The 113785-nt window shown below is 71.2% G+C and carries 109 protein-coding genes and 1 tRNA gene (2 of these 110 running past the window's edge); 71 read left to right on the top strand and 39 right to left on the bottom strand.

Going from position 1 to position 113785, the window contains the following annotated elements:
* The 3 genes from ASG91_RS15650 to ASG91_RS15640 form a co-directional block, all read left to right on the top strand.
* On the top strand, positions 1-343 hold the 3' end of the coding sequence (locus ASG91_RS15650) for a DNA translocase FtsK (protein ID WP_082594225.1). 2378 nt of this gene lie to the left of the window's left edge; the window shows 343 of its 2721 coding nt (coding positions 2379-2721); the start codon falls outside the window, past its left edge; it ends in the stop codon at positions 341-343.
* A 182-nt stretch (positions 344-525) separates the two neighbouring features.
* Positions 526-1725 (top strand): multidrug effflux MFS transporter, encoded by a 1200-nt coding sequence (locus ASG91_RS15645; protein WP_056923558.1) that lies wholly within the window; start codon positions 526-528, stop codon positions 1723-1725.
* A 47-nt stretch (positions 1726-1772) separates the two neighbouring features.
* On the top strand, positions 1773-2435 hold the full coding sequence (locus tag ASG91_RS15640) for an ion channel (RefSeq protein ID WP_056923557.1): 663 nt from the start codon (positions 1773-1775) through the stop codon (positions 2433-2435).
* A 6-nt stretch (positions 2436-2441) separates the two neighbouring features.
* On the opposite strand, the gene ASG91_RS15635 is transcribed toward ASG91_RS15640, so the two are convergent.
* On the bottom strand, positions 2442-3641 hold the full coding sequence (locus ASG91_RS15635) for a dipeptidase (RefSeq protein ID WP_056923556.1): 1200 nt from the start codon (positions 3639-3641) through the stop codon (positions 2442-2444).
* A gap of 32 nt (positions 3642-3673) precedes the next feature.
* On the opposite strand from ASG91_RS15635, the gene rimO reads away from it, so the two are divergent.
* The 4 genes from rimO (at position 3674) to ASG91_RS15615 (ending at position 6801) form a co-directional block, all read left to right on the top strand.
* Positions 3674-5200, top strand: a complete 1527-nt coding sequence (rimO, locus tag ASG91_RS15630; protein WP_056923555.1) for a 30S ribosomal protein S12 methylthiotransferase RimO — start codon at positions 3674-3676, stop codon at positions 5198-5200.
* Positions 5194-5859 (top strand): CDP-alcohol phosphatidyltransferase family protein, encoded by a 666-nt coding sequence (locus ASG91_RS15625; protein WP_056923554.1) that lies wholly within the window; start codon positions 5194-5196, stop codon positions 5857-5859. Before rimO ends, ASG91_RS15625 begins: the two co-directional genes overlap by 7 nt.
* Complete coding sequence (locus ASG91_RS15620) at positions 5856-6365, top strand: CinA family protein (RefSeq protein WP_056923553.1); 510 nt, start codon at positions 5856-5858, stop codon at positions 6363-6365. The genes ASG91_RS15625 and ASG91_RS15620 overlap by 4 nt, the downstream gene beginning before the upstream one ends.
* Before the next feature lie 136 nt (positions 6366-6501).
* Entirely contained in the window at positions 6502-6801 is a 300-nt protein-coding gene (locus ASG91_RS15615) for a helix-turn-helix domain-containing protein (RefSeq protein ID WP_056923552.1), read from the top strand.
* 16 nt (positions 6802-6817) lie between these two features.
* Here the strand turns inward: ASG91_RS15615 and ASG91_RS15610 are convergent, their stop codons facing one another.
* Positions 6818-7684 (bottom strand): Fpg/Nei family DNA glycosylase, encoded by an 867-nt coding sequence (locus ASG91_RS15610; RefSeq protein WP_056923551.1) that lies wholly within the window; start codon positions 7682-7684, stop codon positions 6818-6820.
* 30 nt (positions 7685-7714) lie between these two features.
* Positions 7715-12469 (bottom strand): ATP-dependent helicase, encoded by a 4755-nt coding sequence (locus ASG91_RS15605; RefSeq protein WP_056923550.1) that lies wholly within the window; start codon positions 12467-12469, stop codon positions 7715-7717.
* Between the two features lie 71 nt (positions 12470-12540).
* Between ASG91_RS15605 and ASG91_RS15600 the strand changes: the two genes are divergently transcribed.
* The 12 genes from ASG91_RS15600 (at position 12541) to dapF (ending at position 22851) form a co-directional block, all read left to right on the top strand.
* Positions 12541-12762, top strand: coding sequence for a DUF3046 domain-containing protein (locus tag ASG91_RS15600; RefSeq protein ID WP_056923549.1), 222 nt, complete (start codon positions 12541-12543; stop codon positions 12760-12762).
* Positions 12759-13781: a nitronate monooxygenase family protein gene (locus ASG91_RS15595; RefSeq protein ID WP_082594223.1), complete on the top strand. Its 1023-nt coding sequence runs from the start codon at positions 12759-12761 to the stop codon at positions 13779-13781. The genes ASG91_RS15600 and ASG91_RS15595 overlap by 4 nt, the downstream gene beginning before the upstream one ends.
* Positions 13782-13816: 35 nt before the next feature.
* Positions 13817-14758, top strand: a complete 942-nt coding sequence (locus ASG91_RS15590; protein ID WP_200961333.1) for an ABC transporter ATP-binding protein — start codon at positions 13817-13819, stop codon at positions 14756-14758.
* 5 nt (positions 14759-14763) lie between these two features.
* Entirely contained in the window at positions 14764-15618 is an 855-nt protein-coding gene (locus ASG91_RS15585; RefSeq protein WP_162257547.1) for an ABC transporter permease, read from the top strand.
* The gene (locus tag ASG91_RS15580) at positions 15615-16430 is read left to right on the top strand and encodes an ABC transporter permease (protein WP_235545688.1); all 816 of its coding nucleotides are present in this window, start codon (positions 15615-15617) and stop codon (positions 16428-16430) included. The genes ASG91_RS15585 and ASG91_RS15580 overlap by 4 nt, the downstream gene beginning before the upstream one ends.
* Entirely contained in the window at positions 16427-16894 is a 468-nt protein-coding gene (locus ASG91_RS15575) for a GNAT family N-acetyltransferase (protein ID WP_056923546.1), read from the top strand. Before ASG91_RS15580 ends, ASG91_RS15575 begins: the two co-directional genes overlap by 4 nt.
* A gap of 221 nt (positions 16895-17115) precedes the next feature.
* Positions 17116-18180 (top strand): recombinase RecA, encoded by a 1065-nt coding sequence (gene recA, locus ASG91_RS15570; RefSeq protein ID WP_056923798.1) that lies wholly within the window; start codon positions 17116-17118, stop codon positions 18178-18180.
* A 27-nt stretch (positions 18181-18207) separates the two neighbouring features.
* Complete coding sequence (locus ASG91_RS15565) at positions 18208-18843, top strand: regulatory protein RecX (RefSeq protein WP_235545686.1); 636 nt, start codon at positions 18208-18210, stop codon at positions 18841-18843.
* Between the two features lie 34 nt (positions 18844-18877).
* Entirely contained in the window at positions 18878-20410 is a 1533-nt protein-coding gene (miaB, locus tag ASG91_RS15560) for a tRNA (N6-isopentenyl adenosine(37)-C2)-methylthiotransferase MiaB (protein WP_056923544.1), read from the top strand.
* Positions 20411-20444: 34 nt separating this feature from the next.
* Positions 20445-21044, top strand: a complete 600-nt coding sequence (gene def / locus ASG91_RS15555) for a peptide deformylase (RefSeq protein WP_056923543.1) — start codon at positions 20445-20447, stop codon at positions 21042-21044.
* 18 nt (positions 21045-21062) lie between these two features.
* Positions 21063-21995 (top strand): tRNA (adenosine(37)-N6)-dimethylallyltransferase MiaA, encoded by a 933-nt coding sequence (gene miaA, locus ASG91_RS15550; protein ID WP_056923542.1) that lies wholly within the window; start codon positions 21063-21065, stop codon positions 21993-21995.
* Positions 21988-22851: a diaminopimelate epimerase gene (dapF, locus tag ASG91_RS15545; RefSeq protein WP_056923797.1), complete on the top strand. Its 864-nt coding sequence runs from the start codon at positions 21988-21990 to the stop codon at positions 22849-22851. The genes miaA and dapF overlap by 8 nt, the downstream gene beginning before the upstream one ends.
* Here the strand turns inward: dapF and ASG91_RS15540 are convergent.
* A complete protein-coding gene (locus ASG91_RS15540; RefSeq protein ID WP_056923541.1) occupies positions 22848-23468 on the bottom strand; it encodes a class I SAM-dependent methyltransferase in 621 nt (206 codons plus the stop codon). The genes dapF and ASG91_RS15540 overlap by 4 nt on opposite strands.
* 130 nt (positions 23469-23598) lie before the next feature.
* Here ASG91_RS15540 and hflX point away from each other — a divergent pair, with 130 nt between their 5' ends.
* Genes hflX through ASG91_RS15525 form a run of 3 tightly spaced genes read left to right on the top strand, consistent with a single transcriptional unit; the run spans position 23599 to position 26385 of the window.
* Entirely contained in the window at positions 23599-25050 is a 1452-nt protein-coding gene (gene hflX, locus ASG91_RS15535; protein ID WP_056923540.1) for a GTPase HflX, read from the top strand.
* Positions 25051-25063: 13 nt separating this feature from the next.
* Positions 25064-25558, top strand: a complete 495-nt coding sequence (locus ASG91_RS15530) for a GNAT family N-acetyltransferase (protein WP_056923539.1) — start codon at positions 25064-25066, stop codon at positions 25556-25558.
* On the top strand, positions 25555-26385 hold the full coding sequence (locus tag ASG91_RS15525) for an NAD(P)H-binding protein (RefSeq protein ID WP_056923538.1): 831 nt from the start codon (positions 25555-25557) through the stop codon (positions 26383-26385). Before ASG91_RS15530 ends, ASG91_RS15525 begins: the two co-directional genes overlap by 4 nt.
* Before the next feature lie 6 nt (positions 26386-26391).
* Here the strand turns inward: ASG91_RS15525 and ASG91_RS15520 are convergent, their stop codons facing one another.
* The 3 genes from ASG91_RS15520 to ASG91_RS15510 are packed head-to-tail and all read right to left on the bottom strand — an operon-like array spanning position 26392 to position 32647.
* A complete protein-coding gene (locus ASG91_RS15520; protein WP_056923537.1) occupies positions 26392-27123 on the bottom strand; it encodes a class I SAM-dependent methyltransferase in 732 nt (243 codons plus the stop codon).
* Positions 27124-27143: 20 nt separating this feature from the next.
* Positions 27144-29756, bottom strand: coding sequence for an RNA helicase (locus ASG91_RS15515; RefSeq protein ID WP_056923536.1), 2613 nt, complete (start codon positions 29754-29756; stop codon positions 27144-27146).
* A 26-nt stretch (positions 29757-29782) separates the two neighbouring features.
* Complete coding sequence (locus tag ASG91_RS15510) at positions 29783-32647, bottom strand: helix-turn-helix transcriptional regulator (protein WP_056923535.1); 2865 nt, start codon at positions 32645-32647, stop codon at positions 29783-29785.
* A gap of 156 nt (positions 32648-32803) precedes the next feature.
* Between ASG91_RS15510 and ASG91_RS15505 the strand changes: the two genes are divergently transcribed.
* The 5 genes from ASG91_RS15505 to rpsT all read left to right on the top strand — a co-directional run bounded on the left by ASG91_RS15505 (position 32804) and on the right by rpsT (position 37392).
* The gene (locus ASG91_RS15505; RefSeq protein WP_056923534.1) at positions 32804-33064 is read left to right on the top strand and encodes a hypothetical protein; all 261 of its coding nucleotides are present in this window, start codon (positions 32804-32806) and stop codon (positions 33062-33064) included.
* Between the two features lie 73 nt (positions 33065-33137).
* Complete coding sequence (locus ASG91_RS15500) at positions 33138-35399, top strand: ATP-dependent DNA helicase (RefSeq protein ID WP_056923533.1); 2262 nt, start codon at positions 33138-33140, stop codon at positions 35397-35399.
* 53 nt (positions 35400-35452) lie between these two features.
* Positions 35453-35929, top strand: coding sequence for an XdhC family protein (locus ASG91_RS15495; RefSeq protein ID WP_056923532.1), 477 nt, complete (start codon positions 35453-35455; stop codon positions 35927-35929).
* Between the two features lie 40 nt (positions 35930-35969).
* Complete coding sequence (gene holA / locus ASG91_RS15490; RefSeq protein ID WP_056923531.1) at positions 35970-36944, top strand: DNA polymerase III subunit delta; 975 nt, start codon at positions 35970-35972, stop codon at positions 36942-36944.
* A 187-nt stretch (positions 36945-37131) separates the two neighbouring features.
* Positions 37132-37392: a 30S ribosomal protein S20 gene (rpsT, locus tag ASG91_RS15485; RefSeq protein WP_056923530.1), complete on the top strand. Its 261-nt coding sequence runs from the start codon at positions 37132-37134 to the stop codon at positions 37390-37392.
* Between the two features lie 95 nt (positions 37393-37487).
* Here the strand turns inward: rpsT and ASG91_RS20300 are convergent, their stop codons facing one another.
* The 5 genes from ASG91_RS20300 to ASG91_RS15465 form a co-directional block, all read right to left on the bottom strand.
* Positions 37488-38084: a type II toxin-antitoxin system PemK/MazF family toxin gene (locus tag ASG91_RS20300; protein WP_082594267.1), complete on the bottom strand. Its 597-nt coding sequence runs from the start codon at positions 38082-38084 to the stop codon at positions 37488-37490.
* Positions 38085-38226: 142 nt separating this feature from the next.
* Complete coding sequence (locus ASG91_RS20745; protein WP_056923529.1) at positions 38227-40158, bottom strand: HNH endonuclease signature motif containing protein; 1932 nt, start codon at positions 40156-40158, stop codon at positions 38227-38229.
* A 61-nt stretch (positions 40159-40219) separates the two neighbouring features.
* Positions 40220-40690 (bottom strand): type II toxin-antitoxin system PemK/MazF family toxin, encoded by a 471-nt coding sequence (locus ASG91_RS15470; RefSeq protein WP_056923528.1) that lies wholly within the window; start codon positions 40688-40690, stop codon positions 40220-40222.
* A 10-nt stretch (positions 40691-40700) separates the two neighbouring features.
* Positions 40701-40829: a hypothetical protein gene (locus ASG91_RS21365; RefSeq protein ID WP_256363728.1), complete on the bottom strand. Its 129-nt coding sequence runs from the start codon at positions 40827-40829 to the stop codon at positions 40701-40703.
* Positions 40826-41695, bottom strand: a complete 870-nt coding sequence (locus ASG91_RS15465; RefSeq protein WP_056923527.1) for a M48 family metallopeptidase — start codon at positions 41693-41695, stop codon at positions 40826-40828. Before ASG91_RS15465 ends, ASG91_RS21365 begins: the two co-directional genes overlap by 4 nt.
* A 127-nt stretch (positions 41696-41822) precedes the next feature.
* Between ASG91_RS15465 and ASG91_RS15460 the strand changes: the two genes are divergently transcribed.
* Positions 41823-43067, top strand: a complete 1245-nt coding sequence (locus ASG91_RS15460) for an MFS transporter (protein ID WP_371262056.1) — start codon at positions 41823-41825, stop codon at positions 43065-43067.
* 15 nt (positions 43068-43082) lie between these two features.
* Here the strand turns inward: ASG91_RS15460 and ASG91_RS15455 are convergent, their stop codons facing one another.
* Positions 43083-43607, bottom strand: a complete 525-nt coding sequence (locus ASG91_RS15455; RefSeq protein ID WP_056923526.1) for a helix-turn-helix domain-containing protein — start codon at positions 43605-43607, stop codon at positions 43083-43085.
* 56 nt (positions 43608-43663) lie between these two features.
* Here ASG91_RS15455 and ASG91_RS15450 point away from each other — a divergent pair, with 56 nt between their 5' ends.
* The 3 genes from ASG91_RS15450 (at position 43664) to ASG91_RS15440 (ending at position 46981) form a co-directional block, all read left to right on the top strand.
* A complete protein-coding gene (locus ASG91_RS15450) occupies positions 43664-44554 on the top strand; it encodes a S41 family peptidase (RefSeq protein ID WP_056923525.1) in 891 nt (296 codons plus the stop codon).
* Between the two features lie 77 nt (positions 44555-44631).
* Positions 44632-46467 (top strand): translation elongation factor 4, encoded by a 1836-nt coding sequence (gene lepA / locus ASG91_RS15445; RefSeq protein ID WP_056923524.1) that lies wholly within the window; start codon positions 44632-44634, stop codon positions 46465-46467.
* Positions 46468-46510: 43 nt separating this feature from the next.
* Positions 46511-46981, top strand: coding sequence for a hotdog fold domain-containing protein (locus tag ASG91_RS15440; protein WP_056923523.1), 471 nt, complete (start codon positions 46511-46513; stop codon positions 46979-46981).
* Positions 46982-47031: 50 nt separating this feature from the next.
* Here ASG91_RS15440 and ASG91_RS15435 read toward each other — a convergent pair whose 3' ends face one another.
* On the bottom strand, positions 47032-47820 hold the full coding sequence (locus ASG91_RS15435; RefSeq protein WP_157606379.1) for a tyrosine-protein phosphatase: 789 nt from the start codon (positions 47818-47820) through the stop codon (positions 47032-47034).
* A gap of 267 nt (positions 47821-48087) precedes the next feature.
* Here ASG91_RS15435 and hemW point away from each other — a divergent pair, with 267 nt between their 5' ends.
* Entirely contained in the window at positions 48088-49314 is a 1227-nt protein-coding gene (gene hemW / locus ASG91_RS15430; protein WP_056923522.1) for a radical SAM family heme chaperone HemW, read from the top strand.
* A gap of 32 nt (positions 49315-49346) precedes the next feature.
* On the opposite strand, the gene ASG91_RS15425 is transcribed toward hemW, so the two are convergent.
* Together ASG91_RS15425 and ASG91_RS15420 are read right to left on the bottom strand one after the other, a co-directional pair.
* Positions 49347-49787: a DUF4870 domain-containing protein gene (locus tag ASG91_RS15425; RefSeq protein ID WP_056923521.1), complete on the bottom strand. Its 441-nt coding sequence runs from the start codon at positions 49785-49787 to the stop codon at positions 49347-49349.
* Between the two features lie 151 nt (positions 49788-49938).
* Positions 49939-50814 (bottom strand): DUF3097 domain-containing protein, encoded by an 876-nt coding sequence (locus ASG91_RS15420; RefSeq protein WP_056923520.1) that lies wholly within the window; start codon positions 50812-50814, stop codon positions 49939-49941.
* 130 nt (positions 50815-50944) lie between these two features.
* Between ASG91_RS15420 and hrcA the strand changes: the two genes are divergently transcribed.
* From hrcA to ASG91_RS15405, 3 genes are all read left to right on the top strand, one after another.
* Positions 50945-51976, top strand: coding sequence for a heat-inducible transcriptional repressor HrcA (gene hrcA / locus ASG91_RS15415; protein WP_056923519.1), 1032 nt, complete (start codon positions 50945-50947; stop codon positions 51974-51976).
* A gap of 174 nt (positions 51977-52150) precedes the next feature.
* Positions 52151-53275, top strand: coding sequence for a molecular chaperone DnaJ (gene dnaJ, locus ASG91_RS15410; RefSeq protein ID WP_056923518.1), 1125 nt, complete (start codon positions 52151-52153; stop codon positions 53273-53275).
* A 12-nt stretch (positions 53276-53287) separates the two neighbouring features.
* A complete protein-coding gene (locus ASG91_RS15405; RefSeq protein ID WP_056923517.1) occupies positions 53288-54031 on the top strand; it encodes a 16S rRNA (uracil(1498)-N(3))-methyltransferase in 744 nt (247 codons plus the stop codon).
* Between the two features lie 6 nt (positions 54032-54037).
* On the opposite strand, the gene ASG91_RS15400 is transcribed toward ASG91_RS15405, so the two are convergent.
* Both ASG91_RS15400 and ASG91_RS15395 read right to left on the bottom strand, forming a co-directional pair.
* Positions 54038-55162, bottom strand: coding sequence for a Gmad2 immunoglobulin-like domain-containing protein (locus tag ASG91_RS15400; protein WP_082594222.1), 1125 nt, complete (start codon positions 55160-55162; stop codon positions 54038-54040).
* On the bottom strand, positions 55159-55710 hold the full coding sequence (locus ASG91_RS15395) for a SigE family RNA polymerase sigma factor (RefSeq protein WP_235545684.1): 552 nt from the start codon (positions 55708-55710) through the stop codon (positions 55159-55161). Before ASG91_RS15395 ends, ASG91_RS15400 begins: the two co-directional genes overlap by 4 nt.
* 110 nt (positions 55711-55820) lie before the next feature.
* Here ASG91_RS15395 and ASG91_RS15390 point away from each other — a divergent pair, with 110 nt between their 5' ends.
* The 7 genes from ASG91_RS15390 to ASG91_RS15360 all read left to right on the top strand — a co-directional run bounded on the left by ASG91_RS15390 (position 55821) and on the right by ASG91_RS15360 (position 63214).
* Positions 55821-56192: a histidine triad nucleotide-binding protein gene (locus ASG91_RS15390; protein WP_235545682.1), complete on the top strand. Its 372-nt coding sequence runs from the start codon at positions 55821-55823 to the stop codon at positions 56190-56192.
* 129 nt (positions 56193-56321) lie between these two features.
* Positions 56322-57314 (top strand): PhoH family protein, encoded by a 993-nt coding sequence (locus ASG91_RS15385; RefSeq protein WP_235545724.1) that lies wholly within the window; start codon positions 56322-56324, stop codon positions 57312-57314.
* On the top strand, positions 57292-57759 hold the full coding sequence (ybeY, locus tag ASG91_RS15380) for an rRNA maturation RNase YbeY (RefSeq protein ID WP_056923512.1): 468 nt from the start codon (positions 57292-57294) through the stop codon (positions 57757-57759). Before ASG91_RS15385 ends, ybeY begins: the two co-directional genes overlap by 23 nt.
* A gap of 10 nt (positions 57760-57769) precedes the next feature.
* The gene (locus ASG91_RS15375; protein WP_056923511.1) at positions 57770-59104 is read left to right on the top strand and encodes a hemolysin family protein; all 1335 of its coding nucleotides are present in this window, start codon (positions 57770-57772) and stop codon (positions 59102-59104) included.
* A complete protein-coding gene (era, locus tag ASG91_RS15370; RefSeq protein ID WP_056923510.1) occupies positions 59101-60078 on the top strand; it encodes a GTPase Era in 978 nt (325 codons plus the stop codon). The genes ASG91_RS15375 and era overlap by 4 nt, the downstream gene beginning before the upstream one ends.
* Before the next feature lie 317 nt (positions 60079-60395).
* Positions 60396-62135 carry a BCCT family transporter gene (locus ASG91_RS15365; protein ID WP_056923793.1) on the top strand — a complete coding sequence of 580 codons (1740 nt, stop codon included), beginning with the start codon at positions 60396-60398 and terminating at the stop codon, positions 62133-62135.
* Between the two features lie 44 nt (positions 62136-62179).
* Positions 62180-63214: an aspartate-semialdehyde dehydrogenase gene (locus ASG91_RS15360; RefSeq protein ID WP_056923509.1), complete on the top strand. Its 1035-nt coding sequence runs from the start codon at positions 62180-62182 to the stop codon at positions 63212-63214.
* Positions 63215-63281: 67 nt separating this feature from the next.
* On the opposite strand, the gene ASG91_RS15355 is transcribed toward ASG91_RS15360, so the two are convergent.
* Both ASG91_RS15355 and ASG91_RS15350 read right to left on the bottom strand, forming a co-directional pair.
* Positions 63282-65252, bottom strand: a complete 1971-nt coding sequence (locus ASG91_RS15355; RefSeq protein WP_056923508.1) for an acyl-CoA dehydrogenase family protein — start codon at positions 65250-65252, stop codon at positions 63282-63284.
* A 60-nt stretch (positions 65253-65312) separates the two neighbouring features.
* Positions 65313-66215 (bottom strand): GNAT family N-acetyltransferase, encoded by a 903-nt coding sequence (locus ASG91_RS15350; RefSeq protein ID WP_056923507.1) that lies wholly within the window; start codon positions 66213-66215, stop codon positions 65313-65315.
* A 195-nt stretch (positions 66216-66410) separates the two neighbouring features.
* Between ASG91_RS15350 and ASG91_RS15345 the strand changes: the two genes are divergently transcribed.
* Genes ASG91_RS15345 through ASG91_RS15330 form a run of 4 tightly spaced genes read left to right on the top strand, consistent with a single transcriptional unit; the run spans position 66411 to position 70053 of the window.
* Positions 66411-66995 (top strand): helix-turn-helix domain-containing protein, encoded by a 585-nt coding sequence (locus tag ASG91_RS15345; protein WP_235543627.1) that lies wholly within the window; start codon positions 66411-66413, stop codon positions 66993-66995.
* Positions 66992-68296 (top strand): MFS transporter, encoded by a 1305-nt coding sequence (locus tag ASG91_RS15340; protein WP_056923506.1) that lies wholly within the window; start codon positions 66992-66994, stop codon positions 68294-68296. Before ASG91_RS15345 ends, ASG91_RS15340 begins: the two co-directional genes overlap by 4 nt.
* A 43-nt stretch (positions 68297-68339) precedes the next feature.
* Positions 68340-68993, top strand: a complete 654-nt coding sequence (locus ASG91_RS15335; RefSeq protein ID WP_056923505.1) for a GntR family transcriptional regulator — start codon at positions 68340-68342, stop codon at positions 68991-68993.
* Positions 68994-69024: 31 nt separating this feature from the next.
* Positions 69025-70053, top strand: coding sequence for a 1-aminocyclopropane-1-carboxylate deaminase (locus ASG91_RS15330; protein WP_056923504.1), 1029 nt, complete (start codon positions 69025-69027; stop codon positions 70051-70053).
* A gap of 24 nt (positions 70054-70077) precedes the next feature.
* Here ASG91_RS15330 and ASG91_RS15325 read toward each other — a convergent pair whose 3' ends face one another.
* Positions 70078-70893: a hypothetical protein gene (locus ASG91_RS15325; RefSeq protein ID WP_056923503.1), complete on the bottom strand. Its 816-nt coding sequence runs from the start codon at positions 70891-70893 to the stop codon at positions 70078-70080.
* A 236-nt stretch (positions 70894-71129) separates the two neighbouring features.
* Here ASG91_RS15325 and leuA point away from each other — a divergent pair, with 236 nt between their 5' ends.
* Positions 71130-72875 carry a 2-isopropylmalate synthase gene (gene leuA / locus ASG91_RS15320; protein ID WP_056923502.1) on the top strand — a complete coding sequence of 582 codons (1746 nt, stop codon included), beginning with the start codon at positions 71130-71132 and terminating at the stop codon, positions 72873-72875.
* Positions 72876-72957: 82 nt separating this feature from the next.
* On the opposite strand, the gene ASG91_RS21270 is transcribed toward leuA, so the two are convergent.
* The 4 genes from ASG91_RS21270 to ASG91_RS15295 form a co-directional block, all read right to left on the bottom strand.
* Entirely contained in the window at positions 72958-73179 is a 222-nt protein-coding gene (locus tag ASG91_RS21270; protein WP_056923501.1) for an HNH endonuclease signature motif containing protein, read from the bottom strand.
* A 621-nt stretch (positions 73180-73800) separates the two neighbouring features.
* Positions 73801-74397, bottom strand: a 597-nt coding sequence (locus tag ASG91_RS21265; protein ID WP_235545671.1) for a DUF222 domain-containing protein, incomplete at its 3' end; no start/stop codon positions are given.
* A 113-nt stretch (positions 74398-74510) separates the two neighbouring features.
* A complete protein-coding gene (locus ASG91_RS15300) occupies positions 74511-75644 on the bottom strand; it encodes a hypothetical protein (protein WP_056923498.1) in 1134 nt (377 codons plus the stop codon).
* 79 nt (positions 75645-75723) lie between these two features.
* The gene (locus tag ASG91_RS15295) at positions 75724-76353 is read right to left on the bottom strand and encodes an alpha-ketoglutarate-dependent dioxygenase AlkB (RefSeq protein WP_056923497.1); all 630 of its coding nucleotides are present in this window, start codon (positions 76351-76353) and stop codon (positions 75724-75726) included.
* Positions 76354-76493: 140 nt separating this feature from the next.
* Between ASG91_RS15295 and ASG91_RS21360 the strand changes: the two genes are divergently transcribed.
* From ASG91_RS21360 to ASG91_RS15285, 3 genes are read left to right on the top strand one after another with little or no spacing between them, the layout of a single operon-like run.
* Positions 76494-76628 carry a hypothetical protein gene (locus ASG91_RS21360; RefSeq protein WP_255358327.1) on the top strand — a complete coding sequence of 45 codons (135 nt, stop codon included), beginning with the start codon at positions 76494-76496 and terminating at the stop codon, positions 76626-76628.
* Positions 76629-76679: 51 nt separating this feature from the next.
* Positions 76680-77516 carry a DNA repair protein RecO gene (gene recO, locus ASG91_RS15290; RefSeq protein WP_056923496.1) on the top strand — a complete coding sequence of 279 codons (837 nt, stop codon included), beginning with the start codon at positions 76680-76682 and terminating at the stop codon, positions 77514-77516.
* Positions 77513-78295, top strand: coding sequence for an isoprenyl transferase (locus ASG91_RS15285; protein ID WP_056923495.1), 783 nt, complete (start codon positions 77513-77515; stop codon positions 78293-78295). The genes recO and ASG91_RS15285 overlap by 4 nt, the downstream gene beginning before the upstream one ends.
* A gap of 6 nt (positions 78296-78301) precedes the next feature.
* Here ASG91_RS15285 and ASG91_RS15280 read toward each other — a convergent pair whose 3' ends face one another.
* Genes ASG91_RS15280 through ASG91_RS15255 form a run of 6 tightly spaced genes read right to left on the bottom strand, consistent with a single transcriptional unit; the run spans position 78302 to position 83036 of the window.
* Positions 78302-78718 carry a Fur family transcriptional regulator gene (locus ASG91_RS15280; protein WP_056923494.1) on the bottom strand — a complete coding sequence of 139 codons (417 nt, stop codon included), beginning with the start codon at positions 78716-78718 and terminating at the stop codon, positions 78302-78304.
* A complete protein-coding gene (locus tag ASG91_RS15275) occupies positions 78715-79710 on the bottom strand; it encodes a metal ABC transporter permease (RefSeq protein WP_056923493.1) in 996 nt (331 codons plus the stop codon). Before ASG91_RS15275 ends, ASG91_RS15280 begins: the two co-directional genes overlap by 4 nt.
* On the bottom strand, positions 79707-80540 hold the full coding sequence (locus ASG91_RS15270; RefSeq protein ID WP_056923492.1) for a metal ABC transporter ATP-binding protein: 834 nt from the start codon (positions 80538-80540) through the stop codon (positions 79707-79709). Before ASG91_RS15270 ends, ASG91_RS15275 begins: the two co-directional genes overlap by 4 nt.
* Positions 80537-81478, bottom strand: coding sequence for a metal ABC transporter solute-binding protein, Zn/Mn family (locus tag ASG91_RS15265; protein WP_235545669.1), 942 nt, complete (start codon positions 81476-81478; stop codon positions 80537-80539). The genes ASG91_RS15270 and ASG91_RS15265 overlap by 4 nt, the downstream gene beginning before the upstream one ends.
* A 42-nt stretch (positions 81479-81520) precedes the next feature.
* Positions 81521-81805, bottom strand: a complete 285-nt coding sequence (locus ASG91_RS15260; protein WP_056923490.1) for a DUF6703 family protein — start codon at positions 81803-81805, stop codon at positions 81521-81523.
* A 34-nt stretch (positions 81806-81839) separates the two neighbouring features.
* Positions 81840-83036 carry an aminotransferase class I/II-fold pyridoxal phosphate-dependent enzyme gene (locus ASG91_RS15255; RefSeq protein WP_056923489.1) on the bottom strand — a complete coding sequence of 399 codons (1197 nt, stop codon included), beginning with the start codon at positions 83034-83036 and terminating at the stop codon, positions 81840-81842.
* Positions 83037-83128: 92 nt separating this feature from the next.
* Here ASG91_RS15255 and ASG91_RS15250 point away from each other — a divergent pair, with 92 nt between their 5' ends.
* From ASG91_RS15250 to ASG91_RS15220, 7 genes are all read left to right on the top strand, one after another.
* On the top strand, positions 83129-84520 hold the full coding sequence (locus tag ASG91_RS15250) for a glycine--tRNA ligase (protein WP_056923488.1): 1392 nt from the start codon (positions 83129-83131) through the stop codon (positions 84518-84520).
* A gap of 133 nt (positions 84521-84653) precedes the next feature.
* The gene (locus tag ASG91_RS15245) at positions 84654-85190 is read left to right on the top strand and encodes a SigE family RNA polymerase sigma factor (RefSeq protein ID WP_056923487.1); all 537 of its coding nucleotides are present in this window, start codon (positions 84654-84656) and stop codon (positions 85188-85190) included.
* Positions 85187-86449 carry a hypothetical protein gene (locus ASG91_RS15240; protein ID WP_056923486.1) on the top strand — a complete coding sequence of 421 codons (1263 nt, stop codon included), beginning with the start codon at positions 85187-85189 and terminating at the stop codon, positions 86447-86449. Before ASG91_RS15245 ends, ASG91_RS15240 begins: the two co-directional genes overlap by 4 nt.
* Positions 86450-86518: 69 nt before the next feature.
* On the top strand, positions 86519-87445 hold the full coding sequence (locus ASG91_RS15235) for an ABC transporter ATP-binding protein (RefSeq protein WP_056923791.1): 927 nt from the start codon (positions 86519-86521) through the stop codon (positions 87443-87445).
* On the top strand, positions 87442-88230 hold the full coding sequence (locus ASG91_RS15230) for an ABC transporter permease (protein ID WP_056923485.1): 789 nt from the start codon (positions 87442-87444) through the stop codon (positions 88228-88230). The genes ASG91_RS15235 and ASG91_RS15230 overlap by 4 nt, the downstream gene beginning before the upstream one ends.
* 56 nt (positions 88231-88286) lie before the next feature.
* Positions 88287-89513: a sensor histidine kinase gene (locus tag ASG91_RS21085; protein ID WP_200961332.1), complete on the top strand. Its 1227-nt coding sequence runs from the start codon at positions 88287-88289 to the stop codon at positions 89511-89513.
* On the top strand, positions 89510-90118 hold the full coding sequence (locus ASG91_RS15220) for a response regulator transcription factor (RefSeq protein ID WP_056923483.1): 609 nt from the start codon (positions 89510-89512) through the stop codon (positions 90116-90118). The genes ASG91_RS21085 and ASG91_RS15220 overlap by 4 nt, the downstream gene beginning before the upstream one ends.
* A 22-nt stretch (positions 90119-90140) precedes the next feature.
* Here ASG91_RS15220 and ASG91_RS15215 read toward each other — a convergent pair whose 3' ends face one another.
* A complete protein-coding gene (locus tag ASG91_RS15215; RefSeq protein WP_056923482.1) occupies positions 90141-90989 on the bottom strand; it encodes a sulfurtransferase in 849 nt (282 codons plus the stop codon).
* A 38-nt stretch (positions 90990-91027) separates the two neighbouring features.
* On the opposite strand from ASG91_RS15215, the gene dusB reads away from it, so the two are divergent.
* Positions 91028-92227, top strand: coding sequence for a tRNA dihydrouridine synthase DusB (gene dusB / locus ASG91_RS15210; RefSeq protein WP_056923481.1), 1200 nt, complete (start codon positions 91028-91030; stop codon positions 92225-92227).
* A 104-nt stretch (positions 92228-92331) separates the two neighbouring features.
* Positions 92332-94725 (top strand): excinuclease ABC subunit UvrA, encoded by a 2394-nt coding sequence (locus ASG91_RS15205; RefSeq protein WP_056923480.1) that lies wholly within the window; start codon positions 92332-92334, stop codon positions 94723-94725.
* On the opposite strand, the gene ASG91_RS15200 is transcribed toward ASG91_RS15205, so the two are convergent.
* On the bottom strand, positions 94710-96140 hold the full coding sequence (locus ASG91_RS15200; protein WP_056923790.1) for a PLP-dependent aminotransferase family protein: 1431 nt from the start codon (positions 96138-96140) through the stop codon (positions 94710-94712). The genes ASG91_RS15205 and ASG91_RS15200 overlap by 16 nt on opposite strands.
* Positions 96141-96234: 94 nt before the next feature.
* Between ASG91_RS15200 and ASG91_RS15195 the strand changes: the two genes are divergently transcribed.
* The 6 genes from ASG91_RS15195 to ASG91_RS15170 all read left to right on the top strand — a co-directional run bounded on the left by ASG91_RS15195 (position 96235) and on the right by ASG91_RS15170 (position 102231).
* Positions 96235-97614 carry an APC family permease gene (locus ASG91_RS15195; protein ID WP_082594219.1) on the top strand — a complete coding sequence of 460 codons (1380 nt, stop codon included), beginning with the start codon at positions 96235-96237 and terminating at the stop codon, positions 97612-97614.
* Positions 97523-98215, top strand: coding sequence for a YdeI family protein (locus ASG91_RS15190; protein ID WP_082594218.1), 693 nt, complete (start codon positions 97523-97525; stop codon positions 98213-98215). Before ASG91_RS15195 ends, ASG91_RS15190 begins: the two co-directional genes overlap by 92 nt.
* 10 nt (positions 98216-98225) lie before the next feature.
* Positions 98226-99470: a deoxyguanosinetriphosphate triphosphohydrolase gene (locus ASG91_RS15185; protein WP_056923479.1), complete on the top strand. Its 1245-nt coding sequence runs from the start codon at positions 98226-98228 to the stop codon at positions 99468-99470.
* 69 nt (positions 99471-99539) lie between these two features.
* A complete protein-coding gene (gene dnaG / locus ASG91_RS15180; RefSeq protein WP_056923478.1) occupies positions 99540-101534 on the top strand; it encodes a DNA primase in 1995 nt (664 codons plus the stop codon).
* A complete protein-coding gene (locus tag ASG91_RS15175; protein WP_056923477.1) occupies positions 101534-102049 on the top strand; it encodes a hypothetical protein in 516 nt (171 codons plus the stop codon). The genes dnaG and ASG91_RS15175 overlap by 1 nt, the downstream gene beginning before the upstream one ends.
* A 106-nt stretch (positions 102050-102155) precedes the next feature.
* Positions 102156-102231 (top strand) — tRNA-Asn (locus tag ASG91_RS15170).
* A gap of 64 nt (positions 102232-102295) precedes the next feature.
* On the opposite strand, the gene ASG91_RS15165 is transcribed toward ASG91_RS15170, so the two are convergent.
* From ASG91_RS15165 to ASG91_RS15150, 4 genes are all read right to left on the bottom strand, one after another.
* Positions 102296-103177 carry an amino acid ABC transporter permease gene (locus ASG91_RS15165; RefSeq protein ID WP_056923476.1) on the bottom strand — a complete coding sequence of 294 codons (882 nt, stop codon included), beginning with the start codon at positions 103175-103177 and terminating at the stop codon, positions 102296-102298.
* Positions 103174-103845 carry an amino acid ABC transporter permease gene (locus ASG91_RS15160; protein WP_056923475.1) on the bottom strand — a complete coding sequence of 224 codons (672 nt, stop codon included), beginning with the start codon at positions 103843-103845 and terminating at the stop codon, positions 103174-103176. Before ASG91_RS15160 ends, ASG91_RS15165 begins: the two co-directional genes overlap by 4 nt.
* A 100-nt stretch (positions 103846-103945) precedes the next feature.
* Complete coding sequence (locus tag ASG91_RS15155) at positions 103946-104788, bottom strand: glutamate ABC transporter substrate-binding protein (RefSeq protein WP_056923474.1); 843 nt, start codon at positions 104786-104788, stop codon at positions 103946-103948.
* A 148-nt stretch (positions 104789-104936) separates the two neighbouring features.
* Positions 104937-105677, bottom strand: coding sequence for an amino acid ABC transporter ATP-binding protein (locus ASG91_RS15150; RefSeq protein WP_056923473.1), 741 nt, complete (start codon positions 105675-105677; stop codon positions 104937-104939).
* Between the two features lie 194 nt (positions 105678-105871).
* Here ASG91_RS15150 and ASG91_RS15145 point away from each other — a divergent pair, with 194 nt between their 5' ends.
* The 3 genes from ASG91_RS15145 (at position 105872) to ASG91_RS15140 (ending at position 107659) form a co-directional block, all read left to right on the top strand.
* Positions 105872-106726, top strand: a complete 855-nt coding sequence (locus ASG91_RS15145) for a hypothetical protein (RefSeq protein WP_157606378.1) — start codon at positions 105872-105874, stop codon at positions 106724-106726.
* Between the two features lie 11 nt (positions 106727-106737).
* Positions 106738-106923 (top strand): hypothetical protein, encoded by a 186-nt coding sequence (locus tag ASG91_RS20735; protein ID WP_157606377.1) that lies wholly within the window; start codon positions 106738-106740, stop codon positions 106921-106923.
* Positions 106924-107245: 322 nt separating this feature from the next.
* Positions 107246-107659, top strand: coding sequence for a hypothetical protein (locus ASG91_RS15140; protein WP_056923471.1), 414 nt, complete (start codon positions 107246-107248; stop codon positions 107657-107659).
* A gap of 521 nt (positions 107660-108180) precedes the next feature.
* Here the strand turns inward: ASG91_RS15140 and ASG91_RS15135 are convergent.
* Positions 108181-108588, bottom strand: coding sequence for a nuclear transport factor 2 family protein (locus ASG91_RS15135; protein WP_056923470.1), 408 nt, complete (start codon positions 108586-108588; stop codon positions 108181-108183).
* An 871-nt stretch (positions 108589-109459) separates the two neighbouring features.
* On the opposite strand from ASG91_RS15135, the gene ASG91_RS15125 reads away from it, so the two are divergent.
* Positions 109460-111238 carry an IS481 family transposase gene (locus ASG91_RS15125; protein ID WP_082593099.1) on the top strand — a complete coding sequence of 593 codons (1779 nt, stop codon included), beginning with the start codon at positions 109460-109462 and terminating at the stop codon, positions 111236-111238.
* 633 nt (positions 111239-111871) lie between these two features.
* On the opposite strand, the gene ASG91_RS15120 is transcribed toward ASG91_RS15125, so the two are convergent.
* Positions 111872-112324 carry an SRPBCC family protein gene (locus ASG91_RS15120; RefSeq protein ID WP_056923468.1) on the bottom strand — a complete coding sequence of 151 codons (453 nt, stop codon included), beginning with the start codon at positions 112322-112324 and terminating at the stop codon, positions 111872-111874.
* 257 nt (positions 112325-112581) lie between these two features.
* Between ASG91_RS15120 and ASG91_RS15115 the strand changes: the two genes are divergently transcribed.
* Positions 112582-112929, top strand: a complete 348-nt coding sequence (locus ASG91_RS15115) for a hypothetical protein (RefSeq protein ID WP_056923467.1) — start codon at positions 112582-112584, stop codon at positions 112927-112929.
* 563 nt (positions 112930-113492) lie between these two features.
* Positions 113493-113785, top strand: the 5' portion of a protein-coding gene (locus tag ASG91_RS15110) for a replication initiator (protein WP_157581850.1). It continues 1234 nt past the right edge of the window; only the first 293 of its 1527 coding nucleotides appear in the window; it begins with the start codon at positions 113493-113495; its stop codon lies beyond the right edge, outside the window.

Here is a 113785-nt window from a genome sequence, read left to right as displayed (position 1 = left end):
GGCCGGGCGGCTCATGGACCTGCTCGAGTCGCGTGGCGTGGTGGGTCCCTCCGAGGGCTCCAAGGCGCGTGACGTGCTGGTCAAGCTCGACGACCTGCCGATGACGCTGGCGCTGATGCGCGGCGACGAGATCGCCGACCCCGAGCCGGTGTTCGACGTGGACGCGCTCTCCGGGACGCCGTCCACCACCCACGAGTCCGTCGACCGCACCGACGAGGTCCCCACCGGGTATGCCGCGGAGCCCGACCCGCGCTACGCGAACGACCCGGTGGCCCGGGCCTACGACGGGCTCGACGAGGTCGAGGAGTCCGTGGACGCCTGGGAGCTGACCGGCCGGGACTGAGCAGCCCGGGGTTGCGGCCTTCGCGGTGACCCTGCACACATCGCGAGACCTGGGGCACGGGATGGAATGCATCCCGTGCCCCAGGTCGTTGCGCAAGGGTGACTGCCGCCCCCGAGACGACCACTGCCCCTCTTTCTCCCACACCCACTGCTCCGACCGCACCGACTGCGCCCGCCGCGACCGTGGCGCCGACGGGGCGGTCCTACGTGCGGTTCGTCCTCGTCCTCGGTGCCCTGATCGCCATCGGGCCGCTCACCATCGACACCTACCTGCCGGCGCTGCCCTCCATCACCCGCGACCTGGCGGCCTCCGAGTCCGCCGTCCAGGGCACGCTCACGGGCATCCTGCTCGGCATGGGCCTGGGCCAGCTGCTCGTGGGTCCGCTCGCCGACGCGGTGGGCCGCCGTCGCCCGCTGATCGCCGGACTGGCGCTGCACATCGCGGCGTCGGTGTTCTGTGCGTTCGCGCCGTCCATCGAGCTGCTCACGGCCGGCCGCGCGATCCAGGGGCTCGGCAACGCGGCTGTCGCGGTGGTGTCGATGGCGATGGTCCGTGACCTCTTCGCCGGCTCCGCCGCGGCGACGATGCTCTCCCGCCTGATGCTCGTCATGGGTCTGGCGCCCGTGCTCGCACCGACCCTCGGTGGTTTCATCCTCCAGCTGACGTCGTGGCGCGGGGTGTTCGTCATCCTCGCCGTCGCCGGGGTGCTGATGGTGACGCTCGCGAGCCTCGCGCTCCGCGAGACCCTCCCCGTCGAGCGGCGTCGCCCGCTGGCCTTCCGCCCGGTGCTCGCCACCTACGCCAGCCTGTTGCGCGACCGGACCTTCGTCGGCCTCGTCCTCATCAGCGGCCTGATGTTCGCGACCCTGTTCTCCTACATCGGCGGATCGTCGTTCGTGCTGCAGGACATCTACGGCCTCAGCGTCGCCCAGTTCGGGCTGGCCTTCGGCATCAACTCCCTCGGCTTCCTCACCGGCTCGCAGCTGAACCCGTTCCTGCTCAAGAAGTTCGCGCCCCGCCAGCTGGTCCGGGCCGGGGTGTCGATCGGGGCCACCGCCGCCCTGCTCCTGCTCGCGTCCGCCGCGACCGGCTTCGGTGGCCTGGCGCTGATCCTGGTGCCGCTGTGGTTCCTGCTGTTCGCCTGCGGCCTGACCCTGCCCAACACCCCCGCGCTCGCCCTGACCCGGCACGGTGAGGCGGCCGGCACCGCGGCGGCCCTGCTCGGTGCGTCGCAGTTCGTCATCGGTGGCGCCGCCGCTCCGCTGATCGGCGTCATGGGCTCCGGCTCGGCCGTCCCGATGGCGCTGGTCATGGCGACCACCGCGACCCTCGCGGCCGTGGTCGCGGCCCGCACGCTGCGAGTCCAGGTCGTCAGGGCCTGACCCTGCACTGAGCCGTCACGCTGGCGGCCACCCCTAGGGTGGGCGCCATGCGTGAATGGTTCGGTGCCGTCAAGGGACACCCGAGCGGGGTGCTGCTCGCAGCCCAGCTGCTCGAGGTGCTCGCCTACCCGTTCGCGGGTGACACCCCGCTGGGGCGCACCCTCATCGGGGTGTTCGGCGTCCTCGTGCTGTCGATCGCCGTGTATGCCGTGCGCGCCACCCCAGCGCTGACCTGGGTGGCGGTCGTGCTCGGGATCCCGGTCGTCGCCCTCACCATCGCCGAGGGGTTCGCCCCCACGAACCAGCAGGTCGTCTTCTGGTCCGCCCTGCTGCACGCGGCGTTCTACGGCTACACGGGCTACGGGCTGATCCGCTACCTCTTCGACGACTCGTGGGTCACCCGCGACGAGATCTTCGCGGTGGGCGCCAACTTCACGGTGGTCTCGTGGATGTTCGCGCACCTCTTCATGGCCGTGCAGGTGGTCTACCCCGGGTCGTTCACCGCCTACCAGGGGGAGGGCCACCGGACCTTCCTCGAGCTGCTCTACCTGTCGTTCGCCAACCTCACGAGCGTCGGGCTGTCGGACGTCACGGCCGTGCTGCCGCTGGCCCGGTCGGTCGTCATCATCGAGCAGGTGGCCGGCGTCATGTACGTCGCGCTGATCATCGCGCGCGTGGTCGGCTTGACGATCACCCGCTGGCGCAACTGAGCCCCACTACTCCTGGGCGCCGTCGAGCTCGGCGATCGTGGCGAGGCTCGGGCCCCGCTGCTCCTGCAGCGCCCTGGCGCCCGCCTCGGCGTCACGCAGGACGCGCACGATGTTGCCGCTGGTGAGCTTGCCGAGGTCGTCGTCGGACCAGCCCCGGTCGGCCAGGGCGGCGAGCAGCCGGGGGTAGCCGGTGACGTCCTCGAGGCCCTCGGGCAGGGTGCCGACGCCGTCGTAGTCGCCACCGAGCCCGACGTGGTCGACCCCGGCCACCTCGCGGACGTGCTCGACGTGCCGGACGACATCGGCCAGCGTGGCCGTCGGCGTCGGGTGCGCGGCCGCGTAGTCGTCGTAGAACGCGGTGTAGGCCGCGTCCGCCGGCGTGATGCCCTCCCCGGCCGCGTGGTCGTTCAGCTCCTGCCGCCACGCGGCGGCCTGCGGGCTCACGAAGGTCGGCACGAACGTGACCATGCAGACCCCGTTGTTGTCGCGCAACGACTCCAGCACGTCGTCGGGCGCGTTGCGCGGGCTGTCACAGATCGCCCGCGCCGAGGAGTGGCTGAAGATCGCCGGCACCTCCGCGACCCGCAGGGCATCCCGCATGGTGTCGGCCGACACGTGGCTGAGGTCGACGAGCATGCCGATCCGGTTCATCTCCCGCACCACCTCGACGCCGAACGCCGACAGGCCGCCGTGGACCGGCTCGTCGGTGGCGGAGTCGGCCCAGGCGACGTTGCTGTTGTGGGTCAGCGTCAGGTACCGCACGCCGAGGACGTGCAGCATCCGCAGCGTCGCGAGCGAGCTGTTGATCGAGTGGCCGCCCTCGGCGCCGAGCAGTGAGGCGATCCGTCCGGACTCCCACGCCGCCTCGATGTCGTCGGCGGTCCGCGCGAAAGCCAGCTGACCGGCATACCTCGCCACCATCTGGTGGCCCGCGTCGATCTGCTCCAGGGTGGCGCTCACCGCGTCGTCACCGCTCAGGGAGGCCGGCACGAAGACGGACCAGAACTGTCCGCCGACCCCGCCCTCGCGCAGGCGGGGGAGATCGGTGTGGGTCGGGGTGCCGCCGGCCTCGATGTCGAGCCGGTCGAAGTCGTACCCGACCTTCTCGCGCGCCTCCCACAGGAGGTCGTTGTGGCCGTCCACCACAGGGTGACGGGCGAGGAGGGCGCTGATCCGGGCACTGGTCGCATCGGCTGTGGCGGTCATGACGCCACGCTACCCACCCGTAGAGTGGGCCCATGGTTTCGACGGCACAGGGCACCCCGACAGCGCAGCGCAGCGTCGCCCTGGTGACCCTCGGATGCACCCGCAACGAGGTCGACTCCGAGGAGCTCGCCGGCCGGCTGGCGGCCGAGGGGTGGCTCCTGGTCGACGACGCCGACGACGCGGACGTCGCGGTGGTCAACACCTGCGGGTTCGTCGAGCAGGCGAAGAAGGACTCGATCGACGTGCTCCTCGAGGCCTCCGCCCGCAAGGGCCACGCCAGGACGCAGAAGGTCGTGGCCGTCGGGTGCCTCGCCGAGCGGTACGGGCAGCAGCTCGCCGACGAGCTCCCCGAGGCCGACGCGGTGCTGGGCTTCGACTCCTACGTCGACATGTCCACCCACCTGCGGGCCATCCTCGACGGGCACGCCCCCGCCTCGCACGTGCCGTCCGACCGTCGCCAGCTGCTCCCGTTGTCACCGGTGCAGCGCCAGGACGGCTCGGCCGGGGTGGCCCTCCCGGGCCACGGCAACACCGCCGACCCCACATCGCCCGAGCAGCCCTCGTCGGAGCCCGTCGACGTCACGATCGACGGCCCGGTCCCGGCCTCCGGCCCGCGCGTCATCCGGGCCCGGCTCGACGGACGCCCCTGGGCGCCGCTGAAGATCGCCAGCGGCTGCGACCGCAGGTGCGCGTTCTGCGCCATCCCGATGTTCCGCGGCGCCTTCGTCTCGCGGCGACCGCACGACATCATCGCCGAGGCCCGCTGGCTGGGGGAGCGCGGAGTCAAGGAGCTCTTCCTCGTCAGCGAGAACTCCACGTCCTACGGCAAGGACCTCGGTGACCTCGGGTTGCTCGAGAAGATCCTGCCCGACCTCGCCGCGGTCCCCGGGATCGAGCGGGTCCGCGTCAGCTACCTGCAGCCGGCCGAGATCCGCCCCGGGCTGCTGGACGCCATGGCGTCCGTGCCCGGTGTCGTCCCCTACTTCGACATCTCCTTCCAGCACGCCTCGGCTCCGCTGCTGCGCTCGATGCGAAGGTTCGGCGGACGCGAGGCCTTCCTCGGGCTGCTCGACGAGGTCCGCGCCCGAGTCCCGCTGGCCGGTATCCGCAGCAACGTCATCGTCGGCTTCCCCGGGGAGACCGAGGCCGACCTGGCCGAGCTCGAGGCGTTCCTCGTGGCGGCCCGCCTCGACGTGGTGGGCGTCTTCGGTTACTCCGACGAGGACGGCACCGAGGCGGAGTCCTACGGCGACAAGCTGCCCGAAGACGTGGTGGCAGAACGCGTTTCGCGCTTCACCGCCCTGATCGAGGAGCTCAACCTCCAGCGCGCGGAGGAGCGGATCGGGGAGCACGTGGACGTGCTCGTCGAGTCCGTGCCGAGCGACGGGGCGGACGACGACGAGACCTCGGTGGTCGGCCGAGCCGCCCACCAGGGGCCCGACGTCGACGGGGTCACCCTGCTCGACCCGGCCGAGTTCCCCGACGTCGCCGTGGGCGACATCGTGCGTGCGGTGGTCACCGGCACCGAGGGGATCGACCTGCTGGCCGCGCCATGCTGAGCGAGTCCGCCCCGGCTCCGGACCCGGCCGCCGCCCCCGTGGCGGTGCCGCCGCCGAGCTCCTGGAACATCGCCAACGCCCTCACCGTGACCCGGATCCTGCTCGTCCCGGTCTACGCCTGGCTGCTGCTCTTCGACGGGGGAGAGCGGCCGGGCATGCGCTGGGCCGCTGCAGGTGTCTTCGTCGTGGCCACCCTCACCGACCGCGTCGACGGTGACCTCGCCCGGCGTCGGGGGCTGATCACCAACTTCGGCAAGATCGCCGACCCCATCGCCGACAAGACGTTGATGGGCATGGCGTTCGTGGGGTTGTCGATCCTCGGCGAGCTCCCGTGGTGGGTCACGCTCCTGGTGCTCGTGCGCGAGTGGGGCGTCACGGTGCTGCGGTTCTTCGTCATCCGGCACGGGGTGATGCCGGCCGGTCGTGGCGGGAAGGTCAAGACCACCCTGCAGTTCTTCGGCCTGCTGCTCTTCACGCTGCCGCTGGCGTCGTTCTCGGGCGCCGACACCTGGACGACGGTGGCCGACGTCATCGTGGCCCTCGCGGTGACGGTGACCGTCGTGACCGGACTGGACATCGCGGTCAAGGCCCTGCGGCTGCGCCAGACCAGCGAGCGCTCGGCGATGAAGCGAGCCCGCCGCGCGGCCCGGCAGGGATGACGACGACACCGTCGCAGGTGGTGGCCGCACTGGTCGGGGCGGGACGGACCGTGGCGACCGCGGAGTCCCTCACCGGCGGCCTGGTCTGCGCGGCGCTGACCGACGTGCCCGGCGCCTCCGCGGTGGTCAGGGGGGCGGTGGTCGCCTACGCGACCGAGCTGAAGGCGCAGGTGCTCGGGGTCGACCCCGACCTGCTCGCCACCGGCGGCGCGGTCCAGGCCGAGGTGGCGCGCCAGATGGCCACCGGGGTATGCCGCGTGCTCGGCGCCGAGGTCGGCGTCGCCACCACCGGTGTCGCCGGTCCGGATCCGCAGGACGGCCACCCGGTGGGCACCGTGTTCGTCGCGGTCGCTGCGGAGGGTCGCGTCCAGGTCCGCGAGCTGGCGCTGGCCGGCGATCGCGCGACCATCAGGGCCGGCACCGTCGAGGCCGCCCTGGACCTGGTCGCCGAGATCGTGGCGGATGGGGTGAATGGGACGGAAGATTCTCGGCCCGTGGACGGTTGACCTCCTCGTACCGCGTGTTCTGCGAATCCTGCGCGCGAAGCGTCAGGGCCTCGGGGTAACGTTGGTGCCCACGGTCCGCACCATCGCCGTGGCCACGCCAAGAGAAGTACCAGGCTCGAGCAGTGAAGGAGGCGTCATGATTCTGCTTCGTCGTGAACTTGGTGACGTGCTCCGTGAGCAACGCCAGACCCAGGGGCGCACCCTGCGCGAGGTGTCCGCCGCCGCCTCCGTCTCGCTCGGCTACCTCAGTGAGGTCGAGCGTGGCGAGAAGGAAGCCTCCTCCGAGCTGCTGGCCTCGATCTGCGGGGCGCTGCACCTGCCGTTGTCCGAGGTGCTCGGGCAGGTCTCCGAGCGGGTTGCCGAGACCGAGGCGCTCACTGCGCCCGTCTCCCTGCCGCTGCCCGCATCGGCCATGGTCTCCGCCTCCGCCGCCTGACCTCCGCCGCGGTCCGTCAGGCCCGGCGGTAGGGCGTCGCTCGTCCTGCGGTCGACCCGAGCGGTCGCTGCGGCCGGCCGTCGTCGGTGGGCCCCAGCCCGTGCTGGCACCCGGGACAGTAGAACATCGTCCGCTCCCGTCCGGCCGGCCCGATCACCGCCACCCGGACCGTGGTGCCACACCGCCGACAGGGCCGACCCGACCGGGCGTGCACGTAGTTCTCCTCGCCCTTCCGGCGGTTGCCGGTGCTCGACTGCACCGCGTGGTGGCGGGCCTGGTCGAGCAGGGTCTGCACCCGGGTGACCAGCCGTTCGAGGTCGGCCTGGTCGAGCTCGGCGGCCGGGGTCCACGGCCCGAGGCGCGACAGGAAGAGCGACTCGGCGGCCCACAGAGTGCCGATCCCGGCCAGGTTGCGCTGGTCGAGCAGGGCCGCCCCGATCGGGTCGGTGGAGGCGCGCAGGTTGGCCACGGCCGCGGCCAGGTCCCAGTCGGGGCCGAGCAGGTCGGGTCCGAGGTGCCCGACGAGGGTGGCTTCGGCGCTGGTCGGCACGGCCTCGAGCAGGCCGAGGCGCAGCCCGAGCGCGCTCCACGACGTGCTGCCGACCGCCGCGCGCAGGTCGTCGCGACGCAGCCAGCGGGGCGTGTCGGCCGGCGCCTCGACCCGCCACTGTCCCTCCATCTTCAGGTGCGAGTGCAGCGTGATGCCGTTGTCGAACCGGTGGAGCAGGTGCTTCCCGCGGCTGACCACCTCGAGCGTGCTCGCCCCGCGCAGGTCGAGCGTGGCCAGGCTGGGGAAGCGCAGGTCGCAGAGGACGACCTCGGCTCCGGCGAGTGCCTGGTGGAGCCGATGGGCGGTGCGCCAGACCGTGTCGCCCTCAGGCACGGCAGCCCATGCCTCCGGGCGTCGGCGTGGTCATCGCCGCAGCCGCAACCCGCGGGGGGTCGCGTGGAACCCCGCATGGGCCAGCGCCGACGCGAGCGGGTGGTCTGACCCGAGGACCGAGCCCCCGTCTGCCTTCTCCACGGTGAGTCGTCCGAGGGCGCCCTCGCGGACCGCCAGGGCCAGGGCGTCGGCGGCCCCCTGGAGGGACTGGACGTCGTCGGTCCAGGACAGCAGCGTCTTGCCGCCGCGCTCGACGTAGAGGACGAGCTCACCGTCGACGAGCACGACGAGGGCCCCGGCCTTGCGCGCCGGCTGGTGACCACGCTTGGCGGAGCTCTTGCCGGTGTCCTTGCCGGTGCCCTGGGCGTCGTCGTCCCCGCCCTCGGGCCCGATCGCGCGGTCCGGCCACGGGAGCGCGGCGCCGTAGGCGTTGGCCGGGTCGGTCGCGGCCAGGACCATGGCGGGGACGCTCCGGTCGGCTTCGTCACCGACCGGTCGGGCACCGGCCCTGAGCCGGTCGACGGCGCCGGTGGTGGAGAACTGCGAGGCCCCGAGCGACTCGACGAAGTAGCCGCGTCGCACCCGCCCGGACTCCTCGGCAGCGGCCAGCACGCGGTAGACCCCGGCGAACCCGCCGGGCACCTCCTCGGCCACGACCGAGCCACGGGTGACCACGCCGTAGCGGTCGAGCAGCACCTCTGCCGTCGCGTAGGCGCGGACGGTCGCGTCCGCCTCCCCCTCGGGGAGCAGCGACCAGCGCCCGGCGCCGGCCGCCGGGCCGGTCCGGGTCGGCAGGGCGGGCCGTCCCAGCCCGCGCTGGCCGGACAGCGCGCCCAGCGAGCCGCGCCGACCGGCATACCGCGTCGTGCGCGGACCCGAGCGGCCGCGCTTGTGGGTGGTGCGGCCCCCCGAGAGGAGCGCGCGCAGCGGCGTGAGGGTGTCGTTGCTGACCCGACCGTCCCAGGTGAGCGCCCAGAGGTCGGCGAGGAGCTGCTCGTCGTCGGTGCTGCCCACGGCGTCGGCCAGGGTGCGGAAGAAGTACGCGCCGCCGCCGGCCAGGGCGTCGACCACGGCCTGCTCGGTCTCGCTGGGCGCCCGGTCGGTCAGCGGCGCCAGCGTCAGGTGGGCGGTGTCGGCGAGGTGCAGTGACACCCAGCCGTCGTCGCCGGGCAGTGAACCGTGGCCGCGCCACAGCACCTCTCCGCTGCTGGTGAGGTCGTCGAGCAGGGCAGGGGAGTAGTCGACGACCCGAGAGGGCAGGACGAGGCTCTCGAGCGCGCTGGCCGGCAGCACCGCTCCAGCGAGCTGCTCGATCGCGCGCACCAGCCCCTCGCGACCACGCAGCCCCCCGCCGACGGACTGCCACTGGGGGAGGAACCGCGCGAGCTCGACGGCAGGGACCGGCTCCACCTCGGCCCGGAGGGCGGCCAGCGAACGCCGTCGCAACAGCCGCAGGACCTCGGCGTCGCAGTAGTCGAGGCCGTGGATGCCCCCGCCGTTCTCGGTCGGGAGCAGCTCGCCCTCCACCACCCGGCCGGACGAGACCAACCGCCGCAGGGCGTCGAGGGCCACGGCCGGGCCCACGCCCCACCACGCCGCGACCGACGCGGCGGGGAAGGGTCCGTGCGTGCGGGCGTAGCGACGGACGAGGTCGCCGAGGGGGTCGGGCACCGACTCCATGAAGGTCTGCGGGATGCCGACCGGCAGCGAGCAGCCGAGGGCGTCGCGCAGCCGCCCGGCGTCCTCGATCGCCGCCCAGCGCTCCTGACCCGCGACCCGCACCCGGATGACCCGGCGGGCGCCCTCGAGCTCGACCAGCCAGCCCCCGATCTCCTGGTGGGTCAGGTCGTCCTTGGAGCGCGCCCGGATCGCGTCGAGGGGCAGCGGACCCAGCACCCGCAGCAGGTCGGCGACGTCCTCGGCATCGCGACAGGCGCGTTCGGGCACGAGCCGCTGGAGCTCGGACTCGGTGCGGGTCACCTCGGCCGGGTCGAGCAGGTCACGCAGCGAGAGCCCCTCACCGCGGCCGAGCAGCTCGGCCAGCAGGGTCGGGTCGAGGGCGAGTGCGGCCGCGCGCTTCTCGGCGAGCGGCGAGTCGCCCTCGTAGAGGAACTGCGCCACGTAGCCGAACATCAGCGACCGGGCGAACGGCGAGGGTTGACTCGACTCGACGTCGACGAGGGTGACCTCGCGTGACTCGATCGAGCGCATCAACGCCGTCAGACCGGGCACGTCGAACACGTCCTGGACGCACTCGCGCACCGTCTCGAGGACGATCGGGAACGACGCGTACTGGCTGGCCACCTCGAGCAGCTGGGCGGCCCGCTGGCGTTGCTGCCACAGGGGTTGCCGACGGTCGGGACGGCGGCGGGGGAGCAGCAGGGCTCGCGACGCGCACTCCCGGAACCGGGCCGCGAACAGTGCAGACCCGCCGATCTCGGAGGTGACCAGGTCGTGCACGTCGTCGGCGTCGAGCCGCACCAGCTCGAGCAGCTCGGCGCCCACCCCGCGACCGGAGCCGCCGTCGTCCTCGAACTCGAGGTCGGGCAGCCGGAACACGATGCCGTCGTCGCCGTGCATCGCCTGGACGTCGACGCCGTAGCGCTCCCGCATCCGCGCCGAGACGCACAGCGCCCACGGGGCGTGGACCTGCCCACCGAACGGCGAGTGCACCGCCACCCGCCAGTCGCCGATCTCGTCGCGGAACCGCTCCACGACGATCGTGCGGTCGTCGGGCACGTGCCGGGTGGCCTCCTGCTGCTCCGTGAGGTAGCCGAGCAGGTTGTCGGCGGCCCACTCGTCGAGCCCGGCGGCCTCGACCCGGGCCCGGGCCCGGTCGGGCGACAGCCCCACGACCTCACGGACGAACGCCCCCACGGCCCGGCCCAGCTCGGCCGGACGGCCCTGCTGGTCGCCCTTCCAGAACGGCAACCGCCCGGGCAGCCCCGGCGCCGGCGTCACCAGGACGCGGTCGTGGGTGATGTCCTCGATCCGCCAGGTCGAGGTCCCGAGGGTGAAGACGTCGCCGACCCGCGACTCGTAGACCATCTCCTCGTCGAGCTCGCCCACGCGCCGGCCGGCGCCCTCGCTGGAGGCGAGGAACACGGCATACAGACCGCGGTCGGGGATGGTGCCACCGGAGGTGACCGCGAGGCGCTGGGCGCCGGGCCGGCCGGTGAGGACCCCGGTGACGCGGTCCCAGACGATCCGCGGGCGCAGCTCGGCGAACTCGTCGCTCGGGTAGCGCCCCGACAGCATGTCGAGCACCGACTCGAGGATCGAGCGCGGCAGGGCGGCGAACGGTGTCGCCTTGCGGACCACGGACTCGAGGTCGTCGACGGTCCACTCGTCGAGGGCGCACATCGCCACGATCTGCTGGGCGAGGACGTCGACGGGGTTGGCCGGCACCCGCAGCGACTCGATGGCGCCGGCCCGCATCCGCTCGACGACGACGGCGGTCTGCACCAGGTCGCCGCGGAACTTCGGGAACAACACGCCCCGGGACACCGCCCCGACCTGGTGGCCGGCCCGGCCGACGCGTTGCAGACCCGACGCGACGGAGGGTGGGGACTCGACCTGGATGACGAGGTCGACGGCGCCCATGTCGATGCCCAGCTCCAGCGAGCTGGTCGCCACCACCGCGGGCAGCCGGCCGGCCTTGAGGTCTTCCTCGATGAGCTGGCGGTGCTCCTTGCTGACCGAGCCGTGGTGCGCGCGGGCCAGCACGGCGGGGGCGCCGGATGACGCGCCGGACTGGGCCATCAGCTGGGCCGGGGTGCGCTGGCCGGCGGGCCGCGGGGCGGCGGGCGGCGCGGGCGGCTCGTCGCCCTGCGCCTCGCGGAGGGTCTCGAGCCGCTCGTCCCAGATCTCGTTGAGCCGGGCGGTGAGGCGCTCGGCGAGGCGGCGCGAGTTGGCGAAGACGAGCGTCGAGCGGTGCGACGACACGAGGTCGACGATCCGCTCCTCGACGTGGGGCCAGATGGAGGCGCGGCGCTCGGCCCCGGACGCAGGCCCGGACAGGTCGCCCTCGATGACCTCACCGAGCGCGGACATGTCGGCGATGGGGACCACGACCTCGAGGTCCCACTCCTTGGTCGACGGTGGTCGGACGATCTCGACGGGGCGCCCACCGGCGAGGTAGCGGGCGACCTCGGACACCGGCTCGACGGTGGCGGAGAGCCCGATCCGCTGCGCGGGCTCGTCGAGCAGGGCGTCGAGCCGCTCGAGGGTGAGCGCGAGGTGGGCGCCGCGCTTGGTGCCGGCGACGGCGTGCACCTCGTCGAGGATGACGGTCTCCACCCCGGCGAGGGCCTCGCGGGCCTGCGAGGTGAGGATGAGGAAGAGCGACTCCGGCGTCGTGATCAGCACATCGGTGGGGGTGCGGGCGAAGGCTCGCCGCTCACCCGCCGGGGTGTCCCCGGACCGCACCGAGACGGTGATGTCGGGTGGCGGCACGCCCAGCCGGGTGGCCGCGTGACCGATGCCGACCAGGGGTGAGCGCAGGTTCCGCTCGACGTCGACGGCCAGCGCCTTCATGGGGGAGACGTAGAGGACGCGACAGCGCTTGAGCTTCTCGGCCGGGGGCGGCTCGGCCGCCAGCCGGTCGAGCGCCCAGAGGAACGCCGACAACGTCTTGCCCGAACCGGTGGGGGCGACGACCAGGGCGTGCTGTCCGGAGGAGATGGCTTCCCAGGCGCCCGCCTGCGCGGCGGTGGGCGCGGTGAAGGAGCTCCTGAACCACTCTGCGGTGGCGGGGGAGAACCTGTCGAGCACGTCTGCTGCCATGAGGGTGACAGCCTCTCACCCGGCGCCGACACCCGTGCGTCCCGACCTCGGCCCCGGCCTAGACTCCTGCCGTGCGGCTGAGCCACTTCTGGAACCTGATGAACGACGAGTTCGGCGAGACCTACGCCAGCTCGCTCGCCCAGCACCACGTGCTGGGCGTCCTCGGTGACCGCACGGTGGCGCAGGCCCTCGACGCGGGGGAGAGCCCGCGCCGGGTCTGGCTGGCCCTGTGTGACGCCATGGACGTCCCCGAGTCGCGCCGGCTGGGGATCGAGCGACGGCCCGCGCGGTGAGCTCGGTCGACTGGTCCGCTCACCCCCTGGTCCTCGCCCCGATGGCCGGCGGCCCGGCGACCGTCGCGCTCGCCGCGGCCGCCGCGGAGGGCGGGGTGTTCCCGTTCCTGGCCGGCGCCTACCTCACCCCGGAGCGGCTGCGCGCCGACCTCGCCGAGCTGCGCGCCGGCACGCCGACCGCCTTCGGCGTCAACGTGTTCGCGCCGTCCCCTGACCTGCCGTCGATGCAGCAGGAGGCCCTGGTGTATGCCGCGTCGCTGGCTCCGTGGGCCGCCGCGGCAGGCGTCGAGCTGGGCACGCCCCGCTACGACGACGACTCCTTCGCCGCCAAGGTCGACCTGCTGGTCGAGGCCGCGCCAGCCCTGGTGAGCTTCGCGTTCGGGTGGCCCCCGGCGGACGTCGTGGGCCGGCTGCAGGAGGCGGGCACCGAGGTCTGGGTCACGGTCAACGAGCCGTCCGAGGTCGAGTGGGCCGAGGCGCTCGGGGTCGACGGGCTCGTGGTCCAGGGGTGGGAGGCCGGCGGTCACCGGGGCGGCCCGGTGGACACCGGCGACACCCAGCTCGAGCTGCTGCCCCTCGTCACGGAGGTGGCCCGGCGCACCGACCTGCCGATCATGGGAGCCGGCGGGGTGATGACCGGGGCCGAGGCGGCCGACGTGCTGCGGGCCGGGGCCACCGCGGTCGCCCTCGGCACCGCGTTCCTGGGCTGCCCGGAAGCGGGCACGGCGCCGGTGCACCGGCACGAGCTCACCCACCGCAGCGGCACCACGGTGACCCGCGCGTTCACCGGTCGCAGTGCCCGCGCCCTCACCACGACGTGGACCGAGCTGTTCACGGAGGCCGCCCCCGCGGCATACCCGCACGTCCACCACCTCACCGCCCCGTTGCGGGCGCACGGCAGGGCGACCGGTGAGGCCGAGCTGGTCAACCTCTGGGCGGGCACCGGCCACGCGCGACTGCGCACCCGGCCTGCGGCTGAGCTGGCTCGCCTGCTGGTCGACGAGCTCGCCCACGCCTGAAAACGGGATGAGCGCCGTCAGTGGTCCTCGGTAGCGTGGCGACAGTGACCGAGGACGAAACCCTGCTGAGCGCCACCGGGCTGACCAAGACGTTCGGGGACTTCACCGCGGTCGACGGCATCGACTTCGCGGTGCGCAAGGGGGAGTGCTTCGGGTTCCTCGGCCCCAACGGGGCGGGCAAGTCGTCCACGATGAGGATGGTCGGCTGCGTCTCACCGGTGACCAGTGGCGAGCTGAGGTTGTTCGGGCTCGACCCGGCCCGTCACGGCCCCGCCATCCGCGCCCGGCTCGGCAGCTGCCCCCAGCGCGACACCCTCGACGAGGAGCTCACCGTCGAGGAGAACCTCTGGGTCTACGGCCGCTACTTCGGCCTGTCCCGCAAGGAGGTCCGCACCCGAGCCGCCGAGCTGCTCGACTTCGCCCAGCTGACCGACCGCGCCGGCGACAAGGTCGAGCCGCTCTCCGGGGGCATGAAGCGACGCCTCACCATCGCCCGGTCGCTGATCAACTCTCCCGAGATCCTGCTGCTCGACGAGCCCACCACCGGGCTCGACCCGCAGGCCCGACATGTGTTGTGGGACAGGCTCTTCCGGCTCAAGCGGTCGGGGGTGACGCTCGTCCTGACCACCCACTACATGGACGAGGCCGAGCAGCTGTGCGACCGGCTCGTCGTGATGGACCACGGGCGGATCGTCGCCGAGGGGTCGCCCAGGTCGCTGATCGACGAGTACTCCACGCGAGAGGTGCTCGAGCTGCGCTTCGACGCCGAAGACCACCAGGACGTCGCGGAGCAGGTCACCGGGATCGGCGAGCGGGTCGAGGTGCTGCCCGACCGGCTGCTCGTCTACGCCGACGACGGCGACCAGGCCGCCGCGGTGGTGCACTCGCGGGGCATCGAGCCCCTGTCGGCACTGGTGCGCCGGGCCACCCTCGAGGACGTGTTCCTGCACCTGACCGGCCGGACGCTGGTCGACTGATGGCCATGGCCACGCCCCTGCCCTCCGACGCGGGCACCGACGCAGGCGTGCGGAGCCGGGCCCGGCCGGGACCCCGGCAGCCCCTGTCGACCGCCGAGCGGATGCTCGCCGTCTTCTCCTACTTCCTGACCGTCTACCGGCGCACCTGGCGGGGCAGCATCATCGGCCGGTTCCTGTCGCCGTTGTTCTTCCTGCTGGCGATGGGCGTCGGGCTGGGGTCGCTGGTCAACGACCGGGTGGGTGGCGTCGACGGGCTGCCCTACCTGCAGTTCGTCGTGCCGGCGATCGTCGCGACCCAGACCATGTGGGTGGCGATGGGGGAGTCGACCTACCAGGTGCTCGGCTACATCAAGTGGAACATGGGCTACCACGCCATGCTCGCGTCACCGATGTCGGTGCGCGACGTGCTGCGCGGCCACTTCCTCGCGGTGGCGGCCCACCTGACCACCGCCACGACGATCTTCATGGGCGTGGCCGCCCTGTTCGGTGGGTTCCGGTCGGTCGCGGCGGTCTTCTGCCTGCCGATCGCGATCCTCACCGGCCTGGCCTTCACCACCCCCATCTTCGCGTTCACCGCGCGGCAGGAGGGTGACGACGGCTTCAACATCCTGTTCCGCTGGGTGGTCACGCCGTTGATGCTCTTCTCCGGCACCTTCTTCCCGGTCGAGCAGTTCCCCGGCTGGATGCAGCCGATCGCCTGGGTGACCCCGCTGTGGCACGGGGTCGAGGCCTGCCGCGACGTGGCGACGGGCGCGGTGGCCCTGGGACCGTTCGTCGGTCACGTGGCGGTCCTCGCGGTCTACGTCGCCGTCGGCTGGTGGCTCGCCGAGCGCTCCTTCGCCGCGAGGCTGGTCCCGTGAGCGCCCCGACCACGACCCGGCTCACCAGCCTCGTGCCCATGCCGGCCGGGGCCGGTCTCGCGCGGATGCTCGTCGAGCGCAACATCACGTCGTTCCGGCACGGGTGGGTCGCCCTGGTCACCGGGTTCGCCGAGCCGGTGTTCTACCTGTTCTCCCTCGGCATCGGGATCGGGGCGCTCGTGCAGACCGTCACGACCGACTCGGGCGCCGAGGTGTCCTACCCCCAGTTCGTCGCCCCGGCCCTGCTGGCAGCCTCCGCCATGAACGGCGCCGTCTTCGACTCGACCTTCAACGTGTTCTTCAAGCTGCGCTACGCCAAGCTCTACGACGCGGTGCTGGCCACGCCCATGGGTCCGCGCGACATCGCCGTCGGTGAGATCGCCTGGTCGCTGATCCGGGGCGGTCTCTACTCCGCGGCGTTCCTCGTCGTCGCCCTGCTGGCGGGGGCCGTGGGCTCCTGGTGGGCGGTCCTGGCCCTGCCGGCCGCGGTGTTCATCGGTTTCGCGTTCGCCGCGCTCGGCATGTTCGCCACCACGTTCATGAAGTCGTGGGTGCACTTCGACTACATCACCCTCGCGATCCAGCCGATGTTCCTGTTCTCCGCGACGTTCTTCCCGCTCTCCACCTACCCCGAGGCGCTGCAGTGGGTGGTGCGGGTCACGCCGCTCTACCACGGGGTGGCGCTCGAGCGGGCGCTCATGCTCGGGGAGGTCGGCTGGGGCGTGCTGGCCCACGTCGGCTACCTCGTCGTGCTCGGCGCCATCGGGGTGGTGGGCACGGCCCGCCGGCTCGAGAAGCTGCTGCTCTCATGACGTCGTCGACCGGGGACCGGGGCTCGGACCCTGACGTCCGGACGGCCGGGTTCGCCGACCTCGACCCGCTGACCGCCTACCGGCTCTGGGCGCTGCGGTCGGAGGTCTTCGTGGTGGAGCAGGACTGTCCCTACCTCGACCTCGACGGCCGTGACCTCGAACCGCTGACCCGACACCTGTGGGTCGAGCAGGACGGTGTGCCGGTGGCGACACTGCGGCTGCTCGACGACGGCGACGCGCTGCGCATCGGCCGGGTCGCCACGGTGCTGTCGGCGCGCGGCCAGGGGCTCGCCGCGCGCCTCGTGCGGGCCGCCCTGGACCTGGCCGGGGACCGGACCGTGGTGCTCGACGCGCAGTCGCACCTCGTGGACTGGTATGCCGCGTTCGGCTTCGCTCCCAGCGGCCGTGGCTTCCTCGACGACGGCATCCCGCACACGCCGATGCGCCGGTCGGGCCGGGGCTAGCTCGGTCGCGGCGTGTCGCGTGTCGGATGCCGGATTTCGAACAGGTGTTCGGTAGGTTCATCCCCAGGTGGAACTGCCACAGAGCCACCGTCCACAGGTCGTGCGAGCGACCCGGACGGCTGTCGGTGCCGACACCTAGCGTCTGACCCTAAGCAGAGCAGCTGCCCGAGGGTCGAAGGCAGGCGCGCCCGACTCGAAAGAAAGAAGGAATGGTGGCCAAGATGTCTGGAGCGAACTCCGCAACGGTGGACCAGAAGGCAAAGTCCCTCGACAGCGTGATGGGGCAGATCGAGAAGTCGTTCGGCAAGGGCGCGGTCATGCGGCTCGGCGACGACGTCCGACCCCCGATCGACGTGATCCCGACCGGCTCGATCGCCCTCGACGTGGCGCTCGGCATCGGCGGCCTCCCGCGGGGCCGGGTCGTCGAGATCTACGGCCCGGAGTCCTCGGGCAAGACGACCGTGGCACTCCACGCCGTGGCCAGCGCCCAGCGCGCCGGTGGCATCGCGGCGTTCATCGACGCGGAGCACGCCCTCGACCCCGACTACGCCAAGAAGCTGGGCGTCGACACCGACGCCCTGCTGGTCAGCCAGCCCGACACCGGTGAGCAGGCGCTCGAGATCGCCGACATGCTGATCCGGTCCGGCGCCATCGACATCATCGTCATCGACTCGGTGGCCGCGCTCGTGCCGCGCGCCGAGATCGAGGGCGAGATGGGTGACAGCCACGTGGGTCTGCAGGCGCGGCTGATGTCGCAGGCGCTGCGCAAGCTCACCGGTGCGCTCAACACCACCGGCACCACGGCGATCTTCATCAACCAGCTCCGCGAGAAGATCGGCGTCATGTTCGGCTCGCCGGAGACCACCACGGGTGGCAAGGCGCTGAAGTTCTACGCCTCGGTGCGCCTGGACGTGCGTCGCATCGAGACCCTCAAGGACGGCAGCGACCCGGTCGGCAACCGCACCAGGGTCAAGGTCGTCAAGAACAAGGTGGCCCCGCCGTTCAAGCAGGCCGAGTTCGACATCCTCTACGGGCAGGGCATCTCCCGTGAGGGTGGCCTGATCGACATGGGGGTCGAGCAGGGCTTCGTCCGCAAGGCCGGCGCTTGGTACACCTACGAGGGCGACCAGCTCGGGCAGGGCAAGGAGAACGCCCGGCAGTTCCTCAAGGACAACCCCGACCTCGGCAACGAGATCGAGAAGAAGATCAAGGAGAAGCTCGGCATCGGGCCGCAGGTCGACAAGCCGGCGGAGGCAGCGGTGCCCGAGGTCCCGGTCGAGTTCTGAGTCGTACCCACCGATTGACCGACTGACATGACTGATCGACACGACGCGGCCAGGGCAGCCATGGAGGCTGCCCTGGCCGCGACGGGTGGGTCCTCGGCCGCGCCGGCGAGGTCGCGACCCGAGGCGTGGCAGCCGATCCCCGGCGACCCCGAGGCCGACCTGCAGACCCGCGACGGTGAGCCGGACGCCTACGACGTGGCGCGCCAGATCGTGCTGCGCCAGCTGGCCCTGTCACCCAAGAGCCGCCAGCAGCTGCGCGACAAGCTGCGCACCCGCAACTGCTCCGACGACGTCGCCGAGGCGGTGCTCGACCGGATGACCGACGTGGGGCTGGTCGACGACGAGGCCTACGCGGGGATGCTGGTGCGCTCCCAGCAGGCCGGTCGGGGGCTGGCCAAGCGGGCGCTGGCGCGCGAGCTGCGCACCAAGGGCGTGGACGACGAGACGGCCAAGGCGACCCTCGACCAGATCGACCCCGAGGCCGAGCGCGACCGAGCCGCCCAGCTCGTCGCCAAGAAGCTCCGGTCCATGCACGGGCTGGAGCCGCTGGTGCAGAAGCGGCGGCTGGCCGGCATGCTGGCGCGCAAGGGTTACCCGCCCGAGCTGTCGATGGCCGTGATCCGAGAGGCCATCCACGCCGCCCCCGAGCACCAGCGCGACTGAGCCGGTGCCCGCACCACGTACCCTTGGCGATGCCATGACGACGCACGCCACCGCGCCCCAGAGCGCTGCCAAGACCTACGACGTCCGCACCCACGGGTGCCAGATGAACGTGCACGACTCCGAGCGCCTCGCCGGGCTGCTCGAGACGGCCGGGTACGTCGACGTCAACAGCCTGCCCGCGGGCGCGCGGCCGGAGGCGGCCGATGTGGTGGTCTTCAACACCTGCGCGGTGCGGGAGAACGCCGACAACAAGCTCTACGGCAACCTCGGCCAGCTGCGGCCGGCCAAGACGCGGAACCCCGACATGCAGATCGCCGTGGGCGGCTGCATGGCCCAGAAGGACCGCGCGACGATCGTGCAGCGGGCACCCTGGGTGGACGTCGTCTTCGGCACCAACAACATCGGCAGCCTGCCGGCCCTGCTCGACCGAGCCCGCCACAACCGGCGCGCCGAGGTCGAGATCCTGGAGAGCCTCGAGGTCTTCCCGAGCACGCTGCCGACCCGACGTGACTCGGCCTACGCCGGCTGGGTGTCGATCTCGGTGGGCTGCAACAACACCTGCACGTTCTGCATCGTGCCGAGCCTGCGCGGCAAGGAGGCCGACCGACGCCCCGGCGACGTGCTGGCCGAGGTCGAGGCGCTCGTGCAGCAGGGAGTCGTCGAGGTGACCCTGCTCGGCCAGAACGTCAACACCTACGGCGTCGAGTTCGGCGACCGCCTGGCGTTCGGCAAGCTGCTGCGGGCCTGTGGCGACATCGACGGGCTGGAGCGGGTGCGCTTCACCAGCCCGCACCCGGCCGCCTTCACCGACGACGTCATCGCCGCCATGGCCGAGACGCCCAACGTCATGCCGAGCCTGCACATGCCGCTGCAGTCGGGCTCCGACCGGGTGCTCAAGGCGATGCGGCGGTCCTACCGCAGTGACAAGTTCCTCGGGATCATCGACCGCGTCCGCGAGCAGATCCCGGACGCCGCGATCACCACCGACATCATCGTCGGGTTCCCGGGCGAGACCGAGGCCGACTTCGCGGAGACCCTGCGGGTGGTCCGCGCGTCGCGCTTCGCGAGCGCCTTCACCTTCCAGTACTCCATCCGCGCGGGCACGCCCGCCGCGACGATGCCCGACCAGCTGCCGAAGGCCGTCGTGCAGGAGCGGTACGAACGACTGCTCGCTGCCCAGGAGGAGATCTCCTGGGCCGAGAACCGCACCGTCGAGGGTCGTGACGTCGAGGTGCTGGTGGCCACCGGCGAGGGCCGCAAGGACACCGAGACCCACCGCCTGTCGGGACGGGCGCGGGACAACCGGCTGGTCCACTTCGCGGTGCCCGACGGGGCCGAGCGCCCGCGACCGGGTGACCTGGTGACGGTCGGGGTCACCTACGGCGCCCCACATCACCTGGTGGCCGACGCGGCGCTCGGTGGAGGCACCTACGCGGTGCGTCGCACCCCGGGCGGCGACGCGTGGGCGGCGCTGCAGGATGCACCGGTCCCCGGCAAGCCGGCGGTGGCGCTGGGCATGCCGGGGGTGGGGCGACCGGTGGCACCGCCAGCCACGTCGTGCGGGTGAACCAGGCTGCGGGTGATCTGAAAGACTCCGGCGCATGACAGTTCGCCCCATCGTCATCACCGGGGAGCCCGTGCTCCACCGTCGCGCCGAACCGGTGGAGAAGTTCGACGACGACCTGCGCGGCCTGGTCACGGACATGTTCGAGACCATGGACGCTGCCCACGGTGTGGGCCTGGCCGCGCCCCAGATCGGCGTCGGGCTGCGGGTCTTCACCTGGCAGATGGACAACGACGACGGGGTGCCCGCGCGCGGAGTCATCGTCAACCCCTACGTCACCGCGACGAAGCCGTCGGTCGACGAGCCCGACCCGCACGACGAGGCCGAGGGCTGCCTGTCGGTGCCGGGCGAGAGCTTCCCGCTCAAGCGTGGTGACCGGGCCACCGTCACGGGGTTCGACGTCGACGGCGGCGAGCTGTCGTTCGAGGCGAGCGGCTGGTTCGCCCGGTGCATGCAGCACGAGTACGACCACCTCAACGGCTTCCTCTACATCGACCGGCTCAACGACCGGTGGGGCAAGAAGGCCCGCAAGGCGGTCAAGAACCAGGGCTGGGGCAAGCCCGGCTTCTCGTGGCTCCCGGGTGTGGACCCCGACCCGTTCGGCCACGACGACCACGACCACGAGCACGACCTCTGAGCCGGTGACCTCCCACCCATGACGACGCCATTGGTCGTCGGCGTCGTCGGTCCCACCGCCACGGGCAAGTCCGACCTCGCGCTCGACCTCGCCGAGGCCCTGGGCGGGGAGGTCGTCGGCGCTGATGCGAGCCAGCTCTACCGGGGCATGGACATCGGCACCGCAAAGGTGCCGCCGGCCCAGCGACGCGGCATACCGCACCACCAGCTGGACGTGCTCGACGTCGTGGCCGAGGCCAGCGTGGCCGCCTACCAGGTGGCGGCGCGCGCGGACCTCGCGGCCATCCAGGGGCGGGGGCGCCACCCGATCCTGGCGGGGGGCTCGGGACTCTACGTCCGGGCGGCGCTCGACGTGCTCGAGATCCCGCCGACCGATCCCGAGGTCCGGTCCCGGCTCGAGCGCGAGGCCGAGGAGGTCGGTCCGGCGGAGCTGGGCACGCGACTGCGCGACCTCGACCCTGCCGCCGCGGCGGCGATCGAGCCCGGCAACACGCGCCGCATCGTCCGCGCGCTCGAGGTCATCGAGCTGACCGGGCGGCCGTTCTCGGCCACCATGCCGACCCGCACCTCCCTGCAGCCGACCGTGGTGCTGGGGCTGCGGATGCCGCGCGCGGTGCTCGATGTGAGAGTGGCCACGCGGGTGCGACGCATGTGGGAGCAAGGGCTGCTCGAGGAGGTGCGGCACCTGGAGACGCTGGGGCTGCGGAGGGGGCGGACGGCGTCGAGGGCACTGGGCTACGCGCAGGCGCTCGCCGAGCTCGACGGCACGATGACGACCGAGCAGGCCCAGGACGAGACCACCGCACTGACCCGCCGGCTGGTCCGTCGCCAGGAGTCCTGGTTCAACCCGGACCCCCGCGTCACCTGGCTCGACGCCCTCGCCCCGGACCTGGCGGAGCAGGCGGTGGAGGTGGTGCAGGCTGCCATCAGGGACAATGGTGCGCATGGCTGACCAGACCGCCTTCACCAAGGGCCACGGCACCGAGAACGACTTCGTCCTCGTGCCGGACCTCGAGGGCGTCCGCGACCTCTCGGCTCAGCAGGTGGCGCTGCTCGCCGACCGGCGAGCCGGCATCGGCGGCGACGGCGTGATCCGGGTCGTCCCGACGGCGCTCGCCACCGAGCCCGGCGTGCTCGCCCAGGCAGCCGGCGCGCGCTGGTTCATGGACTACCACAACGCCGACGGCAGCGTCGCCGAGATGTGCGGCAACGGCACGCGGGTCTTCGCGACCTACCTGCGGCGCGAGGGCCTGGAGACCGCCGACGAGTTCGCCATCGCGACGCGGGCCGGCACCAAGGTGGTGCGGTTCGAGTCACCGGAGCTGATCGCGGTCAACCTCGGTCCGTGGCGCCTCGCCCAGCAGGCCATCGCCGACGAGGAAGGCTTCGACGCGCTGGTCCACCTCGAGCGCCACGAGCCGCTCTCGGCGTTGACCCTCGACCTGGGCAACCCGCACACCGTCGTGGCCCTGCCTGAGGCCGTCGACCTCGACTCCCTCGACCTGCACCTGCCCCCGGTCGTGAACCCACTGCCGGAGTACGGCACGAACGTCGAGTTCGTCCGGCCGATGGGGGCTGGTCACGTCCGCATGCGGGTGCACGAGCGGGGGGTGGGGGAGACCCGCTCCTGTGGGACCGGGGCGGCTGCCGCCGCACTGGCCACGCGGTTCTGGGCCGGCGACGTCACCGACACGTGGACCGTCGACGTGCCGGGCGGGCGACTGCGGGTGCGCGCGCTGCCCGGCCAGGAGGTCGAGCTGGCCGGTCCGGCCGTCCTCGTCGCCGACGGCACCACCGACCTGGTCTAGCTGGCGGAGCGACGCACCTCGAGGATCCGGAAACCCTTGTCCGAGGCGAACCGGGACACCGCATACGTGGCGGGGTCGAGCTGCTCACCCAGCCAGCGTTGCAGCGAGTCGGAGCCGAGGTTCTTCTGCACCACGAGGTGCGCGACGCCGCCCGGCGCCAGCCGGGGGAGCCAGGTGAGCATCAGCTCGTGCAGCACCGCCTTGCCGACCCGGATGGGCGGGTTCGACCAGATGGCGTCGAACCGCACGTCCTCGGGTATGCCGTCCGGCTGGCTCGCGTGCAGCCGGTCGAGTCCCAGCGACGCCGCCGTGCTGCGGAGCAGGTCGAGCGCCCGCTCGTTGACGTCCACGGCATACACGGTGGCCTCCGGGGACCGGAGCGCGAGGGTGAGGGCGATCGGGCCCCAGCCACAGCCGAGGTCGAGGAGGGTGCCCGACGCGGGTGGTGCGGGGGCGTGCCGCAGCAGCACCGCCGTGCCCTGGTCGACGCCGCCGGGGCTGAAGATGCCGGCGGCCGAGCGCACCTCGACGGTCCGTCCAGCGAGGCGCACGGTGATCGTGCGCTGCTGGGCGGGGCTGGCCGGCTCGGCCGTGAAGTAGTGATCCTGCGTGCTCATCGGGGCCAACGGTAGACGGAGCGGACCGTAGTGAGTCGCGGTGGTCGATGCTCCAGGTGTGCCTCGTGTGGTGGTCGTGGACTAAAAGTGGTCGCCGCGGTGGTTGAAAGGGTGAGATTCTTGAGGGGACATGACACTGAAGCGATCAGACATCTTTGACCTGAAGGCCACCGCCCTGGCGAGCGAGGACGAGTTCCTCCCCCGCGACGGGGCCGGCTACGACGGCGACCAGTACGACCGCGAGGACCGCGCTGCCCTGCGCCGCGTCGCGGGGCTGTCCACCGAGCTCGAGGACATCACCGAGGTCGAGTACCGCCAGCTGCGCCTCGAGCGCGTGGTGCTCGCCGCGGTCTGGACCGAGGGCACGGCCGAGGACGCCGACAACTCGATGCGCGAGCTCGCGGCCTTGGCCGAGACCGCGGGCTCCACCGTGCTCGCCGGCCTGGTCCAGCGCCGGGCCAAGCCCGACACGGGCACCTACCTGGGCTCTGGCAAGGCGGTCGAGCTGCGCGACATCGTCATCGCAGAGGGCGCCGACACCGTCATCTGCGACACCGAGCTCACGCCCAGCCAGCGGCGCGCGCTCGAGGACGTCGTCAAGGTCAAGGTCATCGACCGCACCGCCCTGATCCTCGACATCTTCGCCCAGCACGCGAAGTCCAAGGAGGGCAAGGCGCAGGTCGAGCTGGCCCAGCTCCAGTACCTCCTGCCGCGCCTTCGTGGCTGGGGTGAGTCGATGTCCCGGCAGGCCGGTGGTCAGGCTGCAGGTGGCCAGGGAATGGGCTCGCGTGGTCCGGGTGAGACCAAGATCGAGCTGGACCGTCGGCGGATCAACACCCGGATGGCCAAGCTCCGCCGCGAGATCAAGGAGATGAAGACGAGCCGGGACACCCGTCGGCTCTCCCGCAAGGCCAACGAGGTGCCGAGCGTCGCGATCGCCGGCTACACCAACGCCGGCAAGTCGTCGCTGCTCAACCGGCTCACCGGCGCCGGCGTGCTCGTCGAGAACCAGCTGTTCGCCACCCTCGACCCCACCGTGCGCCGCGCCGAGACCGAGGACGGCCGCCTCTACACGCTGGCCGACACCGTCGGGTTCGTGCGCCAGCTCCCGACCCAGCTGGTCGAGGCCTTCCGCTCGACCCTGGAGGAGGTGGGCGACGCCGACCTGCTGCTGCACGTCGTCGACGGCTCGCACCCCGACCCCGAGGGCCAGATCAGCGCCGTGCGGGCCGTCCTCGCCGATGTCGACGCCGCCTCGGTGCGCGAGGTCATCGTCGTCAACAAGGCGGATGCCGCGGACCCCGAGGTGCTCGACCGGATCCAGCGGCACGAGAAGCACTCGATCGTGGTCTCGGCCCGCACCGGCGCCGGGATCGAGGAGCTGCGGACCCTGATCGCCGAGGAGCTGCCGCGTCCCACCATCGACGTCGAGGTGCTGGTGCCCTACGACCGTGGCGACCTCGTCAGCCGGTTGCACCAGGAGGCCGAGGTGCTCTCCAGCGAGCACACCGGCACTGGCACGCTGGTGAAGGCCCGGGTGCACGCCGACCTGGCCGGTGAGCTCGCGGCCTTTGCCGCCTAGCCTGCCCGACCCGGTGGAGATCCGGCTCGGCGGGCTCGAGACGCCCCAGGTTGCCGCCCTCCTCACGGAGCACCTGGCGGACATGCGGCGCTACTCACCGCCCGACAGCGTGCACGCCCTCGACCTCGACCGCCTGCGGACGCCCGACCTGACCTTCTGGAGCCTCTGGGACGGCGCCGAGGTGCTCGGCTGCGCCGCGCTGCGGGAGCTCGACCCTTCCCACGGGGAGCTCAAGTCGATGCGTACCGCAGCGGCCCATCGCCGGCGCGGGGTCGCCGCCGCGCTGCTCGACCACGTGGTGGCCGAGGCGCGCCGGCGCGGCTACGCCCGGCTGAGCCTCGAGACCGGCTCACCGGCCGAGTTCGCCCCCGCGCGCACGATGTATGCCGCGTACGGCTTCACGACGTGCGGGCCCTTCGGTCCGTACCTCGACGACGAGTTCAGCGTCTTCATGACCCTCGACCTGACCGCGCAGCAACCCGAGCCGCTGTCTACGCTCGAGCCATGACGATCGGACTCACCGGTGTGACCGGCCACGTGGGACGTCGGGTCCGCGAGCTGCTCCCCGACACCGGACAGCCCCTGGTGCTGCTGGCGAGGACCCCGTCGAAGGTCACCGCCGGTCCGCGCGACGAGGTGCGGCCGTGCGACTTCGCCGACCCCGAGGGTGCTGCCCGCGCGCTGGCCGGGGTCGACACGCTGCTCATGGTCTCGGCGTCCGAGGCGGCCGACCGCCTCGAGCAGCACCGGTCCTTCGTCGCAGCTGCGGCGCGGGCCGGGGTGCGGCACGTCGTCTACACCTCGTTCCAGGGAGCTGCCCCCGACTGCACCTTCACCCTGGGTCGCGACCACTGGGCCACCGAGCAGGCGATCCGCGAGGCGGGGCTGGGCTTCACGTTCCTGCGCGACAGCTTCTACGCCGACTTCCTGCCGCTGATGGCCCAGGACGGCGTGATCCGCGGTCCCGCCGGTGACGGACGGGTGGCTGCCGTGGCCCGCGCCGACGTCGCGGCGGTGGCCGCCGTGGTGCTGGCCGATCCCCCCGCGCACGCCGGCGCGGCATACGACCTCACCGGACCCGAGGCCCTCACGCTGGCCGAGGCGGCGGCGGTCATCACGGAGGTGACCGGCACCCCCACGCGCTTCCTCGACGAGACGCTGGAGGAGGCGTACGCCTCACGGGCGTCCTACGGTGCGCCCGACTGGCAGGTCGACGCGTGGGTGTCCACCTACACCGCCATCGCCGCGGGGGAGGTCGCCACTGTCTCGGACGCCGTGCCGCGGCTCACCGGCCGGCCGGCCGCCCGCTTGCGCGACCTGCTCACCGAGGACTGAACCGGCTCAGCCGGGCAGCCGGTAGACCGACACGTGCGACGGCGAGTCCGCGGTGAACAGGGAACGGTCCCAGTCGGCGTACCGGCCCTCGAGCGTGAAGCCGGCCAGCTGGGCCATCAGGTCGAGCTCGGCCGGCCAGACGTAGCGGTGCGGGCTGACCCCGTGCGAGGCCTCCCGCCCCCGTCCGAACCGGAAGTGGTGTGAGACCACCTGCTGGTGCAGCACGTCGTAGGTGTCGAGACCGACGTAGCCGTCCTCGCTGGCGAACACGGCCGCCGGTGACCCCGGTGGGAGGGAGCGCAGCTGCGGCACCCAGAGCTCGATGACGAACCGGCCTCCGGGACGCAGGTGACGCGCCGCGTTGCGGAAGCACTCGACCTGGCCGGACTGCTCCAGGATGTTGGAGATCGTGTTGAACACGAGAAACACCAGGGAGAACTCGCCGGGCACCCGCGTCGTCGTCATGTCGCCCTCGACGACGGGCAGGTGCGGTGCCTTCTCGCGCAGCCGGTCGAGCATCGGCCGCGAGAGCTCGATCCCGCTGACCGGCACCCCGCGCTCGGACAGGGGGATGCTGACCCGGCCGGTGCCGGCGGCCAGCTCCAGGGCAGCACCGTCCTCGGCCAGCTCGGCGAGCAGGTCGACGATGGGCCCCAGCACGTCGGGGGCGAACATGCCCTCGCCCGGGGTGTCGTACTCCGCTGCGGTGGTCTCGTCCCAGATCTCGTCCTGGTGCATGGTCCGACCGTGGCACGTCGTCAGAGGCGGCGCATCCCCGTGGTCAGCACCACCGGCTCGCCCGCCTCGTCGGAGGCGTCGAGGTCGACCACTGCCTCGATCACCCAGTCGTGGTCGCCGTCGGGGTCGTGCAGGGTCTGGCGCACTTCCCAGAGGCGGTGGTCGCGGTCAGGCTCGGTGGCGCCGGGCGGAGGGCCGTTGACGGCGCTCACCGCGAGCAGCTGCGGGCCGCGGGCATCGGAGTCGGTGGCGATGCTGTCGTGGTCTGCGTAGTAGGCGCCGAGGGCCTCGTCCCAGGCTGCCTCGTCGACGAGGACCGCACGCGGGGGCTCGCGAAGGGCCGCGTTCGCGGCGTCGAGCTGGGCCAGGTCGCCGAACCGGTCCCGGGCGGCCAGCTCCACCCTCCGGAACATCGCGTTGCGCACCATGACGCGGAAGGCCCGCTCGTTGGCCGTGATCGGGCGGGCCGGCCGGGTGCCCCCGTGCTCGTGCAGGCCCTCCAGCTCCTCGAGGCGCTCGTTGGCGTCGGGGTCGGACAGCGCCTCCCACTCGTCGAGCAGGGAGGAGTCGGTCTGGCGCACGGTCTCGCCGAGCCACTCGAAGAGGTCGTCGAACTGCTCGCTGCGGTGAGCGGCCGGCACCGTCTGGCGCAAGGTCCGGTAGGCGTCGGTCAGGTAGCGCAGGACGAGGCCCTCCGACCGGGCCAGCTGGTAGGCGGAGACGAACTCGGTGAACGTCATCGCCCGCTCGTACATGTCACGGACGACGGACTTGGGGGAGAGGGCGGACTCGGACACCCAGGGGTGGCTCTGCCGGAAGATCTCGAAGGTCGCCTCGAGCAGGTCGGCCAGGGGCCGCGGCCAGGTGACCTCCTCGAGCACCGCCATCCGCTCGTCGTACTCCACGCCGTCGGCCTTCATCTCGGCGACGGCCTCGCCCTTGGCCTTGAACTGCTGGGCCATCAGGACCTGGCGGGGGTCGTCGAGGATGGCCTCGATGACCGACACGACGTCGAGGGCGTGGGTGGGCGACTCGGGGTCGAGGACGTCGAAGGCCGCGAGGGCGAGGGGGGCGAGTGGTTGGTTGAGGGCGAAGTCGTCCTGCAACCCACCCCGGACCTCGATGGTCCGGCCGTTCGGCGCGGGCGGTGAGATCCGTTGCAGGACACCGGTGTCCAGCATGCTCTTGCCGAGGGTGATGGCCCGACGCGACAGCCGCGCCTGGTTGCGCGGGGTCTCGTGGTTGTCGCGCAGGAGGTGGCTCAGCGCGCGCACCGGGTCGCCGGGCCGTTGCACCACGTTGAGGATCATCGAGTGGTCCACCCGCATCCGCGAGACCAGCGGCTCCGGGTCGGCCGCGACCAGCTTGTCGTAGGTCTGCTCGGTCCAGGAGACCTCGCCGTCGGCGGGCTTGCGGCGCTGGACCTTCCTGAGCTTCTTCGGGTCGTCGCCGGCCTTGGCGATCGCGCGGGCGTTGTCGATGACGTGCTCAGGTGCCTGCACCACGACCGACCCGCTGGTGTCGAAGCCGGCCCGACCGGCCCGACCCGCGATCTGGTGGAACTCCCGTGCCTTGAGGATCCGCTGACGTGAGCCGTCGAACTTCACCAGTCCGGTGAACAGCACGGTGCGGATCGGCACGTTGATGCCGACGCCCAGGGTGTCGGTGCCGCAGATGACCTTGAGCAGGCCGTCCTGGGCGAGTTGCTCGACCAGCCTGCGGTAGCGCGGGAGCATCCCCGCGTGGTGCACCCCGATGCCCGAGCGGACCAGGGTGGACAGGGTGCGCCCGAAGCCGGCGGTGAACCGGAACCCGCCGATCCGCTCGGCGATCGCGGCCCGGTCGGCCTTGACGGTGCCCTTGAGGGACAGCAGGGCCTGGGCCTGCTCCAGAGCTGCCTGCTGGGTGAAGTGCACGACGTAGACCGGTGACTGGCGGGTCGTGAGCAGCTCCTCGATCGTCTCCGGGAGCGGCGTGAGGACCCAGCTGAAGCTGAGCGGCACCGGCCGCTCGGTGCCCGTCACGAGGGCGGTGCCGCGACCGGTGCGCCGGCTCAGGTCCTCCGAGAGCTCGGTGAGGTCGCCGAGCGTCGCGGACATCAGGATGAACTGCGCCTGGGGGAGCTCGAGCAGCGGGACCTGCCAGGCCCAGCCTCGGTCGGGCTCGGCGTAGAAGTGGAACTCGTCCATGATGACCAGGCCGACGTCGGCGTCCGGGCCCTCGCGCAAGGCGATGTTGGCCAGGATCTCGGCCGTGCAGCAGATGATCGGGGCGTCGGGGTTCACCGAGGCGTCGCCGGTGAGCATCCCGACCTCGGACGCCCCGAAGATCTCGCACAGCGCGAAGAACTTCTCGCTCACGAGGGCCTTGATCGGGGCGGTGTAGAAGCTGACCCGGTCGGTGGCCAGCGCCGCGAGGTGGGCGCCGGTGGCGACCAGCGACTTGCCCGAGCCGGTCGGGGTCGAGAGGACGACGTTCTCCCCGGCCAGGAGCGAGATCAGCGCCTCCTCCTGGTGGGGGTACAGGGGGGTGCCCTGGTCACGCGCCCAGCCCTCGAACGCGGCATACACCTCATCGGGCCCGGCCCCCTCGGGCAGCAGGGCGTCGAGGGTCAGCGGCGGGGCGGAAGGCATCGCCGGCCATCCTCCCATCCTCAGGGCTACGGGCGAGCCCGACGGGTCGCCCAGCGCGCGAGGTCGATCCGGTTGGCGGTGCCCGTCTTGGTCAGGAGGTGGCTGACGTGCGAGCTGACCGTCTTCTCGCTGAGCACCAGCTCGCGGGCGATCTCGCCGTAGGTGCGCCCGGCCACGATGTGGGCGAGCACCTCACGTTCACGGCCGGTCAGGTGAGCGGCGTCCCCGACGCGGTCGGTGCCCGCCGCCGTCGCCCCCGACACCGCGGACGGCAGGACGGGGTCCGCGACGGGGACCCTTGCCGTCCGGGCCAGTGCGGTGACCTGGTCGAGGACGGGCTGTGCCGCCAGCTGCCTGCCGAGCCGGTGGGCCCGGCGCAGTGCGGCAACGGCCTCGGTTCGACGAGCCGTTCCCTGGTCGAAGAGCGCTTCGGCCAGCCGCCAGGAGGCGTAGCACTCCTCCCAGGGCAGGAGGTCGCGCAGGGACTCGGCGGCCCGCACCCAGGCGTCGGCACGGTCCGGTTCGAGGCGGGCCCGGGCGCGTTCCGCGGCGTACAGGGCGTCGAAGCCAGCCAGCTCCCGGTCGTAGAACTCGCCCCCGCCGGCGTCGGCGATCGGATGCGGGAACCGGCGCTCCAGCTCGTCGAGCTCGTCCAGCACCGGCTGGGGGTCCTCGAGCGCGTCGCGGCAGGCTTCGGCCAGGTCGGCGAGGCCACGGGCCGCCAGCGGCATGAGCCACTCGCACTGGGTGGGCGGCACGCCGGGGTTCGAGGTCCCGACGAGAGCGGCGGTGACGCACCCCCTCGCGTCGCCCGCCGCAATCCGGACCATGGCGCGGGTCGCGTCGAACTCGAACGGAAGGAAGGTCGAGGTCTCGCCGAACAGCTCGTCGGCACGGGCCAGGTGTCCCTCGGCCTCGCGCACCCGGCCCTGGAAGGCGGCCAGCTGTGCAGCGCGGAGCCGGGCGGCGACGTCGACGAGGGCCCCAGGGGTGCGACCCAGCGCGTAACGCAGCAGGCTCTGGCAGGTGCGCCACTCGCCGCGCTGGAGCTGGCCCTGGGCCTCGCCCGTCGCCAGCCAGGCGATGTACGGGTGCGGCAGCCCCAGCTCGATGAGCTGCTGCCGGCGGCCTGCCACGCGCGCCGTCCAGCGAGGGTCGGCGTTGCCGCCGACGGAGTTCGCTTCCCACATTGCCGCGTGGCCGAACGCGAAGCCGTCGCCGGACCGTACGGCGCACGCCACGGCCTCCGCCCCCCAGGCCTCGGCGTCGGCCACGTGGCTGAGGTAGACGGCGTGCATGGCGTTGGCTGCCAACGCGTAGGCCAGCGCACGGGGGTGACTGGTCGTCCTGGCCCGGGTGAGCGCCTCCGCGGCCAGCGCCGGAGCGTCGGGGTCGTTGGCCCAGAGCCCTGCGTGCGCCGACTCGGCCAGGGCGAAGGCGTGCTGCCACGAACCAGGCTCGGCGGCTGACAGCTGCGTCGCCCGCGCGAGCTCGCCACGGTCGAAGAAGCCGAGACCCTTCATGAAGCGCAGGTGCTGGCGGCGGACCACGAGCTCGGCCTCGTCCAGCGGGCCCAGGTCGCCGTCGTCCAGCAGCGCCTCGGTCGCGTCGAGCTCAGTGTCGAGGTCGCCGTCGCGCTCCGCAGCGACGCGCAGCCGCGACCAGAGGTCCGTCGGTGTCTCGGACGGTTGCTGAACCAGCGTCCGGACCTCGATCATCCGGCGCAGCATCCTGACCAGGCTCGCCCAGGCCTGCCCGTCCTCGGCGGCGGCCGCGGCGCGACAGGCCCAGGTGTAGGCAGCCTCCGCGTCGTCGGCGCGATGGAGGTGGTCCGCGACCAGCACCAGGGAATCGAGGTCTGGCGCGGTGGGGGACAGGCGGCTCTGCAGGGCTTGCGCGTAGCTGGCGTGGAGCTGCTGGCGCTCGGGGTGCGACAGACTCGCCTCGAGTGCCTCTGCCTGCAGCGGGTGGTGGAACCAGTAGCCGTCACCGTCGACGGCGTCGAGCACCCCCGCGTCGACGCACTCACGCAGCAGTGGCCCCGGTTCGTCGACGCCGGCCAGCCGGAACGCGTCCTCGAGCGCCTGGCCGCGCGCGACCCTGCCCCCGACGGCGACGACGCGCGACAGCTCCCGTGCTGGTGGCGAGAGCTGGTGCCAGGGCCGCAGCACGGCCGAGACGAGGGTGTCGGGGAGCAGGCCTTCGTCCAGGGACGTCGCGGTCGGGGGCAGACCGGTCACGAGCAGCTCGTTGAGGTACGCATTGCCACCGGTGCGGCCGTGCACCTCACGGACGAGGGTGTCGTGCGGCTCATCGCCGAGGAGCCCCCGGAGCTGCGCCCGAGTCTCCTCGAGGTCGAGGGGACCCAGCGCGAGCTCGGTGAAGCCCGGCAACCGGCGCACGTCCGACAACCAACGGGCCAACGGGTGGCCCGGGCCGACCTCGCCGCGCCGCACGGTCATGAGGAGGGCGAGCCGGCGTGCGGGGAGCCCGGCGACCACCCACATGAGCACGTCGAGGGTCGCCTGGTCGGCCCACTGGAGGTCGTCCACCACCAGCGCCACAGGACGCTCCGCGCAGCGTTCGGCCAACCAGCCGTCGAACTCCTCCGCGGGGTCGGTGCCGAGGGATCTCCGCACCACCATGCGCAGCGGCAGGAGGGGGACGTTGAGGGTGGCGAGCGGCAGACAGGTCCCGGTCAGCACGAGGACGTCCCTGGCCTGCGACCCGGCGTGCTGGGCGAGGCGGGTCTTGCCGACACCTGCGTCGCCCGTGATCAGCACCGCCCGACCGGTGCCGGCGCGCGCTGAGGCCAGGGCGGCGCTCAGCTCGCCCACCTCGTCCACCCTGCCGACGAAGACGTCCCCCGAGGGGATGTCCGACGGTCCCACGGCCCCAGTGTGGCCTCACGACCGCTCTCGACGCACCCTCATTTGAGGGGGTTGGTGGCTGCTTCTCAGGGGGTCCTCCCGATGTGGCTCAGGTGCCTCCCGCCGGACCGTGGAGGAGTCAGCAGGGATCACCTCTCGAAGCACCAGGAGCACACCGTGAACGCACACCAGCACCAGCACCGCACCATCACCTCGACCCGGCGCGCCTGGGGCGTGCTCGCCGCTGCCACCCTCGTCGTCGCCGTCAGCGCGTCGCCCGCCGCGGCCCGGCAGGACCCCGGCCAGATCGACACCCCGGCGCCACCGACCACCGCCACCCACTTCTGCTCGCTGGAGCGCGTGGGGACCCAGTTCGTCGCGTGCGACAACCTGACGGGGAACGGTGTCCCGGCACCCCGTTGGGTGCACGAGAGGTGAGATCACGCGGCGGGCCGTGGCTCGGGTGGGGACGGTCGACCCACCCACCCGAGCCACGGCATACGCTGACCCAATGGCTTCACTCGACGACCTGTTGCACGCCGCCGTCCAGGGAGTCGGGGGAGTCGAGCGGCCGGGCCAGGTCGAGATGGCCCACGCGGTCGAGGACGCCGTGGCTGCCGACGAGCACCTGCTGGTGCAGGCCGGCACTGGCACCGGCAAGTCGCTGGCCTACCTGATCCCAGCCGTCATGCACGCCCAGCAGACCGGCAAGCCGGCCGTCGTGGCGACCGCCACCTTGGCCCTGCAGGCCCAGATCGTCGACCGCGACATGCCCCGGCTGGCCGAGTCCATCGCCCCGCTCCTCGGGAAGCGCCCGACCTACGGGCTGGTCAAGGGGCGGCGCAACTACCTGTGCGCCCACAAGCTCGAGGGTGGCTTCCCCGACGACGAGGACGGGCTGTTCGAGGTCGGCGAGGTCGACCGGGCGGCGTCCCGGCTCGGCCAGGAGGTCGTCCGCCTGCGGGAGTGGGCCGAGACCACCGAGTCGGGCGACCGCGACGAGCTGGTGCCCGGGGTCAGCGAACGGGCCTGGCGCCAGGTGTCCGTCAGCGCCCACGAGTGCATGGGGAGCAAGTGCCCGGCGTTCGCCGACTGCTTCGTGGAGCGGTCCCGTGAGGCCGCCAAGGACTGCGACGTCATCGTCACCAACCACTCGTTCATGGCGATCGACTCGTTCGAGGGCCGGCAGATGCTGCCCGAGCACGACCTGCTCGTGGTCGACGAGGCGCACGAGCTGGTCGACCGGGTGACCTCCACGATCACCGACGAGATCACCCCCTCGATGGTCGCGGCGGCGGCCAAGCGGGCGGCCCGCATCGCCGAGTCCACCGACGCCGTCGACGACGCCTCGGTCTTCCTCCAGGGCGTCCTGGACGAGCTCCCCGAGGGCAAGCTCAACGGCATACCCGACGCGCTGTCCCTGGCCCTCGCTCGGGTGAGGGACACGACCCGGCAGGTGCAGTCGGAGCTCAAGCCCGAGAAGGGCGTCGAGCCCGACGGCGCCCGCAAGGTGGCCCAGGCCGCCATCGACGAGATGTTCGAGAACTCCTCGCGCATCCTCGAGCAGCGCGACCTCGACGTCGTGTGGGTCAGCCGCGACCAGCGCCGCGGCTCGGTGCTGCGGGTGGCGCCCATGAGCGTTGCGATGTTGTTGCGGGACAAGGTCTTCGGTGACCGCACGGTCGTCATGACGTCGGCGACGCTCGAGCTCGGCGGCACGTTCGACGCGGTGGCCGGCACGATGGGGCTGCGTGGCGAGGGAGCCCCGCAGTGGCGTGGCCTCGACGTGGGCAGCCCGTTCGACTACCCCCAACAGGCCATCGCCTACGTGGCGCAGCACCTGCCGGCACCCGGCCGCGACGGCCTCAGCGAGCAGACCCTCGACGAGATCGAGGCGCTCGTGCGGGCGGCGGGCGGACGCACGCTCGGGCTGTTCTCCTCCATGCGGGCGGCCAAGGAAGCCACCGAGGCGATGCGCGAGCGGTTCGACGGCGACATCGGTTTCCTCTGCCAGGGCGAGGACCAGATCACGACGCTGGTGCGCCAGTTCGCCCGCGACCCGCGCACGTGTCTCTTTGGCACCCTCACCCTGTGGCAGGGCGTGGACGTGCCGGGCTCGGCGTGCCAGCTGGTCATCATCGACCGGATCCCCTTCCCGCGACCCGACGACCCGCTGTCGTCGGCACGCTCGCAGGCCATCGCCCGGATGGGCGGGAACGGCTTCATGGCCGTCTCCGCCACCCACGCCGCGCTGCGGCTGTCCCAGGGCGCGGGGCGGCTGATCCGCCGGGCCGACGACCGGGGCGTGGTCGCCTTCCTCGACTCCCGCATGATGACCGCGAGGTATGCCGGGTTCCTCCAGCGCTCGCTGCCTCCCTTCTGGCCGACCACCGACCGCGAGCGGGTGCTCGCCGCCCTCAAGCGTCTCGACGAGACCGCGGCACCGCCGATGGAGGTGCACGAGCCGGCGCTGCGGGGGATCACCGGTGCCCTGGTCGGCACCACGATGGGTGGGACCGGTGAGGATGCCGCCGCCGAGCACCCGCGGCCGGTGGCTGACGCACCGCCGCCCGCCGAGTCGGCGCGGACCGCGGTCACGGCCGGTCATGCCTGGACGGCGGAGTCCGACGAGGAGCTGCGCGACGGCGTGGAGCTCGGCTTGTCGGTGGACGAGCTGGCGGAGAGCCTCGAGCTGCCTGCTGATGTGGTCGCGGCCCGGCTCAAGGGGCTCGGCCTCGAGGCGACCGGGGCGGCCACGCTGGCCTTCGAGTAGCTGCCGGCCCAGTGACTCCCGTGCCAGCCGGGCTGGTGGGTGATACTGGCGCGATGACGGACACGTGCAGGCTCCACGTCGTCGGTGACGGGCCGGTGGCCGAGGCCCTCCTCACGCTGGCGGCACCGCTGGGCTGGTCGGTGACGTCCTCGACGGACGACCCCGGTGTCCCCGGAGGCGTCGACGCCCTCGTGGTGACCAGCCACCACGACGGGGTGGACGGTCCGGCGATCCGGGCAGGCCTGGAGGCCGGCACGGCATACATCGGCGGGATGGGGTCGCGCCGCACCCAGGAACGTCGCCGCGAATGGCTGTTGGAGAACGGCGTGGCCGAGGAGGCGCTCGCGACCGTGCACGCGCCCATCGGGCTCGACATCGGTGCCAACGCGCCGGGCGAGATCGCGGTGGCGATCCTGGCCGAGGTCATCGCCGTCCGGGCCGGCCGGACCGCCGCCGGGTCGGTGGGCGACCGCCAGGGACCGATCCACCCGGACCTGCCCGCCGGCGACGCCTACTGCCCCGGCGGGTGACCGAGCCGACCTGTCGGTCCGTCATGGGAGGCTGTGCCCCGTGACCGCCACCGCGACGCGCACCGTCCCGCCCCTCGTCCTGATCTCGGGGCCCGAGGCCGTCATCGCCGACCGCGCGCTCGGAGCCACGCTCGACGACCTCCGCGCCGTCGACCCCGAGGTCGAGGTGATCCGGCTCTTCGCGGAGACCTACGAGGCCGGCGCGCTGGGCATGCACGCGAGCCCGTCGCTGTTCGGCGGCGCGAAGTGCATCGTCGTGGCCGACCTCGACGAGGCGCCCGACGAGCTGCAGGAGGACCTGCTGGCCTTCCTCGCCGCGCCCGAGCCCGACGTCACCCTGGTCGTCACCCACAAGTCGGGCCAGCGTGGCAAGAAGGTGCTGGACACCCTCAAGAAGTCGCAGGCCCGGGTCCTCGAGGCCCCGGCCATCAAGTCCGACCGCGACAAGACCGACTTCGCCACCCACGAGTTCCGCGCGGCGGGTCGCCGAGCCACCCCCGACGCCGTGCGGGCCCTCATCGAAGCGGTCGGCAAGGACGTGCGCGAGCTCGCCGCTGCCTGCCAGCAGCTCGTCGCCGACACGACCGGCACGATCGACGAGGAGCTCGTGGCCCGGTACCACGGGGGCAAGGTCGAGGCGACCGGCTTCAAGGTGGCCGACGCGGCGGTGGCCGGCAGCGCCGGCGAGGCGCTGCGGCTGTTGCGGCACGCCATCGCCACCGGGGTCGACCCGGTGCCCATCGTGGCGGTGCTCGCCCAACAGCTGCGCCAGCTGGTCAAGGTCGGGGCGGCCGGGCGCGGTCGGTCGGCCGAGGTGGCCCGCGACCTGGGCATGGCGCCGTGGCAGGTCGACAAGGCCCGACGCGGTCTGTCCGGATGGGGCCCCGAGGGTCTGGCCGAGGCGATCCAGGCGGTCGCCCACGCTGACTTCGAGGTCAAGGGCGGGGGCCGCGACCCGGTCTATGCGGTCGAGCGAGCCGTGCTCACGATCACCCGGGCCCGCACCGGTCGATGACGTCAGCCGGTGACGTTTTGGGGGAGTGGCCCCCTCGCTGGTAGATTTACCCGTCGCGTGCGCGCATGGTCGTGCGCGCATGCAGCTTCATCCAGAGCCACTCAACCACAGGTGCCCCACGCCTGGTCCCGAGAGGCTTCTGCCGCCCTCTAACGGCAACCACCGACCAACCAAGAGAGACACACCTGTGGCAAACATCAAGTCCCAGCTCAAGCGGATCAAGACGAACCGCACGGCGACCGAGCGCAACAAGGCCGTCAAGAGCGAGCTCAAGACCTGGATCCGCAAGTTCCAGAAGGCCGTCGACGCCGGCGACGCAGCGGCGGCGAAGGATGCCCTCGCGACCGCCAGCAAGAAGCTCGACAAGGCTGCTGGCAAGGGCGTCATCCACGCCAACCAGGCCGCCAACAAGAAGTCGGCCATGGCGAAGAAGGCCGCCTCGCTCTGACGCGAGTCGCCTCCACGGCAGCAAGGGCCGGTCACCCACTGGGTGACCGGCCCTTCGCGTTGCCCCATGGCTCAGGTCACCCGCAGGGACCAGCCTCAGGTCGCCGCACGGACCGCCGCAGCCACCTCGTCGAACCGCTCGCGGTCGAGCACCGCTCCCTCGCGCCGTACCGCTGCCGGGTCCACCCGCAGGATCCGGTCCACCCGCACCTCGCTGGGGCGGCCCTTCCCGTCCCACGCGCCGGACCCGATGTCCTGCCAGTGCCGACCGTGCCGGGCCTCCTGCGCGTGGTCGCGGTCGTGGTCCTTGCTGGTCAGCATCAGGGCCAGCAACCACCGACCGTCACGTCCCACGAGGAGGACCGGTCGGTCCTTGCCCTGGCGGTGGTCCTCCTCGTACGGCACCCAGGTCCACACGATCTCGCCGGGATCGGGCTGCCCGTCAGGCTGGGGGGCGTAGGTCAGGTCAGGGGTCCCCGTGAAGTCGCCCGGGTACGTCGACCGAACCTGCTGCGTCGACCGAACCTGCTGCGTCGACCGAACCTGCTGCGTCGACCGAACCTGCTGCGTCGTCCGAACCTGCTCGAGTGCGCCGCTCTGCGGCGTGGTGGTCCGCGGTGGCGCAGCCGGACCCGGAGCCGTCGTGGCCCCTCGTCGCCAGAGCTGGGTCAGTCGCGAACGCAGGGAAGCCATGCCCACCACGCTAGCCGGGACCCATGGCTGTGGACGGGAGTCGTGTTGGTGGGCGTCGTCGTGGTGGGCGTCGTCGTGATGGGCGTGGTCCGGCTGTTGTGGCCTGATGGGAATCGTCTCCCTCACGACTGAGGCGACGGCGTCAGAACGGAGGTGGCTCCTCGGGACCCGCTCTCGCTGAGCTGCTCCGGTCGCCCCTCCGGTGGTGCTCCCGGCAACGATGCAGGAGATGCCGGCTCACCCGAAACCTGGGCCGACCCGTTCGGCGTCGGTCACGTTCGGCTCCGGCCAGGTGGTGCGCGAGCTCGTCCTCCCACGCCGACCAGTGGGCGCCGACCTCGTCGACCGGAGGTGAGTCGGCCGGCGGTGACCCGCCGCGCCGCGTCTCCGCTGCGCTCAGCTCGGGCGAGCGCGACCCATGGACTGGCGCTCCCAGCCTGTCCTTGTCGTGCGCGTGCTCGTCGCGCGCATGCTTGTCGTGCGCGTGCTTGTCGTGCCCGTGCCCGTGCCCGTCGTGCGCGTGCTTGTCGCGCCCGTGCCCGTCGCGCATGGGCTCGGCGTCGTGCGGCGCATCGCGTTCGAGCTGGAGGAAGTCGATGGGCAGGGTGGCGCGCGTCCGCCCGGCGGGATCGGTCCAGGTGACGGTGGCGTCGGGCTCGATGCGCACCCGCCATCGGACGGTCTGCTTGATCCGGTGGTGCCGGCGGCACAGGCAGATGAGATTGCCCGCCTCTGTCGGTCCCGATGGCCACGGCCGCACGTGGTCGAGGTCGCAGAACACCGCACTGACCGTGCATCCCGGGAATCGGCACCTGCCATCGCGTGCCTTGACCAGCTCGACCAGCGTCGGAGGTGGTCGGTAGGCCGCTGACTCGGTCGTACCGGGCCGCCCGCAAGCGGTGGCGCGGTCCACGGCGAGCAGCGCACCGGTGTCAGCCTGGCAGGCCACCACGCCTCGGCGGGTGCGCTGGGTCGCGCCACTGCCGTCAGTCGGGTCACTGGAGCTGGTCGAGTCAGGGCGATCGGCTGGCTCGGTCGCGACGACGTGCTCCAGCCACTCACGACGGACGTGGGTGTTGCCCGGCATCCCGAGGCCCGCCACCGTCACCAGGGCATCGTCCTCGGCCGGCCACGCGAGCGAACTGGACGCAAGCCCAGCCGGCTCCGCGACCGAACCCGACGCGCGTCCAGCCAGCCTCGCCACCGCGCCTGACGCCCGCTCAGCCGCATCGGCGAAGCCACTGTCAGCTGGCGTGCTCGGTGCCTCCGAGGCGAGTCGGTCAGCGGGCACGGCGAGCTGGACCACGAACGTGCCCGTCGCCCGGGAGTGGATCAGGTCCATCAACGCGTCGGCCCGCGCCTCGTCGACGCCGCTCGCGCGGCCATCGCGGACGTACTGTCGTGCCAAGCCGTCGATGACCGCCCACCCGCTGCGGGCCTGCTCGACCGGGAAGCTCCCCATCCACGTGTCGACCCCGGGTTCGTCGCCGGGCCACCGACGCAGGCTCCGTGCGGCCCGTGCCCGCGCGGCCTTGGCCCGCACCAGGTCGGCGTCGACGGCACCGAGCACGCGTCGCACGCGGCGACGCAGCATCGCGGGCGGCTCCGTGCCCAGCGAGCCCTCGAGCCTCGCGCCGACCTCTCGGCACACCTCCGGGCTGGCCTCACGCAGCTCCTCGCAGACGATCCCGGCGCGGTAGGCATCCAGCCGACCGGAGGCCATTGCCTCGAGAAGGAAGGGCGCTCGGGTGACGACCTCCACTGCGACGGTCATCCGACTCGTGGCGGCCGCGTCGCTGAGGCCGAGCTGGTCGCTGACCAGCGCGGGCGCGTCCAGTCGCTGGTGCCCCAGCCCGCGGTGCTGCTCGACCACCGTGCCGTCCTCGAGCTCGACGTCCTCGATCGCAGCCAGGTGGGCCATGGCGAGCACCTGCAGCGCAGCAACCTGGTTCGTGAACGACTGGCACTGCTCCGCAAGGGCGACCAGCTCCGGCACCGATCGGCGCCGGCCGTCCGCCCGCAGTCGAGCCAGCTCCTCGCGGAGCGGCGCGGCGACGACGGCTGCATCGAACATGTGTTCGAGTCTAGGTCCGGGGTCCGACAGCGCCAGGCGCGTGGGCAGGGAGCCGGTGACCTCAGGCGTTGCGGCGCACGCCTTCGGCGACGGCGGCGAAGCGCACCGCGTCGATCGCCGCGCCCTCCCGCCGGATGCGGCTGGGCTTGACCCGGATGATGCGGTCGACCCGCACCTCACTGGGTCGCCGCTGCCGATCCCATGCGCCGACCCCGACGGGGACCCGGTCGGACGGTGTCCGTCGCCGAGGGTCGGTGCCGGCCCGCAGCTTGGTGGTCAGCATGACCCCGAGCAGCCAGCGTCCATCGCGGCCGATGAGCAGCACCGGACGGTCCTTGCCCTTGCGGTGGTCGTCCTCGAACGGCACCCAGGTCCAGACCACCTCGCCGGGGTCGGGCCGCCCGTCGGCGACGGGGGAGTACTCCATCTCGGGCACGCCGGTGAAGTCACCCGGATAGGCACCGGTCAGCCACCTGACGATCCGCCGCACCCAGCTGTCCTGCGCGACCTGCGAACGCGTCGGGTCCCCCATGAGGGCCACGCTAGTGGCGAGGTGCGGACGCCGAGGCGGGTTCGCCCGAGTCCTGCCGCCAGCCGGGCCGGCTCGCCACCATCGCCACCATCGCCACGAAGGTGTAGCCGTGGACCGCTGGTGGGAGCTCCGGCGTCACGGGCGGTGCTTCGGCCGCCACAGCAGGCGGCCGGGACGACGACGGTCACGCAGCGCGTGGGAGCGCCAGACCAGCACGGGGTGCGAGGCGAGGGCGTTGACGACCCAGACGAAGAAGCCCTTCTCGGTGGTGGCCCGGTCGGCCAGCGCGTTCACGTCGACGGTCCGGTTGAGGTACTTGCCGGCCGCAAGCGTCGACATCGCCCCGGCGCTGCCGTGGGGCACGAGGGAGTAGCCGAAGTTGTCGGCGGTGTACTCCTGGCTGCGGCTCAGCGTCGAGCCGACGAATGGGATCCACTGGGAACCGCTGATCGCCAGGATCCGCCAGTAGCTGGTGTGGCCCGCGGCGATGTGGCCGACCTCGTGACCGAGGATGAACCGAAGGGCGTCGGGGTTGCGGGCCTGTCCGCCGATCTCGAACAGGTCGCTGTAGACGAAGATGAACCGCCGGAAGCCATGTCCCGACGCCGCCGCGTTGATCCTGCCGTTGCCGAGCACCACGTAGGCGTCCGGCACCTTCGGCAAGCCGTAGTGGGCGCACGCGTCGAGGAGCATCTGGTGCGCCTCGGGGTACTGCGTCGGGGAGATCTTCACCCCGGACAGCCGCAGCCCGGCATAGAGCTGGCCACGGATGAAGTAGATGATCACCGGGGCGGCCAGGAAGAACACCGCATACGGGTCGGGCTGCCGGCGGTCGATGATCGCCGACACGACCTCGTAGGTCGAGATCGCCCAGACGAGGAGGGACCCGAGGATCACCACCACGAGGCAGAGGTTCTCCAGGGGGTGCCGCAGGTGCGACCGCATCTGCTTGCGGTGGGCGGGAGCCTGGCTGGGCGGCGAGGCGTACTGGATGGGTTCGGACATGGTCCCCTCGAGCGGTCGGCGGTCGGCTCCGATGCTATGTCTCGACGGCTGGGCGATCCGCACTCAGCCCGCCACGCTGAGCGCACCATGGAGGAATGACCCGCCGACCCGTTGTCGTTGCACTGCCGTGACCGACGCCATCGCCGACCCGTCCAGCGAGCTCGGCGTCGACGCCGCCATCCGCCCGGCGCACGTCAACCTCGCCCTGCTGGCCCTGGCCGTCGGCGGGTTCGCGATCGGCACCACCGAGTTCGTGACGATGGGCCTGCTGCCCGAGGTGGCGGAGGGGGTCGGCATCGACATCCCGACCGCCGGTCACGTGGTCTCCGCCTATGCGGCAGGGGTCGTCGTCGGGGCCCCGGTGCTCGCCACGCTCGGCTCCAGGATGCCGCGCAAGCGCCTGCTGCTGTGGCTGATGGGTGCCTTCGCCGTGGCCAACGTGCTCTCCGCCTTCGCCACCAGCTACGGGCTGCTGATGGTCGCGCGCTTCCTGTCGGGTCTGCCGCACGGTGCCTACTTCGGCGTCGGCAGCCTCGTGGCGGCGTCGTTGGTGCCGGCGCACCGGCGCACCTGGGCGGTCTCGATGATGATCACCGGCCTGACGGTCGCCAACATCGTCGGCGTGCCCGTCACGACCCGGATCGGCCAGAGCTACGGGTGGCAGTGGCCGTATGCCGCGGTGGGCGTGATCGCGCTGCTCACCGTCCTGGCCGTGTGGCGTTGGGTCCCCTACTGCCCGCCCGACGGCGGCGTGAGCATGGCCTCCGAGCTGTCGGCGCTGAAGCGCCCGCAGGTCTGGCTGGCGCTGGGCATCGGCACGGTCGGCTTCGGCGGGATGTTCGCCACGTTCTCCTACATCTCGCCCACCATGACCGAGCTCGGCGGGTTCGGCCGGGCCACCATCCCGCTGATCCTCGCCCTGTACGGCGTGGGCATGACGGTCGGCGCCCTCCTCTCCGGTCCCGTGTCTCGGATCGGGCTGCTGCGCGCCATCAACGCGTCGCTGGTCACGATCGCGGTGATGCTCTTCCTGTTCGGCCCGGCGGTGAAGGCGTCGATGGTCACCGCGCTCGCGGCGGTCTTCCTGCTGGGCCTCCTGCCGAGTGTGCTCGTCCCGATGCTCCAGACCAGGCTCATGGACGTGGCCCACGAGGGGCAGGCGCTCGCGGCTGCGCTGAACCATTCGACCCTCAACATCGCCAACGCCCTCGGCGCCTGGCTCGGGTCGATCGTGCTCTCCGCCGGGCTCGGCTACGAGTGGCCCTCGCGGGTCGGCGGCATCCTCGCCGTCGCGGGGATCGGCATCGCGATCTGGTCGGCCGTGCTGCAGCGCTCGACGCGGCGCACCCCGCCGCAGACCCAGGCCGCGTAGCGGGCCCGGCCCGCCTCAGCGGGGACTGGCTCGGAAGACGCTCACCAGCACACCGTGGTCCGGCTCGTGCGAGCCGGCCTCGGGGAGCTCCTCGACGAGGCGCTCCAGGTGTTGAGACAGCGCTGCCGCCTGGGCCCGGGTCAGCCGGATCCGGCGGAGCGTGAGCAGCGAGTCGGTGGGGGAGGCGACGATCTCCTCGGCGACCGCCTGGAGGAGGGCGGCCGTGTGGCCGGCTCGGCTCCCACCGGGGGTCCGCAACCGCCGGGCCGCCCGCACGAAGTACTGCTCCGTGCCGCCGCGCACCTGCCGTCGAGCGCCCCGTCGCACCAGCTCGGCGCCCTCGAGCACGGCCAGGTGGTGGGCCACGTTGCCCTTGTTGGTCGACAGCGTCTTGGCGAGCTGGCTGACCGTCGACCCGTCCGGCCCGAGCGCGAACAGGATCCGGTTGCGCAGCGGGTGCGCCAGCGCCTTGAGCTGCCGGGGGTCCGTGGTCTGGAGCACCTCGGCGGGTGCGTCGACGGGGGAGTCGGGTCGGTCCACCCAGAAAGCGTCAAGAGTTTTTGACGCTTTGTCAACCGGGACCGCACGCTGGAGCCATGGACCTCCACGAGCTCACCACCACCGTCACTGCCGCCGCCAGGGCGGTCGAGGACCGCTACGTCTTCCCGGAGCGAGGCATCGCCATCGCCGCCACCCTGCGGTCCCACCTCGAGGCCGGCCGGTATGCCGCGTGCCCCGGCCCCGAGGCCCTGGCCGAGCTGGTCACGGCCGACCTCCACGCTGCGGGGAACGACCTGCACCTGCGGCTGCTGTTCCACGAGGAGGGCGCGGTCGGGGAGCAGGACGAGGCCGAGCTGGAGGCGTTCTGGGCCGACCAGGCCCGCCGCACGGCCGGCGGCATGCGTCGGGTCGAGCGGCTCGACGACAACATCGCCCTCGTGGAGATCGGTCCCGTCATCGGGCACCCCGGCGTGGCCGGCGAGGCCATGACCGCCGCGATGTCGCTGGTTGCCGACGCGGACGCCCTGGTCCTGGACGCGCGGGGCTGTCGCGGCGGGAGCCCCGACGGCGTGGTCCTGCTGCTCAGCCACCTCTTCGGAGCCGAACCGGTGCGGCTGAGCGACATCGAGTCGCGGGAGGAGGGCACCCGCCAGTTCTGGACGTCGGCCGTGGTCCCCGGTCGGCGGTTCGGCCCGGACAAGCCGGTGGCCGTGCTGGTCGGCCCGGACACCTTCTCCGGTGGCGAGGGGCTCGCCTTCGACCTGCAGGAGCAGCGGCGGGCCACGATCGTCGGCCAGCCCACCAGGGGCGGGGCGCACCCGAGGATCGGGCTGGCCGTCCACCCGCAGCTCGAGCTGACCCTGCCCGTCGCGCGGTCGGTCAGCCTGTTCACCGGCGAGAACTGGGAGGGACGCGGCATACAGCCGGATGTCGAGGTCCCGGCGGACGACTCCCTCGACACGGCGCTCGTCATGCTGCGTCACTGACACCCCCGGTCGCATGGGAGGATGGGCCGTTCCGTTCTTCCCCGACGCCCGTGAGGTTTGAAGCACCCGTGTCCCCGATGGCCCGCACCGCGCTGCAGCCGCACGCAACGCCGCCGGACCTGATCCGGAACTTCTGCATCATCGCCCACATCGACCACGGCAAGTCGACGCTGGCCGACCGCATGCTCCAGATCACCGGTGTCGTCGACGGTCGTGACATGCGCGCCCAGTACCTCGACAAGATGGACATCGAGCGCGAGCGCGGCATCACGATCAAGAGCCAGGCCGTCCGCATGCCGTGGGAGCTGGACGGCACGACCTACGCGCTCAACATGATCGACACCCCCGGCCACGTCGACTTCACCTACGAGGTGTCGCGGTCGCTGGCCGCCTGCGAGGGCGCGGTGCTGCTCGTCGACGCGGCGCAGGGGATCGAGGCGCAGACCCTGGCGAACCTCTACCTCGCCATGGAGAACGACCTCGCGATCATCCCCGTGCTCAACAAGATCGACCTGCCCGCCGCGCAGCCGGAGAAGTTCGCGGAAGAGCTGGCGGGCCTGATCGGCTGCGAGCCCGAGGACTGCCTGCGGGTCTCGGGCAAGACCGGCGTCGGCGTCGAGCCGCTGCTCAACGAGATCGTCACGCAGCTGCCTCCGCCGACCGGCGACGCCGACGCGCCCGCCCGCGCGATGATCTTCGACTCGGTCTACGACACGTACCGCGGGGTGGTCACCTACGTCCGCGTCATCGACGGCAACCTCAACCCGCGCGAGAAGATCGCGATGATGTCGACCCGCGCGACGCACGAGCTGCTCGAGATCGGCGTCAGCTCGCCCGAGCCCACGCCGGCCAAGGGCCTCGGTGTCGGCGAGGTGGGCTACCTCATCACCGGCGTGAAGGACGTGCGCCAGTCCAAGGTCGGCGACACCGTCACCAACGCCGCCAAGCCCGCCAAGGAAGCGCTGGGCGGCTACCGCGACCCCAAGCCGATGGTCTTCTCCGGGCTCTACCCGATCGACGGGTCCGACTACCCCGACCTGCGCGACGCGCTCGACAAGCTCAAGCTCAACGACGCGGCCCTGGTCTACGAGCCGGAGACCTCGGCGGCGCTGGGCTTCGGTTTCCGCATCGGGTTCCTCGGCATGCTGCACCTCGAGATCGTCCGCGAGCGGCTCGAGCGCGAGTTCGACCTCGACCTCATCTCCACGCTGCCCAACGTGGTCTACGACGTCACCATGGACGACGGCAAGGTGCTCACGGTCACCAACCCGAGCGAGTTCCCCTACGGCAAGGTCAGCTCGGTGACCGAGCCCGTCGTGCGGGCCACGGTGCTCGCGCCGAGCGAGTTCATCGGCGCGATCATGGAGCTCTGCCAGCAGAAGCGCGGCACGCTGCGCGGCATGGACTACCTGTCGGAGGAGCGCGTCGAGATGCGCTACACGCTGCCGCTCGCCGAGATCGTCTTCGACTTCTTCGACCAGCTCAAGTCGCGCACGCGGGGCTACGCCTCGCTCGACTACGAGCCCGACGGCGACCAGGTGGCGGACCTCGTCAAGGTCGACATCATGCTGCAGGGCGAGACCGTCGACGCGTTCAGCTCGATCGTCCACAAGGACAAGGCCTATGCCTACGGCGTGATGATGGCCGGCAAGCTCAAGGAGCTCATCCCGCGCCAGCAGTTCGAGGTGCCGATCCAGGCCGCCATCGGCTCGCGGATCATCGCCCGCGAGAACATCCGCGCGATCCGCAAGGACGTCCTGGCCAAGTGCTACGGCGGTGACATCAGCCGCAAGCGCAAGCTGCTCGAGAAGCAGAAGGCCGGCAAGAAGCGGATGAAGAACATCGGCAGCGTCGAGGTGCCGCCGGAGGCCTTCATCGCCGCGCTGTCGAACGACGCGGTGACCAAGAAGTAGGGGACCCGCCCCGGCGAGGTTACCGGCGGGTAATGTCTGTCCCATGGTCGACACCTACGCGCTCTACCGGCGCCTCACGGCATACCCGCAGGGCAAGCGGCTGTTCTCGCTGGTCTTCGAGCAGGCGGCGCCGTACTTCCGCACCGCTCGTCCGCGGTTCGTCGAGCTCGGCCCCAACCGCGCCGAGCTGACCATCAAGAAGCGTCACCGGGTGCAGAACCACCTCGGCACGGTCCACGTCATCGCGATCTGCAACGGGCTCGAGGCGGCCATGGGCGCGCTGGCGGAGGCGACCATCCCGAGCACCCGTCGGTGGATCCCGAAGGGCATGGAGGTCGAGTACACCGCCAAGGCGACGAGTGACATCACCTGCGTGGCCGAGACCGACCCGGGCGACTGGGCGCGTCCGGGCGACGTCGAGATCCCGGTGCGGGTCAAGGGAACCCGTGAGGACGGCACCGTCGTCGTGCAGGGCACCATCCGCCTCTGGGTGACGGACAAGCCCGCGCGCTGAGTCCCGGCTGGCCGACCGCCCAGGTGCCGGTATGCCGTGCGGCCGGCCCGCTAGCGCAGGCTGGCCCGGAGGGTCTCGACGTCCTCGTCGGACCACCCCTGGGCACGGAGCCACCCGGCCGCGCCGCCGTGCCGCTCGGCCAGCACCTCGAGGATCCGTCGCATGGTCTGGGGCTGGGGGCGGTGGTGGTCGACCGGCTGGTCGCGGAGCGCCTCGCCGTACGCGGGGCGGGCCAGCAGCCGGGCGATCACCCGCTCGATCCGCTCGCCGGTCGCGACGTAGTCGGCGACGACGTCGTCATCGCTCACGCCGGCCACCGAGAGGGCGAGCCCGACCACGGTCCCGGTGCGGTCCTTCCCGGCGGCGCAGTGCACGATGGTCGCCCCCGTGCTGCGCGCGACCACCGCCAGGGCGGCGCTCACCGAGTCGGGCCGGTGGGCGAGGTAGCCGAGGTAGTGGCTGGCCCAGTAGTCGTCGTCGAGCCGGGGCTGGGCGTCGGCCTTCTCCTGGTCCTTCGTCGACCACGGCAGCACCAACGCCTCCTGCGCCGTGACCGCGCGGACGTCGTCGCGGAACAGCGAGTGGTGGTGGTGCGTCAGGTCGCGGGCCCGGAGGGGGCCCGGGCCCTCCAGCGTCAGCTCCGCATTGCTGCGCAGGTCGACGACGTCGGTGACCCCCAGCTGCTCGAGCGCCTCGACGTCCGCCGCGCTGAGGTCCTGGAGGTTGTCGGAGCGGAGCAGCCGGCCGGTGGCCACGACGCCGCCGTCGATCGTCGGCAGGCCGCCCACGTCGCGCATGTTGACGACGCCGTCGAGCTCGATCCAGCGGGGAGTGGTCACGGCCTCGACCCTACGTGGGGAGGTCGAACAATAGGTGAGGGCCTCGGAAAGTATGAGTTTCCGAGGCCCTCCGATCAAGACCGAGGTCCTGATCGCCGCTCTCGCCGAAGCGAGTGCGTAGGCGTATTTCTAGTCGAGCAACCCCATCGCCACAAGGGGTTTGGTGAGAATTTCCCGAGGTTTTCGGGTCCGCTTCCTCCCCATTCCGGCGTGTCGCCGAGACACGCCGTGTCAGGGCCACAGGCGCTCGCCTGAGAGGATGGAGCCATGCCCAGCGCGCTGCCCGACGGTGACCCGGCACCGTCCGACGGGCGGTTGCCGCAGGCGTCACTCGAGACCCTCGGACACCACCAGTTCGGCCTCTACCTGCACGTCCCGTTCTGTTCGGTGCGTTGCGGCTACTGCGACTTCAACACCTACACGCTGACCGAGCTCGGGGTCGACGGCGCGAGCGTGGCGACCTTCGCCGCCGCGGCCCTGCGTGAGCTCGCGCTGGCCCGCACCGTCCTGGGTGCCGCCCCCGTGGTCGACACCGTGTTCGTCGGTGGCGGGACCCCGACGATGCTCGCCGCGGGCGACCTGGCCCGGATGCTGCACGGCATCCGCGAGGGTTTCGGGCTGGCCCCGGACGCCGAGGTGACCACCGAGGCCAACCCCGACTCGGTGACGCCCGAAGGGCTCGCGGTGCTCGCGGAGGCGGGCTTCACGAGGGTGTCGCTGGGCATGCAGTCGGCGGTGCCCCACGTGCTGCGCACCCTCGAGCGCACCCACGACCCGGACAACGTCGAGCGCGCCGTGCGGGCCGCGCGCGCCGCAGGGCTCCAGGTCAGCCTCGACCTCATCTACGGCACGCCCGGCGAGTCGCTGGACGACTGGCGCACCAGCCTCGACGCCGCCACCTCGCTCGCGCCGGACCACGTCTCGGCCTACGCGCTCGTCGTCGAGGACGGCACCAAGCTCGCCGCCCAGGTGCGGCGCGGTCAGGTGCCCGCGCCCGAGGACGACGACGAGGCCGCCAAGTACGAGATCGCCGACGACCACCTCGCGTCGGCCGGCTACGGCTGGTACGAGGTCAGCAACTGGGCGCTGCGCGACGACGCCCGCTGCCGGCACAACGAGGGCTACTGGGCCGACGGCAACTGGTGGGGGATCGGCCCGGGGGCGCACAGCCACGTCGGCGGAGTGCGCTGGTGGAACGTCAAGCACCCCAACGCCTATGCCGCACGGGTCGGCGAGGGGCTCAGCCCGGCCCACGGCCGAGAGACCCTCACCGACGAGCAGCGCTACGACGAGCGCGTCCTGCTGGCCGTGCGACTCGTCGACGGGCTACCGATCGGTGACCTCCGCGACGAGGGACGGGTCGCCGTCGCCGGGCTGATCGCCGACGGGCTGGTGGACGCGACAGCGGCCCTGCGCCGTCAGCGGGTGGTGCTGACGAGGCAGGGCCGGCTGCTCACGGACACCGTCGTGCGACGACTCCTCGGCCTGCGCTGAGCGATCCCCGCGGCGGCTACTTCACCAGGCGACTACTTCACGAGCTCCGGCGTCATCGGGTAGCGGTACCACTCGCCGTTGTTGGCCTTGATCGCGGCGATGATCGAGAAGACCACCCAGGCGATCGCGGTGAGGATGAGGAACGGGATCCCGATCAGCACGAACGACAGCAGCCCGAAGACCCAGAACGCGATCGTGATGATGATCTGGAAGTTGAGGGCCTGCGCCGCGTGGAACCGGACGAACGGGCCCCGGTCCTTGAAGATCAGGAAGACGATCAAGGGGCCGAGGAACGGGATGCCCACCACCGCTGCCAGGAACGGCGCGAGGTGCACCAGGGTCGCCCAGGTCTTCTCGTCCTGCTGCGACATGGGCTGGGGCGCCACGCCGTAACCCGGCGGCGGCTGCTGGGGCTGCGGCGGGTGCGGCGGTGGCGGGATGTTGGACTGCGGCTGTTGGGGCTGGTCGCTCATGGCTCTCTCCGTGGTCTGCGTGGTGTCTGCCCCCAGTGAAACGCATCCGGCCCGCGGGGAGAACGGCTTTCGGGGTGCGCTCGGGGCGGGTTCAGGGGTGCGTCAGGGCCGACCCTGACCCTGTCGTCCTCCCAAGGCGTCGGTGACCGGCTCAGTGACCGGGCTCCGTCACGAAGTCGATCAGCTCCTCCACGCTGGCGAGCAGGGTCGGCTCGAGGTCGGCGTAGGAGCGGACCGTGCCGAGGATCTGCTTCCAGGCGCGGGCGATGTCCGCCTGGCTGTCGTGCGGCCAGCCGAGGTGGTCGCAGATGCCGTCCTTCCACGACTGGCCGCGCGGGATGACCGGCCACGCCGCGAGCCCGAGCCGCTCGGGGCGCACGCTCTGCCACACGTCGACGTACGGGTGGCCCAGCACCCGCACGTGCGCGGCATACCGGCCCTGGGCGGCGGCCTGCACGACGCGGTGCTCCTTGGTGCCGGGCAGCAGGTGGTCGACGAGCACGCCCATGCGGCGCCCCGGCCCGGGCTGGAACTCGGCGATCGCCCCCACGAGGTCGTCGACGCCGTCGAGCAGCTCGACGACCACGCCCTCGACCCGCAGGTCGGCACCCCAGACCTTCTCCACGAGCTCGGCGTCGTGGCGGCCCTCGACGAAGATCCGCGACCCGCTCGCCACCTTGGCGCGGGCGCCCTCGACGGTCCGTGACCCGGAGGCGGTGCGGGCGGCGGCCACTCGCGCCTCGGCCAGCTGGGCGCGAGCGGCAGCGGTCGGTGGGGTCAGGACGACAGGAGCGCCGTCGAGCAGGAAGCCCGGTCCCATCGGGAAGCCCTTGGTGCGGCCGCGCCGGTCCTCGAGGTGGACCACGCGCATGCCACCGGCCTTCTCGACGCGGACCACGGCGCCGCACCAGCCGGTCTCGACGTCCTCGACGACCAGCCCGGTCTCGGCCTCGACCTCGCGGGAGCGACCCCGCGGGGGGACCTTCCAGTCACCGGACAGGACATCGGAGCCATAGCGGTCGGACACGGAGGCAGGGTATGCCGCGGACGCGCCTGTGCGGCGCGGGCGCGCCGCCCGTGCTGGTCCCGGCCCGGGAACCACGTAGACTTGGCACTCGCTGAGCGTGAGTGCCAACCTGACCGGACGGAGGTGTCGAGTGAGCGAGGAACGTCGTCTCGCCGTGCTGCGCGCGATCGTGCAGGACTACGTCCAGACCTCCGAGCCGGTGGGGTCGAAGTCGCTGCTCGACCGCCACCAGCTGGGGGTCTCGGCCGCGACCGTGCGCAACGACATGGCCGCGCTGGAGGAGGAGGGGCTGATCGCGGCTCCGCACACCAGCGCCGGGCGGGTGCCCACCGACGCGGGCTACCGGTTGTTCGTCGACCGGCTCAGCTCCGTCAAGCCGATGACCCCAGCCGAGCGGGCCGCCATCGCCCAGTTCCTGGAGGGGGCGGTCGACCTCGACGACGTCGTCGACCGGACGGTGCGGCTGCTGGCCTCGCTGACCCGCCAGGTCGCCGTGATGCAGTACCCGTCGCTCACCCGGTCCACCGTGCGCCACATCGAGTTCGTGCCGATGGGCCCGAGCCGGTTGATGGTCGTGCTGATCGTCAACACCGGCCGGGTCGAGCAGCGCGTCATCGAGACCCCCCACGACCTGTCCGCCTCGGACGGCGAGGCCCTCCTGGGCCTGGTCCGCGCCAAGGTCAACGCGAGGGCGGCCGGTCAGCGGCTGGTGGAGGCCGCCGCGTCACTCGCCAGCCTGGCCGACGAGTTCGACCCTGCGGACCGCGACCTGGTCCGCTCCGTCGTGCAGTCGCTCGAGGACGCCCTCGTCGAGGAGCGCGAGGAACGGGTGGTGCTGGCGGGCACCTCCAACCTCGCGCGGGTCGGCACCGACTTCCCGCTCAGCATCGGCCCGGTGCTCGAGGCGCTCGAGGAGCACGTCGTGCTGCTCAAGCTGCTCGGCACGGCCAGGGAGACCTCCGACGCCGTCTCGGTGCGGATCGGGCACGAGAACCCGTTCGCCGGGCTCCAGTCCACCTCCGTCGTCTCGACGGAGTACGGCTCGGGCTCGGAGCTCGTCGCGGGGTTGGGCGTGCTCGGACCCACCCGGATGGACTACCCCACGACGATGGCGTCGGTGCGGGCCGTGGCCACCTACGTCTCCCGGATCCTCGCGCAGTGACGCGCGTCCACCTGCCCCACCGACTGACTGGGCCACTCACACCAGAGCCATCGACACGGAGCCATCGACACCAGAGCCACCGACCTCAGAGCCACCGACCTCAGAGCCACCGACCTCAGAGCCACCGACCTCAGAGCCACCGACCTCAGAGCCATTGACACCAAGGACATCTCGTTGAACGACTACTACCAGGACCTGGGCGTGTCCAGGGACGCCAGCCCCGAGGACATCAAGCGGGCCTACCGCAAGAAGGCGCGGACGCTGCACCCTGACGTCAACCCCAGCCCCGAGGCCGAGGAGCAGTTCAAGAAGGTCTCGCAGGCCTACGACGTGCTCTCCGACGCCGAGAAGCGCCGGTCCTACGACATGGGCTCCGACCCGTATGCGGGCGGGGCCGCCGGCTTCGGCCAGGGCTTCTCGTTCAGCGACATCATGGACGCCTTCTTCGGCGCCGGCGCCGGCCAGGCCCAGCGCGGGCCGCGGTCCCGCCAGCGCCGCGGCCAGGACGCCCTGATCCGGCTCGACATCGACCTCGCCGACGCGGTGTTCGGGGCCGAGAAGGAGCTCGCCATCGAGACCGCCGTGGTCTGCTCCACGTGCCACGGCGACGGTGCGCAGCCCGGGACCTCCCGGCGCACCTGCGACGTCTGTGGCGGTCGCGGCGAGATCCAGCAGGTCCAGCGCTCGTTCCTCGGCCAGGTCATGACGACCCGTCCCTGCGCGACCTGCCAGGGCTACGGCGAGGTGCTGGTCAGCCCCTGCTTCGAGTGCTCCGGCGACGGCCGGGTCCGCACCCGCCGCACGCTCACCATCAAGGTCCCCGCGGGCGTCGACACCGGCACCCGCATCCAGCTGGCCGGCGAGGGCGAGGTCGGCCAGGGCGGCGGCCCGGCCGGCGACCTCTACGTCGAGGTCGCGGTCCGCCCCCACCAGACCTTCCAGCGCCGCGGCGACGACCTGCACTGCACGGTCGAGCTCCCGATGACCGCCGCAGCGCTGGGGACGACGGTCAAGCTCGAGACCTTCGACGGCACCAACGAGCTCGAGATCAAGGCGGGCACCCAGCCGGGCGACGCGATGACCCTGCGCGGGCTCGGCGTCACCCACCTGCGGGGCACCGGCCGGGGCGACCTCATCATCCACGCCAACGTCCAGACCCCGACCCGGCTCGACGAGCAGCAGGAGGCCCTGCTCCGCGAGCTCGCGACCCTGCGTGGCGAGGAGCGTCCGGAGGGACGGCTGTCCCCGGCCCACCCCGGGCTGTTCGGCAAGCTCCGCGACGCGTTCAAGGCCAAGTAGCGGCCGACCGTCGTGACCCTGCCCCTGTTCCTCGTCGACCCCGCCGTCGTCGCCGGCGCCGCCGCGGGCAGCCGGGTCGTGCTCGACGGCCCCGAGGGGCGGCACGCGGCCACCGTCCGCCGGATCGGCGTGGGGGAGCAGGTCCTGCTCGCCGACGGAGCAGGACTGCGGCTCACCTGCGCGGTCGTCGCCGCAGGCAAGGCGGACCTCGAGCTCAGCGTGGTCGAGGTCGACCGCGAGCCGGAGGCCCAGCCGCGCTTCGTCCTCGTGCAGGCCCTGGCCAAGGGCGACCGTGACGACCAGGCCATCGAGGCCGCGACCGAGCTCGGGGTGGACGAGGTCGTGCCGTGGCAGGCGTCCCGCAGCATCGTCCAGTGGCGCGGCGAACGCGCCGACAAGGCCCGCCGCAAGTGGGAGTCCACGGTCGTGGCGGCCGCCAAGCAGTCGCGGCGCGCGCGCGTGCCGGTCGTCGCGGAGCTGGCCACCACCAAGGCGCTCGCGACCCGGGTCGGGGGCGCCGCGGCGGCGTACGTGCTGCACGAGGACGCGACCCAGAGCCTCGCCGCCCAGGTGCTCCCGGCCACGGGCGACGTGCTGGTCGTGGTCGGCCCGGAGGGCGGCATCACGCCCGAGGAGGTCGCCGAATTCGAGGCGGCCGGCGCGGTGACGGTGCGGCTGGGCCACACCGTCCTGCGGTCCTCCAGCGCCGGACCAGCCGCGCTCGCGGTGCTGAGCGCAGCCGGTCGCTGGCGCTGACCCCGCCTACTTCACGGTGAACGTCACTGCCTTCTCCGCGCTGACCGAGCCGTCCTTGGCGCTGAGCTCGCGGACCCGGATCGTGTAGTCGCCGGCGGCGAGCCGGCCGAGCGAGAACGAGTACTCGCCCTGCATGGGAGCCCCGATGGACGCCATCGCGTGGCCCGAGGACACCGTGGTGGTGCCGCGGTCCAGCTGCCAGTTGACGGTCGCCTCGAAGACGATGGCGAGCCCCTTCACGGTGACCGGCTTGCTGGCCGGCAGCACCTGGTCACGGGTCGGTGAGGTGACCCAGATCGGCGCCACGTCCTCGTAGAGCCGGTCGGACGGCGGACGGGTGAAGTCCTGGTCGGTCGAGATCGACCCGAACAGCTCGGTGGCCCCGCCCGACACCTCGAACCGCACCGGCAGGGTCTGCTGAATCGCCGCCTGGGCCGTCCAGACCAGCTCCTGCACGGCAAGGCGCTTGTTCTCGTCGCCGACCACGGCCTCCGGCACACCGGCGTTGGCGAGGTGCACGGTGATGGCACCGTCAGCCACCGTCACGTCGCCGATGGTCTGCCCCGACCAGGGCTGGAGGTAGCCATCGGTGTTGCTGTAGGGCTGCGCGTTGATGGCGAGCACCAGGGCAGCCTTCGCCTTCTCGGCCGGAGTGGCTCCGACCGGGAGGTCCTGCCGGACGAACTCGCGGAACAGCTTGTACTTGTCGTCGGCACCACCGACCGGTCCGACGAAGTAGACCGGGAGGGTGACCGACTCGGTCGCCACCGGGCCGCTCGTGGTGGGCGAGCTGGTCGTGGGCGCGGTCGAGGGCGTCTGCGAGAGCGAGGGGGCGTTGGTGGCCGGCGGCGTGACACCGGACCGGTCGTCCTGGCCGGACCACCAGACGCCACCGATGATGGCGGCCACGGCCGCCGCAGCCGCCAGCGGCATCAGCCAGCGCCGCGCACCCGAGCCACCCGTGGCGGTCACCGGCCCCAGCTCGTGGGCCTCGTGCAGGATCGTGTCGAGCCGGTTGGACGGGCGCACCTGCGCGGCGTCGCGGACGAGCGCCTGGCGCAGCCGGCGCTCCACCTGGTCGAACTCGCCCGGCTCGTAGTCGGGGTGCAGGAAGTCCATGCGATCGCTCATGACGCCGCCTCCATCCGGTCGCGCAGGGTCGCGAGCCCGCGGTGCGCGTGGGCCTTGACCGAGCCCGCGGAGATGCCGAGCGCATCGGCGATCTCGGCCTCGCTGAGGTCGAGGTAGTAGCGCATGGTCAGGACCTCTCTCTGGCGCTGGGGGAGTCGTCCCAGCGCGCCGATCATCGTGGTGGTGCTCTCGGACTGGAGTGCGTGGTCCTCGGCGCTCGCCTCGGTGTGCCGGGCGTATGCCGTGGGGCCGCCCTGCTGCTCGCGCGTCACGTAGCGCTCCTCGACGCCACGGTGGCGCAGGCCGGAGCGGGCTCCGTTGACCACCGCACGCCGCAGGTAAGCGGAAGCGGCCTGGTGGTCGCGGATGGTGTCCCACCGGCGGTGCACCGCGATGAAGGCGTCCTGGACGACCTCCTCCGCCGCGAGGTCGTCGCGCAGCAGCAACCAGGCCAGCCGCACCAGTCCGGTCCAGTGCGCGGCATACAGCTCGGTGATGGCTTCGTCGGCACTCGGCCGCACCTCACCACCCCGGTCGCGCTCAGCCACACTCAACAGTCTCACGCCACCTAGACGCGCACCCCCACCCGCCGGTTGACGCGCCGATCGCAGGTTTCTCACCCCATTGGAGGAATACCTGCCTGGGTAGGCTCGGGTGCGTGGAGACTTCGACGATGCGGCGCACCGACCCGGACTGCTTGTTCTGCAAGATCGTCGCGGGTGACATCCCGGCCACGGTCGTGCGCGAGGACGAGGCGACCCTGGCGTTCCGCGACCTCGACCCGCAGGCCCCGACGCACGTGCTGGTCATCCCGCGACACCACGTCGCCGATGTCGGCGGGCTCGCGACCGAGCGACCGCAGGACGCGGTGGCCGTGCTGGACGCCGTGCGGGCCGTCGCCGAGCAGGAGGGCGTCGCGACCAGCGGCTACCGCACCGTCTTCAACACCGGTGCCGGCGCCCAGCAGTCGGTGTTCCATGCCCACGTCCACGTGCTCGGCGGGCGGTCAATGACGTGGCCACCTGGTTGAGGCGCACCGTAGACTGGACGGACCATGCCAGATCCTGACCATCCGACTCATCAGAAAACATTGGGGGGCGCGCCCGAGGGTGCTCTCCCGGTGCCCATCCACACCGTCGAGATCCCGCCGCAGGTGCAGATGGTGACGCTCCTCGGCCCGCGGGACGAGCTCCTGCGCACGATGGAGCGGGCCTTCCCGCAGCTGGAGATCCACGTCCGCGGCAACGAGTTCCACTTGTCCGGCCCGAGCGCCGAGGTGGCCCTGGCCGAGCGCACGATCGACGAGCTGCTCCTGGTGATCGACGGCGGCCAGCCGCTCAACCGCGACGCGGTCGAGCGCTCGATCAGCATGCTGCGCGCGCAGACCACCGAGCGTCCCGCCGACGTCCTGACGATGAACATCGTGAGCAACCGCGGTCGGACCATCCGGCCCAAGACGCTGAACCAGAAGCACTACGTCGACGCCATCGACGCCCACACGATCGTCTTCGGGATCGGACCGGCCGGCACCGGCAAGACCTACCTCGCGATGGCCAAGGCGGTCGCCGCGCTGCAGGCCAAGCAGGTCAACCGGATCATCCTCACCCGCCCGGCCGTGGAGGCCGGGGAGCGCCTCGGCTTCCTGCCCGGCACGCTGAACGACAAGATCGACCCCTACCTGCGGCCGCTCTACGACGCGCTGCACGACATGGTCGACCCCGAGTCGATCCCGCGGCTGATGGCCGCCGGCACCATCGAGGTCGCGCCGCTGGCCTACATGCGTGGCCGCTCCCTGAACGACGCGTTCATCATCCTCGACGAGGCCCAGAACACCTCGCCCGAGCAGATGAAGATGTTCCTCACCCGGCTCGGGTTCGGCTCGAAGATGGTGGTCACGGGTGACATCACGCAGGTCGACCTGCCGGAGGGCACCAAGTCGGGCCTGCGCGTGGTCCGCGACATCCTCGCCGACGTCGACGACATCCACTTCTCGGTGCTGACGCCGCAGGACGTCGTCCGGCACCGTCTCGTGGGCGCGATCGTCGACGCGTACGGCCGGTGGGACGACCACCAGGCGGGTGGCCAGCAGTCCCGGCCGCGCGTCTCCGGCTCGGAAGGTCGAGGGCCGCGTGAGCGTCGACGTTCTCAATGAGACCGACTACCAGCTCGACGAGCTCGAGCTGGTGGCGCTGAGCCGCTACGTCATGGGCGAGATGCGGGTCCACCCCGGAGCAGACCTGTGTCTGCGGCTGGTCGACGAGGCCGCGATGGAGGTGCTCCACGTGCAGTGGATGGACCTGCCCGGCCCCACCGACGTGATGAGCTTCCCGATGGACGAGCTGCGGCCGGGCCGCGAGGGCGAGGAGCCCGAGGAGGGTGTCCTCGGCGACATCGTGCTGTGCCCGTCCGTGGCGGCCAAGCAGGCCTCCGACGCCGGTCACGCGACCGAGGAGGAGCTCCTGCTGCTGACCACGCACGGGATCCTGCACCTGCTCGGGTACGACCACGCGGAACCCGAGGAGGAGCGCGAGATGTTCGAGCTCCAGCGTCAGCTGCTGCTGACCTTCCTTGCGGGTCGCGGGCGTCCCACCCCGTGATGGTGTCGTCATGACCGGACTCGTCTTCGCCGCCCTCGTCAGCGTCGGCGCGGCCTTCCTGCTCTCCGCCGCCGAGGCCGCCCTCTGGCGGATGTCGCGGGTGCGCGCCCAGGAGCTGCTCGAGGAGAGGCGACCGGGCGCCGTGGCCCTCAACCGCATCGTCGGCGACAGCGCGGCATACCTGTCGGTGACGGCGTTCCTGCGCATCGTCGCGGAGTCGACCACCGCCGTCCTCATCACCCTCGGCGCGATCAACCTCGTCGACGGCTTCTGGAGGCGGCTGCTGGTCGCCATCGGCGTGATGGCGCTCGTCTCGTTCGTCGTCGTGGGCGTCTCACCACGCACGCTGGGCCGGCAGCACTCCGACTCGGTGGCGCTGCTCGCCTCTCCGCTCATCGTCGGGTTGCGCACCTTCCTCGGCCCGGTGGCCCGGGTGCTGATTGCGCTGGGCAACGCGGTGACGCCGGGACGCGGCTACCGCGACGGCCCGTTCCAGAGCGAGTCCGAGCTCCGCGACCTGGTCGACCTCGCGGGGGAGAGCTCCGTCATCGAGGCGGGCGAGCGGGAGATGATCCACTCCGTCTTCGAGCTCGGCGACACCGTGGCGCGCGAGGTGATGGTGCCCCGCACCGACATGGTGACCATCGACGGCGAGAAGTCGCTGCGTTCGGCGATGTCGCTGTTCCTGCGGTCGGGCTTCTCGCGGATCCCCGTCGTGGGTGACGGCTCCGACGACATCCTGGGGCTGCTCTACTTCAAGGACGTCGTACGCCGGGTCAACGCCGACCACGAGGCCGGCACGCTGCCGGTCACGGCCCAGATGCGCCCCATGCACTACGTGCCGGAGAGCAAGCCGGTCGACGACCTCCTGCGCGAGATGCAGCGCGACCAGAGCCACTTCGCCGTCGTCGTCGACGAGTACGGCGGCACGGCCGGGCTCGTGACGATCGAGGACATCATCGAGGAGATCGTGGGCGAGATCGCCGACGAGTACGACCGCGAGGCGCCCGGGGTCGAGGACCTCGGCGACGGCACCTTCCGCGTCCCCGCGACGATGGACATCGACGACCTGGCCGACCTCTTCGGCGTCGACATCGAGGAGGAGGAGGTCGACACCGTCGGTGGCCTGATCGGCAAGGCCATCGGCCGGGTCCCCATCGTCGGGTCCAGGTGCGAGGTCGGTGGGCTCTCGCTGACCGCCGAGCGGATGGCCGGTCGGCGGCACCGCATCGCCAGCGTCATCGTCGAGCCAGTCGCGGTGGCCGACCCGGATGGCGGCCACGCGGCGACCGACGACGCCCCCGAGCGCACTACGGTGGAGCCCGAGCGCGAGGGAGTGTCATGACTGCGAGTGGTTCGGGTCCGACCGATGGGTATGCCGCCGAGACGGCGTCCGCGCCGGCGCGACCCCCGTACGTGGCCGGCTTCGCCTGCCTGGTCGGTCGGCCCAACGCGGGGAAGTCCACGCTGACCAACGCCCTGGTCGGGCAGAAGGTCGCGATCACCTCGTCGAAGCCGCAGACCACCCGGCACACCATCCGCGGCATCGTCACGACGCCGACGTCGCAGCTGGTGCTGGTCGACACCCCGGGTCTGCACAAGCCCCGCACCTTGTTGGGGGAGCGGCTCAACGACGTCGTGCGCGAGACCCTGCTCGAGGTGGACGTCATCGGCTTCTGCCTGCCGGCGGACCAGCGGATCGGGCCCGGTGACGGGTTCATCGCCCGCGAGCTCAAGGAGATCCAGCAGGACCGGCGTCGCCCGGTCGTCGCCATCGCGACGAAGATCGACACCGTCGACCGGGAGCGGCTGGCCGAGCACCTCATCGCCATCGACCAGCTCGGCAACTGGGACGCCATCGTGCCCTGCTCGGCCGTCGACGGCCGCCAGGTGCAGGACGTCGCGCAGGTCCTGTCGACCTACCTCCCCACGTCCCCCGGTCCGCTCTACCCCGAGGGGCAGCTGACCGACGAGCCCGACGTCGTGATGATCGCCGAGCTGGTCCGCGAAGCGGCGCTCGAGGGGGTCCGCGACGAGCTGCCGCACTCCCTCGCCGTCGTGGTCGAGGAGATGGTGCAGCGGCCCGACCGACCCGAGCACAAGCCGCTGCTCGACATCCGCGTCAACGTGTTCGTCGAGCGCTCGTCGCAGAAGGCGATCATCATCGGTCGCGGCGGGTCGAGGCTGCGTGAGGTCGGCACGAACGCCCGGATCGGCATCGAGAAGCTGCTCGGCCAGAAGGTCTACCTCGACCTGCACGTGAAGATCGCCAAGGACTGGCAGCGCGACCCCAAGCAGCTGCAGCGGCTGGGTTTCTGACCAGCCCGCGGGGCTTTCGGACTCGTGTGGTGAGGCTCACGGCATACCCTGATCCGTTGGGGGACAACGGGTTCGGTGACGTACGTCGTTGACTTCCGCGTCGCGACTTGAGATCGGCGCTCGTTCTCGACAGGGTAGGCGGTCGGTTGCAATGGTATTGAGTTGCAACGGTTTTGACCTGTACCCGAGTTTGATACGCAACTGACGAGAACCGAAGGAGCGGCGCCCGCACGCGCCAACACCCTGTGAGCACACTGACGAACACCGGCCCGGCCGCACCGGCTGAGGCCTCGGGCGAGCACGATGCCCTCGAGCACCTGCCCGACACCCAACACCCCGCCCTCGACCCCGTCGTGGTGGAGCACCAGGCGAACGAACCACGCAAGATCGACACCATCGTCTTCGGGGTCACGGCTGCCATCGCGGTCGCGTTCGTGCTCTGGGGCTTCCTCAGCACGGACACCCTCAGCTCGGCCTCGGGCGCCGGCCTCGGCTGGGTCGTCCACAACATGGGCTGGCTCTTCTCCCTGGTGGCGTCGGGCTGTGTCTTCTTCGTCATCTGGCTCGCCGCCAGCAAGTACGGACGGATTCCGCTGGGCCGCGACGACGAGCAGCCGGAGTTCAAGACGGTCTCGTGGATCGCGATGATGTTCTCGGCGGGCATGGGGATCGGCCTGATGTTCTACGGCGTCTCCGAGCCGCTCTCGCACTTCGTGACGCCGCCGCCCGGCACCGGTGCGGCCGGCAACCCCGAGGCCGTGCAGAACGCCATGGCCACGACGTTGTTCCACTGGACCCTGCACCCGTGGGCCATCTACGCGCTGGTCGGGCTGGCCATCGCCTACGGCGTCTTCCGCAAGGGCCGCTCGCTGCTGATCAGCTCGGCGTTCGCGCCACTGCTCGGGGAGCAGCGGACCAACGGACCGGCCGGCCGCGTCATCGACATGCTCGCGATCTTCGCCACGCTGTTCGGCTCTGCGGCCTCGCTGGGCCTCGGCGCGCTGCAGATCGGCTCCGGCTTCGAGATCGTCGCCGGGCTCGGCAAGGCGGGCAACATGCTGCTCGTCGCGATCATCGCCGTGCTGACGGTCTGCTTCATCCTCTCGGCCGTCTCGGGTGTCGCCAAGGGCATCCAGTGGCTGTCCAACATCAACATGGTGCTGGCCCTCGCGCTGGCGGTCTTCGTCTTCGTCGTCGGCCCGACCGTGTTCATCCTCAACCTCATCCCCACCGCAGTGGGCTCCTACTTCCAGGACCTCGCGATGATGTCGGCCCGCACGGACGCCGCCGGTGGGGACGCCATGAAGGAGTGGCTGTCGGGCTGGACGATCTTCTACTGGGCCTGGTGGGTCAGCTGGACGCCGTTCGTCGGCATGTTCATCGCCCGCATCTCGCGGGGACGCACCATCCGCCAGTTCGTCACCGGCGTGCTGCTGGTGCCGAGTGTCGTGTCACTCGTGTGGTTCGCCATCTTCGGCGGCGCCGGCATCCAGATGCAGCGCACGGGCACCGACGTGGCCGGCGCGGGGACCTCCGAGGGCACGCTCTTCGCGATGCTCTCCCACATGCCGCTGTCGACCATCACCTCGGTCGTCGTGATGCTGCTGGTCGCGATCTTCTTCGTGTCCGGCGCGGACGCCGCGTCCATCGTCATGGGCACCCTCTCCGAGCGCGGGACGCTCGCGCCGAGCCGCAAGACCGTGGTCTTCTGGGGCGCGGCCACCGGCGCGGTGGCAGCGGTGATGCTCCTCGTCGGGGGCGAGGACGCGTTGTCCGGGCTGCAGAACATCACGATCGTGGCGGCGCTGCCGTTCCTGCTCGTCATGGTCGGTCTGGCCATCGCCCTGGTCAGGGACCTCAGCAACGACCCGATGATCGTCCGCGGTGCGTACGCCGTGGCGGCGGTCGAGCAGGCCGTGGTGGCCGGCGTGACCGAGCACGGTGACGACTTCACGCTCACCTTCGAGGAGTCCGCTCCCGGTGAAGGTGTGGGCGACCTCGTGAGCACGACGCCAGCGGATCCTGCCCTTGAGCGCGCAGGTTCTGCCACATCGTGAGCCGCTGAACCGGTGCACGACCGGGCCGACCTATCCTTGGTCCCATGAGAATTGGTGTCTTCGGGGCCACCGGGCAGGTCGGCTCGGTCATGCGCGCACTCCTCGCCGAGCGGGGGTTCCCGGTCGACGAGATCCGCTACTTCGCGTCCGCACGGTCAGCCGGCACGACGCTCCCGTGGGCCGGCGGCGAGGTCACGGTCGAGGACTCGGCCACGGCTGACTTCTCCGGCCTCGACATCGCGCTGTTCTCCAACGGGGGAGCGGCGTCGAAGGAGCTGGCGCCCAAGGTCGCGGCCGCCGGCGCGGTCGTGGTCGACAACTCGTCGGCCTGGCGCAAGGACCCTGACGTGCCGCTGGTCGTCAGCGAGGTCAACGCCGACGACCTCGACACCATCCCCAAGGGGATCGTCGCGAACCCCAACTGCACGACCATGGCCGCCATGCCGGTCCTCAAGCCGTTGCACGACGAGGCGGGGCTGGTGCGCCTCACCGTCGCGTCCTACCAGGCGGTGTCCGGCTCCGGGGGCAAGGGCGTCCAGGAGCTCGACGGCCAGCTGCGCGGTGGGTATGCCGCGGGCGAGCCTGCCGCGCTGGCGCTCGACGGGCGCGCGGTCGAGATCCCGGCCCCGAACGTCTACGCCGTGCCGGTGGGCTTCAACGTCATCCCGCTCGCCGGATCCATCGTCGACGACGGCTCGCTCGAGACCGACGAGGAGCAGAAGCTCCGCAACGAGTCGCGCAAGATCCTGCACATCCCCGACCTGCTGGTGTCCGGCACCTGCGTCCGGGTGCCGGTCTTCACCGGTCACTCGCTCGCCATCCACGCCGAGTTCGCCGACGACATCACGCCCGAGCGGGCCCTCGAGCTGCTGGCCAAGGCCCCCGGCGTCGTGGTGACCGACGTGCCCAACCCGCTCGAGGCGGCCGGTCGCGACGAGGTCTACGTCGGTCGGGTGCGGGTCGACCAGGCCGCGCCTGCGGGCAAGGGCCTGGTGCTGTTCGTCGTGGGCGACAACCTGCGCAAGGGTGCCGCCCTCAACGCGGTGCAGATCGCCGAAGAGCTGCTCAAGCGCCGCTAGGCACGGTGTTCGGAAGATCTGCCGGGTCAGTGCCCGGTGGATCTTCCGAAGATCGGCGAACGGCCAGCTAGCGGACCGCGCGCCAGACCGACTCGGACTCGCTCGCCCCTGGCGACCACGGGGCGATCCACGGGCCGGTGCCCTCGCTCTGGTCGAGCACCCCTTCCTCGAGCCAGGTGTAGTCGCCGGCGAGCACGCCCTTGGCGAGCCTGGTGTCGGCGTCGTCGCTGTTGGACCACAGGTCGGTGAACAGCCGCTCCACCCGCAACCGGCTCTGCTGGCAGAACACGTCGGCGAGCTGGTAGGCCGAGCGGCCGCGCGCCTCGTCGTCGGTACGCAGCATCTCGGCGCGGCTGCAGGCGGCCGCGATCGCGAACAGCTCGGCCCCGATGTCGACCACCCGACCGAGGAACGCCTGGCGGTACTCCATCTTCGCCTGCCAGCGCGACATCCCGTAGAAGGTCTGCCGGGCGAGCTTGCGACTGGACCGCTCCACGAACCGCAGGTGCGTGGCCAAGGCGCCGAACTCGGCATACGAGGTGGGTGCGGCCCCCTTGCCGACGACGAGCTGGGGGAGCCACTTGGCGTAGAAGCCGCTGGCGCCCGCGGCGGCGCGGGCCTTGGCCTCCAGTGAGGCGTCCTTGTCGGCCAGGGCACCGGCGGCCTTGAGGTGGGCGTCGACCGCCTCGCGCGCGATGAGGAGGTGCATGATCTCGGTGGAGCCCTCGAAGATCCGGTTGATCCGCAGGTCGCGCATCATCTGCTCGGCCGGGACGGCGCGCTCACCGCGGGCCCGGAGCGACTCGGCCGTCTCGTAGCCACGCCCACCGCGCACCTGCACGAGCTCGTCGGCGATCTGCCACGCCATCTCCGACGCCCAGAGCTTGGCCAGCGCCGCCTCGATCCGGATGTCCTTGCTGCCCGCGTCGGCGAGCTGGGCCGAGAGCTCGAGCACCGACTCGAGGCCGTACGTCGTCGCCGCGATGAAGGCGATCTTCCCGGCCACCGCACCGTGCTCACCGACCGGTCGGCCCCACTGCACCCGCTCGGCCGACCACTCGCGCGAGATCTTCAGCGCCCACTTGCCGGCCGCGGCACACATCGCGGGGATGGAGAGCCGGCCCGCGTTGAGGGTGGTCAGCGCGATCTTGAGGCCGTCGCCCTCCTTGCCCAGGCGGTTCTCGGCCGGCACCCGCACCTGGTGGAACCTGGTGAGGCCGTTCTCGATGCCCTTCAGCCCCATGAAGGAGTTGCGCCGCTCGACGGTGATGCCCTCGGCCTTGCCCTCCACGACGAACGCGGTGATGCCGCCTTTCTGTTGGTGGTCACCGTTCCCGTCGTGCTCGGGCACGCGCGCCATCACGACGAGGAGCTCGGCGACGACGCCGTTGGTGGTCCACAGCTTCACCCCGTCGAGCAGGTATGCCGTGCCGTCCTCGGTGGGGGTCGCGGTGCTGCCCATCCGGGCCGGGTCCGAGCCGACGTCGGGCTCGGTCAGGAGGAACGCCGAGATCGCGCCTGCGGCGCAGCGGGGGAGGAAGGCCTGCTTCTGCTCGGGCGTGCCGACGAGCTTGACCGGTTCGGGGACCCCGATCGACTGGTGTGCCGAGAGCAGGGCGCCCAGGCTCGGGTGCGCGGAACCGACCAGCATGAGGGCCTGGCCGTAGGCGGACATGGTGAGGCCGAGCCCGCCGTACTCCCGGGGGATCTTCATCCCGAACGCGCCGATGTCGGCGAGCCTCGCCAGGACGTCGTCGGGGATCAGCGCGTCGCGCTCGATCTGGGCGCCGTCGATGCCCTCGCACACCTCGCGCAGCCGGACCAGGAACTCCTCGCCGCGGGCCTGGTCCTCGGGCGTGGCCCGGGGGTGCGGGTGCACGAGGTCGAGGTCGAAGTGCCCGAGGTAGAGCCCCTTGGCGAAGCTCGGACGGCTCCAGTCCGACTCGCGGGCCGCCTCGGCCACGGCCCGCGACTCGCGCTCGGTGGCATCGGTGCCGCTGGCCGGGGTCGGTCGGTCCTGCTCGACGTCACTGCTCATGTGATCGCCTCCCTGGCCTCACGCTACTCCCGAGTAGGCATGGCGACCACCGCGCGCAGGTCAGGGCTCGAGGTCGGTCATCCAGTGCCGCCAGGTCTGGGTGACCTGCATGCCCACGTGCTCGTACAGCCCCAGGGCGCCGGTGCGTGAGTCGGTGGAGAGCTCGCTGACCGTGGCGCCGTGGTCCCGCGCGCGCTCGAACGCGTCCACGAGCAGGGCCCTGGCCAACCCCCGACCACGCTGGTCGCTGCGCACCGCGATGGCGTCGACGTAGCCGGTGGCCCCGGCGTGGATCGTGTAGCAGACCCCGACCTCCGTGCCCTGCGGGTCGACCACGAACCGGATCTGCCACGGCTCGAAGCCCGGCCGCAGGGGGCCGCGGGGTGCCCAGTCCTCGAAGGTCGAGGGGTCGCGGTCCGGCCACTCGTTGAACGCGTCCTCGATCAGCTGGAAGGCGACCCGGCCGTCGGCGGGACCCGCGAACTCCCGGAGCGTGTAGCCCTCGGGCAACGGCTGCGGCTCGATCGGGCGGTCCGCCGGCACCTGCAGCACCCACGACGTCCAGCCCTCGCGGTAGCCGCGCGCCTTGAAGAACGCCTCGGGGTCGGTGTCGCCCGGCACGGTCTGCCCGACCAGCTTCGAGCCGCGCTCGCGGGCGCAGTCCTCCAGCCAGTCGGCCAGCCAGGTGCCGACGCCGCGCCCGCGGTAGTCGGGGTGCACGGAGGCGTCGGCGCGACGGCCCTTGAAGACCTCGCCGGAGGCCACCAGCCGGTCACCGTCCCACACCCCGATGGCCTCGGTCGCGAGGTCGAAGCTGCCGCGGGCCCAGTCGCCCTCGATGTCCTCGACCTCGATGGCGGCCTCGCCCACGTCGTGGGTCTCGGCGGCGGCGACGATCTCGAAGACGGCGCGGGCGTCGGGCGGGGACAGGGGGCGGGCCACCAGCCCGTCGGGAAGGTCCATGGCGGAATCGTGCCGGGGGACGGGTCCGCACGCACGTGGTTTTCCGCGGTGACATCCGCCGGATATTGTGAGAGAGTCCTCTCGAAAGAGTCCTCTCACATCTGTCCCACCCCGCGCCGGCTCGTGTTGGAAGCGAAACTTCCCGAAATCCGGAAGTTTCGCTTCCAACCGGAGGAGGCGCGGAAGGAGCGCACCGTGACCAGCAACCCGTACGGCGACGTCGAGCTCACCCCTCGGGGGATGCGGGCCCTCGCGCACCCGACGCGGCTCGCGATCCTCAGCCGTCTCCAGGGCAGTGGGCCGAGCACGGCGACGGCGCTCGCGGCACAGGTCGGGGCGACCCCGTCGGTCGTGAGCTGGCACCTGCGCCACCTCGCCGAGCACGGCCTGGTCCGAGACGCCTCGAGCGTGCCGGACGCCGACGGGCGGCAGCGCTGGTGGGAGGCCGTGGGGTCCGGCTTCCGGTTCGTCGCCGGCGACGAGGACAGCCTCGACGCCGCCAGCCTCCTGGGTCGGGTGATGATGGAGCAGGCCGCCGACCTCCCGCAGCGGTGGGCGCGTGACGTCGAGCCGGTGCTCGAGGTCGACTGGCGGCGTTCCGCAGGTTTGTCCAACACGACGATCGAGCTGACGGCGGACGAGCTCGCCGAGGTCGAGGAGCGGATCGAGGAGCTGCTCGCGCCCTACGTGCTGCGGAAGGGACGACCCGCCACGGTCGCGGGGTCCCGCCGGGTCCGCATGTTGCGCTACGTGCTGCCCGAGGCCGAGGTGACGTCATGAGCGACCCCACGGCCTCCGCCGTGGCGACGGAGGCGACGCAGAAGTCTGCGCTGTGGCGGGACCGACGGTTCGCGACCTACTGGGTCGGTCAGGGCGTCTCGCAGTTCGGCGACCGGATCACCGAGCTGGCGCTGCCCCTGATCGCGGTCACCGCCCTGCACGCCAGCGCCCCGACCGTGGGTCTGTTGACCGCCGCGGTCTGGGCCCCGAACCTGCTGTCGCTGTTCGTGGGCACGTGGGTCGACCACCAGGTGCGCAAGCGCCGGCTGCTCATCGTGGCCGACCTGCTGCGCTGCGTGGTCCTGCTGACCCTGCCCGTCGCCCACTTCCTCGGCGCCATCACCATGGCGCAGCTGTTCGCGGTGGCGCTGCTCGCGGGAGCCGGCCAGGTGCTCTACCAGACGTCCTACCCGAGCTTCTTCGTGACGCTGGTCCGGCGCGACCAGTTCGTCGAGGCCAACAGCCTGCTCAGCGGCACGCGCTCGGCGTCGTTCGTGGCGGGTCCGGCGGTGGCCGGTGGGCTGATCCAGGCCGTGACGGCACCCGTCGCCATGCTCGTCGACGCGGTCACCTTCGCCGTCTCCGCGGTGCTCATCGGCAGGGTGCGGGTGCCCGACCTGCCGGTCGACACAACGAACGAGGCGGGGCTGCTCCGACGGGCCCGCGACGGCATGGGCCTGGTCCTGAAGGACCGCTACCTGCGCGCCTCCCTCGCCTGCGCCACGACCATCAACCTCTTCAACCTGATGGCCGGTGCACTCCTGATCCTCTTCGCCAGCCGCGAGCTCGGCCTCTCTGCCGGGGTCATCGGGCTCGCCCTGGGGATCGGGGCGACCGGTGGTCTCCTCGGCACGGTGCTCGCCGGTCCGTTGGCTCGACGCATCGGCCTCGGTCGCACCATCGCGGTCGGCGCGGTGGTGTTCTCGGCGCCCTTCGCGCTGTTGCCGCTGGCCGGCGGCCCGACCTGGTCGAGGGCGGGCGTCCTCGCCCTGGTCGAGTTCATCTCAGCGCTCGGGGTGATGTGCCTCGACATCCCGCTCAACGCCCTGATGACCGCGGTGACCCCCGACGGGGTCCGCAGCCGCGTCAGCGGGGCCTTCTCGTCGGTCAACTACGGCATCCGCCCCCTCGGCGCGGTCCTCGGCGGGCTGGTCGGGGAGTGGATCGGGCTGGCCCCGACGATGGTGGTCGCGGCGGTCGGCGGCTCGTTGTCAGTGCTCTTCCTGCTCTGGTCACCGGTCTTCTCGACCGCGTCCATCGAGCAGCTTGATGAAGTCCAGTCCGTGCAGCCCACCGGGTGAGCGGCACTTGACCTGACGACACCAGTGATATGCAATATATCGCATGCCTGTCCCGTCGCCGCAGCCTCCGGTCTCGCGTGCCCTGCTGCGCGACGACGTCCACCGCCGGGTCCGCGACGCGATCGTCGACGGCACCCTCGGCCCCGGCGAGCAGCTGCGTGACCAGGAGCTGGCGGCCTGGCTCGGGGTGAGCCGCACCCCCGTGCGCGAGGCGCTGCTCCGCCTCCAGCAGGCCGGGCTGGTCGCCTCCCTTCCGGGCCGCTCGACCACGGTGGCCTCGCTCGACACCCGGGCGGCTCGTGACGCCCAGGCGGTGGTGGCCCAGATGCACCGGCTCGCCGTCCACGACGCGGTCGGCCAGCTGACGGCCGACGACCTTGCCCGCATGCGTGCCGCGAACGCGCGCTTCCGCGCGGCGTTGGAGGCCGGCGACGCGGAAGGAGCGCTCGCCGCCGACGACGAGCTGCACGGCATACCGGTCGCGGCGGCGGGGAACGCCGCGCTCGCGGCAGTCCTCGACCAGTTCACGCCGGTGCTCCGGCGGGTGGAGCGGTTGCGGTTCAGCTCGCTCTCGGGTCGTGGGTCCGTGGCGTTGCACGCCCGGCTCATCGACCTGTGCGAGGCGGGGGACCGGGAGGCGGCCGCCGAGGTCTCCCACCAGACCTGGCAGACCCTCGCACCCCTGCTCGACACCTGACCCACACCACCGGCAAGCCCAGGAGATCCCCATGTCGATCCACGACTTCGAGCGCTACCCGCTGACCTTCGGCCCGAGCCCGGTGCACCGGCTGGCGCGGCTGACCGAGCACCTCGGTGGCGCTCAGGTCTGGGCCAAGCGCGAGGACTGCAACAGCGGCTTGGCCTTTGGTGGCAACAAGACCCGCAAGCTCGAGTACATCGTGCCGGACGCCCTCGCGCAGGGCGCGGACACCTTGGTGTCGATCGGTGGCTACCAGTCCAACCACACCCGGCAGGTGGCGGCCGTGGCGGCGCACCTCGGGCTGAAGTGCCGCCTGGTGCAGGAGAAGTGGGTGGACTGGGACGACCCGGTCAACGACAAGGTCGGCAACATCCTGCTGTCGCGGATCATGGGCGCCGACGCCCGGCTCGACCCGCACGGCTTCGACATCGGCATCCGCTCGTCGTGGGAGGACGCGCTGCGCGAGGTCGAGGAGTCCGGCGGCAAGCCCTACGGGATCCCCGCCGGGGCCTCCGAGCACCGACTCGGTGGGCTCGGTTTCGCGAACTGGGCCCACGAGGTGGCCCAGCAGGAGGAGGAGCTCGGGGTCTTCTTCGACACCATCGTCGTCTGCACCGTGACCGGCTCGACCCACGCGGGCATGATCGCCGGGTTCGCAGCCCTGGAGGACGCCGGCGGTCGCCCGCGCCGGGTCCTGGGCATCGACGCCTCGGCCACGATCGACAAGACCCGCGACCAGGTCCGGCGCATCGCCCAGCACACGGCCGACCTCATCGGGCTCGACCGCCAGCTGCGCGACGACGAGGTGACCGTGCTGGAGGGCTGGGCCGGCGACCTCTACGGCATCCCGGTCGCGTCGACCGTCGAGGCCATCCTGCTGAGCGGTCGCCTGGAGGGCATGATCATCGACCCCGTCTACGAGGGGAAGTCGATGGCCGGCCTGGTCGACCTCGTGACGTCCGGCGAGATCCCCAACGACTCGACGGTGCTCTACGCCCACCTCGGCGGGCAGCCGGCCCTCAACGCCTACTCCGGAATCTTCGACGGTTCGAGGTAAACGCGCCCGTGATCACCGGCGCGTTTACCTGGAACCGGGGGTGGGGGTGGGGGCGAACGCCCAGCCGCGCTCGGCCAGGGCCTCGCGCAGGAACCGCAGCGCGATCGGTCCCACCCCGTGCAGCGCCGCCAGCTCCTCCTCGCTGCGGTCCCGCACCTGCTCGAGGGTCCAGATCCCCTCGGCCCGCAGCGCCCGCGTGGCGGGGGCGCCGATGCGGGGCAGGGGAGTGCCCTCGGGGGCGGTCGGCCGGTCGAGCCGGGGAGCACCCGCCTCGGCGTCGACCACAGCCGCCCCACGCGGGGACAGCCGGTAGCCGATGTCGAGCGACTCGGTCAGCCCGAGCTCCTTGAGCTTGCGGACGTCGCGCTTGAAGCTCGGGGTGTCGCGACCCAGCTCGGCGGCGAGCTCGGGCGCACGGACCGTGGGGAGGCGGTCGATGATCGCCAGCGTCGCCCTCGTCCACGGCCCGATCGCCGACGCGCGGTCCAGGCGGTCGAGGCGCTCGCGGATCGCGGCCACCTCGTCGCCCTCGGGCACCGAGGCACGCAGCTGCTCCCTCGGATCGGCGCCCGCGTGGCGTAGCCCGACCCGCCAGACCGGGCGATCGGCCTTGGCCTCGAGCATCCGGCGCAGCTCGACGACCGACTTGGCACCCGCGCGCCGTGCCTCCTCGGCGCTGATCCGCGACGGGGCGACCTTGTCGACGCTCGTCACCTCGAGCAGCCCGACGCGCGTGCGCAGCCGCGTGCCGACCACGACCCGGGGCCGGTCCCACCGCCGGAAGGCGAGGTCGACGTCGCCCGCCTTGATGGCCGCGAGGGTGTCCGGTCGGATCATCATGGCGGCAACCTATCGGCCTGCGTCTGGTTCGCGGCCGTCCGGATGGTGGGCGGGCCGGTTCGGACGTTGGACGTATGCCGGCCACGCGGCATACCCTCGATCCGTGCATTCACTGCGCCTCCTCCTTCGCCGCCGCGGCGGGGCCTGACCGATCAGCCGCCCCTCGTCGCGGAGTTTGCGTTGCCGGCTGAGACCCTGAGTACGGCCAACTGCAGCGAATCGTGAGGCGAGAGAACATGATCCACCCCCAGCAGCCGTCGGGCATGCCGTTCGCGAAGTACGTCCCCTTCCAGGACCAGATCCCCTTCGCCCTGCCCGACCGCACCTGGCCCACCCGGGTCATCGAGCAGGCGCCGCGCTGGTGCGCCGTCGACCTCCGGGACGGCAACCAGGCCCTGATCGACCCGATGAGCCCTGACCGCAAGAAGCGGATGTTCGAGCTCCTGGTGCGGATGGGCTACAAGGAGATCGAGGTCGGGTTCCCCTCGGCCAGCCAGACGGACTTCGACTTCGTGCGGATGCTCATCGAGGACGACATGATCCCCGACGACGTCACCATCCAGGTGCTGACCCAGTGTCGCGACCACCTCGTGGAGCGCACCTTCGACTCGATCCGCGGTGCCAAGCAGGCCATCGTGCACTTCTACAACTCGACGTCGATCCTGCAGCGACGAGTGGTCTTCGGGCTCGACCAGGACGGCATCGTCGACATCGCCCTCCAGGCCGCCCGGCTGTGCCGCAAGCTCGAGGAGACCATCCCCGACACGACGGTCTACTACGAGTACAGCCCGGAGTCCTACACCGGGACCGAGCTCGAGTTCGCGGTGCGGATCTGCAACGAGGTGGCCGACGTCATCGACCCGACCCCGGATCACAAGATGATCATCAACCTCCCGGCCACCGTCGAGATGGCGACCCCGAACGTCTACGCCGACTCGATCGAGTGGATGATCCGCCACCTCGAGCGGCGCGAGTCGATCGTCGTCAGCCTGCACCCGCACAACGACCGCGGGACCGGTGTCGCCGCGGCGGAGCTGGGCTACCTCGCCGGTGCCGACCGCATCGAGGGCTGCCTGTTCGGCAACGGCGAGCGGACCGGCAACGTCGACCTGGTCACGCTGGGCATGAACCTCTTCAGCCAGGGCATCGACCCGCAGATCGACTTCTCGAACCTCGACGAGATCCGGCGCACCGTGGAGCACTGCAACCAGCTGCCGGTGGGCGAGCGGCACCCGTGGGGCGGCGACCTCGTCTTCACGGCGTTCTCCGGCTCGCACCAGGACGCGATCAAGAAGGGCTTCGAGGACATGGAGCGCCAGGTGGCTGCCAGCGGCAAGTCCATCAACGAGCTCGTCTGGGGCGTGCCCTACCTGCCGATCGACCCGCACGACGTGGGCCGGTCCTACGAGGCCGTCGTGCGCGTGAACAGCCAGTCGGGCAAGGGTGGGGTCGCCTACCTGCTCAAGGCGGAGCACCAGCTCGACCTGCCGCGCCGGCTCCAGATCGAGTTCAGCGGCGTGGTGCAGGCGAAGACCGACAGCGAGGGCGGCGAGGTCAGCGCGGCCGAGCTGTGGACGATCTTCCAGGACGAGTACCTGCCGGCCGTCGACGGTGCAGTCAACACGTGGGGTCGGTTCACCCCGATCAGCCACTCGCTGCTCAGCGAGCAGGGCGGCGTCGACCGGATCAGCGCGACCATGCTCGACCGCGGCGTGGAGGTCACCGTCGAGGGCACCGGCAACGGCCCCATCGCCGCGTTCATCGACGCGCTGTCGACCCTCGGGGTGGACGTCCGCGTCCTCGACTACGCCGAGCACGCCCTGTCCGCCGGTGGCGACGCCAAGGCTGCGGCCTACGTCGAGTGCGCCGTGGGCGACCGCGTCCTGTGGGGTGTCGGGCTGCACTCCTCGATCGTCAAGGCGTCCCTCACGGCCGTGCTGTCCGCCGTCAACCGTGCGGAGCGGATGGCCCCCGCCGAGTGAGGTGAGGTATGCCGCGTGGCTGGGCCACGCGGCACACCTCGCCAGCCGTGCCGGTCGGTCTCGACCTGGCCTCACGGCGCGGCTATGTCCGCCGGTGGATGGTGACTCGTTTGCGGCCGCTGGGCTCGTGGGTGATCTGGTGGTGGAAGCCGGGGTGGTGCATCCGGCGGTGGTGGAACCCGCAGAGCGGGACCGCGTTGTCGAGGTCGGTCTGCCCGCCGGTGGCCCAGGGGTCGTGGTGGTGGTGTTCGGTCCAGGCGTAGGGGCGGTCGCAGTCGTCGGCGGCGCAGGAGTCGTAGGTCATCGACAGGGCGCCCGTTGGGCTTCGGTGAAGAAGCGTTGGGTGCGGCCGAGGTCGAGCAGCTGGGACTGGCCGTCGAGGACGGCCGGCAGCAGGCCGGCCCCGCAGGCCAGCCGGCGTGCTTCGGAGGCGGAGAGGTCGTGGCCGGTGTCGAGGTGGGCCGCGCCGAGCGAGGCCTTGAGCTGGTCGTGGTCGAGGGTGATCAGGACGGTGGCGTTGACCTTGCCGGACAGGTGGTCGGTGGGCAGGTGCTCGAGCAGCTCGACGAACGCCCGCCCGTACTTCTGGGACCAGTCCAGGTCCTCGGCCCGGAACGCGTCCCAGGTCGCCTCGGCGACCTGGTCTGCGGTCAATGACGCACCACCGGCGGACCCCTCGGCTCGGGCCCGACGGGCCGCCTGCTGGGCGAACCGGCGCGGCGACGCCATCTGCTGCACGACCTTCTTGAGGATGGTGGCGGCGAGGGTGGGCACGGTGAAGTGTCCGGTGGTGGTGCCGTCGTGGTTGTCGTGCAGGGTCAGCTTCGTCGCGGCGAGGGCGTGCTCCTCCTCGCCGCGCAGCACCGCGTCCTCGTGGGCGTCGACCTCGGCCCGGGACCGCTGCGCCGCCTCCAGGGCTCGTCGNGGTCGCGGCGAGGGCGTGCTCCTCCTCGCCGCGCAGCACCGCGTCCTCGTGGGCGTCGACCTCGGCCCGGGACCGCTGCGCCGCCTCCAGGGCTCGTCGGGCCTTGCGCCGCAACGCGGCCGGGTCGACCCGCTTGGCCACCGCCACCAGCGACTGCTCGATCGCCGCCCGCTCCGCCGAGTCGAGCCCGGTCGGCAGCTGCTCGGCCGTGGTGGCGATCACCAGCGCGTGCTCGGGGGTCAGGTCGCCCTCGCGCAGCGCCGCACGCGTCGCGGCCAGCCCGCCGTCGAGCGCGGTCGCCAGGCGCACCTCCCGCGCCGCGGACGCCCCGTCACGCCGGGACCGCGCGGCCAGCCAGGCCGCGGTGCCGGTCATCCCGGCGTCGGCGGCGACGTCGGACTTGTCCACCACGGCCACCAGCGACAGCTTCAGCGCCTGCATCCTGGTCACCGCCTTGTCCAGGTCGGCGATCACGCTCGACGCGGCATACCCGGACAGCTCCTCCACCGGCTCGACCCGGTCGAGCACGGCGTGCACCTGACGCACCCCCTCCGCGGCCGCCACGGGTGGCGCGGGGTGGATGGGTGCGATGGCCATGCCTCATCATATTCGAACACCTGTTCGAACGTCAACTTATGAACCTAGCCAGTGGTGGGCGCGGTTCGGCAGGGATGGTCAGCAGCCCCGCGAGGTCGGAGGCGGTCGAGACCTCAGTGCTGGGGCAGCCTGCGCGAGAACGTGGTGAGCGCCAGACCCGCAGCGATGAGCAGCAGCGCCACGGCCAGGCCGGGGCCGGTCGTCGGACCGGTGTTCGCCAGCTCGGGGGCAGCAGCCGCGGCCGGCACCGCCGCGGCCGGGTCGGCCGGAGCCGGCACGGCCGGATCGGTCGGGGTGGGGGCCGTGGCTCGCAGATCGAGGATGAACGGCACCATGTCGGCGTTGGAGCGGTTGCCGATCTCGTCGTAGGACCACGCGGTGAGGTGGACTTCGATGCGCTTGCCGTCGAGGTAGTCGATCGACCGGGCGAGCAGGTCGCAGGACCACCGCCCGTCCGCATCGGCCACGACCGTCTTCTGCTCGCAGGCAGGCTCGCCGGACTCCCAGCCGACCACGGACAGCTCCTGGCCCGGCACGGCGGTGCCCGAGATGACGACGTGGTGCGACGTGACGACCTCGTGGGCGGCGGGTGAGGTGATCACCGGCTTCGGCGGACCGGTGGAGTCGCCGACGACGTCGACGACCTGCGACGCGAGCTGGCGGCCCCACGCATCCTTGCCCCGGAGCTGGAGCTGGTGGGGGCCGTCGGCGAAGTCCTCGAGGTCCACGAAGGCCAGCAAGGAGCCAAGGTCCTCGAAACCGATCGAGGCGTCAATCGGCTGGCCATCGACGTAGATCCGATACGTTGCGCCTTGGTCGGTCGCAGTGGCCCGGAGGTCGAAGTGACCGCTGATCTTCTGGCCTGAGGACGGCTCGGTGATGACGAGCGGAACCACCGGGGGGAGCACGTAGTAGTAAGTCACCGCCTCGGCGATCACCTCGTCGAAGTTGTCCCGGACCTGTGCCCTGATCTCGGCCTGCTCGCCCTGCGGGAGCGGGTCGACCAGCTGGAAGGACCAGGTCCCGTCAGTGGCGGGGGTCACCGCCGTGGCCTCGACCCCGTTGACGAGCACGTGGACGGGGTAGAGCGGGTCGCCGGTGCCGGTCAACAGCGGGGTGCGGTCCTCGCCGAAGCTCCCGCCGGGCAGGGTGATGCTGATGTCGTTGGGGTCGGCCTGGGCCGCGGTGGTGGTCCCGAGCAGGAGCAGAAGGGCAGCGGCAAGGGCTGCGAGCAGGCGGCGCGACACGGTGGTTCCCCCAAGAATCAGATGTGCGAAGTCGGCGAATCATGGCATACCGGCGCAACCGGTGTCTTCCGAACGCCGGTCAACGCACCCCGCGAGGTCGGAACTGGATCGAGATCCGGGGGCCGACCGCCTTGGTGGTCTTGGGGATCGCGTGGTCCCAGGTGCGCTGGCAGGAGCCACCCATCACGACCAGGTCGCCGTGGCCGAGCGAGAAGCCCATCGAGGCGCCGCCGCCGCGCGGACGCAGCATCAGGGAGCGGGCCGAACCGATCGAGAGGATCGCCACCATCGTGTCGAGGTCCTTGGACCGGCCGATCCGGTCGCCGTGCCAGGCCACCGAGTCGCGCCCGTCGCGGTAGAGGCACAGGCCCGACGTCACGAACGGCTCATCCAGCTCGGCGGCGTAGTGGCTGCTCAGCGCCTCACGGGCCTGCGTCAGCGCAGGGTGCGGGAGGGTCTCGTCCTCGTCGTAGAACTTCAGCAGGCGGGGCACGTCGACCATGCGGTCGTACATCTCGCGGCGCTCCGCGTGCCAAGGGACCTCGTGGTGGAGCAGCTCGAACAGCGTGTCGGCGCCCGCGAGCCACCCGGGCCGGTAGTCCACCCACGCCCCCCGGCTGAGGGGTGTGCGGTGCAGGCCGTCGGTCAGCGCATGCAGCGCGATGTCGTCACCGGTGTCGAGCAGGGAGCCCTGGAATGCCGTGGACATGTCGGCACTCTAACCCACATTCGAACAGGTGTTCTAGTCCCCGGCGGCATCGAGCTGGGCGCTCAGCGCCGCCCGCAGCCCGTCGTGGGCCCGCCCCAGCACGGTCGCCGGGCTCGGGTGCGGGACGCTACCGTCGTCCCATGACCGAGCGTCGCCCCGAGGACGACCAGCTGGCCCGCGGCCTGGCGTGTGGGCTCTGGGCGGGCCTGGTCGCGGTCGTGGTTATCCTCGTCATCGTCGCCCTGGCCTTCTTCGGTCTCGGGCTGCGCGGCTGACCGTCGGCACGGCATACCGGCTTCCGGGTCGGGACTTGCGACAATGGGGTCATGCCCCTGTACCGCGACGAGGGAATCGTCCTGCGCACCCAGAAGCTGGGTGAGGCCGATCGCATCGTCACGCTGCTCACCCGCGGGCTGGGCAAGGTGCGGGTCGTGGGCAAGGGCGTGCGCCGCACCAAGAGCCGCTTCGGGGCTCGGCTCGAGCCGGCCATGATGGTCGACGTCCAGTGCTACGAGGGCCGCAACCTCGACACCGTGACCCAGGCCGAGTCGCTCGCCTCGTGGGGTGACGTGCTGGCCCGCGACTACACGACCTACACCGCCGCGGCCGCGATGCTCGAGACCGCGGACCGGCTCACCGAGGAGCGCGAGCCCAACCTCCAGCAGTACCTCCTGCTCCAGGGCGCGTTGCGCTCGATGGCCGAGGGGCTGCACGACCCCGGCCTGGTGCTCGACGCCTACCTGCTCCGGGCGCTCGCCATCGCCGGCTGGGCGCCGAGCTTCCACGACTGTGCCCGGTGCGGGGCCGAGGGTCCGCACCGCGCGTTCAACCTCGCGGCGGGTGGCACGGTGTGCCCGGTATGCCGTCCGGTCGGCTCCGCGGCGCCGGCGCCGGAGACGCTGTCGTTGCTGGCCGCCCTGCTCGCCGGCGACTGGGTCGTCGCCGACGCGTCGCAGGGACGTCACCGCAGGGAGGGCAGCACCCTGGCCAGCGCCTTCCTCCAGTGGCACCTCGAGAAGGGTGTGCGATCGTTGCGCCTCGTGGATCGACGGGACCCCGACGCGCAGCCGAGGCTCGACTCCCGCGTGACGTGGGCGCCGGCCCCGCTCAGCGTGGTGAAGACGGTGGAAGAGGCGCACGCCGCCGCGCAGGCGCAAGCGTGAGCGCGGCATACCCGAAGCCGTTCGCCCACCCGAGCGGAGCCCAACCTCCCTCTCTCCCAAGGGAGCTCGTGCCGCGCCACGTCGCCATCGTCATGGACGGCAACGGCCGTTGGGCCAACCAACAGGGTCTCCCACGCACGAAGGGGCACGAGGCCGGCGAGGCGGCGCTGCTCGACGTGACAGCCGGGGCGATCGAGGCCGGGGTGACCCACCTGTCGGCCTACGCCTTCTCGACCGAGAACTGGAAGCGCAGCCCCGACGAGGTGCGCTTCCTGATGGGCTTCAACCGCGACGTGATCCGCCGGCGCCGTGACCAGCTCCACGAGTGGGGTGTGCGGATGCGCTGGGTGGGGCGCCGCCCACGCCTCTGGGGCTCGGTCATCAAGGAGCTCGAGACCGCCCAGGAGCTCACCAAGGACAACACCGGGCTGACCCTCTACTTCTGCGTCAACTACGGCGGCCGCGCCGAGATCGCGGACGCCGTGCAGCGGATCGCCGAGCAGGTGCAGCGCGGCAAGCTCAAGCCGGGCTCGATCGACGAGAGGACCATCGCGCGACACCTCCCCGAACCCGACATGCCCGACGTCGACCTGTTCGTGCGGTCGTCGGGGGAGCAGCGCACCTCGAACTTCCTGCTGTGGCAGAGCGCCTATGCCGAGCTGGTCTTCCAGGACACGCTCTGGCCCGACTACGACCGACGCCACCTGTGGGCGGCGATCCAGACCTACGCCGAGCGGGACCGTCGCTACGGCGGGGCGGTCGACCGCGCCACGACCTGAGGCGCGTCAGCGAGAACAGTCGGCGCAGGTGCCGAAGATCTCCAGGGTGTGGTGGACGTCGGTGAACCCGTGCTCCGCGCTGACCTTGTTCGCCCAGGCCTCGACGGTCGGTCCCTCGACCTCGACGGTGCGTCCGCACACCCGGCACACCAGGTGGTGGTGGTGTCCGGTCGAGCACGCGCGGTAGACGGCTTCACCGTCGTCGGTGCGCAGCATGTCGATCTCGCCGTCGGCGGCCATCGCCTGCAGGTTGCGGTAGACCGTCGCGAGGCCGACCTTGTCGCCGGCCTCGCGCAGGATGGCGTGCAGCTCCTGGGCGGACCGGAACTCGTCGGTCTCGGCGAGCACCGCTGCCACTGCGGTGCGCTGCCGCGTCGGGCGACGGGTGCCCTCGAGGGTGGGGCGTTCGCGGGTGCCGGTCATGGCTGGGCCGCCTCCTTCGCCTGGTGGGTCGAGTCGTGCTCGTCGTAGTGGCCCTCGTGCGGTGCGTGGCGGTGGCCGTCGTGCACGTAGTCCACGTGGTCACCGTGCGCGACCGCCGGGTGGCCGCACTCCGGGCCGTGCTCGTGGTCGTGCCGCTCGGCCCGCCGGTGCTGGTGGGCGCGGGCCCTGGCGACTGCCGCGGTGACCGTGGCCGCCACGACGAAGAAGCCGATCGCCAGCAGCACGATCGTCCCGCCGGACGGGGTCTCGGCGTAGAACGACGCGATCACCCCACCGACGCTGGAGACCACGCCGACGGCGACGGCCCAGCGCGTCGAGGCGCGGAAGCTGCGACCGAGCAGCTGCGCGGTGGCGTTGGGGATGATCATCAGCGCACTGATGAGCAGCAGCCCGACGACTCGCATCGAGACGACGACGGTCACGGCGGTCAGCACGGCCAGGGCGATGTTGAGCCCGGTGACGGGCAGCCCGCTGGCCCGGGCGTACTCCTCGTCGTTGGCCACGGCGAACAGCCAGGGCCGCAGCAGCCAGGTGCCGACGAGGACGACCAGCGCCAGCCCCGCGAAGACCCAGAGGTCCTTCTGGTCGGCCGTGGTGATCGCCCCGAAGAGGTATGCCGTGAGGTTGGCCGGGCTGCTGCTCGGCGACTTGGCGATGATCACCACGCCGGCGGCGATGCCGCCGTAGAACATCACCGCGAGGGCGATGTCGCCGCTCGTCCGGCCGCGCCCGCGGATCAGCTCGATGGCCACCGCGGCAGCGACCGCCGCCACCAGGGCGGTGAGGACGGGCGCCTGCCCCGTGAGGACGCCGACGGCCACCCCGGCGAGCGCCACGTGGCCCATCCCGTCGCCGATCAGGGACAGCCGACGCTGCACCAGGAAGACCCCGACGAGGGGAGCGGCGATGCCGACCAGGACGGCGGCGATGAGGGCCTGCCGCATGAAGTCGAGGGAGAGGAGCTCGCTCATGAGTGCCCACCTCCGCGGGGGTCGAGCGGACCGGCCGAGGGGGCGCCGGGGAGCCTGGGGGAGCGCACGCGGTTTTCGTCCTCATGGTGGTGGCCGTCGACCGACGACGCGAACTCACCTGTCCTGGAAGCGAACTCGTCACGTGAGCCGTCGAAGACGAGGTGTCCACCCTGCACCACGACGATCCGGGTGACGATCTCGGCCAGGGCTGCGAGCTCGTGCGTCACGATGACCATCGTGGTGCCCCGGGCAGCGAGCCGGGCGAGGACCGTGGAGAGCACCTGCTGGTTCGCGGTGTCGACGCCCGCGGTCGGCTCGTCCATGAGGAGCACGTCGGGGTTGGAGGCGAGGGCGCGGGCGATCAGGACCCGGCGCTGCTGGCCGCCCGAGAGGGTGGCGACGTCGGCGTGCGCGCGGTCGTTGAGCCCGACGACGTCGAGGGCACGGTCGATGATCGCGGCGTCCTTCGACGACCTGACCACCGGACGCCACCACCGGTGGTGGGAGAGGCGGCCGACGGCCACGATCTCCGCGACGGTGGCGCGCACCGACGCGGACAGGGTGTGTCGTTGCGGGACGTAGCCCAGCCGGGCGAAGTCGGAGAACGACTCGCGCGGCTGGCCGAACAGCTCGACGTCGCCGCCGAGGTGGTCGTTGAGGCCGAGCAGGCCGCGCACCAGCGTGGACTTGCCCGACCCGTTGGGCCCCAGGACCGCGACGACCTCACCGGGGTGGATCGCGAGGGTGGCGCCGGTGACCACCGCCTGGTCGGCATAGCCGAAGGAGGCGTGCCGCAGCTCGATGATGGGCGTGCCCTCGGTGGTCGTCATGAGCACTCCTGTCCGGCGCGCAGGACCTGCAGGTTGGCCCGCATCACGCTGGGGTAGTCGCGGCCGGAGGACGCGGAGGTGATGCCCTCGATGGGGTCGAGCACGGCCAGTCTGGCACCGGTCTCCCGGGCGAGCGTGCGGGCCACGTCCTCGCTCACGAGCGTCTCGGCATACACGGTGCTCGCGCCGGTGGCGCGGATGTGCCGGGTGAGCTCGGCCAGGGCGGCCGGGCTCGGCTCGGCGTCGGGGGTCAGCCCGGTGATCGACTCCTGGTGGAAGCCGTAGGTCTGCGACAGGTAGCCGAAGGCCGCGTGTGACGTCACCAGCTCGTCGATGGCGCAGGACTTCAGGCCGGTGCGGAACTCGCCGTCGAGGGTGGTCATCGAGGCGCGGAACGCCGCCGCGTTCGCTCGGTATTCCGCGGCGTTGGCCGGGTCGCGCTCGGCCAGCCGGGCGGCGATGGCGTCGCCGACGTCGGCGTAGCGCAGCGGGTCGAGCCAGAAGTGGGGGTCCCGGGCGCCGTGCCCGGCGTGCTCCTCCTCGGTCTCGCCGCCGTGGTCGTGCCCGTCCTCGACCGCGACCAGGTCGAGCCGGGCCGCGGAGGACACGTCGAACGCGGTCTTCCTGGCCTGCTCGTCGACGGCGGCGTCGACCGCAGGCTGGAAGTGCGACTCGTAGACGACGACGTCCGCCTGCGCGATCGTGGCGACCTGGCGCGGGCTCAGCTCGAGGTCGTGGGGCTCGGCCCCCGGCTTGGTCAGGCCCTGCACCGCCACGTGCCGGCCACCGACCTGCTGCACGGCGTACTGCAGTGGGTAGAAGGCGGCGACGACCTCGAGCCGGCCGTCATCGGCGCCGCGCCCCCCGGTCGCGCCACAGGCGGAGACCACGGCGATGGACAGGAGGCCTGCGAGCAGACCGAGGGGGCGACGCGTCATGACAATCATTCTCATCAGAAATGAGAACGATTGTCAAAGTCGTCAGCTGCGCGGCAGCGCCTGGGTGACCGTGATGGCGACGGCGATGAGCAGGACGGCCACGCGTCCGGCGCGGGCCGCGGCGTCGAGCGCCGGCCAGGCCAGGTAGAGGGTCCACGCCAGGAAGGCGACCACGACGGCCAGGAACACCCAGCCCCAGCCCGGGACGAAGATCCCGGCCACCATGAGGGCGAGCACGACGAGGAAGGGGACCGCTCGCGGCAGCCGGTTCAGGGTGTTGACGACGGGCAGGCTGGCGTCGGTGACGCGTTCACGCAGGGAGGACACGGGCGAAACCCTATGTCGTCAGCCGGCTGGGTCGTCAGTCGGCGCGGACCTGGTCGAGGACGGCAGCGAAGATCGGCAGGCTCGCCTCGATGGTGTCCATGGTGGCGGTCAGGCAGATCCGGAAGAACCCCGGCGTCTCGAACAACCGCCCGGGCATCACCAGGACCCCCGCGTCGGCGAGCCGGCCCACGAACGCCTCGTCGTCGGCCAGCGGCGACCTCGGGAAGAGGTAGAAGGTGCCCTCGGGGGTGGCGACGTCGTACCCCATCTCGCGCAGGGCCAGCGTCATCCGGTCGCGCTTGGCCTGCAGGTGCGCGACGTCGAGGGAGAGCGTCTCGAGGCGGGGGACGGCGTACTGCATCACCGCGTTCGGGAACAGCCAGCCCGCGGCCACCTGCAGGCCCTCGACGGCGTCGATGACCTGGTCGGCATCCGGCATCTGCGGTGGCAGGGCGAGGTAGCCGAGCCGTTGGCCGGGGGCGAGCAGGGTCTTGCCGTAGCTGTAGCAGAGCATCGTGTGGGGGTAGAACTCCGCGGGGCTGCGGAACCGCGCACCGTCGAAGACGATCCGGTTGTAGGGCTCGTCGGAGATGAGGTAGATCCGCCGCCCGTTGCGGGCCGAGGCCTCCTCCAGCAGGTCGGCCAGCGCGCGCAGGGTGGGCTCCGGGTAGATCCGGCCGGTCGGGTTGTTGGGGGAGTTGACCACCACCAGTCGCGTGCGGGGGGTGATCGCGGCGGCGATCGCGTCGAGGTCGAGGTCGAACGTGTCGGGGTCGATGCGGACCTTCACGGGCACCAGCCCGGCCTCCAGCGCCAGCGCCTCGTAGAGGAACCACGGCGGCAGGCTGTAGACCACCTCGTCGCCGGGGTCGGCCACCGCCTTCATCGACAGCGTGATCGCCCCGAAGCCCCCCGTGGTCATCCGGATCCGGTCGGCGGTCCACGGCAGGTCCACGACCTTGCGGAGCGAGGCGGCCGCGGCCTCCTGCGCCTCGACGAGGCTGAACTTGTAGGCGAACCACAGCTCGTCGCCGGGCACGGCCGCGGTGCGCAGGGCCTCGACGTACTCCGGGATCGGCATCTCGTGCGGGTCGCCGAAGGTGAAGTCCAGGACACCGGGCTCGAGGCGGCGCTCCTGGTAGCCCGACTTCCGCGCGAACTCGAACAACATCCGGAACGGGGCGGCGTCGCCGATGCGGACGCTGCGTTCGGAGACGGGACGGTCGCTCACGGGGCCCCCTCGGACGGTGGGTGTGGCGTCGAGCGTAGGCCGCGCGGCATACCCCGTCGAGGGGCGAGCAGGCGCACAGTAGCCTTGCGCGCATGGCTGCACCCTCCACCGTCGACACCGTCGTCTCCCTCTGCAAGCGCCGCGGGTTCGTGTTCCCCTGCGGTGAGATCTACGGCGGCACGAGGTCCGCGTGGGACTACGGGCCGCTCGGCGTGGAGCTGAAGGAGAACATCAAGCGACAGTGGTGGCGGACGATGGTCACCGGTCGCGACGACGTGGTGGGCCTCGACTCCTCCGTGATCCTGCCCCGCCAGACGTGGGAGGCCTCCGGCCACGTGGCCACCTTCTCCGACCCGCTGGTCGAGTGCCTGTCCTGCCACAAGCGGTTCCGGGCCGACCACCTGCAGGAGGCCGTCGCCGAGAAGAAGGGCATCGAGAACCCCGACGACGTCAGCCTGGCCGACGTCGCCTGCACCAACTGCGGCACGCGCGGCCAGTGGACCGAGCCCCGCCAGTTCTCCGGCCTGCTCAAGACCTACCTCGGTGTCGTCGAGGACGAGTCGGGCCTGCACTACCTGCGCCCCGAGACCGCGCAGGGCATCTTCCTCAACTTCCTCAACGTGATGAACTCCGCCCGCCGCAAGCCGCCGTTCGGGATCGCCCAGACCGGCAAGAGCTTCCGCAACGAGATCACGCCGGGCAACTTCATCTTCCGCACCCGCGAGTTCGAGCAGATGGAGATGGAGTTCTTCGTCAAGCCCGGCGAGGACGAGGACTGGCACCAGTACTGGATCGACGAGCGCACCCGCTGGTACACCGACCTCGGCATCAACCCCGACAACCTGCGGCACTACGAGCACGCGCAGGAGAAGCTCAGCCACTACTCCAAGCGCACCGTCGACATCGAGTACCGCTTCGGCTTCACGGGCAGCGAGTGGGGCGAGCTCGAGGGCATCGCCAACCGCACCGACTTCGACCTCAAGACCCACAGCGAGCACTCCGGCACCGACCTCGTCTACTTCGACCAGGCCAGCGGCGAGAAGTACACCCCCTACGTCATCGAGCCCGCGGCCGGTCTGTCGCGCTCGCTGATGACCTTCCTCGTCGACGCCTACACCGAGGACGAGGCACCCAACACCAAGGGCGGTGTCGACAAGCGCGTGGTGCTCAAGCTCGACAAGCGCCTCGCCCCGGTCAAGGCGGCCGTGCTGCCCCTGTCGCGCAACACCGACCTGTCGCCGAAGGCCCGCGACCTCGCCGCCACCCTGCGCCAGCACTGGAACATCGACTTCGACGACGCCGGGGCGATCGGTCGCCGCTACCGTCGCCAGGACGAGATCGGCACGCCCTTCTGCATCACGGTGGACTTCGACACCCTCGAGGACCACGCCGTGACGATCCGCGAGCGGGACTCCATGGCCCAGGAGCGGGTGTCGCTCGACAAGGTCGAGGAGTACCTCGGCGGGCGCCTGCTCGGCTGCTGACCGCAGCGGTGGCCCTGCCACGGACCATCGGTATGCCGTGGGCCAACCTTTTGCCCACGCCCGTGCGTTACTGGGGGTGAGAGCCCTCGCTGGCGCGGGTCAGTGGGGCCGGTCGGGGCGGCTGGAGGTGGGTATGCAGCAGGAGGTGGACGAGGAGTTCGCGCGGTACGTGCGAGCCCGGCAACACCGCCTCCTGCGCGCGGCGTTCCTCGTCTGCGGTGACCTGCACCTCGCCGAGGACCTCCTGCAGGGCGCGCTGGCCAAGCTGGCCACCCGGTGGGAGCGGCTGCGCCACGAGAACCCGGACGCCTACGTCCGCCGCATCCTCTACCGTGACGCGGTGTCGTCGTGGCGCCGGACCCGGCGCGAGAGCCTCTCGCTCTTCCCGGAGCTCGAGCTCGACGGGACCGAGCCGGACCGGTCTACGCGCGCCGGGGAGCGCGTCGACCTGCTGCGGGCCCTCGGGCAGCTGACCCCGAAGCAACGCGCGGTGGTGGTGCTCAGGTTCTTCGAGGACCGCACCGAGGCGGACACGGCCGAGGCACTCGGCGTCTCCGTGGGCACGGTGAAGAGCCAGACGCACGCCGCGCTCGCCAGGCTGCGCACCCTCCTGCCGGAGTTCGCGCCGCACCTGGCCGGACCGCGCCCGTCTACCGAGGAGCCGTCATGACCGACCGTGACCTGAGCGCCCTGCTGGAGCGGGCGACGGAGGACGTCGTCGAGCGCGACTTCGCTGAGAACGCGTGGAACGCGGCGCTCGACGGTCGCCGGAGCCGCCGACGCAGGTTCGTCACCGGCGCGGGAGCGGTCGCCGCGGCGGCGCTCGCCCTGGCCGCCGTCCAGCTGGGCGGCTCCGACGACGCGAAGCCCCGCCCCGCCATCTCGTCCACCACGACAGCCAGCCGGGGCACGCTCTCGGACGGCACGGCATACGCGGTCCTGCCCCCGGAGGGCAAGGAGGCGCAGCTGCCCGACTTCGACGCCGGGCTGCCGTCGACGATCGACGTCAGGGCCAGGACCGAGGCGTTCTCGCCGACCCGGCCGCCGGCCTCGGTCGTGGCCGTCTACCTGCGCCAGGACGGCGAACGCTTCCACCCGGTGCTCGTCACCGGCGACGGCCGCCAGCTCGAGGTCGCCGGCGTCGCCCTCGTCCGGACCACCGACGCAAGCGGCAACCAGGCCACGCCGCTGGGGCCGCGGGCGGTCGGCGGAGGCGGCCGCTACGTCGTCTTCCCCCAGCGAGACCACGTCGTGCGGCTCGACACCCGGACCGGCGCCACGGTGTCCTACCCGGTCCCCTCGGAGCACGTGGAGTGGGCCGGCTGGAACGCCGCGGGGACCCTGGTCATGGCCCGGTCGTCCGACGGCACCTGGGCCATCGACCCCTCCGAGCCGGGCGCGCCTGCGGTGGCGGTCCGCAACGGCTATGAAGGAGTCTTCAGGGTGACCGCCGGCGACACTGTGCCGGCCGATGTCCGGGTGACGCGGTTCGACCCGAACGGCACGCCGCTGGAGTCCACGCCCGTGCGCAGCCCGGTGACCGGGCTGGACGGCGAGACGGTCAACACCGAGCAGCTGGCCGCCACCGGTGCGTTCTTCGACCAGAACATCACCTCGACCGTGATCCGCAGGGGGTTCGGCCCGATCTACCAGGGCCTGCTGGTCGTCGAGCCCGCGTCCGGGGCGGCCAAGGTGCTGCTCGCGCCGGAGAACCCGGACGGGCAGACCGGACGGTTCAAGGGCTGCTGCACCGTGCTCGGCTGGGCCGACGACCAGACCGTCCTCTTCCAGTCGGTGGGCAGCCACGGTCGCTGGATCCTGGCCTGGAAGACGACCACCGGGGAGGTCTTCGACGTCTCGCGGATCACCACCGGAGCACCGGACGACCCGGCCACCCCGGTCGCCCTGAACGTCGGCCGGCGCGACTGACAGACGTCATGGTCGGCTCGTGACGACTGTGTGGGGCTGGTGACGCCCGCGCACGGCACGGTGGTCGGCATGACGCAGACGCAGACACTTCAAGCGCGCACCACCGCGGTGCCCGCCATCGAGCTCCGCGGTCTCACCAAGAGCTTCGGCAGTGTCCGCGCGGTGCGGGGGATCGACCTGACCGTGCGGCCCGGCGAGATCATCGCCTTCCTCGGCCCGAACGGCGCCGGCAAGACCACGACGATCGACCTGATGCTCGGCCTGTCGAGACCGGACGGCGGCAGCGTGCAGGTCTACGGCATGGAGCCGTCCGCGGCGGTCCGCCACGGGCTGATCTCGGCCGTCATGCAGACCGGTGGCCTGCTCAAGGACCTCACCGTCGCGGAGACGCTGCGGCTGACCGCGAGCCTGTTCAGCGACACCCGCCCCGTCTCCGAGGTGCTGGCGCGAGCTGGGATCTCCGACATCGGCGACCGCCGGGTCGGCAAGTGCTCCGGTGGCCAGCAGCAACGGCTGCGGTTCGCGATGGCGCTCCTGCCGGACCCGGAGCTGCTGGTGCTCGACGAGCCCACCACCGGCATGGACGTCACGGGGCGGCGGGACTTCTGGGCGGCCATCCGTGAGGACGCCGCCCAGGGACGGACCGTGCTGTTCGCGACCCACTACCTGGAGGAGGCGGACGCCTACGCGGACCGCATCGTCCTCATCAGCCACGGGCAGGTCGTCGCCGACGGCACCGCCGCCCAGGTGAAGGCGCTGGTGTCCGGTCGCACCATCAGGGCCACCCTTCCCGATGCGGATGCGACTGCCCTGCAAGGGCTTCCGGGCGTCGAGACGGTCGAGGTGCGTGGTGACTCCGTCCTCATCGCCACGACGGACAGCGACGCGGTTGCCCGCCACCTGCTGAGCGCCACGGCCGCCCACGACCTCGAGATCACCTCGCGGGGGCTCGAGGACGCTTTCATCTCGCTGACCAGCGAGGAGGACCAGTCATGACCACCGCCAACGCCACGGTCCCCGAGCGGGCCGTGCCACCGCTGGGTGGCTTCAACACCACGCTGCTGCGCATCGAGCTGCGCCGCCTGCTGCGCAACCGCCGGACGGTGATCTTCTCGATCGTCCTGCCCGTGGTGTTCTTCCTGCTCTTCGGCACCGGCAAGGACTACTCGCTGAAGAACGCCGGACACGGCAACGTCGCGAGCTACGTGATGATCTCGATGGCCCTCTACGGCGCCATGCTCTCCACCACCGCGGGAGGGGCCATGGTCTCGACCGAACGCAGCCAGGGGTGGAGCCGCCAGCTGCGGCTCACGCCGCTGACCCCGACGGCGTACATCGCGGTGAAGGTCCTCGTGGCGATGCTCCTGGGCGGCCTGTCGGTCGTGGTGGTCTACCTCGCCGGGACATTCACTCAGGCGCAGATGGACCACCACCTCTGGTGGGAGACGGCCCTGATCGCGTGGGTGGGGTCGCTGGTCTTCGCGGCCTTCGGGGTGTTCATGGGGTACCTGCTGCCCAGCGACAACGTCATGCAGATCCTCGGGCCGGGGCTGGCGCTGCTGGCCTTCCTCGGCGGGCTCTTCACCCCGCTCGACCAGATGGGCCAGACCTTCCAGACCATCGCGAAGCTCACGCCCATGTACGGCCTGAGCGAGCTGGCCCACGCCCCTCTCACCGGCGACGCGCCCGGGTGGGCTGCGGTGGTCAACGTCCTGGCCTGGCTTGCGGTCTTCGCGGGAGGCGCGGCATGGCGGTTCCGACGCGACACCGCCCGCGTCTGAGGGACCTGCTGCCCTTCGCGTCCGCCCCGACCACCGACTCTGAGAGGCTGGTGGCCGTGGGCGGACGAGAAGAGCGAAGAGCGGCCCCGGCGCAGGCGCGTCCGGGCGAAGGGCTCGTGGGCGGACCCGAGGAGAACGGGCCTCTGGGCCGCGTCGTCGGGACGTTCTTCGCCGGCATCTGGCTGGTCTTCCTCTCCGATGCGTTCACCGAGGCTTGGCGACAGCGCCAGAACCTGCGCGGTGACACCGGACTGATCCTGCTCGCGCTCTTCGTGCTCCTCTATCTCCTGCACTTCACCCACCTGCGAGCGGCGGTCTGGGGGAGCCGCGGCTCGATCGCCGGATCGTGGTACGTCACGCGGATCGGCCTGTTCTACTGGGCCGGACTCGCGCTGCTCGCCGTGCTGACGACGGCCACCATCGGTCAGGAGGGTGCCAGCACCTGGGTCTTCCTGGCGGTCTCGGGGCTCTGGACCTTCCGGCTGCGGATCGGGTGGGTCATCGGCGGACTCCTCGTCGGCATCTACGAGTTCCTCACCTTCCACGTCGACGGGTGGAGCCACGACGCCAGCATCAGCATGTCGATGGTGCTGGCGATGGCCGCCGTCACCGGGGGCATGATCGCCTCGCAGCGGCAGCGGGCACTGGCGGAGGCGCGCGAGGAGAACGCCCGGCTGGCGGTCCAGGACGAGCGCAACCGGATGGCCCGGGACGTCCACGACATCCTCGGCCACAGCCTGACCGTCATCACCGTCAAGGCCGAGCTCGCGGCCCGGCTCATGGAGGTCAGTCCGGAGCGGGCCAAGGTCGAGGTGGCCGACCTCGAACGCCTCGCCCGTGACGCCCTCGCCGACGTGCGCCAGGCCGTCGCCGGGTTCCGCGAGATGACCCTTCCCGCGGAGCTGGCCCGGGCTCGCTCGTCGCTCGCCGCAGCGGGCATCGAGGCCGACCTGCCCACCGCCGCCGACGCGGTGCCCAGCCACCTGCGCGAGCTGTGTGCCTGGACACTGCGCGAGGGCGTGACCAACGTGATCCGACACAGCGAGGCGACCACGTGCCGCGTCACCCTCGACGAACGCGGCATCACCATCGCGGATGACGGTGTCGGGCACCAGCCCGGTGTCCCGGGCACCGGTCTCATCGGCCTTCAGGAGCGTGCCGAGGCGGTGGGCGCCCGAATGACCACGAGGACCGTGCCCCCGCACGGTTTCGAGCTGTCGGTGACGTCAGCACAGGACCCGCACCCCGCTGCGCCAGACTCGCACGAGAGGGTGGAGGCATGACGATCCGACTGCTGCTCGCCGACGACCAGGCGATGGTGCGCGGCGCCCTCGCGACGCTGCTCGGGCTCGAACCCGACATGGAGGTCGTCGCCGAGGTGGGCAGCGGCGACGAGGTCGTCGCTGCCGCTCGGGCCAGCAAGCCGGACGTGGCGCTGGTGGACGTGGAGATGCCCGGGCTCGACGGCATCGCCGCCACCGCGGCGCTGCACGAGGCGATGCCCGGGGTGCGGGTGCTCATCGTGACCACGTTCGGGCGGCCCGGGTTCTTGCGTCGTGCGCTCCAGGCCGGCGCCAGCGGCTTCGTCGTCAAGGACACCCCGGCCCGACAGCTGGCCGAGGCGGTCCGCCGGGTGCACTCCGGGCTGCGGGTCGTCGACCCGGCCCTGGCCGCCGACTCGCTGGCAGGAGGCGAGTCACCCCTGACGGCGCGGGAGACCGAGGTGCTCATCGCGGCCCGCGAGGGCGGCTCGGTGGCCGACATCGCCAGGGACGTCAGCCTCTCCGAGGGCACCGTCCGCAACCACCTGTCCTCCGCGATCGGCAAGACCATGGCGCGCAACCGCGCCGACGCCGTCCGGATCGCCGACGAGTACGGCTGGCTCTGACCGAACCGGTTGCTTGGCTGCCTCAGTCGCCGGTGGCGACCGACCGGCTGGGGTCGGTGATCCACTCGCTCCACGACCCGGCATACAAGGCCGCCTCGATGCCGGCCTCGTGCAGTGCGAGCACCTCGTGCGCGGCGGTCACGCCGGAGCCGCAGTATGCCGCGACCGGACCCACGGGGCCGGCTGCGGGAACTCCCTTGCTGGAGAACAGCTCCCGCAACACCCCGGCATCGAGGAACCGGTCGTCCGGGCCGAGGTTCTCGGTGGTGGGGGCGCTGACCGCTCCCGGGATGTGGCCGGCCACCGGGTCGATGGGTTCGTGCTCCCCACGGAACCGCTCCGCGGCCCGGGCGTCGAGCAGGACGCCGGTCCGGGCGACCTCGGCCGCCCCCGACGCATCGACCACCGGCAACCCACCCGCATGCGCCTCGAAGGTCCCGGCGCCGGGCTCCGGCAGCGCACTGGTGACGGGCCCGCCGGCGGCGCGCCACGCGGCCAGGCCACCGTCGAGCACCCGCACGTCGCTGGCCCCGAAGTAGCGCAGCACCCACCAGGCTCGAGCCGCCCCGAACGACGGGCCCTGGTCGTAGACGACGATGCGCGAGTCGTTGTCGGCCCCGCACCGCTGGGCCGCCGCGGCGACGGAGTGGGCCTGGGGGAGCGGGTGCCGACCCCCGCGACCGGGCGGGCCGGCCAGCTCGGCGTCGAGGTCGACGTAGTGGGCCCCCGGCAGGTGCGCCGCGGCATACCGGTCACGCCCTGGTGGGCCGGCCGTGGTCGTGAGGTTCCACTGCACGTCGACGAGCACCACGGAGCGGGGGTCGCGGGTCAGGTCGGCGAGCAGCTCGTCGGCGCTGGTCAGGGCACGCATTCGGCCAGTCAAGCACCAGATGGGACACTGGTGCGGCCATGACCGCCACCACTGCCGCCCTGCTGCCGCCGCTCACCATCGGGCGCCACACCATCGAGTCGCCCGTCGTGCTGGCGCCGATGGCGGGCATCACCAACCGGGCGTTCCGCAAGCTGTGCCGTGAGTACGGCAACCAGGGGCTGGACGAGGGTGGCGCGAGCGGTGCGACCTCTCTGTACGTCAGCGAGATGATCACCTCCCGCGCGCTCGTGGAGCGGACGCCGGAGTCGATGCGGTTGATCGAGCACGACCCCGACGAAGACCCACGGTCGATCCAGCTCTACGGCGTCGACCCCGCCACGGTCGCGGCAGCCGTGCGGATGCTCGTCACCGAGGACCGCGCCGACCACATCGACCTCAACTTCGGCTGCCCGGTCCCCAAGGTGACCCGCAAGGGCGGCGGCGCCGCCCTGCCGTGGAAGCGCGACCTCTTCGAGGCCATCGTGCGTGGGGCGGTGCGCGAGGCGAGCCCGTACGACGTGCCGGTCACCGTGAAGATGCGCAAGGGCATCGACGACGACCACCTGACCTACCTCGAGGCCGGCCTGATGGCCGAGCGGGCCGGCGTCGCAGCCGTGGCGCTGCACGGGCGGACCGCGTCCCAGGCCTACTCGGGTGAGGCCGACTGGACCGCCATCGCGCGACTCAAGGAGACCGTGAAGACGATCCCGGTCCTCGGCAACGGCGACATCTGGTCGGCCGAGGATGCCGTGCGGATGACGCGGGAGACCGGCTGCGACGGGGTCGTGGTCGGCCGCGGCTGCCTGGGTCGACCCTGGCTGTTCACCGACCTCGCGGCGGCCTTCGCCGGCACCCCGGCGCGGGTCGAGCCGACCCTCGGCGAGGTGACCGCCACCATGCGCCGCCACACCGAGTACCTCATCGACTTCTACGACGACGAGTACAAGGCCTGCCGCGACATCCGCAAGCACATCGCCTGGTACCTCAAGGGTTTCCCGGCCGGCTCCACCGTGCGCCACCACCTCGCGCTGGTCGACTCGTTGGCGGCCCTGGACGAGCTGATCGCGACGATGGACTCCGGCGCGGCCTGGCCGGGAGACGCCGCCGAGGGCCAGCGTGGGCGGGCGGGTTCGCCGCGCCACGTCGCCCTGCCCGAGGGATGGCTCGACAGCCGCGAGCTCAGTGAGGCGCACCGGCAGGCGGTCGCCGAGGCCGAGCTCTCCGTCTCCGGCGGCTGACCCACCGGCACCGCGCGTGGTTCCGTCAGGAATCGAGAAGACCCCCTGCGAGGGCCGTGACTAGGCTGGCTCGGGCGCACTGATCGGTTCACGAGGGAGACACGATGAGCAGGGGCACGACCACGCAGGCGACCTCGACCGGGATGCATCCCGCCGACAGCCACGACCTGATCCGCGTCCACGGCGCCCGCGAGAACAACCTCAAGGACGTCAGCGTCGAGATCCCGAAGCGTCGGCTGACCGTCTTCACGGGGGTCTCGGGATCGGGCAAGAGCTCGTTGGTCTTCAGCACCATCGCTGCCGACTCGCAACGGATGATCAACGAGACCTACAGCGCCTTCGTCCAGGGCTTCATGCCGTCCCTGGCGCGCCCTGACGTCGACCTCCTCGAGGGGCTCACGACGGCGATCATCGTCGACCAGGAGCGGATGGGGGCGAACCCACGCTCCACCGTCGGCACCGCCACCGACGCCAACGCCATGCTGCGCATCCTGTTCAGCCGGATCGGGGACCCGCAGATCGGACCACCCACTGCGTTCTCGTTCAACGTCCCGACCCGCAAGGCCAGCGGGGTGATGAGCACCGAGAAGGCCGGCGGCCGGGTCGAGAAGGCCGTGGTCCAGAACCAGGTCTACCTGGGCGGCATGTGCGCCCGCTGCGAGGGGATGGGGTCGGTCTCCGACTTCGACCTGACCGCGTTGTACGACGAGACGAAGTCGCTGCTCGAGGGCGCCCTGACCGTGCCGGGCTACTCGATGGACGGCTGGTACGGGAGGCTCTTCGAGGGCATGGGGCTGCCGATGGACAAGCCGATCGGCTCCTTCACCAAGAAGCAGCTCGAGACGATGCTCTACGCGGAGCCGACCAAGATCAACGTCGAGGGCGTCAACCTCACCTTCGAGGGCGTCATCCCCAAGATCCAGAAGTCGATGCTGTCCAAGGACGTCGAGGCCATGCAGCCCCACGTCCGGCGGTTCGTGGAGCGCGCCATCACCTTCCAGACGTGCCCCGAGTGCGAAGGCACCCGGCTGAGCAAGGAAGCCCGGTCCTCGCGGATCAAGGGGAAGAACATCGCGGACCTCTGCACGATGCAGATCAGCGACCTGGCGGCCTGGGTCCGCGACCTGGACGAGCCCTCCGTCGCACCGCTGCTGGCAGGGCTGCAGCACGTGCTCGACTCGTTCACCGAGATCGGCCTGGGCTACCTCTCCCTCGACCGGCCGGCCGGCACGCTGTCCGGGGGAGAAGCGCAGCGCACCAAGATGATCCGCCACCTCGGCTCGTCGCTCACGGACGTCACCTACGTCTTCGACGAGCCCACGATCGGCCTGCACCCGCACGACATCGAGCGGATGAACGAGCTCCTGCTCCAGCTGCGCGACAAGGGCAACACGGTGCTGGTCGTCGAGCACAAGCCCGAGACCATCGCGATCGCCGACCACGTCATCGACCTCGGTCCCGGCGCCGGGACCGGAGGCGGCACGGTCTGCTTCGAAGGGAGCGTCGACGGTCTGCGGGCGAGCGACACCACCACCGGTCACCACCTCGACGACCGGGCGGCGATCAAGGAGGTGGTGCGCGCGTCGACCGGCGCCATGGAGGTCCGCGGCGCCTCGACCCACAACCTGCGCGACGTCAGTGTCGACATCCCGCTCGGCGTGCTCTGCGTCGTCACCGGTGTCGCCGGCTCGGGCAAGAGCTCGCTCATCCACGGCTCCGTCGCGGGTCGTGACGGGGTCGTCGTCATCGACCAGGCCGCGATCAAGGGCTCCCGCCGCAGCAACCCGGCCACCTACACCGGCCTGCTCGAGCCGATCCGCAAGGCGTTCGCGAAGGCGAACGACGTCAAGCCGGCTCTCTTCAGCTCCAACTCCGAGGGCGCCTGCCCCACCTGCAACGGCGCTGGCGTCATCTTCACCGAGCTGGGGGTGATGGCCACGGTCGAGTCGACCTGCGAGGAGTGCGAGGGCCGCCGCTTCCAGGCTGCGGTGCTGGAGTACACGCTGGGGGGCAAGAACATCGCCGACGTGCTGGACCTGTCCGTCACCGAGGCCGAGGCCTTCTTCGCCGACGGGGACGCCAAGACGCCCGCCGCCCACAAGGTGCTCGACCGGCTCGCCGACGTGGGTCTGGGCTACCTCAGCCTGGGCCAGCCGCTCACCACCCTGTCTGGCGGCGAGCGCCAGCGCCTGAAGCTGGCCGCGCAGATGTCGGAGAAGGGCGACGTCTACGTCCTCGACGAGCCCACCACGGGTCTGCACCTCGCCGATGTCGAGAACCTGCTCGGCCTGCTCGACCGGCTCGTGGACTCCGGCAAGTCGGTCATCGTCATCGAGCACCACCAGGCCGTGATGGCACACGCCGACTGGCTCATCGACCTCGGCCCGGGCGCGGGGCACGACGGTGGGCTGGTGGTCTTCGAGGGGACACCGGCCGACCTGGTCGCCCACCGGTCGACCCTGACCGGCGAGCACCTCGCGCTCTACGTCGGGTCCTGACCGGGAGCCGGGAGGACTGACGCGAGCCGGGCCACCGCCTCGGGCACCTGCTCGACGGTGATCCGGCGGAACCCCATCGCCAGACCCGGTCGCGGGGTGGTGCCCTGGAACCGCACCGACACTGGTTCCAGGGCGACCCCGGCCTTCGCCGCGTCAGCAGCCACGGCCACGTCGTCGACGGTGCGGTCGGTGAAGTAGGTGCACACGTGCAGGCCGGCCGCCGAGGGCAGCACCTCGAGGACGCCCTGGGGGAGCGTGGCCAGGCCGTCGAGCAGGGCCTGCCTGCGCCGCGCGTAGAGCTTGGTGACCTTGCGGACGTGGGCGGACAGCAGTCCCTCGCCCATGAACCGGGCCAGCGCCCCCTGGGTCACCGCGTCGCCCTGCCAGTCGGTGAGCAGCTTGGCCTGGCGCAGGGTGTCCTGGAGGGACCGTGGGGCGATGAGGTAGCCGACCCGGAGCGAGGGCATGAGGGTCTTGGAGAACGAGCCGACGTAGACCACCCGACCGTCCCGGTCGAGGTTCTGGAGGGGCGCGAGGGGCCGGTCCTCGAACCGGAACTCGCTGTCGTAGTCGTCCTCCACGATGACGACGTTGCGCCGAGAGGCCCACTCCAGCAACGCGATCCGGCGTCTCAGCGACATGACCGCACCGGTCGGGAACTGGTGGGACGGCGTCACGTAGACCATCCGGGCGGCGCGGGGGAGGTCGTCGACGACGAGGCCCTCCTCGTCGACCCGGACCGGTCGCACGGTGGCGCCGTGCGAGGCGAAGAGCCGGGCGGCGGCCGTGTAGCCCGGGTCCTCGACCACGACGACATCGCCCGGGTCGAGCACGGCCCGGGCCACGACGTCGAGGGCCTGCTGGGCGCCGTTGGTGAGGAGCACGTCATCGGGGCTGGCCACCACCGACCTGGCCAGGCCGGCATACCTGGCGACCTCCGCCTGCAGCCCCGGGTGGCCGCCGCCCTCGTAGGCGGAGGCGGCGAGCAGCGACGGCCGCAGCGTCGCGGACACGAGCCGGCGCCACACGGCGAGGGGGAAGAGCGTGGTGTCGGGCCCGCCGACCGACAGGTCGAACTCGGTGGGCGCCGCGTCGGGCACCGGTGCTGGCAGTGCCGACCACACCTGCCTGGGGCGCAGGTCGCCGACCGGCGCCCGTCGGGCCCGTCGTGGCTCGATGTCGGCGCACACGAAGGTGCCGGCGCCGACCCGGGTCACCAGGAATCCCTCGGCCGTGAGCCGGTCGTAGGCCGTGGTGACGGTGCCGCGGGCGACGCCCACTGACGACGCGAGCTCGCGACTGGGCGGGACCCGCTCACCGGCGGCCAGCCGTCCGTCGAGGATGGCCTCCAGCAGCTCGCGGTAGATGGTCGCGGACCGGTCGCCGGTCGTGTCGGGATCGAGGTACAGGTCCACCACCACAGGGTAGGTCGTGGACCGGACATTGGCCCAATCAGATGACCAAGGAATGGACCTTCTGACCGGGCCAATGAGCGGCCAGGCTGGTCCCATGACGACGACCCCGACCGCTCCGGCGACGACGCACGCTCGGCTGAGCATCCCGCAGGGCACCGCCCTGTCGATCGGCGCCGTGCTCGGCACGGGCGTCATCACCCTGCCGGCCATCGCGGCCGGGATCGCCGGACCGGCGTCCCTCGTGGCCTGGGCCGCACTGGTGGTGCTGAGCATCCCGCTCGCCTCGACCTTCGCCGCGATGGGTGCTCGGTTCCCCGACAGCGGGGGAGTGTCGACCTACGTGCGGCGGGCGTTCGGTCCGCGGGCCTCGGCCGCGGTCGGCTGGTGCTTCTACTTCGCGGTCCCGGTGGGCGCTCCGCCCGCATCGCTGATGGCGGGGCACTACGTGTCCGACGCGGTGGGCGGCGGGCGCACCGTCGCCGTCGCGGTGGCCGCGAGCCTGATCGTGGGCGTCGCGCTGATGAACGCCGCAGGCCTGCGCCTCTCCGGCCGGGTCCAGCTGGGGCTGACCGCGGTGCTCGCGACCCTCATGCTCGTGACCATCGTCGCGGCCCTGCCCCGGGCGTCGTGGGACAACCTGCAGCCGTTCGCGCCGCACGGCTGGGGGGCGGTGGGCTCGGCGGCGGCGCTGCTGGTGTGGGGGTTCGCCGGCTGGGAGGCGGTGGCCTCGCTCGCCGGTGACTACCGGCGCCCGGCTCGCGACGTGCCCCGGGCGACCGCCATCGCGCTGGTGGTCGTCGGCACCCTCTACCTCGCGCTCGCGGCGACCAGCCTGATGGTGCTCGGGCCGGCCACCGGCTCGAGCGAGGCACCCCTCTCCGACCTTCTCGCGGCGGGGGTCGGCGGCGAGGTCAGGGTCGTCACCGCAGTGGTCGCGGTGCTGCTCACCGTCGGGGCCATGAACGCCTACTACGCGGGCGGCTCACGGCTGGGAGCCGCACTGGCCCGCGACGGTGCGCTGCCGGCATACCTCGCTGTGGGCGCGGGGAAGGACGGGGTGCCGCGGCGCAGCCTGGCCCTGATCGCCGGGCAGTCCGTGCTCTGGCTGGTCGCCTCGGAGGTGCTGCACCTCGGGCTCACGCCGCTGATGCTGTTGGCCACCGGCTGCTTCACGCTGGTCTACGTCCTGGGGACGGCGGCGGCCGTGCGCCTGCTGGAGCGCGGCTCGCGAGCCTGGTGGACCGCCGTGGTCGCACTGGTCTCGGTGCTGGGCCTGCTGGTCATGAACGGCTGGCACGTGCTCTGGGCGCTCGGGGTCGCCGCCGCGGCGGTCGGCTACCAGGTGTGGCACGACCGTCGGCGGGTCGTGGCAGGCTGCGTGCATGGGTACGACGAAGCGGACCTCGGGGCAGGTCCAGATCGGGACGCCGGGCGGGACCGCGGAGCGGCCGGCGACGTTCTTCTCGGGGCCTGAGGAGTTCGCCGCGTGGTTGGCGGCCCACCACGACAGCGCGACCGAGCTCTGGATGGGTCTCTACAAGAAGCACGTGCCCGACCGCGGCCTGACCTGGGAGCAGGCGGTCATCGAGGCGCTCTGCTGGGGCTGGATCGACTCGGTCGCCCAGCGGATCGACGAGGACACGACCCGCCAGCGCTGGACCCCCCGCAAGGCCACCAGCAACTGGAGCGCCATCAACATCGCCGCCGTCGAGCGGCTCAAGGCCGAGGGGCGGATGCAGCCATCGGGGCTGGCCGCCTACGCGCTGCGCCGCGAGGACCGCTCAGGCATCTACTCCTACGAGAGCGCGGGTCAGGTCGAGCTGCCGCCGGAGTATGCCGCGCGGCTGGCGAGCGACCCGGCCGCCAGTGCGTTCTGGGAGATCGCGACACCGTCGTACCAGAGGCTCGCCATCCACTGGGTGGTGACCGCCAAGCAGGAGGCCACCCGCGACAAGCGGATGGCCCAGCTGGTGGAGGACAGCGCGGCGGGGCGGCTGATCCCGAGCCAGCGCTACGGCACCCAGCCGAAGTGGGTGGAGCGGGCCGCCGAGGCAGCGCGGGCCACCCGGCCGTAGGCTCGCCAGCGTGGCGTACAGCGCAGTCGACCGGGAGCGTTGGGTGCGGGAGGACCCTGCCACCAAGCGCGCCGACCGAGACGACTTCGCCCGCGACCGGGCCCGGCTCGTGCACTCGGCGTCGCTGCGCCGGCTGTCGGCCAAGACCCAGGTGGTGCAGCCCGGCGACGACGACTTCGTGCGCAACCGGCTCACCCACAGCCTCGAGGTCGCCCAGATCGGCCGGGAGTTCGGGCAGGCGCTCGGCTGCAGTGCCGACGTCGTCGACTCGGCCTGCCTCGCCCACGACCTCGGGCACCCTCCGTTCGGCCACAACGGCGAGCGCGCCCTCGACGAGGTCGCGCGCGACATCGGCGGGTTCGAGGGCAACGCGCAGACCCTGCGGCTGCTGACCCGGCTGGAGCCCAAGCGGGTCCACCCGGACGGCCGACCGGCCGGGCTCAACCTGACCCGGGCGACCCTCGATGCCGCCACGAAGTACCCGTGGCGCAGGGGCGAGGGGGAGGGCGGTGCAGTGGTCGGCGCGAGCGCGAAGTTCGGGGTCTACGCCGACGACCTCCCGGTCTTCGAGTGGTTCCGCGACGGCCGGCCCGACGGGCAGCGGTGCATCGAGGCCGACGTCATGGACTGGTCCGACGACGTCGCCTACTCCGTGCACGACGTCGAGGACGCCATCGCGTCCGGCCGGCTCGACGTGCGACGCCTCCGGGACCGCACCGACGTCGACTCGGTGCTCGCGGTGGCGACCGGTCTCTATGCCGCGGACCTCGGCGTGGATGCCCTCGGTGCCGCGCTGGAACGCGTGCTCGCCAGCGGGGCCGTGCCCACGGCATACGACGGGTCACGGGTGGACCGGGCGGCGCTCAAGGACATGACCTCGCGGCTGATCGGCCGCTTCGTCCACGGGGTGGAGGTGGCCACCCGCGAGCGGCACGGCGACGGGCCGCTGACCCGCTACGCCGCCGACCTGGTCGTGCCCGACGAGACCCGGGCCGAGTGCGCCGTGCTCAAGGCCGTGGCCGCCCACTTCGTCATGCACGCCCAGGAGCGGGTCGACGTGCTGAGCCGGCAGCGCGCCATCGTGGCCGACCTGGTGGCCGGCTACCAGCAGGACCCGGTCGGACGGCTCGACCCCGACCTGCTCGGCGACTGGAAGGCAGCCACGGACGACGCGGAGGCGTTGCGCGTCGTGGTCGACCAGGTCGCGTCGCTGACCGACGTGCGGGCGGAGTACCTGCACCACGCCTGGTCCTGACCTCCGGCTGGGGAAGGTCGGCCACCCGGCGTCCCGACCACCTAGACTCGACCGCGACAAGGAGGGCCAGTGGCGGGTCGGATCAAGGCCGAGGACGTCGCGCTCGTGAAGGAGCGTTCGTCCATCGAGGATGTCGTGCGCGAGCACGTGACCCTGCGACCTGCCGGCCCGGGCTCGATGAAGGGGCTGTGCCCGTTCCACGACGAGAAGTCCCCGTCGTTCAACGTCCGTCCGGCCGTTGGTGCCTGGCACTGCTTCGGCTGCGGCGAGGGCGGTGACGTCATCTCGTTCGTCCAGAAGGTCGAGCACCTCACCTTCAGCGAGGCGATCGAGCGGCTCGCGCAGAAGATCGGCCTGGAGCTGCACTACGAGGAGGGCGGCAAGCCCAGTGGTGGCGAGTCGCTCGGGCGCCGCTCGCGGCTGATCGAGGCGCACCGGGTGGCGCAGGAGTTCTACCACCACGCCCTGCTCAACGCGCCCGAGGCCCGCGCCGGCCGCGACTTCCTGCGCGAGCGCGGGTTCGACAGCGAGGCCGCCAAGAAGTTCGGCGTCGGCTTCGCCCCGCGCGGTGGGGAGGAGCTGTCGCGGCACCTGCGGTCGAAGGGCTTCACCGACGAGGAGGTCACCCTCGGCGGGCTGTCGGGTCGCGGCAGCCGTGGTCTCTATGACCGGTTCCGCGGGCGGCTGGTCTGGCCGATCCGCGACATCACCGGAGACACCGTGGGCTTCGGCGCGCGGCGGCTGTTCGAGGACGACCGGATCGCGGCCAAGTACCTCAACACCTCAGAGACCCCCATCTACAAGAAGTCGACCGTCCTCTACGGTCTCGACGCAGCCAAGAAGTCGATCGCGGGTGACCGCAAGGCCGTCATCGTCGAGGGCTACACCGACGTGATGGCCTGCCACCTGGCCGGCATCGAGGGTGCGGTGGCGACCTGCGGCACGTCGTTCGGCGTCGACCACATCAAGCTGCTGCGCCGCATCATGCGCGACGAGGCCGACCTCGCGCCGGCTCGGGTGGTCTTCACCTTCGACGGCGACGCCGCGGGGCAGAAGGCCGCGATGCGGGCGTTCGGCGAGGACCAGCGGTGGGCCTCGCAGTCGTTCGTGGCCGTGGCCGACGGGGGCATGGACCCCTGCGAGCTGCGGATCGCCAAGGGCGACGACGCGGTGCGGCACCTGATCGACGACGCGGTGCCGATGTTCGAGTTCGCCGTCCGCACGACCATCGCGCGGTTCGACCTGACGACCGCCGAGGGGCGGGTGCAGGGGATGCGCGCCGCCGCCCCCATCGTGAACTCGATCCGCGACAGCTCGATGCGACCCGAGTACATCCGCACGGTCGCGGGGTGGATCGGGGTCGAGGTCGAGCAGGTTCAGGCCGAGGTGTCCCGCGCGCAGCGGATCGCTGCCCGGGACGCCAAGGAGGCGGCGGAGTCCCCAGCCGGGCGCGAGGGCCGCGACGGTCGGCCCGGCCAGCACGAGCGCTCGCGTGAGGCCGCCAGCCGGCCTGACGCCGACACGGTGCCGGAGCCGTCGATCGAGGAGGCCCGCGCCGCGCTGCCCACCCCCGACCTGCGCGACCCGATCGTCTTCGCCGAGCGGCAGCTGCTCCAGACGCTGCTGCAGTACCCCGACAGCTTCCATGCCGACGACGTCGACAAGGTCTCGGCCGACGCGTTCACGGCTCCCGCGCACCGGGCCGTCTTCGACGGGGTCCGTGGGGCCGGCGGCCCGCAGCGGGGCCTGTCCGTGCAGGCCTGGGCCGACCGCGTGACGCAGGCGGCGCCGCTGGCCGTGCACGGGCTCGTGGCCGAGCTGGCGGTAGCGTCGCTGCCGACCAGGTTCGACAAGGCGACCGGGCTTCCGGAGCGCCGCTACATCGACGCGCTGCTCACCCGCGTCCAGGAGGTCTCGCTGACCCGCAGGATCGCCGATGCGATGTCGGCCATGCGCCGGATGGCGACCGACCCGCACACCGACCCCGCGCTGGCCCGCAGCCTGAGCGGGGAGCTCCAGGAGCTCCAGCGCGAGCTCGCGACGCTGCGCGACCAGGCGTCCTGATGGCGCTCTCGCTGCGCCGCCCCGACCGGCTGCCCTCCGACATCCGCTCCGTGGTCGGGCTCGGCTCCGGCGAGCGGGTGCTCAGCTGGGGCCGTGAGGAAGCCAGCGGAACGACCGTGGTCGCCACCAACCACGCCTTGTATGCCGTCGACGCGGCCGGGGTGCGCACGCTCCACCGCCCGTGGCACGAGGTCGACGGCGGCACCTGGTCGGCGGAGCTCGCCACCCTCACCGTCACCTGGGTCGACGGGTCGCGGCCGTCGCAGTGGGTCCTCGGCGCCACCAGCCTGGTGCCGGAGACCCTGCGCGAGCGCGTCCAGGCCAGCGTCGTGCTGGCCCAGCGGATCGAGCTCGGACCACGCCGGACGGCCAAGGTGGCCCTGCGGCAGGACCTCGGCGGTGGCGGTCTGGTCGAGCAGGTCGTGCTCGGCCGAGGGGTCCGCGCCGACGACCCCGAGCTGGCCGCCCGCACCGAGGCCGCGCTGGTCTACCTGCGCGAGCAGGTCGGGCTCTAGGGACGTCCGGGCGAGCCTCCACCCGAGCCTCCACCCGTTTTCAGAACTGCGCGCATCCTTTGCTATGGTTGCGCAGCGCCGAACGCGGGGGACCGCCGACGGACATTCCCCTGTAGCTCAATTGGCAGAGCAGCCGACTGTTAATCGGCAGGTTGTTGGTTCGAGTCCAACCGGGGGAGCCACCCCACCCACGAGGCCCCAGACCATCGGGTCCGGGGCCTTCGTCGTCCTGCTGGGAGCGGCGGCTCAGCCGCCCGGGTTCGCATCAGCCGGTGCAGGGGCCGGCACTGCTGCGGCTTCGCGAATCGTGGTCCGGCCACGACGCGAGAGCCGGCGCTGCACCCGACCCGCGATCACGGTCAGGGTGTAGTTGATCAGGATGAAAAGGAGCGCCGCCACGATGTAGGCCGGAAGCGTGTTCGCGAACGCGGAGCCCAAGGTCTTCGACCAGATGAGCAGCTCGCCGTAGGTGATCGAGTAACCGAGGGCAGAGTCCTTGAGGATGACCACGAACTGACCGATCAGGGCCGGCAGCATGGCCGTGATGGCCTGCGGCAGCTGGATCGACCGCAGCGTCTGCGACTCTGTGAGTCCGATCGACAGTCCGGCTTCGGACTGACCCTTCGGCAGGGAGAACACGCCCGAGCGAACGAGCTCCGCGATGACGGACCCGTTGTAGAGCGTCAGGCCCGTGACGACACCGGCCAGGGGTGCAGTCTCGCTGGAGAACACGCTGGAGCGCGAGTAGTAGCCGTAGCTGGCGATCATCATGATCAGCACCGGCACCGAACGGAAGAACTCGACGACCACGCCGGACACCCAACGGATCGGGCGGATGGTCGAGAGCCGGCCCAGCCCGAACAGCAGCCCGAAGGCGATCGCCAGGGCGATCGAGATCACCGCGGCCTTCAGCGTGCCCCAGAGTCCGATCAGGAGGTAGTCCCGCCAGACCGAGCGGTCGGTGACGAACGGCTCCCACATGAAGCCCTGCAGCTGGTTGGCCGTCTGCATCTTGCGGACGACGACGTAGCCGGTCGCGACGACCAGGAGGACGCCGATGACCGACAGGACGGCGTGGCGCCGCCGGGCACGGGGCCCAGGAGCATCGAACAGGACGGAGGCACTCATCGCTTCACCGCCAGTCGACGCGACAGCGAGGTGAAGAACACCCCGAGCGGCAGCGTCAGGATGACGAACCCGATGGCGAAGATGAGGAAGACCGACAGCGTCCCGGTCTCGTTCTCGATGATCTTCTGCATCAGACCGCCCGCCTCCGCCGCCACGATCACAGCCGTGACGGTGGTGTTCTTGATGAGGGCGATGAAGTTGGACCCGAGCGGGGCGACGGCGCCGCGGAAGGCCTGCGGCAGGATCACCTCCCGCATGCTCTGGGAGAACGTGAGGCCGATGGAGCGCGAGGCCTCGGCCTGACCCACAGGCACGGTGTTCACTCCCGACCGCAAGGCCTCGCAGACGAAGGCGGCATGGTAGATCGACAGCATCACGGCCGACCAACGCAGGGCGTTCTGGGTGATGTCCTGTTGGTCGAGGTTGAGGCCGAGGATGTAGGTCAGGCCAAGGATGCTGAAAACCATGAGCAGGGTCAGTGGCGTGTTGCGGAAGACGTTGACGTACCAAGTTCCCAGCAGCCGCAGAACGCGCACCGGCGACAGCCGCATGACGGCTACGAGGGTGCCGATCACCAGCGAGCCGATGCCCGCCACGAGGGCGAGCCGGATCGTGACCCAGAAAGCCCGGAGGATCTCTGGACCGTAGTTGCTCAGGATGTCGCCCATTCAGGGATGCCTTCCGTCGCGGAGGTGGTGAGGACAGTGGCCGCGGTATGCCGCGCGCTCAGGCCGAGCGCGCGGCATACCCGTTGCGGAGTCGAGCAGGTCAGGCGCAGGCGTCCTGCTTGGGCGGGTTGGTCGCGCTGTCGACCTTGAACCCGGCCGGGCCGAGGTTGGCGTCGATGGCCTTCTGCCAGTCACCGGACGAGATCATCTTGGCGATCGCCGTGTTGATCTTCTCGCAGGTCGCGGTGTCACCCTTCTTGATGCCGATGCCGTAGCGCTCCTCCGAGAACGTCTTGCCCACGACCTTCAGCTTGCCCTTGTACTGCGCCTGAGAGGCGTAGCCGGCGAGGATGGTGTTGTCGGTGGTCAGGGCGTCGACGCCCTTCGAGACCAGGGCCGTGACGCACTCGGAGTAGGTGCCGAACTCCTGCAGCTGGACGCCGGAGTACTTCTCCTTGACCTTCTGCGCCGAGGTCGACCCGGTCACGGAGCAGAGCTTCTTGCCGGTGAGCGAGTCAGGGCCGGTGATGGTGGTGTCGTCGGCACGGACGAGCAGGTCCTGGCCGGCGATGAAGTACGGGCCGGCGAAGGTGATCTTCTCCTTGCGGGCGTCGGTGATCGAGTAGGTCGCAACGACCATGTTGACCTGGCCGGTGGAGATCAGCGTCTCGCGCTGTGCGGACGGGGCCTGGACCCACTGGATGTCTGCAGCCTCGTGGCCGAGCTCCTTGGCGACGTAGGTCGCGACGTCGACGTCGAGGCCGGTGTACTTCGCGCCCTCCTTGAGGCCGAGGCCGGGCTGGTCGAACTTGATGCCGACCTTGAACTTCTCGCCTCCGCCGCCTCCGCCGCTGCCCCCGTCCTTGGCACTGTCGCCACAGGCGGCCAGGCCGAGCGCGAGAACCGATGCGGCGGTCATGGCGCCAATCTGACGAATCTTCATTCCGTTTCCTCCTGATGTGTTGCCGCTGCGCTGGCGCGCCCCGGTGTTCAGTGCAGTGCGGTCTGATGTCGTTCTGTGTCAGCGGATCCCAGTGCGGCGGGACCCTGTGGTGGATGGGACCGAGGGGGGTGGTCCTGCGAGTGCCGGACTAGTGGGTGAGGATCTTGCCGAGGAAGTCCTTGGCGCGGTCGGACTTCGGGGCGGTGAAGAAGCCCTCGGGGTCGTTCTCCTCGACGATCTGGCCGTCAGCCATGAAGACGACGCGGTTGGCCGCCTTGCGGGCGAAGCCCATCTCGTGGGTGACGACGACCATCGTCATACCCTCCTTGGCGAGGGCGATCATGACGTCGAGGACCTCAGTGATCATCTCGGGGTCGAGCGCGGAGGTGGGCTCGTCGAAGAGCATCACCTTGGGGTCCATCGCCAGCGATCGGGCGATGGCCACGCGCTGCTGCTGACCGCCGGAGAGCTGGGCGGGGAACTTCTCCGCCTGATGCGCGACGCCGACCCGCTCGAGCAGCTCCATCGCCCGCTTCTCGGCCTCGGCCTTGGGCACCTTGCGGGCCTTGATCGGGCCGAGCGTGACGTTGTCGAGGATCGTCTTGTGGGCGAACAGGTTGAAGGACTGGAAGACCATCCCGACGTCGGCCCGCAGCTTCGCGAGCTCCTTGCCCTCCTCGGGCAGCGGCACGCCGTCGATGGTGATCGAGCCGGTCTCGAACGTCTCGAGCCGGTTGATGGTGCGGCACAGGGTCGACTTGCCGGACCCCGAGGGACCGATCACGACGACGACCTCGCCCTTGCCGATGGACAGGTTGATGTCCTGGAGGACGTGCAGCTCGCCGAAGTGCTTGTTGACGCCCTTGAGAACGACCAGTGGCTCCGTCATGTCCGGCAACCTACCCGTTTGTCGTATCTCCCTGCCTTCTCCGTCCCCATCTGTCACCCAAAGGCAACCTGAGGCGTCAGCAGGAAACTTGCGACAGCATTGACAGACATTCTTCTCAGTGACAATGTTTAGTGGCCTAGTAATGACTAGGATCGGCTATAAGTAGGACGACAGGCGTGATGACAGGGGGATACATGGAGAACTCGACGGCACCCAGACGTCCCCATTTCGCGGGCGTCGTCACAGTTGGTGCCCTCACGATCGCAGCGCTGGTGCTCACCGCCGGTGGGGCGAAGGCCGTGGACGCTCGGGATGCGGCGATACAGAGCGCGATCATCGCTCAGACCGGTAGTGGCGCCGCCAAGGCCAGTGAGGCGCGGTCCCTGGCCGATTCCGGAGTGAGCATCGACGTGGGTCGTGATGGTCGAACACAGGCAGCCCTCGAGACGTTCGCACAGGTCGACGGTGATATGACTCGAATGATCAGTGTGATCGAGAGCGACTCCACGGAGGGTGTGGATTTCCGTTTGGGCTTGCCAAAGGGAGCCAAGGTCACACTCGCGGGGGGCCGGGCTGCCATCGTCAGGTCGCGAGGGGACGCCGAGGTCGAAGTGCTCGCAACGATCGAAAGGCCTTGGGCGATCGATGCGGCGGGCAGACACCTGCCAACCTCTTACACATATGCGGACGGTGTGCTCACGCAGCACATCGACACCTCAGCAGCTAGCTTTCCGGTGGTCCTCGACCCGGCCGTGACCACTGGCTTCTACATCGTGCCGGTCTTTTACGTCCAGTACACCTGGACTGAGACGTGGTGGGTCAAGAACCACATCCCTCAGTCCGCCGTCGCCTTGGCCCTCTTGTGCTCCCGCACCGGCGAAGCCGCGCCGTTCTGTGCCTACTACGGAGCACTGTTCCTCAACGATGTCAGAGTGACCACAGATGCCGCGATCGCTCACTCCACATGCCTGAAGATGAGATTGCCAGCCGTTCTGGGCGCCATCGGAATCCCGGCCTACGATTCCTACTACGTCACATGCAAATCCTGAGGGGAGGGATCGTGAACAAGGATCTCAGGCGAGAAACGGCGATGCTTGGCCTGATTCTGGTCGTCGCCTTGGTGAGTCCCTTGTTCTTCGACCTGTCGCCGCTGAACTGGATCAGCGTCCTGTTCGTAGCGTGGTACGTCGTTCAGCGTGGCGTTCGCGCCGCCAGGCGTCGCGCCACACGCTCCTCTCCTTCATGAGGAGAGTGTCAAGGATCAGCCGGAGCCAGTGTCAGGGATGACCCGAAGCCACGTCAGGCACTGGTGGGGCAGGTCGAGCTTGAGCCGACGACCGACTGATCATGGTGCAGAGGACGGCCACAACCCAGGGCCGGCCGTAGGAACGCCTCCGACGTGCTCGCCATCAGGTCGTCGGCACGGCCGTCTGCCCTCAAGGGAGGCAAACGCCTTTACCGAACCTTTAACAACTTGTTCTGCGGTTTACCGAAAGCAGAACAAGTGATCATGGTTTGATCACCATAAGAGGGGCACATACGGAACGAATCCACGCAGGAGGGGCGACATGGGAAATGAACTCGGCACCGTCATCGAGGAGAAGCTGTGCGAGAAGGGCTGGTCGGTCTCGCGCTGCACGGTTGAGAGCGGCGTGAGCGCCGAAGTCCTCGCCACGCTGATCGGCCCGGATCAGCTGCCTTGCATGCCCGACGAGAAAACCCTTGCATCCCTGGCGAAGGCCCTCGATCTGACGTACCGAGAGCTGGTCGTGGCCGCTGCCGTGGCGTGCGGGCTTCCGAAGAACCAGGAGGGGGAGCCCACCTTCGTGCTCCGCTTCGTGACCAACCAGGAGCTCATCAACGAGCTGCGTCGACGGCTCATGCGCGGTCGACAGACCGCCGACCCGCAGCAACGCCGGATCGCCCACCTCGCCCTCATGCAGACCGCCCTGACCGGCGACTTCGAGGCCGAAGCGAGCTGACCCTGGCTGGATACCGGTGGGGCAGGTCGGGCTTGAACCGACGACCGACGGATTATGAGAAGTCCCGAAGGTGCAGGTCGGGCGCCAATTTTGGCCATTTCGTGCTCAGTTCGTGGTGGTTGTCTGACGCCCAAAATGGTCGATTCTCAAACTGGTGTGCCACTGAGGTGCCACGACGATCCGGGCCTCTCAGAGCCCGTTTCCGGGGGCGTTGGTTGGCCTTGAAGCCCTTCATGGCACACCTTCGACCAGCGGACCGGCGATCGTCGGTCAGTAGCGAAGGGAGTCATTATGTGGATGATCAACAGACTCTGAGAAGCGCGTCAAGGAGAAGCTACCACCGCTTGTGGAGTCTGACCTTGCTCCAAGAGCCTCTCGAATTCCATTGCGTCGCAACGGCTTTGCCCTGTTGCTATGCCGTGGGGTTGCGGTTCCTTCCGGACATGTGGGTATCTCTCGGGTACCTCAGGGCGCCGAATGCTGCCAGTTCGCGGCCCCCATCACTGGGCTCGTGGTGTGCCCTAGGGCGGCGGTGGTGGTGGGTCTGCCACAGTCGCAGCTCGCCATGGGGCCCGCCACTCAGCGGCTTCCCAGCCGTCCATGATGTAAATCCGCTCGTGTGCGACCTTGTCGCCTCTGAACTCCAAGAGGTTCACGGTGTGCATCCACGGGGCACCGTCGTAGCTGATGAGGTTCTCCACGACCACCAGGTCTGCGCGGTGGGTGATTCGCCGGGTGTGGAACTTGAGCGCCGCCGGGTACTGCCGACGCCATTCCCTGAAGTTCTCCACACCCTCGAAGCGTTCACCGGATTGGGGGAACTCCAGTACGGCGTCATCGTGGTAGATCTCGTGGGCAATGTCCTCGTCCCTCCCCGAGTGCTCCCAGTGACGGCGGAGTGCGAGCAGGAGTTCCTTCTCGTTGAGCACCGCGCACCTCCCAGGGCTGGACAGTCCAATCTAGCCGCGGCAATCCTCCTTGGGGAGATGCAACAGGCGCCTCGGCTGGACGCCTTGGTGTGGTTGGCCAGAGGAAGCCACCGACCCGATAGCGGAGCAGGGGAGGCTGCCGGAGTGGTCGGGTCAAGGGTGGCCGGAGGCCATCACGCAGTGACGCGTAGCGCCCTTGATGCGGCCCGGAGGTGGGCGGAGAGTGGAGCGCTGGGTCGGCGGCTCAGAGGTGAGCGTCGCGCATACTCTGCACATGGCGATGCGCGAGGAGCACCAAGGGCTGTCTGCAGTTGGTCTGTTGTCGTTGGTCGTCTTGCTGGGTTCCGGCCTCATCCTCGCGACTTCGTTCGTTGTTCCATGGCCTCCGGTCGTCGGCCTCCTGGCGCTCCTGGTGGGTCTCCTGGGGCTGGTCGGTGCTGTCGTGGTCGCGTACAGGGACAGCCGACGGGCTGGTCGCTCGTTCGCGGGTGCTGTTGGGCAGAGCGCCCGGAATGGGCTGAGATTTCTGCGCGCGTTTCTGTGACGGGCTCCCCGGCCGGCTAGGGACGATCAGTCAGGTGGGGGCGTCATCGCACATGGCGCCCTTCGTGCTGTCTGGCGTGGGGTGCGGTGGGGTGCGCGGAAGGCGCGAAGCGCCTGCAGCGCGGGGCCCCATCGCGGGGCCCCGCGCTTTGCGGCGGAGCCGCGCTTGAGCCAGTAAGGAAAGTTCTCACCGATCGGCCCCGATACGGCTGTCCGACTCCGCTTGATGGGTTACACGCTGGCTTCACTTGATGGGTGACGCTGCCGTCCCGGACCGTCGTATGTGGCGTTGTCGTCGCGTGGGAGGACCGGGCTGATGCTCGTGGAGTTGAGTGTTGTGGAGCAGCGGTATCACGCGGTGATGGAGGTGCTCGGCGGGGCGCAGGTGACCGAGGTCGCCACCCGGTACGGGGTGTCCCGCAAGACGGTGCATGCGTGGGTGGGCCGGTACCGGGCCGAGGGCCTGTCGGGGTTGGTGGACCGGTCGCACCGGCCGGTCTCGCATCCGTGGAGGCTGGGAGCGGAGGTGGAGGCGCTGCTGGTGCAGCTGCGGATCGATCATCCGCGGTGGGGTCCGCGGCGGCTGGTGCATGAGCTGGGCCGGGCTGGGGTGGAGCCGGTGCCGTCCCGCTCGACGGTGTACCGGGTGCTGGTGCGTCACTGCCTGGTGGCGGCGCGGGCACGGAAACGGCGGCGGGAGGACTTCGTGCGGTGGGAGCGGCCGGGTCCGATGCAGCTGTGGCAAATGGACGTGATGGGCTCGGTGCGCATGGTTGACGGGTCGGAGGCCAAGCTGATCTCGGGGATCGATGACCACTCGAGGTTCGCGGTGATCGGGGTGGTTACCGCCCGGGCGACGAGTCGGGCGGTGTGCGCGGCGTTCGTTGCCGCCCTCGCCGAGTACGGGGTGCCCGAGCAGGTCCTGACCGACAACGGCAAGCAGTTCACCGGCAAGTACGGGCGGCCCCGCCCCTCGGAGGTGTTGTTCGACCGGATCTGTCGGATGAACGGGATCGAGCACCTGCTGACCAAGGTCCGCTCTCCGACCACGACGGGGAAGGTGGAGCGGTGGCACCAGTCGATCCAGCGGGAGCTGCTCGACGACGCCCCACTGTTCGCGACCGTGGCCGCGGCGCAGGAGGCGGTCGATGGGTGGCGGGCCGAGTACAACACGACCCGCCCCCATCAGTCGCTGGGGATGGCGGTTCCGGCTGACCGGTTCGGTGCCGGTGCGCCGCGGGCAGGGCTGCCGTTGTGGGTCCCGCCGGCCCTGGTCACCACGCCCGCGCAGGGCACCCCCGAGCCGAATGCGCAGCCGCTGACCCCGCCTGATGACGCTGCGGTGGTGGTGCCGGAGACGGTCGGTGCGATGGAGCTCGAACGCGCCGTGCCGCCGAGTGGGAACCTGGCGATCGGCAAGCAGCAGTTCTGGTTCGGGCCGCAGCGCGCCGGTGAGGTGATCACGTTCTGGGTCGACTCGACCACCGTGCACCTGTCCAGCAACGGCCGGTACTTGAAGACCCTGCCGTCGCGGCTGTCCGACCGCGACGTCGCCCGGCTCCGCAGGGCCGGTGCCCGCGCCGCCGGGCCACCACCAGCTCCTCGCCTACCCGGGCGCCTGTTGGCCGGTACCGCCGTGGAGGTCGACCGCACCGTCAACGCGATCGGCATCATCAGCATCGCCCAGCAGCAGCTCTCGGTGAGCAGCGTGCTGGCCGGGCAGCGGGTCACGATCCGGCTCGAGCAACGGCTGGCCCACGTCGTCCTGGGCGACGGGACCCTGTGGCGCACCATCGCGTTCACCCTGCCAGCGGGCAAGCTCGCCAGGCTGCAGGGAGCCCGCCCCGCGGGGCCACCACCCACGCCGCCTACCCGGCCGGTACGGGTCGAGCGACTGGTGTCCTGCCGGGGCGGGATCCAGGTCGCCGGCCAGCGCGTCCAGGTCGGCCTGCCCCACGCCCGCGAGGTCGTGACCGTGCAGGTCGACGACACCACCCTCCGGATCAGCAACGAGAGCGGGACAATCCTCAAGACCGTGCCCCGACTGACCGACCAGGAGGTGACACGGCACAAGGCCTACGGCCACCGAAGTGTCAAACAAGCCTAGGAAGTGTTACCCATCAACTGAACCCCGCACGACACCCATCAAGTGGACCTAGGCACGGCCCCGATACGGCCTGCCCCGATACGGCCTAGACGCACAAGCCTCCCAGCTCAGCGCTGGAGCGCGTCAAACGTGAGACGACGAACTCGCACACAGGTGCACCGGCCATGGATGCTCTCCGTCACCGCAGCAATTCTTATGGTGATGAACAGGCGCCGCTCCGCCAAGAATGGTGTCGCTCGACGCGCTGAGAGTTGAAGACGCCGCGACCTCTCGGAGATCATGGCACCTTCCAAACTAAGGACCTACCCCTCGCCTTGGTGGTTCCGATTTGCGCGCGAACTCGACAGCCAGATACACCGGAGGGTCCAGATCCGAGTCTTGGCCGAGGCAGGGCCTGGGACCATCACCATGCCGACCATCGTGCGTCCGGTGAATCCATTTCCTGCGCTCCGCATGCCCGGGCAGCGTTGTGACGGGCCTTCCCGACCCTGGCGATAAGGTCGTCCTTGACGATTCCACAGGCCATGTGAGTGTTGACCATTGAGGCCGCCCGCCGAACTTTCGTTCCTAGAACGCGCGGTCAGCGGTGCGAGCAGCTCAACCACGCGCCAAGCAGGACCGTGGCGTATGCCCTCAGGGGCTACGTTCTCCGGACTCGAGGAGCGTCTTGAGCCGAGCCAAGTCTTTGGTGGTGGCCCGCCTCATGGCGAGCTCCATCACGGGTGCGGCAACCCGGGAGAAGCCTGCCGGGTTGCCGCGGTTGCGCAGGGTCATCCGGGTGCTGCCTGCACGGGCCACCTCCCAGCTGTAGGTCGTCTCCATCGGAAAGGGACCATCTGCCGTGCGCATCACCAGTCGCAGATCTGGTTCGAGTTCGACCACTTCGTAGGTGTACGCCAAGCGCTTGCCAAGAAATTGGGCAATGAAGTCCATCCGTGACCCGACCGCAACCGGCGGCTGAGTCTGCCAGACGACCGACTTGATATTGGCGTACCAATCAGGCGCGTTCGTAGGGTCGCCTGCGAAGGACGCGACGGTACTGATCGGCAGGTTGATCGTGGTTTGCACCCGCACATCCACAGTCATGACGGCATCATCGCGCAAATTCGAGGGGTCGCGGGCGTTACAGCTGTTCGGCCCCTCGGCCGCAAGACTCAGAACCGGGGCCGAGCCGGGCAGCTGCGTTGGTCGGCGGCGGGGATTCCTCACCCCATTGGCGGATTCAAAGGTCCGCCGCCGGCGGGATGCTGGGGGGGTGTCTAGTCCACCACTGGCCCGAAGGGAGCCGACCAATGTTTGAGACCCGTGTGCTTGTCCGTGCAGCGGTTCCCGCTGCTGTGTGTGTGGCGACCCTGGCGTTCATGCCGAGTCCCGCACAAGCGACGATCCACCCGATCGTTCAGTCCATCAACTGCGCCGCCGCGGCCGCCTTTGCGCACGCCCCGATCGCGGATCCGCCTGGCCAGACGCCGGAGGACTTCGCCGAGGAGATCATCACGGTGAGCTTCCCGTTCCTGACGATCACTTTCGGGGAGCCCTTGGCGTTCTCACAGTCTGACTTCAGGGCGCTGCAGGCCACCGGGTTCATTGACGAGGTCGTCCGCGATGCCGACGGCATGGTGACCGCCCTCATCGTCGACCTCCGCAACGTGCCCATGGCAGCCAGCGGACAAGGAGGGGCGCACTGCTGACGCATGCATGTCGGCAGGTACAGGGGCGAGGTCCGGACCTGTTGGTTCGGACCTCGTCGCATCTCCGAGTTGTCGTCCTGTTCGACTGCTGGTCCGGTCGGGTGGCCGAGAGGGCGGTCCCTGCCGTCCGGACGCATCCGGCCGGGCGAGGACGCGAGCTGAGGGCGCATGAGGTGAAGTTCCGTCTGCGCCTAGTTGGGTAAGGAAATGGTCAAGGATCGCCGGTCGGCGGGGGAAAAGGTGGATTGCTGTCGGTGGTGGGTGCCACCCTCGAAGCAGCGGACAATTACACACAAAGCAAACACACAAAATTGACGGATATATCCCTGGAGGGTCGGCTCCTCCACCCTTGGCCTGAGGCCGCACACAAACTGACAGCCGCTCAAACACACAACGACACCAAACTCTTGGTCCGCACCTTGTATCTCTTCGTGTCCGGCGTTTGAGCGACCCCCAGCGTCGGTGTGCACCACCCTTAGTGGCCGCCCCAGTACTGGGTGTGTCGTGTGGAACGGGTCGCACTAGCTCCACGCGGCACACCCTTGGGAAAGGGCGTGGTGGTCGTGACCTTGACGACCCGTAACCAGGTCTGGTCGGCGCTGCCCCCGATCGGGAAGCGGGACGACCGACCGCTGGACCTGCCTCACCTGGACGCCGTCACCCAGGCGCAGGTGGTGGCCCGGTTGTTGTCGCCGGACTTCGACGCCTGGTCGGTGGCCGCGTCCCGGGTCGGGTTCTGCGCCAAGCCCATCCGCCTCGTCGGCCGCAGCGACACCTTCGACCGGGGAACCGCTGGACTGGTCCGCACGTACGCATCGGCGGAGGAGCCGACCGGGGTGACGTTCGTGCGCTGCGG

The organism is Phycicoccus sp. Soil802, assembly GCF_001429605.1.
In the GTDB taxonomy this organism is placed as follows: Bacteria; Actinomycetota; Actinomycetes; order Actinomycetales; family Dermatophilaceae; genus Pedococcus.
Note: the sequence above shows the minus strand (reverse complement) of the source record. Positions and strands in the feature narration are given on the sequence as shown.

Coding starts and splice junctions, on each gene's coding strand:
- ASG91_RS21360 (WP_255358327.1), top strand. CDS start 76,494: ATGACCGAGCGTCGCCCCGAGGACGACCAGCTGGCCCGCGGCCTGGCG.
- ASG91_RS15140 (WP_056923471.1), top strand. CDS start 107,246: ATGGGAAATGAACTCGGCACCGTCATCGAGGAGAAGCTGTGCGAGAAG.
- ASG91_RS15160 (WP_056923475.1), bottom strand. CDS start 103,845: ATGGGCGACATCCTGAGCAACTACGGTCCAGAGATCCTCCGGGCTTTC.
- ASG91_RS15515 (WP_056923536.1), bottom strand. CDS start 29,756: ATGCCTTCCGCCCCGCCGCTGACCCTCGACGCCCTGCTGCCCGAGGGG.
- ASG91_RS15335 (WP_056923505.1), top strand. CDS start 68,340: ATGCCTGTCCCGTCGCCGCAGCCTCCGGTCTCGCGTGCCCTGCTGCGC.
- ASG91_RS15520 (WP_056923537.1), bottom strand. CDS start 27,123: ATGCACCAGGACGAGATCTGGGACGAGACCACCGCAGCGGAGTACGAC.
- dapF (WP_056923797.1), top strand. CDS start 21,988: ATGGCTGACCAGACCGCCTTCACCAAGGGCCACGGCACCGAGAACGAC.
- ASG91_RS15495 (WP_056923532.1), top strand. CDS start 35,453: ATGACGGACACGTGCAGGCTCCACGTCGTCGGTGACGGGCCGGTGGCC.
- ASG91_RS15330 (WP_056923504.1), top strand. CDS start 69,025: ATGTCGATCCACGACTTCGAGCGCTACCCGCTGACCTTCGGCCCGAGC.
- def (WP_056923543.1), top strand. CDS start 20,445: ATGACAGTTCGCCCCATCGTCATCACCGGGGAGCCCGTGCTCCACCGT.
- ASG91_RS15425 (WP_056923521.1), bottom strand. CDS start 49,787: ATGAGCGACCAGCCCCAACAGCCGCAGTCCAACATCCCGCCACCGCCG.
- ASG91_RS15635 (WP_056923556.1), bottom strand. CDS start 3,641: ATGACCGCCACAGCCGATGCGACCAGTGCCCGGATCAGCGCCCTCCTC.
- ASG91_RS15280 (WP_056923494.1), bottom strand. CDS start 78,718: ATGACCGGCACCCGCGAACGCCCCACCCTCGAGGGCACCCGTCGCCCG.
- hflX (WP_056923540.1), top strand. CDS start 23,599: ATGACACTGAAGCGATCAGACATCTTTGACCTGAAGGCCACCGCCCTG.
- ASG91_RS15250 (WP_056923488.1), top strand. CDS start 83,129: ATGGCTGCACCCTCCACCGTCGACACCGTCGTCTCCCTCTGCAAGCGC.
- ASG91_RS15190 (WP_082594218.1), top strand. CDS start 97,523: ATGGGTACGACGAAGCGGACCTCGGGGCAGGTCCAGATCGGGACGCCG.
- ASG91_RS15385 (WP_235545724.1), top strand. CDS start 56,322: ATGGTGACGCTCCTCGGCCCGCGGGACGAGCTCCTGCGCACGATGGAG.
- ASG91_RS20745 (WP_056923529.1), bottom strand. CDS start 40,158: ATGTTCGATGCAGCCGTCGTCGCCGCGCCGCTCCGCGAGGAGCTGGCT.
- dusB (WP_056923481.1), top strand. CDS start 91,028: ATGACCGCCACCACTGCCGCCCTGCTGCCGCCGCTCACCATCGGGCGC.
- ASG91_RS15500 (WP_056923533.1), top strand. CDS start 33,138: ATGGCTTCACTCGACGACCTGTTGCACGCCGCCGTCCAGGGAGTCGGG.
- ASG91_RS15245 (WP_056923487.1), top strand. CDS start 84,654: ATGCAGCAGGAGGTGGACGAGGAGTTCGCGCGGTACGTGCGAGCCCGG.
- ASG91_RS15605 (WP_056923550.1), bottom strand. CDS start 12,469: ATGGCAGCAGACGTGCTCGACAGGTTCTCCCCCGCCACCGCAGAGTGG.
- ASG91_RS15215 (WP_056923482.1), bottom strand. CDS start 90,989: ATGCGTGCCCTGACCAGCGCCGACGAGCTGCTCGCCGACCTGACCCGC.
- leuA (WP_056923502.1), top strand. CDS start 71,130: ATGATCCACCCCCAGCAGCCGTCGGGCATGCCGTTCGCGAAGTACGTC.
- ASG91_RS15295 (WP_056923497.1), bottom strand. CDS start 76,353: ATGTCCACGGCATTCCAGGGCTCCCTGCTCGACACCGGTGACGACATC.
- era (WP_056923510.1), top strand. CDS start 59,101: ATGACTGCGAGTGGTTCGGGTCCGACCGATGGGTATGCCGCCGAGACG.
- ASG91_RS15620 (WP_056923553.1), top strand. CDS start 5,856: ATGACGACGACACCGTCGCAGGTGGTGGCCGCACTGGTCGGGGCGGGA.
- ASG91_RS15470 (WP_056923528.1), bottom strand. CDS start 40,690: ATGGGGGACCCGACGCGTTCGCAGGTCGCGCAGGACAGCTGGGTGCGG.
- ASG91_RS15275 (WP_056923493.1), bottom strand. CDS start 79,710: ATGAGCGAGCTCCTCTCCCTCGACTTCATGCGGCAGGCCCTCATCGCC.
- ASG91_RS15350 (WP_056923507.1), bottom strand. CDS start 66,215: ATGGACCTTCCCGACGGGCTGGTGGCCCGCCCCCTGTCCCCGCCCGAC.
- recO (WP_056923496.1), top strand. CDS start 76,680: ATGCCCCTGTACCGCGACGAGGGAATCGTCCTGCGCACCCAGAAGCTG.
- ASG91_RS15230 (WP_056923485.1), top strand. CDS start 87,442: ATGACCACCGCCAACGCCACGGTCCCCGAGCGGGCCGTGCCACCGCTG.
- ASG91_RS15235 (WP_056923791.1), top strand. CDS start 86,519: ATGACGCAGACGCAGACACTTCAAGCGCGCACCACCGCGGTGCCCGCC.
- ASG91_RS15375 (WP_056923511.1), top strand. CDS start 57,770: ATGACCGGACTCGTCTTCGCCGCCCTCGTCAGCGTCGGCGCGGCCTTC.
- ASG91_RS15400 (WP_082594222.1), bottom strand. CDS start 55,162: ATGAGCGATCGCATGGACTTCCTGCACCCCGACTACGAGCCGGGCGAG.
- ASG91_RS15195 (WP_082594219.1), top strand. CDS start 96,235: ATGACGACGACCCCGACCGCTCCGGCGACGACGCACGCTCGGCTGAGC.
- ASG91_RS15120 (WP_056923468.1), bottom strand. CDS start 112,324: ATGACTGTGGATGTGCGGGTGCAAACCACGATCAACCTGCCGATCAGT.
- ASG91_RS20300 (WP_082594267.1), bottom strand. CDS start 38,084: ATGGCTTCCCTGCGTTCGCGACTGACCCAGCTCTGGCGACGAGGGGCC.
- recA (WP_056923798.1), top strand. CDS start 17,116: ATGTCTGGAGCGAACTCCGCAACGGTGGACCAGAAGGCAAAGTCCCTC.
- ASG91_RS15270 (WP_056923492.1), bottom strand. CDS start 80,540: ATGACGACCACCGAGGGCACGCCCATCATCGAGCTGCGGCACGCCTCC.
- ASG91_RS15615 (WP_056923552.1), top strand. CDS start 6,502: ATGATTCTGCTTCGTCGTGAACTTGGTGACGTGCTCCGTGAGCAACGC.
- miaB (WP_056923544.1), top strand. CDS start 18,878: ATGACGACGCACGCCACCGCGCCCCAGAGCGCTGCCAAGACCTACGAC.
- ASG91_RS15575 (WP_056923546.1), top strand. CDS start 16,427: ATGACGTCGTCGACCGGGGACCGGGGCTCGGACCCTGACGTCCGGACG.
- ASG91_RS15465 (WP_056923527.1), bottom strand. CDS start 41,695: ATGTCCGAACCCATCCAGTACGCCTCGCCGCCCAGCCAGGCTCCCGCC.
- ASG91_RS15355 (WP_056923508.1), bottom strand. CDS start 65,252: ATGAGCAGTGACGTCGAGCAGGACCGACCGACCCCGGCCAGCGGCACC.
- rimO (WP_056923555.1), top strand. CDS start 3,674: ATGGTTTCGACGGCACAGGGCACCCCGACAGCGCAGCGCAGCGTCGCC.
- ASG91_RS15340 (WP_056923506.1), top strand. CDS start 66,992: ATGAGCGACCCCACGGCCTCCGCCGTGGCGACGGAGGCGACGCAGAAG.
- lepA (WP_056923524.1), top strand. CDS start 44,632: ATGGCCCGCACCGCGCTGCAGCCGCACGCAACGCCGCCGGACCTGATC.
- ASG91_RS15540 (WP_056923541.1), bottom strand. CDS start 23,468: ATGAGCACGCAGGATCACTACTTCACGGCCGAGCCGGCCAGCCCCGCC.
- ASG91_RS15165 (WP_056923476.1), bottom strand. CDS start 103,177: ATGAGTGCCTCCGTCCTGTTCGATGCTCCTGGGCCCCGTGCCCGGCGG.
- miaA (WP_056923542.1), top strand. CDS start 21,063: ATGACGACGCCATTGGTCGTCGGCGTCGTCGGTCCCACCGCCACGGGC.
- ASG91_RS15360 (WP_056923509.1), top strand. CDS start 62,180: ATGAGAATTGGTGTCTTCGGGGCCACCGGGCAGGTCGGCTCGGTCATG.
- ASG91_RS15565 (WP_235545686.1), top strand. CDS start 18,208: ATGACTGATCGACACGACGCGGCCAGGGCAGCCATGGAGGCTGCCCTG.
- hemW (WP_056923522.1), top strand. CDS start 48,088: ATGCCCAGCGCGCTGCCCGACGGTGACCCGGCACCGTCCGACGGGCGG.
- ASG91_RS15325 (WP_056923503.1), bottom strand. CDS start 70,893: ATGATGATCCGACCGGACACCCTCGCGGCCATCAAGGCGGGCGACGTC.
- ASG91_RS15265 (WP_235545669.1), bottom strand. CDS start 81,478: ATGACGCGTCGCCCCCTCGGTCTGCTCGCAGGCCTCCTGTCCATCGCC.
- ASG91_RS15155 (WP_056923474.1), bottom strand. CDS start 104,788: ATGAAGATTCGTCAGATTGGCGCCATGACCGCCGCATCGGTTCTCGCG.
- ASG91_RS15145 (WP_157606378.1), top strand. CDS start 105,872: ATGGAGAACTCGACGGCACCCAGACGTCCCCATTTCGCGGGCGTCGTC.
- ASG91_RS15205 (WP_056923480.1), top strand. CDS start 92,332: ATGAGCAGGGGCACGACCACGCAGGCGACCTCGACCGGGATGCATCCC.
- ASG91_RS15240 (WP_056923486.1), top strand. CDS start 85,187: ATGACCGACCGTGACCTGAGCGCCCTGCTGGAGCGGGCGACGGAGGAC.
- ASG91_RS15150 (WP_056923473.1), bottom strand. CDS start 105,677: ATGACGGAGCCACTGGTCGTTCTCAAGGGCGTCAACAAGCACTTCGGC.
- ASG91_RS15585 (WP_162257547.1), top strand. CDS start 14,764: ATGGCCACGCCCCTGCCCTCCGACGCGGGCACCGACGCAGGCGTGCGG.
- ASG91_RS21270 (WP_056923501.1), bottom strand. CDS start 73,179: ATGACCTACGACTCCTGCGCCGCCGACGACTGCGACCGCCCCTACGCC.
- ASG91_RS15525 (WP_056923538.1), top strand. CDS start 25,555: ATGACGATCGGACTCACCGGTGTGACCGGCCACGTGGGACGTCGGGTC.
- ASG91_RS15625 (WP_056923554.1), top strand. CDS start 5,194: ATGCTGAGCGAGTCCGCCCCGGCTCCGGACCCGGCCGCCGCCCCCGTG.
- ASG91_RS15175 (WP_056923477.1), top strand. CDS start 101,534: ATGGCGCTCTCGCTGCGCCGCCCCGACCGGCTGCCCTCCGACATCCGC.
- ASG91_RS15640 (WP_056923557.1), top strand. CDS start 1,773: ATGCGTGAATGGTTCGGTGCCGTCAAGGGACACCCGAGCGGGGTGCTG.
- ASG91_RS15450 (WP_056923525.1), top strand. CDS start 43,664: ATGGACCTCCACGAGCTCACCACCACCGTCACTGCCGCCGCCAGGGCG.
- ASG91_RS15220 (WP_056923483.1), top strand. CDS start 89,510: ATGACGATCCGACTGCTGCTCGCCGACGACCAGGCGATGGTGCGCGGC.
- ASG91_RS15440 (WP_056923523.1), top strand. CDS start 46,511: ATGGTCGACACCTACGCGCTCTACCGGCGCCTCACGGCATACCCGCAG.